At 34.8% G+C, this 115,343-nt stretch carries 112 protein-coding genes, 1 pseudogene, 1 riboswitch and 4 other annotated features (2 of these 118 cut by a window edge); of the genes and pseudogenes, 80 read left to right on the plus strand and 33 right to left on the minus strand.

Annotated features, from left to right (window positions below):
• Nucleotides 1-777: the 3' portion of a class C sortase gene (locus tag Q9B79_RS15900; RefSeq protein WP_306185724.1), read on the plus strand. 24 nt of this gene lie to the left of the window's left edge; only the last 777 of its 801 coding nucleotides appear in the window; the start codon falls outside the window, past its left edge; its stop codon occupies nucleotides 775-777.
• A gap of 21 nt (nucleotides 778-798) precedes the next feature.
• Nucleotides 799-1,620: a class C sortase gene (locus tag Q9B79_RS15905; RefSeq protein WP_306185726.1), complete on the plus strand. Its 822-nt coding sequence runs from the start codon at nucleotides 799-801 to the stop codon at nucleotides 1,618-1,620.
• A 54-nt stretch (nucleotides 1,621-1,674) separates the two neighbouring features.
• On the opposite strand, the gene Q9B79_RS15910 is transcribed toward Q9B79_RS15905, so the two are convergent.
• On the minus strand, nucleotides 1,675-1,854 hold the full coding sequence (locus Q9B79_RS15910) for an H-type small acid-soluble spore protein (RefSeq protein WP_087983182.1): 180 nt from the start codon (nucleotides 1,852-1,854) through the stop codon (nucleotides 1,675-1,677).
• Between the two features lie 66 nt (nucleotides 1,855-1,920).
• Nucleotides 1,921-3,135 (minus strand): helix-turn-helix domain-containing protein, encoded by a 1,215-nt coding sequence (locus Q9B79_RS15915; protein ID WP_306185729.1) that lies wholly within the window; start codon nucleotides 3,133-3,135, stop codon nucleotides 1,921-1,923.
• Nucleotides 3,136-3,252: 117 nt separating this feature from the next.
• On the opposite strand from Q9B79_RS15915, the gene Q9B79_RS15920 reads away from it, so the two are divergent.
• A complete protein-coding gene (locus Q9B79_RS15920; RefSeq protein WP_306185730.1) occupies nucleotides 3,253-4,527 on the plus strand; it encodes an MFS transporter in 1,275 nt (424 codons plus the stop codon).
• 91 nt (nucleotides 4,528-4,618) lie between these two features.
• Nucleotides 4,619-5,143: a COG3014 family protein gene (locus Q9B79_RS15925; protein WP_306185731.1), complete on the plus strand. Its 525-nt coding sequence runs from the start codon at nucleotides 4,619-4,621 to the stop codon at nucleotides 5,141-5,143.
• A 40-nt stretch (nucleotides 5,144-5,183) separates the two neighbouring features.
• On the opposite strand, the gene Q9B79_RS15930 is transcribed toward Q9B79_RS15925, so the two are convergent.
• A complete protein-coding gene (locus Q9B79_RS15930; RefSeq protein WP_306185732.1) occupies nucleotides 5,184-6,077 on the minus strand; it encodes a LysR family transcriptional regulator in 894 nt (297 codons plus the stop codon).
• 162 nt (nucleotides 6,078-6,239) lie between these two features.
• Between Q9B79_RS15930 and Q9B79_RS15935 the strand changes: the two genes are divergently transcribed.
• The 5 genes from Q9B79_RS15935 to Q9B79_RS15955 are packed head-to-tail and all read left to right on the plus strand — an operon-like array spanning nucleotide 6,240 to nucleotide 12,031.
• Entirely contained in the window at nucleotides 6,240-7,232 is a 993-nt protein-coding gene (locus tag Q9B79_RS15935; protein WP_306185734.1) for an ABC transporter ATP-binding protein, read from the plus strand.
• On the plus strand, nucleotides 7,210-8,235 hold the full coding sequence (locus tag Q9B79_RS15940) for an ABC transporter substrate-binding protein (protein ID WP_306185735.1): 1,026 nt from the start codon (nucleotides 7,210-7,212) through the stop codon (nucleotides 8,233-8,235). The genes Q9B79_RS15935 and Q9B79_RS15940 overlap by 23 nt, the downstream gene beginning before the upstream one ends.
• 12 nt (nucleotides 8,236-8,247) lie before the next feature.
• Nucleotides 8,248-9,918 (plus strand): ABC transporter permease, encoded by a 1,671-nt coding sequence (locus tag Q9B79_RS15945; protein WP_306185737.1) that lies wholly within the window; start codon nucleotides 8,248-8,250, stop codon nucleotides 9,916-9,918.
• Nucleotides 9,915-11,177 (plus strand): MBL fold metallo-hydrolase, encoded by a 1,263-nt coding sequence (locus Q9B79_RS15950; protein ID WP_306185738.1) that lies wholly within the window; start codon nucleotides 9,915-9,917, stop codon nucleotides 11,175-11,177. Before Q9B79_RS15945 ends, Q9B79_RS15950 begins: the two co-directional genes overlap by 4 nt.
• Nucleotides 11,178-11,197: 20 nt before the next feature.
• Nucleotides 11,198-12,031, plus strand: a complete 834-nt coding sequence (locus Q9B79_RS15955; protein ID WP_306185740.1) for a hypothetical protein — start codon at nucleotides 11,198-11,200, stop codon at nucleotides 12,029-12,031.
• A 49-nt stretch (nucleotides 12,032-12,080) separates the two neighbouring features.
• Here the strand turns inward: Q9B79_RS15955 and Q9B79_RS15960 are convergent, their stop codons facing one another.
• Nucleotides 12,081-12,503, minus strand: coding sequence for a YfmQ family protein (locus tag Q9B79_RS15960; RefSeq protein ID WP_306185741.1), 423 nt, complete (start codon nucleotides 12,501-12,503; stop codon nucleotides 12,081-12,083).
• A gap of 41 nt (nucleotides 12,504-12,544) precedes the next feature.
• Between Q9B79_RS15960 and Q9B79_RS15965 the strand changes: the two genes are divergently transcribed.
• The 7 genes from Q9B79_RS15965 (at nucleotide 12,545) to Q9B79_RS15995 (ending at nucleotide 16,762) form a co-directional block, all read left to right on the plus strand.
• On the plus strand, nucleotides 12,545-12,661 hold the full coding sequence (locus Q9B79_RS15965) for a hypothetical protein (protein WP_002011946.1): 117 nt from the start codon (nucleotides 12,545-12,547) through the stop codon (nucleotides 12,659-12,661).
• Between the two features lie 65 nt (nucleotides 12,662-12,726).
• The gene (locus tag Q9B79_RS15970) at nucleotides 12,727-12,888 is read left to right on the plus strand and encodes a hypothetical protein (RefSeq protein WP_000108701.1); all 162 of its coding nucleotides are present in this window, start codon (nucleotides 12,727-12,729) and stop codon (nucleotides 12,886-12,888) included.
• Between the two features lie 160 nt (nucleotides 12,889-13,048).
• Nucleotides 13,049-13,684: a cupin domain-containing protein gene (locus Q9B79_RS15975; protein WP_048527191.1), complete on the plus strand. Its 636-nt coding sequence runs from the start codon at nucleotides 13,049-13,051 to the stop codon at nucleotides 13,682-13,684.
• A gap of 100 nt (nucleotides 13,685-13,784) precedes the next feature.
• Entirely contained in the window at nucleotides 13,785-14,876 is a 1,092-nt protein-coding gene (locus Q9B79_RS15980; RefSeq protein ID WP_306185744.1) for a serine hydrolase, read from the plus strand.
• Nucleotides 14,877-14,926: 50 nt separating this feature from the next.
• Nucleotides 14,927-15,568, plus strand: coding sequence for a DUF3885 domain-containing protein (locus Q9B79_RS15985; RefSeq protein WP_306185746.1), 642 nt, complete (start codon nucleotides 14,927-14,929; stop codon nucleotides 15,566-15,568).
• A 157-nt stretch (nucleotides 15,569-15,725) separates the two neighbouring features.
• Nucleotides 15,726-16,301 carry a histidine phosphatase family protein gene (locus Q9B79_RS15990; protein ID WP_306185747.1) on the plus strand — a complete coding sequence of 192 codons (576 nt, stop codon included), beginning with the start codon at nucleotides 15,726-15,728 and terminating at the stop codon, nucleotides 16,299-16,301.
• 89 nt (nucleotides 16,302-16,390) lie between these two features.
• Nucleotides 16,391-16,762 (plus strand): hypothetical protein, encoded by a 372-nt coding sequence (locus Q9B79_RS15995; RefSeq protein WP_000461766.1) that lies wholly within the window; start codon nucleotides 16,391-16,393, stop codon nucleotides 16,760-16,762.
• Nucleotides 16,763-16,797: 35 nt separating this feature from the next.
• Here the strand turns inward: Q9B79_RS15995 and Q9B79_RS16000 are convergent, their stop codons facing one another.
• On the minus strand, nucleotides 16,798-17,127 hold the full coding sequence (locus Q9B79_RS16000) for a DUF3147 family protein (RefSeq protein WP_074609900.1): 330 nt from the start codon (nucleotides 17,125-17,127) through the stop codon (nucleotides 16,798-16,800).
• Entirely contained in the window at nucleotides 17,111-17,521 is a 411-nt protein-coding gene (locus Q9B79_RS16005) for a MarR family winged helix-turn-helix transcriptional regulator (protein WP_306185752.1), read from the minus strand. Before Q9B79_RS16005 ends, Q9B79_RS16000 begins: the two co-directional genes overlap by 17 nt.
• A gap of 125 nt (nucleotides 17,522-17,646) precedes the next feature.
• Here Q9B79_RS16005 and Q9B79_RS16010 point away from each other — a divergent pair, with 125 nt between their 5' ends.
• Nucleotides 17,647-18,474, plus strand: a complete 828-nt coding sequence (locus Q9B79_RS16010) for a PP2C family serine/threonine-protein phosphatase (protein WP_306185754.1) — start codon at nucleotides 17,647-17,649, stop codon at nucleotides 18,472-18,474.
• A 43-nt stretch (nucleotides 18,475-18,517) separates the two neighbouring features.
• On the opposite strand, the gene asnB is transcribed toward Q9B79_RS16010, so the two are convergent.
• On the minus strand, nucleotides 18,518-20,341 hold the full coding sequence (gene asnB, locus Q9B79_RS16015; RefSeq protein ID WP_306185756.1) for an asparagine synthase (glutamine-hydrolyzing): 1,824 nt from the start codon (nucleotides 20,339-20,341) through the stop codon (nucleotides 18,518-18,520).
• Nucleotides 20,342-20,604: 263 nt separating this feature from the next.
• On the opposite strand from asnB, the gene Q9B79_RS16020 reads away from it, so the two are divergent.
• Both Q9B79_RS16020 and Q9B79_RS16025 read left to right on the plus strand, forming a co-directional pair.
• Entirely contained in the window at nucleotides 20,605-21,171 is a 567-nt protein-coding gene (locus Q9B79_RS16020) for a sigma-70 family RNA polymerase sigma factor (protein ID WP_306185759.1), read from the plus strand.
• The gene (locus Q9B79_RS16025) at nucleotides 21,168-22,313 is read left to right on the plus strand and encodes a DUF4179 domain-containing protein (protein ID WP_306185762.1); all 1,146 of its coding nucleotides are present in this window, start codon (nucleotides 21,168-21,170) and stop codon (nucleotides 22,311-22,313) included. The genes Q9B79_RS16020 and Q9B79_RS16025 overlap by 4 nt, the downstream gene beginning before the upstream one ends.
• A gap of 40 nt (nucleotides 22,314-22,353) precedes the next feature.
• Here Q9B79_RS16025 and Q9B79_RS16030 read toward each other — a convergent pair whose 3' ends face one another.
• On the minus strand, nucleotides 22,354-23,427 hold the full coding sequence (locus Q9B79_RS16030; RefSeq protein WP_306185764.1) for a beta propeller repeat protein: 1,074 nt from the start codon (nucleotides 23,425-23,427) through the stop codon (nucleotides 22,354-22,356).
• Nucleotides 23,428-23,690: 263 nt separating this feature from the next.
• Between Q9B79_RS16030 and Q9B79_RS16035 the strand changes: the two genes are divergently transcribed.
• Together Q9B79_RS16035 and fbpA are read left to right on the plus strand one after the other, a co-directional pair.
• Nucleotides 23,691-24,590, plus strand: coding sequence for a cation diffusion facilitator family transporter (locus tag Q9B79_RS16035; RefSeq protein ID WP_306185765.1), 900 nt, complete (start codon nucleotides 23,691-23,693; stop codon nucleotides 24,588-24,590).
• Nucleotides 24,591-24,783: 193 nt separating this feature from the next.
• Nucleotides 24,784-24,954, plus strand: a complete 171-nt coding sequence (fbpA, locus tag Q9B79_RS16040) for a Fur-regulated basic protein FbpA (protein WP_000098301.1) — start codon at nucleotides 24,784-24,786, stop codon at nucleotides 24,952-24,954.
• A 53-nt stretch (nucleotides 24,955-25,007) separates the two neighbouring features.
• Here the strand turns inward: fbpA and Q9B79_RS16045 are convergent, their stop codons facing one another.
• The 3 genes from Q9B79_RS16045 to Q9B79_RS16055 form a co-directional block, all read right to left on the minus strand.
• Nucleotides 25,008-25,679 carry a GntR family transcriptional regulator gene (locus Q9B79_RS16045; RefSeq protein ID WP_306185766.1) on the minus strand — a complete coding sequence of 224 codons (672 nt, stop codon included), beginning with the start codon at nucleotides 25,677-25,679 and terminating at the stop codon, nucleotides 25,008-25,010.
• A 16-nt stretch (nucleotides 25,680-25,695) separates the two neighbouring features.
• Nucleotides 25,696-26,661 (minus strand): DMT family transporter, encoded by a 966-nt coding sequence (locus Q9B79_RS16050; protein WP_306185768.1) that lies wholly within the window; start codon nucleotides 26,659-26,661, stop codon nucleotides 25,696-25,698.
• A 187-nt stretch (nucleotides 26,662-26,848) separates the two neighbouring features.
• Entirely contained in the window at nucleotides 26,849-28,036 is a 1,188-nt protein-coding gene (locus Q9B79_RS16055) for a GTP-binding protein (RefSeq protein WP_306185771.1), read from the minus strand.
• Nucleotides 28,037-28,204: 168 nt separating this feature from the next.
• Between Q9B79_RS16055 and Q9B79_RS16060 the strand changes: the two genes are divergently transcribed.
• From Q9B79_RS16060 to fumC, 5 genes are all read left to right on the plus strand, one after another.
• Nucleotides 28,205-29,197, plus strand: a complete 993-nt coding sequence (locus Q9B79_RS16060) for a permease (RefSeq protein WP_306185773.1) — start codon at nucleotides 28,205-28,207, stop codon at nucleotides 29,195-29,197.
• Nucleotides 29,198-29,210: 13 nt separating this feature from the next.
• Entirely contained in the window at nucleotides 29,211-30,083 is an 873-nt protein-coding gene (locus Q9B79_RS16065; protein WP_306185774.1) for a TIGR03943 family putative permease subunit, read from the plus strand.
• 112 nt (nucleotides 30,084-30,195) lie between these two features.
• Complete coding sequence (locus Q9B79_RS16070) at nucleotides 30,196-30,855, plus strand: class I SAM-dependent methyltransferase (protein WP_140969231.1); 660 nt, start codon at nucleotides 30,196-30,198, stop codon at nucleotides 30,853-30,855.
• A gap of 325 nt (nucleotides 30,856-31,180) precedes the next feature.
• Nucleotides 31,181-32,584 (plus strand): Na+/H+ antiporter NhaC, encoded by a 1,404-nt coding sequence (nhaC, locus tag Q9B79_RS16075; protein ID WP_088095914.1) that lies wholly within the window; start codon nucleotides 31,181-31,183, stop codon nucleotides 32,582-32,584.
• A gap of 124 nt (nucleotides 32,585-32,708) precedes the next feature.
• Entirely contained in the window at nucleotides 32,709-34,097 is a 1,389-nt protein-coding gene (gene fumC, locus Q9B79_RS16080; RefSeq protein ID WP_306185778.1) for a class II fumarate hydratase, read from the plus strand.
• Nucleotides 34,098-34,174: 77 nt separating this feature from the next.
• Here the strand turns inward: fumC and Q9B79_RS16085 are convergent, their stop codons facing one another.
• Nucleotides 34,175-34,597 (minus strand): PH domain-containing protein, encoded by a 423-nt coding sequence (locus tag Q9B79_RS16085; protein ID WP_306185780.1) that lies wholly within the window; start codon nucleotides 34,595-34,597, stop codon nucleotides 34,175-34,177.
• A 744-nt stretch (nucleotides 34,598-35,341) separates the two neighbouring features.
• Here Q9B79_RS16085 and Q9B79_RS16095 point away from each other — a divergent pair.
• Together Q9B79_RS16095 and Q9B79_RS16100 are read left to right on the plus strand one after the other, a co-directional pair.
• Nucleotides 35,342-36,106: a DUF2087 domain-containing protein gene (locus Q9B79_RS16095; protein WP_306185781.1), complete on the plus strand. Its 765-nt coding sequence runs from the start codon at nucleotides 35,342-35,344 to the stop codon at nucleotides 36,104-36,106.
• Between the two features lie 98 nt (nucleotides 36,107-36,204).
• A complete protein-coding gene (locus Q9B79_RS16100; protein WP_306185783.1) occupies nucleotides 36,205-37,614 on the plus strand; it encodes an MATE family efflux transporter in 1,410 nt (469 codons plus the stop codon).
• A gap of 55 nt (nucleotides 37,615-37,669) precedes the next feature.
• Here Q9B79_RS16100 and Q9B79_RS16105 read toward each other — a convergent pair whose 3' ends face one another.
• A complete protein-coding gene (locus tag Q9B79_RS16105; RefSeq protein ID WP_306185785.1) occupies nucleotides 37,670-38,368 on the minus strand; it encodes a peptidase E in 699 nt (232 codons plus the stop codon).
• A gap of 392 nt (nucleotides 38,369-38,760) precedes the next feature.
• On the opposite strand from Q9B79_RS16105, the gene Q9B79_RS16110 reads away from it, so the two are divergent.
• The 5 genes from Q9B79_RS16110 (at nucleotide 38,761) to Q9B79_RS16130 (ending at nucleotide 41,786) form a co-directional block, all read left to right on the plus strand.
• Nucleotides 38,761-39,159 (plus strand): DUF3942 family protein, encoded by a 399-nt coding sequence (locus Q9B79_RS16110; protein ID WP_014893865.1) that lies wholly within the window; start codon nucleotides 38,761-38,763, stop codon nucleotides 39,157-39,159.
• 92 nt (nucleotides 39,160-39,251) lie between these two features.
• Complete coding sequence (locus Q9B79_RS16115) at nucleotides 39,252-39,665, plus strand: BlaI/MecI/CopY family transcriptional regulator (protein ID WP_306185788.1); 414 nt, start codon at nucleotides 39,252-39,254, stop codon at nucleotides 39,663-39,665.
• A gap of 4 nt (nucleotides 39,666-39,669) precedes the next feature.
• Nucleotides 39,670-40,482, plus strand: a complete 813-nt coding sequence (locus tag Q9B79_RS16120) for a M56 family metallopeptidase (RefSeq protein WP_306185789.1) — start codon at nucleotides 39,670-39,672, stop codon at nucleotides 40,480-40,482.
• 53 nt (nucleotides 40,483-40,535) lie between these two features.
• Nucleotides 40,536-41,090: a TlpA family protein disulfide reductase gene (locus Q9B79_RS16125; RefSeq protein ID WP_306185791.1), complete on the plus strand. Its 555-nt coding sequence runs from the start codon at nucleotides 40,536-40,538 to the stop codon at nucleotides 41,088-41,090.
• A gap of 15 nt (nucleotides 41,091-41,105) precedes the next feature.
• Nucleotides 41,106-41,786, plus strand: coding sequence for a prolipoprotein diacylglyceryl transferase family protein (locus Q9B79_RS16130; RefSeq protein ID WP_306186189.1), 681 nt, complete (start codon nucleotides 41,106-41,108; stop codon nucleotides 41,784-41,786).
• 55 nt (nucleotides 41,787-41,841) lie between these two features.
• Here the strand turns inward: Q9B79_RS16130 and Q9B79_RS16135 are convergent, their stop codons facing one another.
• A complete protein-coding gene (locus Q9B79_RS16135) occupies nucleotides 41,842-42,387 on the minus strand; it encodes a helix-turn-helix domain-containing protein (protein ID WP_306185793.1) in 546 nt (181 codons plus the stop codon).
• A 150-nt stretch (nucleotides 42,388-42,537) separates the two neighbouring features.
• On the opposite strand from Q9B79_RS16135, the gene Q9B79_RS16140 reads away from it, so the two are divergent.
• Both Q9B79_RS16140 and Q9B79_RS16145 read left to right on the plus strand, forming a co-directional pair.
• A complete protein-coding gene (locus Q9B79_RS16140) occupies nucleotides 42,538-43,878 on the plus strand; it encodes a D-serine ammonia-lyase (RefSeq protein ID WP_306185795.1) in 1,341 nt (446 codons plus the stop codon).
• 147 nt (nucleotides 43,879-44,025) lie between these two features.
• The gene (locus Q9B79_RS16145) at nucleotides 44,026-45,273 is read left to right on the plus strand and encodes a DUF445 domain-containing protein (RefSeq protein ID WP_306185797.1); all 1,248 of its coding nucleotides are present in this window, start codon (nucleotides 44,026-44,028) and stop codon (nucleotides 45,271-45,273) included.
• A gap of 30 nt (nucleotides 45,274-45,303) precedes the next feature.
• Here the strand turns inward: Q9B79_RS16145 and exsE are convergent, their stop codons facing one another.
• Genes exsE through Q9B79_RS16165 form a run of 4 tightly spaced genes read right to left on the minus strand, consistent with a single transcriptional unit; the run spans nucleotide 45,304 to nucleotide 48,242 of the window.
• Nucleotides 45,304-46,260 (minus strand): exosporium protein ExsE, encoded by a 957-nt coding sequence (exsE, locus tag Q9B79_RS16150; protein WP_306185799.1) that lies wholly within the window; start codon nucleotides 46,258-46,260, stop codon nucleotides 45,304-45,306.
• Nucleotides 46,257-47,327, minus strand: a complete 1,071-nt coding sequence (locus tag Q9B79_RS16155; protein WP_306185801.1) for a hypothetical protein — start codon at nucleotides 47,325-47,327, stop codon at nucleotides 46,257-46,259. The genes exsE and Q9B79_RS16155 overlap by 4 nt, the downstream gene beginning before the upstream one ends.
• Entirely contained in the window at nucleotides 47,320-47,763 is a 444-nt protein-coding gene (locus Q9B79_RS16160) for a hypothetical protein (RefSeq protein ID WP_306185803.1), read from the minus strand. Before Q9B79_RS16160 ends, Q9B79_RS16155 begins: the two co-directional genes overlap by 8 nt.
• Entirely contained in the window at nucleotides 47,760-48,242 is a 483-nt protein-coding gene (locus tag Q9B79_RS16165) for an RNA polymerase sigma factor (protein ID WP_265153271.1), read from the minus strand. Before Q9B79_RS16165 ends, Q9B79_RS16160 begins: the two co-directional genes overlap by 4 nt.
• 283 nt (nucleotides 48,243-48,525) lie before the next feature.
• Here Q9B79_RS16165 and Q9B79_RS16170 point away from each other — a divergent pair, with 283 nt between their 5' ends.
• From Q9B79_RS16170 to cls, 6 genes are all read left to right on the plus strand, one after another.
• The gene (locus Q9B79_RS16170) at nucleotides 48,526-49,164 is read left to right on the plus strand and encodes a response regulator transcription factor (protein ID WP_306186191.1); all 639 of its coding nucleotides are present in this window, start codon (nucleotides 48,526-48,528) and stop codon (nucleotides 49,162-49,164) included.
• Nucleotides 49,165-49,168: 4 nt separating this feature from the next.
• Nucleotides 49,169-50,269 carry a sensor histidine kinase gene (locus tag Q9B79_RS16175; RefSeq protein ID WP_306185806.1) on the plus strand — a complete coding sequence of 367 codons (1,101 nt, stop codon included), beginning with the start codon at nucleotides 49,169-49,171 and terminating at the stop codon, nucleotides 50,267-50,269.
• 136 nt (nucleotides 50,270-50,405) lie between these two features.
• The gene (locus Q9B79_RS16180; protein WP_306185808.1) at nucleotides 50,406-51,344 is read left to right on the plus strand and encodes an ABC transporter ATP-binding protein; all 939 of its coding nucleotides are present in this window, start codon (nucleotides 50,406-50,408) and stop codon (nucleotides 51,342-51,344) included.
• Nucleotides 51,345-51,381: 37 nt separating this feature from the next.
• Nucleotides 51,382-52,491: an ABC transporter permease gene (locus Q9B79_RS16185; protein ID WP_306185810.1), complete on the plus strand. Its 1,110-nt coding sequence runs from the start codon at nucleotides 51,382-51,384 to the stop codon at nucleotides 52,489-52,491.
• A 1-nt stretch (nucleotide 52,492) separates the two neighbouring features.
• Nucleotides 52,493-53,638 (plus strand): ABC transporter permease, encoded by a 1,146-nt coding sequence (locus tag Q9B79_RS16190; protein ID WP_306185813.1) that lies wholly within the window; start codon nucleotides 52,493-52,495, stop codon nucleotides 53,636-53,638.
• 110 nt (nucleotides 53,639-53,748) lie between these two features.
• Entirely contained in the window at nucleotides 53,749-54,960 is a 1,212-nt protein-coding gene (gene cls / locus Q9B79_RS16195) for a cardiolipin synthase (RefSeq protein ID WP_306185814.1), read from the plus strand.
• A 52-nt stretch (nucleotides 54,961-55,012) separates the two neighbouring features.
• On the opposite strand, the gene pyrH is transcribed toward cls, so the two are convergent.
• Nucleotides 55,013-55,756: a UMP kinase gene (gene pyrH, locus Q9B79_RS16200; RefSeq protein ID WP_306185817.1), complete on the minus strand. Its 744-nt coding sequence runs from the start codon at nucleotides 55,754-55,756 to the stop codon at nucleotides 55,013-55,015.
• Between the two features lie 377 nt (nucleotides 55,757-56,133).
• Here pyrH and Q9B79_RS16205 point away from each other — a divergent pair, with 377 nt between their 5' ends.
• The 6 genes from Q9B79_RS16205 (at nucleotide 56,134) to Q9B79_RS16230 (ending at nucleotide 66,266) form a co-directional block, all read left to right on the plus strand.
• Nucleotides 56,134-57,405, plus strand: a complete 1,272-nt coding sequence (locus Q9B79_RS16205) for a cation:dicarboxylate symporter family transporter (protein ID WP_063224003.1) — start codon at nucleotides 56,134-56,136, stop codon at nucleotides 57,403-57,405.
• 24 nt (nucleotides 57,406-57,429) lie between these two features.
• Nucleotides 57,430-58,869, plus strand: a complete 1,440-nt coding sequence (aspA, locus tag Q9B79_RS16210) for an aspartate ammonia-lyase (RefSeq protein WP_306185819.1) — start codon at nucleotides 57,430-57,432, stop codon at nucleotides 58,867-58,869.
• A 75-nt stretch (nucleotides 58,870-58,944) separates the two neighbouring features.
• Nucleotides 58,945-60,657 (plus strand): oxaloacetate-decarboxylating malate dehydrogenase, encoded by a 1,713-nt coding sequence (gene malS, locus Q9B79_RS16215; RefSeq protein WP_306185821.1) that lies wholly within the window; start codon nucleotides 58,945-58,947, stop codon nucleotides 60,655-60,657.
• A gap of 63 nt (nucleotides 60,658-60,720) precedes the next feature.
• Entirely contained in the window at nucleotides 60,721-62,019 is a 1,299-nt protein-coding gene (locus tag Q9B79_RS16220) for a sensor histidine kinase (RefSeq protein ID WP_306185823.1), read from the plus strand.
• Nucleotides 62,020-62,021: 2 nt separating this feature from the next.
• Nucleotides 62,022-62,954, plus strand: coding sequence for a response regulator (locus Q9B79_RS16225; protein ID WP_306185825.1), 933 nt, complete (start codon nucleotides 62,022-62,024; stop codon nucleotides 62,952-62,954).
• Between the two features lie 117 nt (nucleotides 62,955-63,071).
• The gene (locus Q9B79_RS16230) at nucleotides 63,072-66,266 is read left to right on the plus strand and encodes an SNF2 helicase associated domain-containing protein (RefSeq protein WP_306185827.1); all 3,195 of its coding nucleotides are present in this window, start codon (nucleotides 63,072-63,074) and stop codon (nucleotides 66,264-66,266) included.
• A gap of 251 nt (nucleotides 66,267-66,517) precedes the next feature.
• Here the strand turns inward: Q9B79_RS16230 and Q9B79_RS16235 are convergent, their stop codons facing one another.
• Nucleotides 66,518-66,652 (minus strand): DUF3934 domain-containing protein, encoded by a 135-nt coding sequence (locus Q9B79_RS16235; protein ID WP_000047588.1) that lies wholly within the window; start codon nucleotides 66,650-66,652, stop codon nucleotides 66,518-66,520.
• A gap of 405 nt (nucleotides 66,653-67,057) precedes the next feature.
• Nucleotides 67,058-67,316, plus strand: a binding site (T-box leader).
• A gap of 70 nt (nucleotides 67,317-67,386) precedes the next feature.
• Here Q9B79_RS16235 and asnA point away from each other — a divergent pair.
• Both asnA and Q9B79_RS16245 read left to right on the plus strand, forming a co-directional pair.
• Entirely contained in the window at nucleotides 67,387-68,370 is a 984-nt protein-coding gene (gene asnA, locus Q9B79_RS16240; protein ID WP_098347643.1) for an aspartate--ammonia ligase, read from the plus strand.
• A gap of 333 nt (nucleotides 68,371-68,703) precedes the next feature.
• A complete protein-coding gene (locus Q9B79_RS16245; RefSeq protein WP_306185831.1) occupies nucleotides 68,704-69,069 on the plus strand; it encodes a helix-turn-helix domain-containing protein in 366 nt (121 codons plus the stop codon).
• Between the two features lie 207 nt (nucleotides 69,070-69,276).
• On the opposite strand, the gene Q9B79_RS16250 is transcribed toward Q9B79_RS16245, so the two are convergent.
• Together Q9B79_RS16250 and Q9B79_RS16255 are read right to left on the minus strand one after the other, a co-directional pair.
• Nucleotides 69,277-69,729 carry a VOC family protein gene (locus Q9B79_RS16250; protein WP_306185833.1) on the minus strand — a complete coding sequence of 151 codons (453 nt, stop codon included), beginning with the start codon at nucleotides 69,727-69,729 and terminating at the stop codon, nucleotides 69,277-69,279.
• A gap of 346 nt (nucleotides 69,730-70,075) precedes the next feature.
• On the minus strand, nucleotides 70,076-71,305 hold the full coding sequence (locus Q9B79_RS16255) for an aspartate kinase (RefSeq protein WP_306185835.1): 1,230 nt from the start codon (nucleotides 71,303-71,305) through the stop codon (nucleotides 70,076-70,078).
• A gap of 199 nt (nucleotides 71,306-71,504) precedes the next feature.
• A riboswitch (Lysine riboswitch) is annotated at nucleotides 71,505-71,691 on the minus strand.
• A gap of 192 nt (nucleotides 71,692-71,883) precedes the next feature.
• Between Q9B79_RS16255 and Q9B79_RS16260 the strand changes: the two genes are divergently transcribed.
• From Q9B79_RS16260 to Q9B79_RS16270, 3 genes are read left to right on the plus strand one after another with little or no spacing between them, the layout of a single operon-like run.
• Nucleotides 71,884-72,792, plus strand: coding sequence for a DoxX-like family protein (locus tag Q9B79_RS16260; RefSeq protein ID WP_306185837.1), 909 nt, complete (start codon nucleotides 71,884-71,886; stop codon nucleotides 72,790-72,792).
• Between the two features lie 3 nt (nucleotides 72,793-72,795).
• Complete coding sequence (locus Q9B79_RS16265) at nucleotides 72,796-73,407, plus strand: DUF4166 domain-containing protein (protein ID WP_306185839.1); 612 nt, start codon at nucleotides 72,796-72,798, stop codon at nucleotides 73,405-73,407.
• A 5-nt stretch (nucleotides 73,408-73,412) separates the two neighbouring features.
• Nucleotides 73,413-75,038 carry a YndJ family protein gene (locus Q9B79_RS16270; RefSeq protein ID WP_306185842.1) on the plus strand — a complete coding sequence of 542 codons (1,626 nt, stop codon included), beginning with the start codon at nucleotides 73,413-73,415 and terminating at the stop codon, nucleotides 75,036-75,038.
• A gap of 29 nt (nucleotides 75,039-75,067) precedes the next feature.
• On the opposite strand, the gene Q9B79_RS16275 is transcribed toward Q9B79_RS16270, so the two are convergent.
• Nucleotides 75,068-75,553, minus strand: a complete 486-nt coding sequence (locus Q9B79_RS16275) for an 8-oxo-dGTP diphosphatase (protein ID WP_306185845.1) — start codon at nucleotides 75,551-75,553, stop codon at nucleotides 75,068-75,070.
• A 312-nt stretch (nucleotides 75,554-75,865) separates the two neighbouring features.
• Between Q9B79_RS16275 and Q9B79_RS16280 the strand changes: the two genes are divergently transcribed.
• Nucleotides 75,866-77,128, plus strand: a complete 1,263-nt coding sequence (locus tag Q9B79_RS16280; protein WP_306185847.1) for an MFS transporter — start codon at nucleotides 75,866-75,868, stop codon at nucleotides 77,126-77,128.
• Between the two features lie 28 nt (nucleotides 77,129-77,156).
• Nucleotides 77,157-77,435, plus strand: coding sequence for a hypothetical protein (locus tag Q9B79_RS16285; protein WP_306185849.1), 279 nt, complete (start codon nucleotides 77,157-77,159; stop codon nucleotides 77,433-77,435).
• A 19-nt stretch (nucleotides 77,436-77,454) separates the two neighbouring features.
• On the opposite strand, the gene Q9B79_RS16290 is transcribed toward Q9B79_RS16285, so the two are convergent.
• Nucleotides 77,455-77,919, minus strand: a complete 465-nt coding sequence (locus Q9B79_RS16290; protein WP_306185851.1) for a hypothetical protein — start codon at nucleotides 77,917-77,919, stop codon at nucleotides 77,455-77,457.
• Nucleotides 77,920-78,226: 307 nt separating this feature from the next.
• Here Q9B79_RS16290 and Q9B79_RS16295 point away from each other — a divergent pair.
• The 5 genes and pseudogenes from Q9B79_RS16295 to Q9B79_RS16315 all read left to right on the plus strand — a co-directional run.
• A pseudogene (locus tag Q9B79_RS16295) lies at nucleotides 78,227-78,669 on the plus strand (carbon starvation CstA family protein); the annotation flags it as partial.
• 89 nt (nucleotides 78,670-78,758) lie between these two features.
• A complete protein-coding gene (locus Q9B79_RS16300) occupies nucleotides 78,759-79,571 on the plus strand; it encodes a polyphosphate kinase 2 family protein (RefSeq protein WP_306185853.1) in 813 nt (270 codons plus the stop codon).
• Nucleotides 79,572-79,747: 176 nt separating this feature from the next.
• The gene (locus Q9B79_RS16305) at nucleotides 79,748-80,287 is read left to right on the plus strand and encodes a PadR family transcriptional regulator (RefSeq protein WP_263701828.1); all 540 of its coding nucleotides are present in this window, start codon (nucleotides 79,748-79,750) and stop codon (nucleotides 80,285-80,287) included.
• A 37-nt stretch (nucleotides 80,288-80,324) separates the two neighbouring features.
• On the plus strand, nucleotides 80,325-82,073 hold the full coding sequence (locus tag Q9B79_RS16310; RefSeq protein WP_306185857.1) for an MFS transporter: 1,749 nt from the start codon (nucleotides 80,325-80,327) through the stop codon (nucleotides 82,071-82,073).
• 334 nt (nucleotides 82,074-82,407) lie between these two features.
• Nucleotides 82,408-83,682, plus strand: a complete 1,275-nt coding sequence (locus Q9B79_RS16315; protein WP_306185859.1) for an MFS transporter — start codon at nucleotides 82,408-82,410, stop codon at nucleotides 83,680-83,682.
• A 44-nt stretch (nucleotides 83,683-83,726) separates the two neighbouring features.
• Here the strand turns inward: Q9B79_RS16315 and Q9B79_RS16320 are convergent, their stop codons facing one another.
• The gene (locus tag Q9B79_RS16320; protein WP_306185861.1) at nucleotides 83,727-84,710 is read right to left on the minus strand and encodes a ketoacyl-ACP synthase III; all 984 of its coding nucleotides are present in this window, start codon (nucleotides 84,708-84,710) and stop codon (nucleotides 83,727-83,729) included.
• A 181-nt stretch (nucleotides 84,711-84,891) separates the two neighbouring features.
• Between Q9B79_RS16320 and Q9B79_RS16325 the strand changes: the two genes are divergently transcribed.
• Together Q9B79_RS16325 and hflX are read left to right on the plus strand one after the other, a co-directional pair.
• Nucleotides 84,892-85,437, plus strand: a complete 546-nt coding sequence (locus Q9B79_RS16325; RefSeq protein WP_306185863.1) for a cobalamin biosynthesis protein CbiN — start codon at nucleotides 84,892-84,894, stop codon at nucleotides 85,435-85,437.
• 483 nt (nucleotides 85,438-85,920) lie between these two features.
• The gene (gene hflX / locus Q9B79_RS16330) at nucleotides 85,921-87,180 is read left to right on the plus strand and encodes a GTPase HflX (protein WP_306185865.1); all 1,260 of its coding nucleotides are present in this window, start codon (nucleotides 85,921-85,923) and stop codon (nucleotides 87,178-87,180) included.
• A 41-nt stretch (nucleotides 87,181-87,221) separates the two neighbouring features.
• On the opposite strand, the gene Q9B79_RS16335 is transcribed toward hflX, so the two are convergent.
• Nucleotides 87,222-88,862, minus strand: a complete 1,641-nt coding sequence (locus Q9B79_RS16335; protein WP_306185867.1) for a peptide ABC transporter substrate-binding protein — start codon at nucleotides 88,860-88,862, stop codon at nucleotides 87,222-87,224.
• Between the two features lie 222 nt (nucleotides 88,863-89,084).
• Here Q9B79_RS16335 and Q9B79_RS16340 point away from each other — a divergent pair, with 222 nt between their 5' ends.
• From Q9B79_RS16340 to Q9B79_RS16355, 4 genes are all read left to right on the plus strand, one after another.
• Nucleotides 89,085-90,296: an MFS transporter gene (locus tag Q9B79_RS16340; RefSeq protein WP_098667657.1), complete on the plus strand. Its 1,212-nt coding sequence runs from the start codon at nucleotides 89,085-89,087 to the stop codon at nucleotides 90,294-90,296.
• A 10-nt stretch (nucleotides 90,297-90,306) separates the two neighbouring features.
• Nucleotides 90,307-91,224 (plus strand): cysteine synthase A, encoded by a 918-nt coding sequence (gene cysK / locus Q9B79_RS16345; protein WP_242277339.1) that lies wholly within the window; start codon nucleotides 90,307-90,309, stop codon nucleotides 91,222-91,224.
• A gap of 78 nt (nucleotides 91,225-91,302) precedes the next feature.
• The gene (locus Q9B79_RS16350; RefSeq protein WP_306185872.1) at nucleotides 91,303-91,815 is read left to right on the plus strand and encodes a GNAT family N-acetyltransferase; all 513 of its coding nucleotides are present in this window, start codon (nucleotides 91,303-91,305) and stop codon (nucleotides 91,813-91,815) included.
• Nucleotides 91,816-91,907: 92 nt separating this feature from the next.
• Nucleotides 91,908-92,732 (plus strand): DUF4037 domain-containing protein, encoded by an 825-nt coding sequence (locus Q9B79_RS16355; RefSeq protein WP_306185874.1) that lies wholly within the window; start codon nucleotides 91,908-91,910, stop codon nucleotides 92,730-92,732.
• Nucleotides 92,733-92,771: 39 nt separating this feature from the next.
• Here Q9B79_RS16355 and Q9B79_RS16360 read toward each other — a convergent pair whose 3' ends face one another.
• Nucleotides 92,772-94,406, minus strand: coding sequence for a putative polysaccharide biosynthesis protein (locus Q9B79_RS16360; protein WP_306185876.1), 1,635 nt, complete (start codon nucleotides 94,404-94,406; stop codon nucleotides 92,772-92,774).
• Between the two features lie 370 nt (nucleotides 94,407-94,776).
• Nucleotides 94,777-94,999 (plus strand) — a binding site (T-box leader).
• Nucleotides 95,000-95,300: 301 nt separating this feature from the next.
• On the opposite strand from Q9B79_RS16360, the gene Q9B79_RS16365 reads away from it, so the two are divergent.
• A complete protein-coding gene (locus Q9B79_RS16365) occupies nucleotides 95,301-96,638 on the plus strand; it encodes a sodium-dependent transporter (RefSeq protein ID WP_306185878.1) in 1,338 nt (445 codons plus the stop codon).
• Nucleotides 96,639-96,677: 39 nt separating this feature from the next.
• Here the strand turns inward: Q9B79_RS16365 and Q9B79_RS16370 are convergent, their stop codons facing one another.
• Complete coding sequence (locus Q9B79_RS16370) at nucleotides 96,678-97,382, minus strand: polysaccharide deacetylase family protein (RefSeq protein ID WP_306185881.1); 705 nt, start codon at nucleotides 97,380-97,382, stop codon at nucleotides 96,678-96,680.
• Nucleotides 97,383-97,707: 325 nt separating this feature from the next.
• On the opposite strand from Q9B79_RS16370, the gene Q9B79_RS16375 reads away from it, so the two are divergent.
• From Q9B79_RS16375 to Q9B79_RS16390, 4 genes are all read left to right on the plus strand, one after another.
• Nucleotides 97,708-97,971, plus strand: a complete 264-nt coding sequence (locus Q9B79_RS16375) for a CD3324 family protein (protein ID WP_306185883.1) — start codon at nucleotides 97,708-97,710, stop codon at nucleotides 97,969-97,971.
• 164 nt (nucleotides 97,972-98,135) lie between these two features.
• Nucleotides 98,136-98,822, plus strand: a complete 687-nt coding sequence (locus Q9B79_RS16380) for a DUF421 domain-containing protein (RefSeq protein WP_306185885.1) — start codon at nucleotides 98,136-98,138, stop codon at nucleotides 98,820-98,822.
• A gap of 110 nt (nucleotides 98,823-98,932) precedes the next feature.
• Nucleotides 98,933-99,574, plus strand: coding sequence for a FusB/FusC family EF-G-binding protein (locus Q9B79_RS16385; RefSeq protein ID WP_306185886.1), 642 nt, complete (start codon nucleotides 98,933-98,935; stop codon nucleotides 99,572-99,574).
• Nucleotides 99,575-99,683: 109 nt separating this feature from the next.
• Nucleotides 99,684-99,884, plus strand: a complete 201-nt coding sequence (locus Q9B79_RS16390; protein ID WP_306185888.1) for a hypothetical protein — start codon at nucleotides 99,684-99,686, stop codon at nucleotides 99,882-99,884.
• A gap of 163 nt (nucleotides 99,885-100,047) precedes the next feature.
• On the opposite strand, the gene msrA is transcribed toward Q9B79_RS16390, so the two are convergent.
• Both msrA and Q9B79_RS16400 read right to left on the minus strand, forming a co-directional pair.
• The gene (gene msrA / locus Q9B79_RS16395; protein ID WP_306185890.1) at nucleotides 100,048-100,584 is read right to left on the minus strand and encodes a peptide-methionine (S)-S-oxide reductase MsrA; all 537 of its coding nucleotides are present in this window, start codon (nucleotides 100,582-100,584) and stop codon (nucleotides 100,048-100,050) included.
• A gap of 90 nt (nucleotides 100,585-100,674) precedes the next feature.
• Nucleotides 100,675-101,433: an SDR family oxidoreductase gene (locus tag Q9B79_RS16400; protein ID WP_306185892.1), complete on the minus strand. Its 759-nt coding sequence runs from the start codon at nucleotides 101,431-101,433 to the stop codon at nucleotides 100,675-100,677.
• 232 nt (nucleotides 101,434-101,665) lie between these two features.
• Nucleotides 101,666-101,911: a binding site (T-box leader), on the plus strand.
• A gap of 67 nt (nucleotides 101,912-101,978) precedes the next feature.
• Nucleotides 101,979-102,218: a binding site (T-box leader), on the plus strand.
• A 151-nt stretch (nucleotides 102,219-102,369) separates the two neighbouring features.
• On the opposite strand from Q9B79_RS16400, the gene ilvE reads away from it, so the two are divergent.
• The 6 genes from ilvE to ilvA are packed head-to-tail and all read left to right on the plus strand — an operon-like array spanning nucleotide 102,370 to nucleotide 109,267.
• Nucleotides 102,370-103,269, plus strand: coding sequence for a branched-chain-amino-acid transaminase (gene ilvE, locus Q9B79_RS16405; RefSeq protein ID WP_306185894.1), 900 nt, complete (start codon nucleotides 102,370-102,372; stop codon nucleotides 103,267-103,269).
• A gap of 22 nt (nucleotides 103,270-103,291) precedes the next feature.
• The gene (ilvB, locus tag Q9B79_RS16410) at nucleotides 103,292-105,004 is read left to right on the plus strand and encodes an acetolactate synthase large subunit (RefSeq protein WP_306185896.1); all 1,713 of its coding nucleotides are present in this window, start codon (nucleotides 103,292-103,294) and stop codon (nucleotides 105,002-105,004) included.
• The gene (locus Q9B79_RS16415; protein WP_071730313.1) at nucleotides 105,001-105,231 is read left to right on the plus strand and encodes an ACT domain-containing protein; all 231 of its coding nucleotides are present in this window, start codon (nucleotides 105,001-105,003) and stop codon (nucleotides 105,229-105,231) included. The genes ilvB and Q9B79_RS16415 overlap by 4 nt, the downstream gene beginning before the upstream one ends.
• A 14-nt stretch (nucleotides 105,232-105,245) precedes the next feature.
• On the plus strand, nucleotides 105,246-106,253 hold the full coding sequence (gene ilvC / locus Q9B79_RS16420; protein ID WP_306185898.1) for a ketol-acid reductoisomerase: 1,008 nt from the start codon (nucleotides 105,246-105,248) through the stop codon (nucleotides 106,251-106,253).
• 46 nt (nucleotides 106,254-106,299) lie between these two features.
• The gene (gene ilvD / locus Q9B79_RS16425; RefSeq protein ID WP_306185900.1) at nucleotides 106,300-107,973 is read left to right on the plus strand and encodes a dihydroxy-acid dehydratase; all 1,674 of its coding nucleotides are present in this window, start codon (nucleotides 106,300-106,302) and stop codon (nucleotides 107,971-107,973) included.
• Nucleotides 107,974-108,004: 31 nt separating this feature from the next.
• On the plus strand, nucleotides 108,005-109,267 hold the full coding sequence (gene ilvA, locus Q9B79_RS16430) for a threonine ammonia-lyase IlvA (protein ID WP_306185902.1): 1,263 nt from the start codon (nucleotides 108,005-108,007) through the stop codon (nucleotides 109,265-109,267).
• Nucleotides 109,268-109,346: 79 nt separating this feature from the next.
• On the opposite strand, the gene Q9B79_RS16435 is transcribed toward ilvA, so the two are convergent.
• The gene (locus Q9B79_RS16435; protein ID WP_306185904.1) at nucleotides 109,347-109,574 is read right to left on the minus strand and encodes a hypothetical protein; all 228 of its coding nucleotides are present in this window, start codon (nucleotides 109,572-109,574) and stop codon (nucleotides 109,347-109,349) included.
• Between the two features lie 52 nt (nucleotides 109,575-109,626).
• The gene (locus tag Q9B79_RS16440) at nucleotides 109,627-110,730 is read right to left on the minus strand and encodes a CapA family protein (protein WP_306185907.1); all 1,104 of its coding nucleotides are present in this window, start codon (nucleotides 110,728-110,730) and stop codon (nucleotides 109,627-109,629) included.
• Between the two features lie 216 nt (nucleotides 110,731-110,946).
• On the opposite strand from Q9B79_RS16440, the gene Q9B79_RS16445 reads away from it, so the two are divergent.
• The 3 genes from Q9B79_RS16445 (at nucleotide 110,947) to Q9B79_RS16455 (ending at nucleotide 113,915) form a co-directional block, all read left to right on the plus strand.
• Nucleotides 110,947-111,663, plus strand: a complete 717-nt coding sequence (locus Q9B79_RS16445; RefSeq protein ID WP_306185909.1) for a DUF554 domain-containing protein — start codon at nucleotides 110,947-110,949, stop codon at nucleotides 111,661-111,663.
• An 18-nt stretch (nucleotides 111,664-111,681) separates the two neighbouring features.
• On the plus strand, nucleotides 111,682-112,533 hold the full coding sequence (locus Q9B79_RS16450; protein WP_306185911.1) for a GNAT family N-acetyltransferase: 852 nt from the start codon (nucleotides 111,682-111,684) through the stop codon (nucleotides 112,531-112,533).
• A 167-nt stretch (nucleotides 112,534-112,700) separates the two neighbouring features.
• Nucleotides 112,701-113,915 (plus strand): multidrug efflux MFS transporter, encoded by a 1,215-nt coding sequence (locus Q9B79_RS16455; protein ID WP_306185913.1) that lies wholly within the window; start codon nucleotides 112,701-112,703, stop codon nucleotides 113,913-113,915.
• A 52-nt stretch (nucleotides 113,916-113,967) separates the two neighbouring features.
• On the opposite strand, the gene Q9B79_RS16460 is transcribed toward Q9B79_RS16455, so the two are convergent.
• Nucleotides 113,968-114,729, minus strand: coding sequence for a DODA-type extradiol aromatic ring-opening family dioxygenase (locus Q9B79_RS16460; protein WP_306185915.1), 762 nt, complete (start codon nucleotides 114,727-114,729; stop codon nucleotides 113,968-113,970).
• 203 nt (nucleotides 114,730-114,932) lie between these two features.
• Here Q9B79_RS16460 and Q9B79_RS16465 point away from each other — a divergent pair, with 203 nt between their 5' ends.
• Nucleotides 114,933-115,343, plus strand: the beginning of a protein-coding gene (locus Q9B79_RS16465; protein ID WP_306185917.1) for an alpha/beta fold hydrolase. 513 nt of this gene lie beyond the right edge of the window; 411 of the gene's 924 nt are visible here — the first part of the coding sequence; its start codon is at nucleotides 114,933-114,935; its stop codon lies beyond the right edge, outside the window.

Here is a 115,343-nt window from a genome sequence, read left to right on the forward strand (position 1 = left end):
AGTATTTTTTTACTAGGATTAAGTATATTTCTCTATCCAACTGTAAGTAATTGGTTTGCGACAAGAACTCACTATTCAGAAGTAAGTACGTATGATGAAGCGGTAAAGAGGTTGGAGCAGGAAGAGATTGATCGTAAAGAAACAGAAGCAAGCGATTATAATAAGAAGATTCAAAATACGACGCAAACATTTTCAGATCCTTTTCGTGAACAGGGCGGTGAACATAAAGGTTCGACCGTAGATATGTTAAATATTGGTGATGTTATGGGACATATAGAAATTCCGAAAATAGATGTGAACCTTCCAATTTATCAAGGGACGACAGAAGAAGTGTTAAGCCGTGGAATTGGACAGTTGGATGAAACTTCATTACCAGTAGGGGGAGAAAGTACGCATACAGTTTTAACGGGGCATCGTGGTTTACCTTCATCACTCATGTTTACTCATTTAGATAAAATTGAAAAGAAAGATATATTTTATATTCATACATTAGATAAAGTACTTGCCTATCAAGTAGATCAAATAAAAGTTGTATTACCAAATGAAACGGAAGATTTATTAGTTGTACAAGGAGAAGATTATGCAACGTTAATTACATGCACCCCTTATGGAGTAAATACGCATAGACTATTAGTGAGAGGACACCGTGTACCATATGATGCTGGAGAAAAAGAAATGATTAAAAAACCTTTCATTTTAGAAGATTGGATGATCGTTGTCCCTATTGTTCTGATTTGTATGATCCTTCTAATCATTTACTTAAAAAAACGAAAATAATATGTATTGTGTGGTGAGTGTGTGAGAAGGGGCTTAATAAGTTTAATATTGTTCCTTACAGGGTTATCTCTATTTCTGTATCCATTGGTTGCTAATTATATAAATAATTATGTATATAAAACAAGAGTAATTCGTTATGAAAAGATGGTTGATAATTTAAAAGTAGAAGATGTTAATGAGAAATTTCGGAAGATGGAAACATATAATCGTTTGTTAGGAAAAACTACTTTCAAAATGAATGATCCATTTGTTTATGATACGGAAGGAGATAATGAGCAGTTAGACTTTATAAACAAAAACGAGATGTTTGGTACAATTTCAATTCCAAAAATAAATGAGGAGTTGCCAATTTACTTAGGTGCAAATCAAGAAAACTTAAGTAAAGGAATAGGTCAAATTGAAGGGACTTCTTTACCAATTGGCGGGAAAGATACGCATACTGTATTGGCAGGGCATCGGGGTTATCATGGTGCGAAGATGTTTCGGCACCTGGATCAATTGGCTGATGACGATATATTCTATGTTAATGTACTTGGAGAGCAACTTGTTTATAAAGTAAGTGGACGTGAAATTATTAATCCAAATCAAGTTGAGAAATTGAGTGTAACAAAAGGACAAGATAGAGTTACATTACTCACATGTGAGCCATATACATCTAGTAAATATCGGTTGTTAATCTATGGCGAGAGGGTAGAAACAAATCAAACTGAACAGGATGCCAAAAGTGTAGTAGAAGTTAGAGGGCATGAAACAAGGGATTTATTTGAGGAATTGGCATTTGGTATAGTAGGTCTCATTATAATTTGTATAGGATTGTACGGTTTATTAAAAAAGAAAAACTAGTGATACAATATATAATGTAAGAAAAATGCCACTTCAAAATCGAAGTGGCATTTTTTATATTTCCTCTAAGCTATTAACTGGAACCGTTAATTCGCGGTCTGGATTTTTTACTTCATATATGCGGGCGGTTTCGTTGCTTTCGTCGACGTGTTGAATGGTAACAGGCATGCCTTGAAAACTGACATTTGCTTGTTCAGATGACACAGAAAGCTCTTTAGCACGTTGAATATTCATTTATATTCCTCCCATCATTATTATCTTTGCTAAAAAAGAGGAATAATATACCATTTCGAGACATTCTTAAAGTTTTTGTATTATTTGTAATGTTTCTTTAATAAAAGAAGAGAAAATAGAGTCAGGATACGATTGTATCGTTTCATTTGCTTTTGTTGCTTCTTCAAGAGCTCTTTTTTTATCATTCAGTTTAACGTAACAAAGTGCACGATATGCACCAGCTGTTGTAAGCCACGCTTGATCCAGTGGATGGTTCATATAATCTGCTATAAAAGCACGTTGCAATGCTTGTAAAGCTTCTTCGTAACGTTTTAATCCGTATAAAGCTTTTCCTTTTTCAAGATAATATAATCCGTCGTCTTGAAAAATGGGTTGATCTTTTAGTTTTTCTCGAAATTGTTCTAGATGTTTTAATGCGATTGTATATTCATTAGTAATCGTGTTGTAGTAGTAAGCTTTTAAAATGTCAATTATCGCAATGGATAGAGTATCTTCTGTAAAAATGGCAAATTGCTCAGATTTTTTTATGTAATATAAATAACGCTCTTTATCAACTGTAATCACTTTTTGGTAAGATAAAATACGGTAAAATTCATCTGTTTTATAATACACTTGATGTTTTTTTGAAAATGCGAGTGCTTCTAATATCGTTTCTTCACATTTTTCATAATCGCCACATGCTAGTAATATGATGGCTTCATATAAACATAATTCAATATGTATAATAAGATCCATTTCTAAATGTTTCTTTTCATAATCATTTCTAATATTAGATATAAGTTGTAAACATTCTGCATATTTTTTACGTGTGAATATCGCAAAAGATAATTTTAATTTTGTTTCCGTACTGTCGCGGTATAACTTATATTTTTCGAAAATAGAAACAGCTTTTTCTACGTAAGATTCAATGTTGTAATCTTTCATAATCGTCGCAGCAGTTACGAATTGTTTGTATATACGAGCCGTATTTAAAGTAGAGGGGAGCTCTTTTTGAACGATAGGAAGTAAAGTCTCATACACTTCATCACATTTGTTTTCCTTTATGAGTTGCTCCATTTTTGTAATGAGTTCTACAATTTCTCTATCATCATCTTCTAATAAAAAACTCGCTTCACATTCTAGTTTTTCAGCGATATATTGTAATGTTTTCATGGAAGGTGTAGCTTTTCCATTTTCAATTTGACTAAGCATACTTTTTGTTAGTTCAGAACCTGCCAGTTCAGTTTGCGTAAGCTTTTTTTCTTTACGTAACGCTTTAATTTTTTCGCCGAGAGTTGCCATATTATTGCTCCTTATAATCAAAAAGTTAAATACAATTTAACTTTTTGTTGTAAAAATTGGAAAGTTGATTATATAATAAGTTTAACACAATTTAACTTTTAAGGGGAGAAATTCACTATGGGAGATATAAGTATAGGGCAACATGATACAAGAATGAAGATTGCAACAAGAAATATTATTTTAATGATGATTGGAAAAATGACGTCTTTATTAGGCGCGGGTATTTATACATTCGCAATGGGGTTATACGTATTAAAGACAACTGGTTCAGGAATGGGTTTTGCAACTACGCTCGTTTGCGGATCACTTCCAAGGATGATCTGTGGTCCGATTGCCGGTGCTGTAGCAGACCGTGTGAATCGAAAGTGGCTTGTCATTGGTACAGATTTATTAAGTAGTTTAACGATGCTTATTATGTTTATTCTTGCTACTGTATTTGGACCATCACTTCTTTTTATTTATGTTTCAGCAGCATTATTATCAATTTGTGCAAGTTTTTATTCTGTTGCATTAACTTCGTCTATCCCGAGTTTAGTAGATGAAGGACGTATTCAAAAAGCGAGTGCTTTAAATCAAACGGCAGCTTCTTTATCAAATATTTTAGGGCCCATTATTGGCGGAGTTGTATTTGGGTTCTTTTCTATTCAGTCGTTCTTTTTGTTAAATAGCATTACATTCTTTTTAGCGGTTATTTTGCAATTATTTATCGTATTTGATTTATATAAAAAAGAAATGGTTGAAAGTAAAGAGCATTTCTTGACGAGTATAAAAGAAGGTTTTTCATATGTAAAACGACAACATGAAATATATGGTTTAATGAAAATAGCACTGTGGGTAAACTTTTTTGCGTGTGGGCTAACCGTTGCACTTCCATATATTATCGTCCATACATTGCATTTATCTTCAAAGCAACTCGGTACTGTAGAGGGAATGTTAGCAGTCGGGATGCTAATGGGTGCGATTGCTTTATCAGTGCGTAAAGAAGTGAATAATCCGTTTCGTTCTATTTATACGGGACTGTTTTTGTTTGCGGGTTTAAGTTTATGTACAGTCTTTCCATTGTTAGTTATCATTCCAAAAGTAGCAAGTTTTATTTACTATATTGCTTTTATGATGTTAACAGGTATAGCAATTATGATTGTAAATATTCCGATGCAAGTACATATGCAAAAAACGACAGATCCGAGCTACTTAGGGCGTGTGTTTGGTCTACTTGAAACAATTGCTACTGCAATCGCGCCACTCGGTATGATTGTATATGGGTTATTATTAGATATGTTGCCAACTAGCATTGTTATGATGACGATAGGCGGAGGATTATTGTTAGTTGTATTAGTTGGAGTAAAGCAACATATGGCGAAAAAACAAGTAGATGTGTCGGTTTGGAAATAATGAAAATGACCAAATTAGTATTTTAGTTTTTGAAACTCTTTTTCATGTATGTTACAGTAAAGTAAGCAGACAAAGAAAAGGAGAAAACATCATGAAAAAATTAAGTTTTGTTATGCTTTTTCTGTTAGTCGTAATGGCTGGATGTAGTAATTATGACACGTATATTGATACAGGTATGCAATCATTGAAAGATGAAAAATATAGTGATGCAACAATGTGGTTTGAAAAAGCAGAAAAAGAGAAATCAGGAAATGAAGCGAAGTCATATAAAGAAATGGCCGAGAAAATGGATCACGGAGCAACAGCATTAAAAGACGGTAAGTATTTAGAAGCGAAAGACATTGCAAATGAAGTGTTACAAATGAAAAAAGACGATGCACTTGAAACAGCTGTAACATCAAATGCAGAGAATATGCTTCAAAAAGCAAAAGATGTAGAAAAGAAAGTGAATGAAAGAGTAGCAAAGCGGAGAAAAGTAGAAGAAGAAGGAATCGATAAACTCATTAAAGCTGTCGATAGTATAGATGATGTGAAAGAAAAAGAGAAAAAAGTTTCAGAAGCATTAGATAAGGCTGAAGAGGCGCAAGCAAAAATTGAAGCGAAGAAAAATAAATAGAGTTATAGTTTAAAAGGCTGTCGTATATAACGACAGCCTTTTAATTTTTTGCTGCATAAGAAGTGATGTTATGTAGTAAGAAAGAAATAATTTTAGAATTCCATCTGTCTTCATGATGAATCGTATAAATGTTACGTTGAAATTCAAATCCAGGGATGGGTATATAGCATAGTTCATTTCGGTGTACTTCTTGTTCAATAGCGAGTTTAGAAATAAAAGCCACTCCATTACCATATTTTAAAATTTGTTTCATCGTTTCTAATGAATCTAATTCAATTTCAGATTGGAACGTAATGTTATGTTCTAACATCCATTTTGTAAGTAAATCTCTCGTTGTAGATGGATTACGATGCAATAATATACGTTCCTTTTCAATATCTTGTAATGTTACATTTTCATTTTTTGAAAAAGGATGTTCTTTGGAGAAAGCAAGAACGAGTGTATCGGGCATTACAGTTGTCTGTTTTAAAAGTGATTCATCGAACGGTGCTGCGGAAATTACACCGAGATCAATTTCATGATTTTGTAGCATCGTCCGAATTTCAGGAGCTGTTTTTACCATAAGTGTTATTTTTATATTTGGAAATTCGCATTGAAATTGGTGAATCATTTCTGGTAAAAGATAGGTCGCTGGTACATAACTAGCGCCAATTGTTATAGCGCCTTTATGAAAATCTTTAAACTCTTGTGTGACCCGCCTAGCTTCTTTCATCAGTGCATCTATTTTACAGGCATAATGATGCAGTGCCTCTCCAGCCTCCGTTAAGAAATATCTTCCAGAACGTAATTCAAATAAAGGCACACCTAGTTCCTCTTCTAAGCTTTTTATATGGAATGTAATAGTAGGTTGTTTAACACCAAGTTTTTCTGCAACAATCGTAAGTTTTTTGTATTTCTTAATAAGCACTACAATTTCTAATTTTAAGAGATTCATTATGAGTTGCCGCCTTTTTTATTTTAACTATAGAAAAAATCGATAGAAATAAATAGTTTATTAGAAGTTTTTTAATTTAATCTTTACAGTACATTAACATTCAGTATAAGTCTTCCAGATAGAATGAAAGCAGGTTAAGAGTAAGGGGAGAGAGGTGATACGATGGATATTAAAATTCATGGATTAGAAAAGAACTTTGGAAAAACACAGGCGTTGAAACCGTTACACATTGTTATGAAACAAGGCGAATTCACCACACTTTTAGGACCTTCGGGATGCGGGAAAACGACTTTACTTAGAATGATTGCAGGACTTGAAGAGCCAGATAAAGGTGAAATATATTTTGGGGATAAGTGCATGTATTCTTCTACTAAAAGAATTAAAACATCTCCTCATGAACGTAATGTCGGCATGGTATTTCAAGATTTTGCTTTATGGCCGCATATGACTGTATTTGAAAATGTTGCATTTGGTTTAAGAGCGACAAAGCAAACGAATCAATTACGGGAAAAAGTAGAAGATGCAATAAAGCGAGTTCGCTTGCAAGGGATGGAGAAAAGATATCCGCATGAACTCTCTGGTGGACAGCAACAACGTGTCGCATTTGCGAGAGCAATTGTAACAAAACCGCATTTTATTTTGTTTGATGAACCACTTAGTGCACTCGATGCGATTTTGCGAGAAGAAATGCGATTAGAGCTTATGGATATCGTTCATTCCATTGGATTAACGGCATTGTATGTCACGCACGATCAAACAGAAGCGATGTCAATGTCAGATCAAATTATTGTTATGAAACAAGGAGAAGTATTACAAAAAGGAACACCAGAAGATATTTATGTGAAGCCATCTCATGAATTTGTTGCAAAATTTGTTGGTAAGGCAAATTGGCTTGTAGAGGGGAAACAAATGGTTCGCCCAGAGCATGTGAGCTGGACAAAAAATGATGTGTGTGAAATGTATACAGGTGAAATACAACACGTTACATATGTAGGAGAACGGTATGAAATGAAAGTAAACATGGGTGCACTCGGGATATGGACAGCTTATCACAATAGTAAATTCAGCATCGGTAAACCAGTATCGTTATATGTGCCAAAAAAATGTATTCATCATATAGGGGGAGAATCGTATGAAGAAATCCAGTTCGCTTAAGTCTTTATTTGTATGTACTTTATTATTTTCTGCTGTAGTAACAGGGTGTAGCTCAAAGACAGGTAGTGCAGATGCCAAAAATAAAAACGCTAATGAGAAGAAAATTGTTGTATATAGCGCAGGACCAAAAGGATTAGCAGAAAAAATTCAAAAGGATTTTGAAAAGAAAACGGGTATAAAGGTGGAAATGTTTCAAGGAACAACAGGTAAGATTTTAGCACGAATGGAAGCCGAAAAGAAAAATCCAGTTGTGGATGTAGTTGTACTTGCATCTTTACCAGCGATGGAAGGGTTAAAAAAGGATGGACAAACGTTAGCTTATAAAGAAGCGAAACAAGCTGATAAGCTTCGTTCTGAATGGTCGGACGATAAAGGACATTATTTTGGATATAGTGCTTCAGCGTTAGGGATTGTATATAATACAAAAAATGTGAAGACAGCGCCTGAAGATTGGAGCGATATAACGAAAGGGGAATGGAAAGGAAAAGTGAATCTTCCAGATCCAGCACTTTCAGGTTCAGCTTTAGACTTTGTAACAGGATATGTGAAAAAGAATGGAAAAGATGGATGGAATTTATTTGAACAGCTTAAGAAAAATGAAGTTACAGTAGCAGGGGCAAATCAAGAAGCGTTAGATCCAGTGGTAACAGGTGCAAAAGATATGGTCATTGCGGGCGTTGATTATATGACGTACAGTGCAAAAGCAAAAGGTGAACCGGTTGATATTGTTTATCCAAAAAGCGGAACAGTTATTAGCCCACGTGCAGCAGGCATTATGAAGGATAGTAAAAATGTAGAGGGTGCAAAAGAGTTTATTGATTATTTATTATCAGATGATGTGCAAAAACAAGTTGCTAAAGCGTATTTATTACCAGGCAGAACAGATATAAAAGCGGAAAATAGACCGAATGTAGAAGAGATTCCGGTATTACATATTGATTGGAAAACAGTTGAGAAAGAACAAGATGAAATAGGAAAACAATTTAAGAAAGTATTTCAATAAGATGGTGATTACATGGTAAATCGATTCGTATCAGTAAGACAAGTTGGAATGACGGTAGCGTTGTTACTTGTGGCGATGTTAATCGTCATTCCGCTTTTTCTCATTTTCCTTTCTAGTGTATATGAAAATAGTAGTTGGAATTTTTTAAAGCCGTTTGAAGTGATGCAGAGTGGTGGATTAGCTGGAATTTTTCTAAATTCGATGCTTCTAGGTGTACTCGTAGTAATAGGAGCAACCATCTTTGCATTTCCACTGGCTTTCATTATGAGCAAAACAGATGTTGGAAAGCATAGTAAGTTAGATGTTGTTTTTATGATCCCATTTATGACACCGCCGTATATTGGGTCAATGGGCTGGATTTTGTTCATGCAACCTAACGGTTATTTCGAACAGTTTTTTCCGATGCTAAAGACGATTTCATCCTCGTTTTTTAGTTTAGGAGGTATGGTTTTAATTATGAGTTTGCATTTATTCCCATTCCTTTATTTCATGTTGAAAAACACGTTACTTCAGATTGGGAGTAGTAAAGAAGAAGCTGCAGCAGTTCATGGTGGAAGCTTTTTCTATCGTTTAAGAAAAATCATATTGCCGTTATTAGTATCAAGTTATGTAATGGGGGCTTTACTCATTTTCGTAAAGACGATTGCTGAATTTGGAACACCAGCTACATTCGGGCGGAGAATCGGATTTCACGTGCTGACTTCAGAAATTCATAAATTTATTTCAAGTTGGCCGATTGATTTTAGTAGTGCAACAGCATTATCTTCTTTATTACTTAGTGCATGTATGCTCATTTGGTATATGCAAAATGTATTGAATCGAAAGTATTCATATGCAATGGTTAGTGGAAAAGGTGTGAAATCTAAAAGGTATACATTGTCTATATTTACACGCATTGTAGCATGGATTTATGTAATCGGTTTATTAATCGTATCAATTGGAATCCCGTATTTTTCTATACTTATTGCTTCATTATCAAAATTAAGGGGCGGCGGCTTACATATAAACAACTTTACAACAAGCCATTATGAAGCATTGTTTACAATTGGCTCTCCAGGATTAGAAGCTTTATGGAACAGTTTTCTCTTTTCACTTATAACAGCGATTATTGCTGTTATGATTGGCGTCTTTTTGGCGCTTATGATTCGAAAGGGAAAAAAGTCCTCTGAAAAATGGCTTGATATGTGCGGTATGTTACCGAATATGGTACCAGGAATCGTGATGGTTGTAGGGCTTATTTTATTTTGGAATTCACCCTATATGCCCCTGTCCATTTACAATACACCAGTCATGGTTATCGTAACGTACGTCGTTCTTTTTTTACCTTATACAGTGCAGTATGTAAAAGCATCGCTCGGGCAAATTGATGATTCTCTCGTGCAGGCAGGAAGTATTTTTTCTGGAAATTATATTTATATTTTTAGAAAAATAATATTACCTCTTATTATCCCGGGTATTCTTGCTGGATGGGCGATGACATTTACAATCTCGATAAGAGAGTTAGTAGCATCACTTCTCGTACTACCTCCATCAGTAGAAACGTCAGCAACATTTATTTTTGCTCAATTTGAACAAGGAGAAGTATCTATTGGAATGGCGATGGCTGTCGTTTCAGTTGGACTTACAACGCTATGTTTACTACTTCTGCAACATATGGAGCAAAAACGAAAAGGGGTAGCATGATGAGGATAGAAGTATGGGGAGGAGCAGGGGAATATGGTCGTTCCTGCTACTTCGTAAAAAATAAAGAGACGAAAATAGTATTTGATTGTGGCATTAATCGATCATATGAGGATAGTTATCCGAAAATAGATAGGGAAGTTGTACCGTTTTTAGATGCAGTCTTCTTATCACATATTCATGAAGATCATACGATGGGCGTACCTTTATTATCGAAGTATGGATATAAGAAAAAAATTTGGACGACTCGTTATACGAAGGAGCAACTCCCTGCTTATTATGAAAAATGGAGAAACTACAATTTGGCGCAAGGATGGCATGTACCTTATACAGACCAAAATGTTAAAGATTTAAATTATGTATATATTGATGAGATTAGTAATCCGAATGAATGGATACAGATTACCCCTACATTGCGTTTTCAATGGGGGTATAGTGGGCATGTATTAGGCGCTGTTTGGTTTTTAGTGGATATGAGTCATACATATGTATTTTATTCTGGCGATTATTCAGCAGAGTCTAACATATTGCGAGCTAATTTACCTGAGAAGTTGCACGGCGATATAAAAGTCGCAATCGTAGATGCCGCTTATCATACTGATGATGTTTCGCAACATGAACGAGTAAACGAATTGTGCGCAGAAATTGAAAGAGTTGTTCAAAAGAAAGGGATAGCGTTACTACCATTGCCATCGCTTGGTAGGGCACAAGATATCGTATTGTATTTATATGAAAAATATAAAGAACTGCCCATTATAGTAGATCAAGAAATTTTGGATGGATTCCAACAGATGTTCGTATATAAAGATTGGATCAAAAACAATGAAAAACTTGAAGGGCTTATGGAGAGTTTAAAAAGAAACATAATAGTTATGGATCATGACAGCGGTATGCAACCTAGTTATGGAATAGTTGTAATGAGTGATGCGAATATGCAAACGAAGCGAGCGCAGTTATATTATGAAAAAATGCGGCATGAAGAACGAAATTCTATTATCTTTACTGGACATATTGCGAAAGGGAGTTTTGCAGAAAAAGTTTTGAAAGAACGTGTAGATAAGGAATGTAGGGTGAAGCGAGTACCGTATAAAGTTCACCAAAGTATAAGAGATGTGAAAGAGATGTTAAATACATTATTACCAGAACATACGGTGTTAGTACACGCTTTGAAAGAGGATACAGATCGATTACAGAAAAAGCTTAGCACGGCAGGGTATGAAAATGTATATTCACTTACTATGGAACGTATAGAAGTCATTTGAAATGTAAAGGGGATAGGTATATGAAAAAGGTATTTGTATTCGTAAGCATTTTCTTTTGTTGTTTCCTTTATAACGTTAAGGAAGGGTTTGCTGCCAGTCCAATGACACCTAGTTTTGAAGTGAAGTTATTATTAAAGCCCGAACAAGTATTAGGTTATAACAAAGAGATAAATCAAGAGGTACTAGAATATTTCCAGGCTGGTACAAATTATGAAAGAATACAAGTGCAATTTTTAGATACGGTAAGTAAAAACTTAAGTAAGGAAGGTTGGTTTGCTAGAATTCGAAAGAAAGAATTTAGTAAAGATTTTGAGCTAACATATAAAAAAAGATATCCTATTCCAAACGGTGTAATTCAAGATGCACTAGAAGTAGCTAAAAATGATGGATTTGATAGTAAAACCGATAACTATGATGCGGAAATAGATTGGGGATTTGAGAAGAAAACGTTAAGTATTTCAAATAAGAAAAGCTACAGCGCTAACGGATATGGAGTACTTGATTTACCAAAAGAACGAGCTGCTCAAAACATGTTAATAGAAAAGTTGCCAGGGAAAATGAACAAATGGTTGTATACGAGTTGGGGAGAAGAAATGCTCAAAAATTCTCGTATTTATGGTCCTGTATTAATGAAAAGGTATACAGCTGAATTTGAACATATTAAAACGAATATTGAAGTTTGGCCACTAAGTAATACAGGAAAAATAGAAGATGATTTCGTAATAGAAGTGTCGTTTAAAACAAAAGAGGAAAGTATTGCAAAAGAACAAAGAGAATTATTAATGCAGAGTTTAGATCAAAAAGGATGGCTGTTACCGAAAGATAGTTTGAAGACAGAGCTTATTTTTCAGTAAATAGTAAAAAGGAGTCCATATGCCATGGATTCCTTTTTATATATGAGTATCATGCTAAATCTGCTGACACGAACATATCATTGTTTTGAAGGTTTTTAGAGCGTAAACTATAAGCAACGACCTTCTTTTTATGTTGCTTTACAACATCAACATGCTCTTCATGACTATAAATATAAAATGTAAAATCCTTTTTGCCGCGCTTTGCATTAATAATTAAAGGCGTACCCTCATTGTGTGGTGGTGCGTAATAGCGATCTAAAAATAAACCTTCGTTAAAATCATGAATAATTTTGGACTTTTGTTCGCCTTCTACGTTATTTCCATTGATTGTAACAGTCGCATTCTCTTCTTCAAGTTGTGGATGTGTTTCGTACTTGCTAATAATGGATTCAATAACAGTGTTAGGAAGGCTCGAAACGATAATTTTAAATGCCCCAAATACAACTAACATTACAATAAACCAAGTCGTCATAGTATATCATCCCCTTTATTCTATTTAATAATATAACTCATATGGTAATAGTACATATGGTGAAGTTTTGTATAATTTGTGAAAAATATGCTATTTTCACGAACGAAATATTAGAAAAATCAATTTTGTTACAAAAAGTTGAAATCGAAGTATTTTAAAAGAAAAAGGTTTATAATAAAAATATAACTAATAACCACATTACTAATTATAAGGAAGTGTAACTATGAGTACTGTAGCAATCGTATATGGTATTATTCTTTCCACAATTATTGTTTTGTTTTTTGTTGGGGTTTCACGTTATATTCATAAATGGAAAGAAGGCGTTGCGAAATTAAATCACATTGAAGAAGAACTTAGTGATTTAATGTTACATCATGGTAAATAAAAAGATTATTTTTAGTTAAATAATGTAAAGAATATCACAAAACATGCTCTCCTTATGAAGGCATGTTTTTTGTTATATCAATGCTTAGGCACATTCATACATTTTTTCCATACGATACAGTGTGAAATTCGAAATGTTCGGAGTGGAAAAGAGGGATAAAATGAGTAGTTCCGGTTATGTTCCAGATAACAAAAATTTAAAGAAAAGTTCAGGAACTCCAAATCTTTTTTTTGATTCAAGAAAAAATATCTTTTTTAAGAGGGATGAGAAAAACGTTGCATATGAAGTTACGTCAACGCAGTTACCAGCGATGATAGGAGGAGCGTTTGTTGATTTGTTTATGACAAAAGGGCATATGCGGGAACCGCATTGGCATCCGAATGCGTGGGAATTGGATGTTGTTGTATCAGGAGAAGCAGTTACATCCATTTTAAATCCCGAAACAAATCAATTGCAAAATTATCATGTAAAAGCGGGGCAAACTGTCTTTATTCCAATGGGATGGTGGCATTGGATCACAGCGGTAACAGAAGAAGTACAATTGCATTTGTTCTTCAATAACGATCAGTTTGAAACAGCAGAAGGGTCAGACATACTTAGATTAACACCACCAGAAGTATTTCAAGCTGCATATGGTGTAAGTGCAGAAAAATTAGGGAAGGAACTTTCGCCAATTAAGGAGTCAGTTGTAATTGGTCCTCCTAATTCAAATCGACTAAAAAGTGTTAAAGAAAGTGACGACTCAAATATAGTCGTTACGTTAAATGGACAAATAACATCATGTGAAATAGAGTAACTCTTTCTTTTTTAGGAAGAGTTACTCTATTTTGTATAATTTTGTAATCGGGTTCGTTATAATTATCATATAGAAGGGAATGTATTAGAGGGGGTATATTGTGAACATATTAAAGATTATAGGAATTGTTGCAGCAGTTATTATAGTAGCCGTTATAGCTTTCTTTTTTATTATGAAGTACTATTTATCAAAAGAAGATCCTAATTACGTATTACAGTACATAAAAGAACATAAAGGTGATAAAACATGTTCATTATTAATTAGAAAAAATGGGGAAGTAGTAACATCTATAAATGAAAATATAAAATTACCATTAGCGAGTATGGCCAAAATCGTAATAGCAGTTGAATTTGCTAAGCAAGTGTCAGAAGGAAAAATAAGTCGTGATGAACAAATTTCATTGCATGAATTAGAAAAGTATTACGTTAAAGATACTGATGGTGGAGCACATCCTGCCTGGTTAGAAGACGCCGAAACTAGAAATTTAGTGAAAAATGGACAAATCGCTTTAGAAGAAGTCGCTAAAGGAATGCTTCATTATAGTTCTAATGCAAATACGACATATTTGTTAGATAAGCTTGGAATAGAAAGAGTAAATGATAGTTTAAAAGAGTTAAAGCTTACTAGTCATGACAAGTTCTCTTCGTATACTGCTTCACTATATATGAGAGGATATGTAGAAAAAGAGCTTCATGTTCCAGAAAATCAATCGTTAGAAATGATACGTAACATGTCAAAGGAAGAATATAATAAACATGTGTTACAAATACAGGAATGGATGAAAGATGAAGAAGAATGGAAAAAACGAGATATTCCATTAAAGGTAGATATGGAATTTCAGCGGATTTGGTCAGATCGATTAGTGGGTGCAAACGCTAAAGATTATATGAGTATAATGGAAAAGATAAATAGTAGAAAGTATTTTCCAAAATCAATGCAAGAAGAAATCGAGAACATTTTCAAAGGAACAGTTAAAAATAATAAGTTCGAATATGCTGGTCAAAAAGGTGGTTCTACCGCATTCGTATTGACCAAAAGCTTGTATACTACAGATAAGAAAGGGAATAAAGTAGAAGTTGTCATTATGTTTAACGATATAGAAGATCAAGTTGTATATCAAAAGCTGAGAAATAATGTAGATTATTTTATTCGAGACATTATAACAAGTGAGGAATTCAGAAATAAATTATAATAAAATAATTTTATTATGTAAACAAGATGCTATTAAAGGTAGGTGTTGAGATGGGATTGAATGAGTATATGCTTGAAACGTTTCCAAATTTAGAACTTAGACCATCTCTATTTTATAATGGGGATATTGGTATTCGCTTTAGATTAGGTGTGAACTATGATTACACTAATATTTATGAAAACTGCTCATATTTAGAAGGCGTTTATAGCAGAGCGATTACTTTATTTCAGTTTTTACATGCAACAGAAGATGATATTTACATCGTAGTGGATGTAAATGACTATGCAGACGGTGAAATTTTCAAACACAAATTGAATATCTTTTCTAAGTATGTAAAAGAGAAGTCCGATTTGTTTAAGTTACAGAAAAATACAATCCCTTATGTTTTTCCAGAAGATGATGAAGATGGATTGTATAAAACACATAGATTTACTTTGAAATGTAAAGTTTCTGACTTGAAATACATTCCTATGTTAAAAGCAATTTGTAATCAAGATATGGGAATCAAACCGAGTATTTTTCATAGGGTGTATTTCATAAATGTTAACAAGAATACTATATTTCACATTTATGATGATAGAGGTTGTGATGTATTAGCTACCTCTCCTAATACAATTAGGGATATGTATCATACATATAATGATTGGATATTAGATTACGATCGAAATAAAATCGATAAAGTATTTAATTGAATGTAGTCTATTTAAATGAGGGAAACACCATATGGGGTGTTTCCCTTTTATTAATATGAAAATCAACATTTAAATTTGGCGACACTTATTGTAAAAGTAAAGGGATTTGATGGTAATGTATTGAATTTGGATAGAAACAAAAAGGGGAGATGAATAAATGACAACAATATATTTCGTTCGCCATGCCCATTCTACCTATACAAAAGAAGAACGGGAGCGACCTTTATCTGAAAAAGGGCACTTAGATGCAGAAAATATAACACGCTTATTAAAAGATAAACATATTGATGTTGTGATTTCTAGCCCTTACAAAAGAGCAATTCAAACTGTACAAGGAATTGCGAATACATATCATGTATCAATAAAAATAGAAGAAGATTTACGAGAAAGGTTATTAAGTTCAGAGCCAGTAGCAGATTTTAATGATGCTATCGAGAATGTGTGGGAAGATTGGAGTTTTGCATACGAAGGCGGAGAATCAAATGATGTAGCGCAAAGACGTGCTGTAATATGTATGCAAAGTATATTAAAAAAATATAAAGGTAAGAATATTGTAATAGGTACGCATGGGAATATTATGGTATTACTAATGAATTATTTCGACTCGAAATATGATCTTCAGTTTTGGAAAACCCTTCATATGCCTGACGTGTATAAATTAACTTTTGATAATTATTGTTTCATTTCTGCTGAAAGAATACACTCTACAGATTATCAGATAAATAATTTGTAAAAGTTTATCAAAAAAAGAGGAAAGAGAGATGTTATTGTAGAAGTATGACTTTGTAACATAAAAAATATATGTTAAAGGAGGCTGTTTACATGTTTGAGAAAGAGAAAGAAGGGCTTATTGAAGTTCACAATGTATATGAAATTGCACCAGCAGATGGAACAATTATTGGTATGGCAACGGAAGAAGAAATGGAAATTGCTGCTGAACTAGAGCTGCAGTACTATGCCCATTCTCGTTTGTTAGAAGCAAATATTCAGTTAGACGGTTCCTCCTACAAAGAGTTACTTCAGGAGTTCCAGGAGTACGAAAGAAAATCAATGAGCTTTTGGCGAGCGATACATAAGCGTTTAGCTGTGCCATGGGCATGGGTATTGCGTATTGACGTTGCGAATGGTCCTATATATGTAAGTAATGGGAATGCGTATTACGAAGAAATCGATGATGAAGAAGATTATGAATAGATAAGTAAGGAAGCAGCTTTAGTTGCTTCCTTTTTTTATGCTTGAAATAATTTTTGACAAGCGAAAACAATACACCAAACACCTATACCGAATAGGACAGATGTACTAAGTGAAAACGAGTTTTTTAAACCCATATAGACGATAAATAATAGTAGTGCAGATGCAGGAAATCCATATAATACACCTATAGCAAATTGACTTAATTCTTGTTTGTTCCCGCCTTCGAAAGAAATCCAAAATAGGCTTAGTAAACTTACGAGAGGAAGGGCAGCAATAAACCCACCTATCGTACTATAATGTTTAGCGACTTCAGTAATAACACCGATAATAAGTGCGGAAACGATTACTTTAACGAGGAAATGCATATTTAGCCTCCTTCGCTAATAACGAAAAAGCTTTTTCGATTAATTGTTGTTCTTCTTTCGATAATTGTGATTCTAATATTTTTATCTTTTCTTTATCTAGTAAAGTATGTTTTTCTAATCCTTCAATGCCTTCTTTTGTTAATGTAAGGTTTACAACTCTTTCGTCTTGTTTATTTCTTTCTTTCATGATAAATCCTTTTTGAATAAGGCGCTTTACGTGTTCAGACGCTGTGTTATGGGAGAGACTAAGCTCAGTAGCCAATTTTCCAATTGTTATATCTTTCTCACGAGAAATGAGTTGTAAAATACGAATAACTTGATGAGAAAGGTTGTCTTCATACTCATATCGTAAGTGATAATAAATACTCTCCCAATGTTGATTGATGTCTTTCATAATGATAAATCCTCCTGTTTTTTATATCGTATAATAAGATATATTCGTTAATATAGAAATAAAATCCTTTTATTTGGATAAAAAATGTTGAAAAAGTTTATTTTTATTGAAATATAAGGTAATCTATGTGTAAAGGTATACATTTAGCAAGAGAGAGGATGATAGCTGTGAATACATTCAAATGGATGAGTCATGAACAGATGTATGTAGATGAAATACATGTTGAAAAATGTGGTCCTCTTTCAGTCGGCGTATATGGGGGGAATCAAGAGAGTGATGCATATGAACGAGGAGATGCAGTGCTTGCTTGGTGGGATCCTGAATTACAATTTGAATTTGTTATGATTTTTGATACACACCACAAAACAAAAAATATAGATTATATAATAGAAGCAATTTCAGAAAGAAAAGAGAAACTAAAAGAGTTATTTTCCTACCCGATACATTTAGCTTTTCATCATACACATATGTATTTGTTAGCATTATTTACAGATGAGTTGTTTATTGAAAAATGTGATCAAGATGATGAGGAACTTGCATGCTTAATTTGTTTGCGAAAAGGTGAATTTTTATATTGGCTATCAGTTGGTAATTGTTTCGCATATTTATTCCATTCTGAGAAAACGAAGAATGGAAAAGGACGATTAAATAAACGGAAGAATTACGAATATATTGGTAGGAAAAATATTTTTGCAGCAAATACACCTTGCTTTACGTCAGGTGTAAGAGGATTAGAAAAAGGAATGAATCACATTGTAATGGCAACGGACGGTATTTTAGAGTGTGATAAACGAAGGTTTGATGATGACCAATCTTTAGTAGAAATATTGCACGACGGAAATAGTCTGCAGATTGAACCAGTATTAACAAATGTACTGCAGTGGAAAGGTAGAGATTGTGCCACGATTATTGGATGGTCCATTGATACTGATAATGAACAATGTGCTAATTAATACAAAAAGAGTTCAAGGGCTTTTGTCCTTGAACTCTTTTTTGTTAAGCGATATGGATGTGATACGTTTTTAACCATTCATTTACTTGAAGCATATATTCCATAGCACTTCTTGCTTCAAAATTGTTAATGTCTTTATTACTTTGATCGGCAATGGCAAGTAGTGTGGAATGATTAATAAGTGAGAAAATAGGATTGTTTTTATTACTGCACATGTCGAGTGATAAATGACGGATTTTTTGTAAATAATGTGGATCTTGTGAAGTTGGATAAGCACTTTTTCTTCTATTGCGTACATCATCAGGTAAAGCAGGTTGTAGTGCTCTACGTAAAATACCTTTTTCAATATTATCAATGCTTTTTATGTCGAAAGGAATGTTCCATAAATATTCAACTAATCGATAATCGCAAAACGGTACACGAACTTCAAATCCTACAGCCATACTCATACGGTCTTTACGGTCAAGTAAGAACGGAAGAAATCTCGTTAAAAATAAATAAAACATTTGACGTTGTTTCGCGGATTTTTTACTTTCGCCTTCAAGAGTAGGTACTTCCAGTATCGCTTCTTGGAATCGTGTATCAATATAGTTTTCTAAGTTACATTGGTTACTTACTTCATTTAGTAGAAGAGGAGAAGTATTTTTCCAATTTGTTAGCCAAGGAAACTTATCTACATACAGTAATTCTTCTTGATGAAACCAAGGATATCCACCGAATACTTCATCAGCAGATTCTCCAGATAACGCTACAGTTGCATCTTTTTTCATTTCGCAAAATAGTAAATATAGTGAAGTTTCCATTTCACCAGCACTCGGTAAATCTTTTGCACGGAGGGGAACGAATAAGTGATTTGCTAATTCTTCAGCATTCACAATAATATCATGATGCGATGTTCCGACATGTTCAGAAACGCGTTTTACCCAAGGAGCGTCTAAACCAGTGCGAGCAAATGTCAGCTCGAAATCTTTCGCGCTATTTACGAAGTCAACGGAATACGTATGAAGTGTTTTGTTTTCTGCTGCAAATTCTTTACCTGCTAGTGCAGTAATACCGCTAGAATCTAACCCTCCTGATAACATGCAAACGAGAGGAACATCGGCAATTAATTGTCTTTTTACTGTATCTTGTAAAATAGATAAAATATGTGATGATGTATCTTCTATAGAATCTGTATGGACCTTACTTTCTAAATTCCAATACTTCGTAACTACTTTTTTATCACGTGTAAATGTTATAGAATGCCCGGCACGCACTTCTTGAATATGTTTAAAGACGCCACATCCTGGAGTTCGAAATAAGCCTAATCCAAATATTTCATTTATGCCATCCGCATCAATTTCAGTGGGGACAGATGGATGCGCTAATAATGCTTTAATTTCAGATCCGAAAATAATACTGTTATTTCTTTCTGTATAAAAGAGTGGTTTTACACCTAAATGATCACGTGCTAAAAACAGTTGTTGCTTCTGATCATCCCATAAGGCGAAAGCGAAAATGCCGTTTAAATGTTGTACGCAGTCTTCTTTCCATTCTAAATAAGCATGTAGTAACACTTCTGTATCTGAATGAGTTTCAAATGCATGACCACATTTTTGAAGTTGTTCCCTCAGCTCACGGAAATTATAAATTTCTCCATTATAAGTAAGAGCATACGTATAATCACCAGCACGAAATGTCTTCGGCTGTGTTCCGCCTTCTGGATCAATTACAATTAAACGTCGGTGTGCAAAGGCCGCACGAGGTGAAAACCAAAATCCTTCAGCATCAGGACCACGATGCTGAATACGATTTGCCATCTTTTCTAAAATAACATGTTCATTTGAAAGATCTTTCTTCCAATCTACCCAACCTGTAATTCCACACATACACATCTCATCTCCTAATTTAAAATAGTAGATTAACGAAATAAAATGTACACTAAGTTAAAGAATGACTATATAAATAGTGTACTACATGAATCAAATTGCAGACTTGAGAAAATTTTCTTTAAACGCATGGTTATGTGAGACAATGGCTAAGGGGAATTATTCCATTACATACAAAAAATAATAAAAAGATGAGAGAAAATATTTTTTTAGACGTTATATAGGGTGTAAAAGCTTTTACAAAAAATAAGGGGAATCGCTACATGAAATCAAATGAGAAAAATTTTATAAAAAGATTACAGCGGCAAAAAGAAGATGCGCTAGAATTTGTTGTCGATACATACTTACCGCTCATAAAAAGAATCACGCATAAAGTTCTTCTTCCTGTTCAAAATGATGGATTAATAGAGGAATGTGTAAACGATATATTTCTTTCCATATGGAATAACGCAAATAAGTTTCATGGAGAGCCGAGTGACTTTAGAAAATGGATTGCGGCAATTGCGAAGTTTAAAGCAATTGATTATTACCGGAAAGCGACTAAAAAAGTAGAAATTATTTCGGATGAGTTTCATATCAGTACGGAAAAGTCAGCGGAAGACGAATTAATTGTTATGGAAGATAGAGAAGAATTATTGATGCTTATTAATCAATTAGAACCGCTAGATCAAAAAGTATTCATTATGAAATATTTACTTGGTATGAAGACAGAGGAAATAGGTGACAAGTTAGGGTTAACTAGGGCAGCGATCGATAATCGTGTGTACCGGGGAAAAAAGAAACTACAACAAAATGCTACGAATATTAGTTTTGGAGGTAGTGCAATATGAAAGACATTTATGAACTATTAAATGATATTGATATAGATGAAAAGGAACTTGAGGAAATTGAGACTTCTGAGATTGAAAAAGAAAAAGTGAAGCGTAATGTAAAACAATCGATACGTACGAAGAAAAAGATGAAAAGTTGGAAAAAAGGTGTTGCTGCTGCATCTATTTTAGTAGGATTATCAGTTGCAACACTGGGCATTGGATTTCCTACGTATGCCGGAGGATTGCCAATTGTAGGTGATATATTCCGATTTTTAGATAATGGTAGAACAGGGTTATATGAAAATTATAAAGCTGACGTAGAGAAGACGACAGAGCTTCATTATAATAATAAACAATACGCTATAGTACTAAATATGATAAAAGAAAGCAATGGAATTAAGATAACGATAAATGATGCAATTTTCGATGGGAAGACAGTATCAATAAACTATTCAATAGAAAGTAACAGAGATTTAGGTGGAAATCCAAGTACATTGGATTTTTTAACTATTAAAGGAGCAGGTGTCCAATCAGGAAGCAATGAAATTACTAAAGTCGCCGATAGAAAATATACAGGTTTAATAAAAACAAGTAGCGATCTAGTTAGTAGTAAAGAAACTACAGTGAACATTGAATGGAGTATAAAAAGTATAGGCATTTTAGAAACAGAAGAAACGATAAAGGGAGATTGGAATTTTAATATTAATCTAAGAGGAATAGAAAATAAAGAACAATTGATTAGAGGTAGTACAGAAAAAGATGGTGTAAAAGTAAACATGGAGAGAATGGAAATAACACCAATGTCGTTTATTTTATACTATAACCAAGAAGTATCTCAAGAAATAAGGGGTGTATGGGATGGGGTGGATATCGATTTAGAAGTGAGTGATGATTTAGGTAATCAGTATTCTGGAGAAGGAAATGGAGGCTCAGGTGAGGATTCTTATAATTTTAATTGGAGTAAAACATTCCAACAACTCAATGAGAATGCAACCAAACTAATAATAACGCCTCACGTTAATTTAAGAATTCACACTTCTGAAAATTATGGCTCGGTAACAATAGTTGGAGGACACGTAAAGGAGAGTTTCGTGCCTCGAAAACTGGGAGGCAATAAGGGTATTGTTTTAGATGATATCGTAATTGATTTAAAGAAATAAAAGAAAGACTGCCTAAAACGATTAGGCAGTCTTTTTCTTCTTAAGAACTAGTAACAAGTAACGCATGAGGATGCTGCGTTTTATATTCATCTTTCCAAGGAATATTTAGTTGTTCCCACGATTCGCCGCTATCATTGGATTGAAACACGCCATTGTTATTTAAAGTGTAAAATGTATGTGGTTCTGCTGGATTTGTAGCAAACATCGAAATGACTGTACCGATTGCAGATGGTAGTCCTTGCTGTACTTGCTGGAACGGAGTGTCTTTCGTTTTTCGATAAATATAAGATTCATAAGGAATACGGTGATGAGCAAGATCGGCACTTGGCGCAGCAGAAACGAGAATCGTATCGCAATCAGCTGGATCGATAGCCATGCTGTATAAGTAATGATGCTCAAGTCCGTCACTACATGAAATCCAGCTGTTTCCACTGTTATAACTTTCAAGATATGCGCGATCAGGTCCGCCCATAAATCCGTCACCACATGATGCATAAAGGCGATTTGGGGCTTCAGGATGCATAAGTAATTGATGAGCATCGATAGGAGCACCGAATTTTTTATCAATCCATGTATGCCCTTTATCGTTACTTTGAATAACAGCACCAGCTTCAATTGAAACATGGATTGCATTTGGATTCTGTGGATCCACTGTAATCCAGCGTACGTGATGAGTGAAAGGTCTAGGCGGGAAGGCCCACGTATAAGAAGATAATAATGATTTCATATTTTTTAGTTCCGTCCACGTTTCGCCACCATTTTCTGAGCGGAATAAAGCGCTCGGTTCTGTGCCGACATAAACGACGCCATATCCGTTAACTTGTTCATTAGGGCTTATCGTAATGGAAGTGATCGAAGAATGTAAAATACCATCTTCTTTTGGAAAATCAAAGTAACGATAAGAATCTCCAATGGGTCTCCATGAATCTCCGCTATCGTCACTTAACCAGAGACCTCGTCCAAATGTTCCGCAATATACACGGTTTTGTTGGAATGGATCAACGGCGATACAGGTAGGTTGCATATTTTGTAAGTGATACGTTGCTTCATAGTTACCATATTGTTCTTTCACTACAACAAGTTCACGCTCCATACAGAGAAATAATCTTTTCAATTTCGTCCCCTCCTTAAAAATTCTTTCCTTAGTAAACAATATGAAAATAAAAAAGAAGTAGTCTTGTTTTTATTTGAGAAAAAGGACTTGTTTGAAAAAGAGCGAAGTGTGTATACAGAGGAAGTGGGGTAAAGTGAAATTTTAATCAGTGTGTGGCATCCCCACTGATTATGAGCTTTCACCAATCGGGCGTTAATGCGGGATAAAGATGGGGAGTTTGTTTCATACTAACATACAGATATTGTATTTAAAGGAGTATTCGTATGGGACATTCACATGATCACGGTCATTCTAACAATAAAAAGGCGTTGCTAATTGCTTTCGTATTAACGACAAGTTTTATGATTGCTGAAGTAATTGGAGGATTTGTAACAAATAGTTTAGCACTTCTATCTGACGCGGGGCATATGTTAAGTGATGCAGTATCGTTAGCGTTAAGTTTACTTGCGTTTAAGCTTGGAGAAAAAACAGCAACAGCTGCGAAAACATACGGGTATAAGCGAATCGAAATGTTAGCGGCATTATGTAACGGCGTCGTTCTTATAGTCATTTCAGTATACATTTTTATTGAAGCAATTCGCCGTTTTAAAGAGCCAGTTGAGATTGCTAGTAATGGGATGCTTATTATTGCTGTACTTGGTCTACTTATTAATATTTTATCAGCTTGGATATTAATGAGAGGCGGAGATGTGAAGGGTAATTTAAATTTAAGAAGTGCTTTCTTACACGTATTAGGCGATCTATTAGGATCAGTCGGAGCAATTATTGCAGCGCTATGTATTAAATTTTTCGGGTGGACTGCTGCAGATGCGATTGCTAGTATTCTTGTGTCTATTTTAGTCATTATTAGTGGATGGCGTGTAACACGTGATACGGTCCATATATTAATGGAGGGTGCACCGCAGCATATAAATGTTGAAGAGGTAAAAAGTACATTATTAAATATTACGGTTGTAAAAGAAGTTCATGATTTGCATATATGGTCTGTCACATCTGATTTTCAAGTATTAACTTGCCATTTGATTATTAAAGGTAATGAAACGCAAAGTGTACTAAAAGAGGCTACGGATGTATTAAAGGAGAAGTTTCATGTAGAACATGTCACCACTCAAGTAGAGATAGATGGTGAATTTAATCATAGTGATACAACTTGCAAAGTATGAAAGAAAAAGGATAAGAAAAAGTGTCATAACATTTTTCGCGCGGCATACATATATATAATGTGGCCACAAATACTTTGTAAGGTAAATATTTCATGAAATTACTTTACTTATAAAGAGTCATCTTTTATAATCAAAAGTGGTAATTGATAAAGATTATCATTTTCAATAATCGTAGAAAGGAGTTTTTTAAAAGATGAGTAGTCAACTCCGTTTTGCTGTTGAAAATCGTAAGAGGCATTTAATCGATGAGTTAATTGGAGCAGGTGTGTTTAAAATTCGCGACCGACAATTATACGAGCTGTCTTTAGAGGAATTGGAAAAAGAGTACGAAGATATGGAAGATTATGCAGATATTCAGGCATAGCTATATAGATTAATAAAAGGTGAGCTGGTTACGATTTTGTGTAACCAGCTCTACTATTTCGTAGAAATTATTTTTGATATTTCTTCCATTGGACGGAGCCAGTTTTGAGACATCATTTGTTCCATTTGTTTTTCATCTTTCTTTTGCAGTGCTTGAATGATTGAGTGATGTTCTTCAATAGATTGACTTGCCGGAACAAAGTTTTGGAAAAACAAGTATTCAAGACGTAAAACGTGAAGTTGCATATTTGCTAGAAATGGTTCAATATATTGGTTTTTAGCAATAGAAGAAATTGTATTGTGAAATTGTATATCTAGTTGTAACGCTTGTTTTGCATTTTTCTTCTCTATAGAGCACTGAAAATCATCATTTATTTCAGAAAGTAGTTTCAAATCAGCGTTTGTAATATTTTGAAGTGCTTGCTTTCCTATAATAGAGTGAAGACCAGCCATCGTCTCATAAATAATCGGAATGTCGTCTAATTTAATAGGAGCAATTTTTGTTTTTTGCCCGGGTACCATTTCCACCAAGCCAGAAAGTTCTAATATTTGCAGTGCTTCTCTTACAGGTGTTCTGCTTACTCCTAGTGCTTCAGCCAATTCCCCATCATTAATTTTTTCGTCAGGCTGCAGTACACCTTCAATAATCCAATCTTGTAGTTGATTTAAAACGAGTGATTTTGCCGAAATTCTTCCTTGTTTTTTATAATTTTGAGGGATAGGCATAGTGAGTTCAATCCTTTCATTGTATATTTTCCTTTTTCTCATGAACAAGCTTTAATTCGGGTTTCCCTTCATCCGGTTTTTGGCTTAAGATGAGTACCATTACAATGACACAAAAAGCCCCTAATAACTGAAAAGATTGAAACGGTACATGTAATATAAGTACAGAAGAAATAATAGCTGCGAGAGGTTCGGTACATCCGAATAATGTCGTTTCTTTCGGAGTTAGGTATCGTATGCTGTCTAAGTATAAATAAAATGCAATAAGTGTCCCAAAAATGATGACAAATGTGATAAGCGGTAAGGTATTTAGTTTTACATATTTCATCGTTGACAATAAAATGAATTCTTTCGTAGAAATAAAGTGTATAATCGTTACACCAATACCTCCAATAATCATGCCCCATCCAACGATAACTGAGGAAGACCATCTATCTAGTAATCCCTTTGAATATAAACTATAAAAAGCAAGAGATAATCCAGATAAAATTCCCCAAACGATAGCGGGTGTAGAAACTGCCAAGTTATGAACAGACCCGTTTGTTAGTAAGAGAAAAGTTCCTACTAATGAGAGGGCAATTGAAATGAAATCAATTTTTGATGGACGAACGTTCCATTTGAAAAGTAAGTATACAGTAATAAATATAGGAGCTAAATATTGTAATAATGTTGCGACGGCAGCATTTCCTTCTTTAATAGAAGCGAAGTACGTGTACTGTACAGCAAGCATACCGAATAGGCCAAACAATATCATTTTAGTAGCATCAGATCTTTGTTTCCATATGCCGAATATTTCTTTTTTTCTCGTTCCGAATGATGAAATAATGAGTAAGATAACGCCGGATATAAGTAATCGGATTGTAACTAACCATTCAGTAGAAACATGTTCATATTGAAAAAGTTGTTGTGCAGCTGTTCCAGACAATCCCCATAAACAAGCACCAATTACAACCATAATGATTCCTTTTAAACGATTTGGATTCATAAGGTATTTAGTCCTCCGTTCAAAATATATATTGAATACATTATGCAATATATCACAGGGTTTATAAAAAATAAACTGAAATTTCTTGCTTAATGTAAAGTTCTTATTCAAATTAAAGAAAGTTTGTTAATTAAGAGAACGATAAAATAAAAAGGGCTTCCGTTTACAGAAGCCTTTCTATTTTGAATTATGAAGTGTAAGTAAAAGCCGGAATAGGGTCAACAAATGTATTCCAGTTTTGCTTCATTTCCTTTTCTGTTAATAGACAATCATCTAATGATTGTTCAATCACAGAACGATTCATATCAATACCGATAAATACGAGCTCAGTTATTCGATCTCCATATCGCTCGTCCCAGTTTTTCAATACTTCGGGTTCTTCTATAATAATTTGATTTCTTTCAGTTTCAGGTAATGCCGCTATCCATTCACCGGCTCCTTGAATTGTAATAGAGGAACCTGCTTGAGATAGAAGCCCTATCATATTATTACGAGATGCGAGCCAGAAAAAGCCTTTCGCTCTTACAACATCTATAGGCCATTTTTCTAGCCAATTCATAAGGCGTTCAGGATGGAAAGGATATTTACGGCGGTACACAAAGGAATTGATTCTATATTCTTCCGTTTCAGGTGTATGATGTTCACTATTTAATTCCTGTATCCAGCCAGCCGATTGACTGGCTTCCTCATAATTGAATAAATTTGTATTTAAAATTTCTTGCAGTGGTACGTTGCTAAATGAAGATTCAATAATTTTTGCACTAGGATTTAATTTCTGTAGCAGTTGATGGAGTTCTATCACATCTTCTTTTTCTAGTAGGTCTATCTTATTAAGGATAATTACATTTGCAAACTCAATTTGATCTATTAATAAATCAATAACTTCCCGAGTATCATTTTCATCGATTGCTTGTTTTCGATCTAATAAACTTTCTCCATCTGCAAAATCATCCCAAAATCTATTTGCATCTACAACGGTAACCATCGTATCGAGGCGACAATTTTTCGTTAAATCAATGTTAAGAACGTCGTCAGTATAAGTAAATGTTTGGGCAACTGGAATTGGCTCACTTATACCGGAAGATTCAATCACTATATAGTCAATATCACCGTTTTCAACAAGACGATTCACTTCTATCATTAAATCTTCTCGTAGTGTACAACAAATACAGCCATTCTGAATTTCTACTAATTTTTCCTCCGTACGTGAAAAACCACCTTTTTTTATAAGAGAGGCATCAATGTTTACTTCGCTCATATCATTAACGATAACAGCTACTTTTAAGTTATTCCTATTAGTTAAAATATGATGTAGTAAGGTAGTTTTTCCGGCTCCTAAAAAACCACTTAATACAGTGATAGGTACTTTTTTCATGAAATAATCTCTCCTTTAAATCGTAATGATTACGTTTTATATTAAATGATAAAAAAGAAAAAATCAATGATAAATCATAATGATTACGATTTAAGAATAGAAATAGACTATAAAATTTGTGTTGTGGTATGAAGCATTTGGACAAGCACATGTTTACATATAAATAAAATGGAGGTGAGAAGGTTGGTCTTTAATAGAGTTTCAAAAGAATTAGCAGGCATAGCTCTTATCGCTATTTTTCTCTTTTTATTATTTTTTTTAGATTTTACAAGTCTAGCAAATTTACACAAACATATGCCACAAGAATGGTTGAATGTGAATACGGTGTTTTTAAGTATCGTTTTTGAAGCAATACCCTTTATTTTATTAGGGGTAATCGTTTCTTCACTTATTCAAGTGTTTGTGACGGAAGATATGATTCAAAAAGTACTGCCGAAATCTCCAATTGTTGCAATAATTCCGGCAGTATTTGTGGGAATTCTTTTTCCAATGTGTGAATGTGTCATTATACCAATTGTAAGAAGACTCATTCAAAAGGGGTTACCACTTCATGTAGGCATTGTTATTTTACTAAGTGCACCTATTATGAATCCAGTTGTTCTTTTATCTACTGTATATGCGTTTCAAAAAAATGATTATATTGTATATGCACGCTTTGGGATAACAATTCTTGTTGCTCTATTCATAGGCTTAATTGTGTATTATCACTATCGCGAAAGAAAGGTTTTAAAAGACGTAGAGGTTTCCGTTCAAAAAAGCAAAAACAAGAGTTTGAAAGATGTTATGAATCACACTGTAGATGAGTTTTTTGATACTGGTAAGTATTTATTGATGGGTGCTTTTTTAGCAAGTGTATTTCAAACGTTTTTTGATCGAAATGTACTGGATGCAGTAGCACATAACGAAGTAATTGCCCCAATTATTATGATGGGATTTGGTTATGTTTTATCAATTTGCTCTGCAGCGGATGCGTTTATAGCCGCATCTTTTGGACATATTTTTTCGGTAAAGGCGCTTCTCGCATTTCTTGTGTTTGGGCCTATGCTTGATATGAAAAATACGTTCATGCTATTTGCATATTTTCAAAAGAAATTTGTATTCTTTTTGATTGGAATTATTATTTTATCGGTGTACACAATCGTGCAAATTACAATGTTATAGGAGGTGAGAAACAATGGAGAAAGAGGAGCAGAAGGCATATCATCGCTATATCCGTGGCATTATTTTAATTAGTTTAGCAATGCTCTTATTTAAATTACTTGTAACAGGAAACATATATAATTTTATCGCTCCAAAAATGATTAAGTTTACGTATATAGCTTTTGTAGTGATTTTTCTTCTTGGTTCTTTACAAGTTTGGAGAGAAGGGAGTGAAAAACAGGATAATTGTAATTGTTGTAAGTATCGTACGGTATTAAAATCGGGGATGAAAAATTTCTTTGTATATGTTTTATTTGTTGTTCCAATTATTAGTGCTTTTTTATTTGGAAGTGTATCAATTGACGGAAGTTTAGCGGGAAAAAGGGGTATGAATCAAAGTGTACAGGCGAGAAGTATGGAAAAGAACGAAAAAGAGGGAATACGGGCAAATTCTGATTGGAAAGAACAAGATGAAACTTCGAATTTAAAAGTGACTGAACAAGTGGAAGAACAATTAACACAAAATATGTTAAGGGAGCGTAAAATACAAGTAGAGGATAAGGACTATGTTCAAACAATGAATATAATTGGTCAAGATGTTAATGGGTTTAAAGGGAAAGAAATTACATTCGCAGGGTTCATATATAAGGATAAAGATGTGACAGGGAATAAAGCAGTGGTGGCTCGATATGGCATAACTTGTTGCATTGCAGATGCATCAGTCTGGGGGATGATTGTTACGGGGCAAAACGTTGAAAAATTCCCAGAAGAAACATGGGTGAAAGTAACAGGGATATTAGATAAAACGACATATAAAAGAACGCTATTTCCACTTGTGAAAATAAGTAAAGTGGAGAAACTTAATAAGCCAACAGACCCATATGTATATGATGCTTTACCGCAATAAAAAAGAATTAATTCTTCATATTTTCATGAAATAGAATCATAATCATGACGATAAAAAAATAAAGATAAGAGTAATTTGGTTTGTTAAAAATATGTGTAGAAGGAGATACGAGATGAACTGGGTTACTCATAAACCAACATTTGAATTTGATAATTTTAGTCCATTTATTCGTGCGAATACTGCGTGGCTTGGGCATTTGGAGTTCGCATACGATTTAGTAAGATTTGAAAAACCAGAAATATTAGTTGAGCTAGGTACACATCTAGGCGCTTCTTTTTTCAGTTTTTGTCAAGGGGTAAAGGATGGGGGATTAGCTACAAAATGTTTTGCTGTAGATACTTGGACTGGAGACGGGCATACAGGTCCATATGGAGAAGGTGTTTTCCAAATCGTAGATAAAGTGGTGAAAATGAGCTATCCCAATATAGGTAATTTAATTCGATCTACTTTTGATGAGGCTGTTGATCAATTCCAAGATGGAACGATAAATTTGTTGCATATTGATGGCTATCATACGTATGAAGCAGTTTCTCATGATTATAAAACATGGTTACCGAAACTTGCGAATAACGGTATCGTGTTATTTCACGATATTGAGGTGAAAGATCGAAACTTCGGCGTGTATAAATTTTGGGATGAGGTCAAGGAGAAGTACCCTCATTTTCAGTTCCAGCATTCATATGGTCTTGGAGTATTATTTCCGAAAGGTTGTAGCGATAAGTTTGTGGAAATCCTTAAAAATAAAGAAGAAATACAAGATATGTATAAATAAAAGTGGAGCATGCATCATTTGAATGATGTGTGCTTTTTTATGTGCGGAATAATGATAGTCCTTAAAACGGTGAGCATAATAGTAAAAAGTTTTATGGTGGCAAATATTAAAAAAGTTATTTTTGATTGTTCTATATAAAAATGTAACATTTTTTATATTTTCCATTGCGAAAAGTAACATCTACTTTTACAATAGAAAAGTGTTATATTATACTGGAAAAATAAATCGAAATAATATGAAAATTTTGTTTTGTCTTCGCTAATTGTATATTACATACATGTAAGACGACACACGTCATGTTATCGACTTGTAAGGAGAGAAAAAAATGAAAAGTGTAAGATTACCATCGATGCTAGAAATCATAGTTCTTTTATTACTATTTCTTGCTGTTGTCTTTTCCTTCCAAACGATTTTTGATCTCCCAATTCAATTAGCGCTATTTATTTCATGGTTTTTAGTAATTGCGCTTGGATTAAGATTAGGATTTCGTTATCAAGAATTGCAAGATGCAATTACGAAAGGGATTTCTAACGGATTAGAAGCAATACTGATTTTAGTTGCAGTAGGTGCTTTAATTGGAACATGGATTGCTGGTGGCGTAGTACCAACATTAATCTATTATGGATTAGAGTTTATTCACCCTAGCATATTCTTATTAGCAACATTAATTATTTGTTCGATCACTTCTATTGCGACAGGAACATCATGGGGAACAGTTGGAACAGCAGGTATTGCCATGATGGCAATTGGTGAGGGACTTGGATTACCACTTCCGCTTGTTGCTGGTGCAGTTCTTTCAGGAGCTTATTTCGGCGACAAATTATCACCACTTTCTGATAGTACAGTTCTTGCAGCTTCTATGGCGAAAGTAGATGTTATTGCTCACGTTCGAGCTATGCTCGTATTAGATGTTCCGGCTTACATTATTACTAGCATTATGTTTACTGTAGCTGGTTGGATGTATGGCGGCGATAATGTAGATTTAAACCGAGTAGAGTTTTTAAAAGAAGCTTTATTAAAGGAATTTGATATTAAAATATGGATGCTTGTTCCGGCGGTCATTGTTATCGCATTATTAGCGATGAAGAAACCGTCTATGCCAACAATTGCAATGGGAGCTTTAATTGGTGCAATTTGGGCAACTCTTTTCCAAGGGATGAACTTTGGAGAGGCGATTGGAACAGCGTATAACGGATTCTCAATCCAATCTGGTGTTGAGTTTGTTGATAAGTTATTAAACCGTGGTGGAATTAATGGTATGCTTGGCTCAGTAGCCGTTATTATTTTCGGTTTAGGCTTTGGTGGATTGCTTGAAAAACTAGGCGTTTTAAAAGTAATCGTATCAAAATTTGAGAAGAAATTAAATTCTGCGGGTAATGTAACATTGTCTACATTAATCGTAGCATTCTTAGCCAATATATTTGGTTGTGCGATGTACGTATCACTAATTTTAACACCGAAAATTATGGAAGATAGCTATGATAAATTAAAAATAGACCGACGTGTATTAGCACGTAACTCAGAAGTAGGTGGAACGTTAACTTCAGGTATGGTTCCATGGTCTGATAATGGTATTTTTATGGCTGGTATTTTAGGAGTAGCAACGTTCTCATACGTTCCGTTTATGTGGTTAAGCTTCGTATCGTTAATTTTAGCAGTTATTTACGGATATACAGGCAAATTCATCTGGTATGTAGATGACGCCGATAAAGGAAAGCAAGCATCATAAAAAAATACCTTCTGCGATGACAGAAGGTATTTTTTTTATATATGCGAGTGAGAATTCTTATCATTTAAAAGAAAGTCTGTTATTATAAGAGATGTAGGTATTTTATTTTCAAGGGGATGAAAAAATGGAGTACAGAATTGAAAGAGATACATTAGGAGAAATAAAAGTTCCAGCTGATAAATTATGGGCAGCACAAACACAACGTAGTAAAGAAAACTTCCCGATTGGAACAGAGCAAATGCCACTTGAAATTGTAAAAGCATTTGCAATTTTAAAGAAGAGTGCAGCACTTACCAATCAAAAATTAGGAAAGCTATCAGAAGAAAAAGCAGAAGCAATTGTGGCAGCAGTTGACGAAGTCATTGCAGGAAAATGGAATGAACATTTTCCGCTTGTTGTATGGCAAACGGGTAGTGGTACACAGTCAAACATGAATGTGAATGAAGTAATTGCAAATCGTGGGAATCAAATTTTGAAAGAGAAGGGGTCTGACGTACATATTCATCCGAATGATGATGTGAACATGTCTCAAAGTTCAAATGATACATTTCCAACGGCGCTTCATGTAGCATGTGTAATTGCAGTGGAAAATCACGTATTACCAGCAATTACGAAATTAAAAGAAACGTTAGCAGAAAAAGTAACTGCATTTGAACATATTATAAAAATTGGTCGTACACATTTACAAGATGCGACACCGTTAACATTAGGGCAAGAAATTAGCGGATGGCACCGTATGCTTGAAAAAACAGAGCGTATGATTGCAGAGAGCAATACATATATGAAAGAGCTTGCAATTGGTGGTACTGCAGTTGGAACAGGTATTAATGCTCACCCTAAATTTGGTGAGATGGTATCAGAGGAAATTAGCCAATTTACAGGTAAGCAATTTATTTCAGCACCAAATAAGTTCCACGCATTAACGAGCCATGATGAAGTTGTATATACGCATGGTGCATTAAAAGCATTAGCAGCTGATTTAATGAAGATCGCTAACGATGTGCGCTGGTTGGCAAGTGGTCCACGTAGTGGTCTAGGAGAAATTATTATTCCAGCAAATGAGCCAGGAAGCTCTATTATGCCAGGTAAAGTAAATCCAACGCAAAGTGAAGCGTTAACGATGGTTGTAGCGCAAGTAATGGGAAATGATGCAACAATTGGATTTGCTGCGAGCCAAGGTAATTTTGAGTTAAACGTATTTAAACCAGTTATTGCGTATAATTTCTTACAATCCGCTCACTTATTAGCAGATGCAATTGTTTCATTTAATGATAATTGTGCAGTTGGTATTGAAGCAGATGAAAAAGTAATTAAAGAGAATGTGAATCGTTCATTAATGCTTGTTACAGCATTAAATCCGCATATCGGATATGAAAATGCCGCGAAAATTGCGAAGCATGCTCATAAAGAAGGTTTAACTTTAAAAGAAGCAGCATTGCAATCTGGACTACTAACAGAAGAACAATTTGATGAAATTGTAGATCCGAAAAAAATGATCGCTCCGAAAGAGTAATAAAAACGCCAAGATTCTTAGTTTAGAATCTTGGCGTTTTGATATTTACTTGTATTACTGCAAGTGCAAAAAGTATATTATTTGTTAGCAGGCATATTCAATATTTTCATATGTGGGCAGTTTTCTTTTAAAAGTGCAATGAATTTTTCTTCTTCTTGTGGCACGAAAGTTGTCACAGAGTCGAATAAATTATAATGGATTTCTAATTGCTGTCTAGTCCATTTTTTTGAATGAAGTTTTTTACCAGAGTATTTAATGTGGCGAATATCTTCAAATGGAATTTCAGTATGCAGTATGAAACCATGTTTTACGACAAGAGATGATTCCGTTACGTTGTAGTGAGAGAAATAGAATGAAGAAAGATTCACGATATTTAATAGCATCATGAGAGTGAAAAAAATAGACTTTTCATTTTGGAAGAATAGCGAAAAGAGAAAAATAGTGATAAATAATGTAATAAAAATGACGTGAAATGGATTCTTTTTCGCTTTGAATTTCAAGTTAGTCACCTCGGTTTCCGTGTACTCTAACTAAATTAAATCACAACATCGTAATAAAACGTATGAATATGCAGAATTGCATATTCATACGTTTTATTATTCATGTAAAATGTCCTGATGGGATCAATTTAAATGGAATTTTGTAATAGTGGAGAGGTATGGAGTGACTTACAAGAATAGAAAGTTAGCGCTAGTCATAATTAGTTGTATGATGGTTATGGGTAGTTGTGCTAGTAAATTTGTTGAGGATGGAAACCGAAAGCATATATTTGTACAGGTAAGTAAGGCTTTAGTCGAGGTTATAAATAGAATATATAATGAATAAAAGGTATTTCCATATACGGAAATACCTTTTTTGTAGTCAAAATTGAATACTGAAGTTTTGGAATGAGTGAATACCAGTTCCGTGTTGAACGAGGTTGTTATCACTCAAATAAGGAAATGTCCATATTCACTAATCGCATAAGTATTCCGGGCGATTTGTTTAACAGTAAACCAAGGATCTTGCAGAATAATCATGTTTTGTTTCACATCCTATCTTTAATTCATGTATTAAATACATTCGCTTTTCATTGCTTTAAGTCCTTTTATAAGATTATTTAATAGATGTTTTTATAAAAGTTTATAAAATAGGCAAACGAAACGTTGAAATGTTTGTTTTGACTGTGTTAAGATGATGAAGTGGTAATAAACAATATTGGGATTTGTTTGTTTTAAAATAAACATTTTGAAGGAGTGTTTAGTGTGAGTGATATTTCAGAGAAGTTTTGGGATGCTTCGGTTGAGCAATTGAAGAAAGGGTATGTATTTGAAGCGGAAGCAGAGGAGTATATTTGTTTAGCTTGTGGAGAAGCGTTTATTAAGGGTGTAATTTATCAAAATAATCAAGTTTTGTATGAAGCAGAGAAGTTTGTTCAATTGCATGTGCAAAATGAACATACATCTATGTTTGATTATTTATTAAACCTTGATAAGAAGTACACTGGTTTAACTGATTTGCAAAAGAAAATGGTTGAGTTTTTCCATATGGGGCTGAATGATAAAGAGATTGTAAAAGAGATGGATGGCGGAAGTACTTCAACCATTCGAAATCATCGATTTACACTTCGTGAGAAAATGAAGCAAGCAAAAGTGTTTTTAGCATTAATGGAACTTTCAGAGGCAAAAGCAAAAGTACAAACGAAATTTGTACCGATTCATAGAACCGCAACGATGGTAGATGATCGCTACAATATTACGGAAGAAGAAAATGATGAAGTATTAAAAGCGCATTTTACAGAAGGATTAGATGGACCACTTTCTAAATTTCCGAAAAAGCAAAAGCGTAAATTAATTATATTACGCCATTTAGTGACGAAGTTTGATAGTAATAAAAAGTACACTGAAAAAGAAGTAAATACAATTATAGAAAGTATTTACCCAGATTTTGTAACTTTAAGAAGATATTTAATCGAATATGGATTTTTAGATAGAACAGCTGATGGAAGTCAATATTGGGTGAAGTTATAATAATATGGAAAAGGAAATGAATAGAAGCACATTATTATAACAAATATACAAAGAGATAGAAGTTAAAAACAGATTTTTAATAAAAGGAGAAATGAAATTTGAAACCACCTACAGATAACAATAAAGAAGGTGCGGAGTCACAAAAGCTAGAAAGTGAGAGTAAACCGATTTGGAAATCGATGTCCATGTTTTTAGTACCGTTACTATTAAGTAATGTATTACAATCAATTGGACAATTATTCGGTATGGTAGTAGTAGGAAGATGGCTTGGAGTTAATGATTTAGCAGCCATATCAGCATTCTTCCCGCTATTTTTCTTACTTGTTTCATTTGTAATTGGTATTGGTTCAGGTAGTTCGATTTTAATTGGTCAGGCGTTTGGCGCTAAAAACGAAGATCGTTTAAAAGCGATCGTTGGTACGACACTGACATTTACCTTTATTATTGGAGTTGTGTTGGCGATAATAGGTAGTATTTTTGCGATGGATATTATGCGCCTTATGGGAACGCCAGAAAATATTATTGATATAAGTGTTCATTATGCGCGTATTTTATTTATATCGATGCCAGTCTTATTTTTATATTTTGCATACACAACGTTTATGAGAGGTATAGGAGATTCTAAAACGCCATTTTACTTTTTAATTGTAAGTACAGCGCTAAATATGATCTTATTACCAATTCTTATTTTTGGATGGTTAGGAGCTCCGAAATTAGATGTGTATGGAGCAGCCTATGCTTCTGTTATTTCTACAGTTATTACGTTTATTGTCATGTTAGTGTATTTAAAGAAGAAAAATCACCCGCTACAATTAGATAGTACAGTAAGGAAATATCTTCGCATGGATGGGGAGTTATTAAAGCTGTTGCTACGACTCGGAATTCCAGCGAGTATTAATATGATATTAGTTTCCTTATCTGAAATTGCAGTAATCGCGTTTGTAAACCGTTACGGTTCGGATGCAACAGCAGCATATGGTGTCGTGAATCAGGTTGCAAGTTATGTACAAATGCCAGCCGTTAGCCTTGGTATTACCGTTTCTATTTTTGCAGCGCAATCAATTGGTGCAAACCAATTTAATCGATTGCAGAAAGTTGTGAAGGCCGGAATTATTATGAACTACGTCATCGGTGGTGTGCTAATCTCTCTTATTTACTTATTCTCAAGAGACATTCTAGCACTATTTTTAACGAGTCAAACTACTATTGAAATTGCTCACAGCCTCATTATGATCACATTATGGAGTTATTTAATTTTCGGTCATGCGCAAATTATTAGTGCGACAATGCGAGCAAGCGGTACAGTATTATGGCCAACTGTTATTGGCGTCGTATCAATTTGGCTTGTTGAAGTACCTGTAGCGTATTACCTTTCTTACTATACGAGTCTTGGCATAGAAGGGATATGGATTGGATACCCAGCAGCGTTTATTGTCAGCTTAATTTTACAGTATGCATATTATAAGCTTTCATGGCAGAAGAAACGTATTACACGATTAGTGAGTTAAATCATGAAAATGTCCCTAAGTTATTATACTTAGGGACATTTTTGTAAGTGTAAGTTTATAAATAGCTTTTTAAAGTAATATCAAAATGTTGTCTAATAAGTTTGTTATCATTCATATAAAATTCCCACGCTTTTTCAGGTTCACCGATGATTTCAAAAGATTCTTCTGTAATATATAGAGCACAATTATCCTCTAGTGCAATTCCTTCTATATTACCTTGATGGTTTTGTAAAAAGGAATGGAAGGCATTCATTCTATTTAATTGATTATAATGTGGACAAAATCTTTTGTTCACAATCCCCCAGCCGTTCCTCTCTATATAACCAGAGCCTTCATAATCTGATCGAATGCTAGAAGTGAACCAGCACATAGCACCGGCGCTATACCCTGCAATGAGTGTTCCTTGCTGCAAGGCACATAATAATTTCTCATCTAGTTTATGTTCTTTCCATTCTGTAAGCATATGAATATAGTTCCCGCCACCGAGATAAATTAAATCAGCTGATTGAATCATTTCGTCTATTTCATATTTAGAAGGTGTATCGGTTATAGTACGTAAAATTTGTACTTCACAGTGTAATTGCTTTTCAAACGTGTCTAAAAATAATTTTATATAGCTTTCATCATCACGACTAGCTGTAGGAATGAATAATACTTTTGGATATTGTTTATTTGTTAATTCTATAAGTCGCTCATTAATAGGCGAGTGATTTGAATCTTGTAAATCACCGCCACCAATGACAGCTAATTTCATAGTAAAGCACCACCTAATCATTTTCGTTATATAAAAATTCGATAGAAGAGAGTTACATTCCTTCTATCATGTAATGAATAAGTTGAAAATGTAGTTTCAATATATCGGAATAGTAAAGGTGGTAATAACTATATAGTAAAATGAATTAGAAACAATTTATCAATATATAACACTTCACACTATTGTTTCAAAATATGGAAACAATATGTTTAAATGGATATAAAGAAGCGTTAATTCACATTGAATTAGTGCTTATACTTTAAAAAGGAATCGGAAATAATAGAGATTTTATAAATGAGTTTTTACTTTTAATAGGAACTTGTATTACAATATGATAAAATTATTTCAATATATTTATTTAATATAAAAATACAAAGAGGGAGCGTGAAAAAGTGGATTTTCGATTTGAATTTACAACGAAGGTGAAAGAATACTTGGATGATGAGAAGGATGAAAAAATAATAAAAGATGGACATAGAGATATCATTTTTCAATATTTATATCCACTAGAGAGTGAAATTGGCATTTATAAAAATCCTAACTTTACTTTTTTTGCATCAGGAAGACGCTCGCATATCGTATTAGAAAACATTGAATTCAAAACAGAAGTAAATGTAAAAAGTAACATCATTGAAATTACAAAAATAGTGGATAATGTCGTTATTCCGTTAGATACTATCGTAGCGAAAGATCGGGAATTATTTGCACTAGGGCGCAATGAGAAGTTTAGTGTGCAAATATTAGAGCAGTATCTGTTTGAAACATTTGGAGAGAAGTTAGGTTTACAGTAAATGGAATGGGGGAGTGAATTTTAGTGTATAGCATTCATATTGACCTTTTATTTACTTTATACTACAATTCGTAGTGTGAAAGGAGCTATACGATGTTTACTCAAAACTATAAGTTAAATGAGCAAGGGTTAAACCATTTCTTTGGACCCCTTGAAGCGAAGATTATGGAGATTGTTTGGTCTACCGACGGTATTACGATTAAAGAAGTGCAGCAGAAACTAAGTGAAGAATCACCTGTGAATTTTAACACTGTCATGACAGTTATGAACAGGTTAGTAGAGAAATTACACTTAGAAAAACAGACTGTGAAAAGAAGTGGCATATATCGCGCTGTACAAACAAAAGAAGAATTCTTGTCCAATCAAACGAAGAAAATGACACAGGAATTGATGGGGGAATTTGGAGAATTAGTTGTAAATCATATGCTAGATGAGTTAGAACAGGTTGATCCGACTTTAATAAAAAAATTAGAAGATAAATTGAATCAGTTAAAAAAAGAGGATTAATGAAATGAAATGGCAAATGCGTAAAATCGTATTGTTAGCAGTCATTGTTAGTGTCCTTTTTTTCAGTATGTTAGTGTATTACGTTACATATCCATTTCTGTTTCAAAATAAGGCGTTCTTTCTTTCGAATTTTTGCTTGTTCCAGTTAGAAAAACATATGAAGGAATTATCGCTCATTCGTATTATAATTGCTGGATTTTTACTACTTACTGTTTTCATCGTGTGCAAAAGAATTTGGCGACAATTTTTCTATAGTAAAAAGTTACAAAAATTACTTATCCCTTTCATTCGAAAAGGAAAGCAAATATATATATTGCCGACTGAGGAAGTTGCGGCATTTACAATTGGGTTATTTCGTCCGAAAGTTGTCATGTCAGAAGGGATGCTTCAAACGTTTTCAGAGAAAGAAATGGATGCGATTATTTTTCATGAAGAATATCATCAAACGAATCGAGACCCATTAAAATTATTTTGTTTTACGTTATTAGCAGAGGGGATGATATATATCCCAATATTAAAAGGGCTATTGCAGCGCTATCATGTGTATCAGGAGTTAACGGCAGATAAGTATGCAATGCAAAAAATGAACTCTAAATTCGAGTTAGGCAGCGCATTATTAAAATTAATTAAAATAAAGACAATGGAAAATCGATGTGTGACAGCTTCATTTGCAAAAACAGCAATAAATTTACGAATCGAGCAAGTGTTACATGAAAAAGTTGTTAAGCATACTATTCCGTTACATACGAATTCAGTATATGTCACATTAGGCTTATTCTGTATGTCGGTTGTACTTATTGTCGGAGAGTGCATATAGCCTCTTTTTTTAACAATTAACACTACTTACCGTAGTGTTTGGGAGGAAGAAAAGTGAAGAAACTAATTGCGATTATACTAGCCGGGGCGCTAATTTGGGCAGGTGTTAACTTTTATAATACAAAAAAAGAAGAAAAAGAAAGAAAAGCAAAACAAGCGGAGTTACAAGAAACAGAAGTATTACCACAAGTAGGATTTAAAGCACCAAACATAACGTTGAAAGGATTAGACGGGAAGCTACATTCGTTACATGATGCAAAAGGAAAACCATATCTTATTAATTTTTGGGCATCATGGTGTGGCCCATGTGAAATGGAGGCACCTGACTTAGTTCATTTGTATGATAAATATAAGAAGGATGTTGAAATTTTTGCGGTAAATGCGACAATTGGAGATCCAGTACAAGAAGCGAGCGCATTTGCAGATCGTCACGAATTTAAGTTTCCTGTTTTACTAGATATGGACGGAGTAGCTGGATTAGATTATAAAGTATTTTCGTTACCAACGACATTTTTTGTTAATAAAGATGGGATTATCGTAGAGCAAGTACGAGGTGTATTACCTCCAGATCAATTAGAAGAGAAATTTAAGAAATTAATTGAGAGTTAAGGGGATTTTGTATTGATGGAGTGGATCGTGAGGTTACAACCTGTATCTCTTATCATTGGAAGTCTATTTGGATTTATGTTGATGAAACAAAAGATGAAGAACGAAAGTGTACCATATGAAAAAATGATGGATGCAGTAACAAATTCCTTTCTTATCATCGTATTTGTATGGAAATTTGCACCGGCATTTTTAAATCCAGTATGGGCTTTTAGGTCGCCATTGCAAGCGCTATTAGCTATAGGAAGTATGAAGCATATGATAGCAGGTTGTGCAATTGCGAGTGCATATATTGTTTGGAAAAGTAAAAAGGAGAAATTTTCACTTCGTATTTTACTTGATGCATTGCCCATTGCACTATGTATGAGTATTATTTTCTATTTTCTATTTCACCACAAAATAGGTGTACAAACGACACTGCCTTGGGGTGTGAAAATATATGAATCTAAATTTTTATATCATCCCATTTTCATATACGAGATCATCCTTGCCCTGTGTATATCGGGCTTATTATGGATGAAAAATGAAAGACTCGGAAATGGAAAGAATATAAGTATTTTTCTAATAGTTGAGGGTGTTGCTCATATTATTATTTCATTTATTAGTGAACAACACTCGGTTTTATTTGGTTTATCAGTACAGCAAATAATGAGCTTCTTTGTTATTAGTTTAGGAATTTTGTTGGTGCCGAAAAAATAAAAAAGATAGTCACATATGGAGTATACCCATGCGTGACTATCTTTTTTATTTTATATTAAAAAATCGGCGGAGTAACAGAAAATAAAACAATGGCATTTTTTTTGAATTGATTTACCCATTTATGTTTTAAATAGGCGGGTATTTTTACGCTATCACCTGTTTCTAATATGTATTCTTCTTCGTTTAAATGTAATGTGATTGTCCCGTCTAATACAAATGCTAATTCTTCACCTTTATGTTCTAGTACATTTTCTGATGAAGCTGTATTTGGCGGAACAGTCATAATTGCTGTTGCTAAATTCCCTGTAAAATCAGGTGATAACAATTCATATGATAAATTATCGATAATCATTTTTTTTCGTTTATGAGAACGTACAATTAAATCGTCAGTATTTGTATCTTCAAGTAAAAAGCTAAATGTTGGAACATCTAACGCTTTTGCGAGTACTTTTAATGTTTGGATAGAAGGGTTAGCAGATCCACGCTCAATTTGACTTAACATAGAAGGTGTAATACCTGCCATCTTTGCGAGTTCTTTACTCGTTAAACCGTTTTCTTTTCTTTGTTTTTCAATCTTTTTACCAATATCTATATTTTCCATAATGAAAAGCTCCTTACTATTTATTAAATTATATTTAAATAAATTAAATTAAAATTAACTGAAGTGAATAATTTGTGTTAAACTATATTAAAATTAATTTAATTATAATTTATTGAATCGTAAGCTACAAGGTTATGAGGAGGAAGAAAAATGAGGGAAATAGAGAAATTAAAAGAGCAATATCCACTAATAAATAAATTAATCGAAACAGAAGAAGTGTTTTGGCTGAATCCGAACATGGAAAAGTATGAAACGGCAATAAAAGATTCTCCATTGAATGAAGAAAATGTAAAAGATGCCGAAGAGAGGTTAAAGCGTTTTGCACCATATATTGCGAAAGTTTTTCCTGAAACGAAAGAAACGGGGGGCATTATAGAATCACCTTTAGTGAAGATAGCTTCTATGAAACAATCTTTAGAGAAAAATTACGGGAAACCTATATTAGGAGAATTGCTATTAAAATGTGATAGTGGGCTTCCAATATCAGGATCTATTAAAGCTAGAGGCGGAATATATGAAGTATTGAAACATGCTGAGCAATTAGCTTTGCAGCATGGAATGTTAACAGAAAATGATGATTACTCCATTTTAGATAGTGATATATGTAGAGAGTTTTTTGCAAAATACTCAATTGCTGTAGGTTCTACAGGTAATTTAGGACTAAGCATTGGAATTATGAGTGCAAAACTAGGTTTTAACGTAACGGTTCATATGTCAGCAGATGCAAAAGAATGGAAAAAAGATTTATTAAGAAGTAAAGGTGTAAACGTTATTGAGTATGAAGCGGATTATAGTAAAGCAGTAGAAGAGGGGCGTCAGCAAGCAGATGCAGATTCTAGCTGTTATTTTGTAGATGATGAAAACTCGCATGATTTATTTTTAGGATATGCAGTAGCAGCATCGCGTTTACAAAAACAATTAGAAGAGTTAGAGATTGTAGTAGATAAAGAACATCCTTTATTCGTTTACCTTCCATGCGGAGTAGGGGGCGGACCTGGCGGCGTCGCATTTGGTTTAAAGTTATTGTATAAAGACAACGTACACTGTTTCTTTGCGGAGCCAACGCATTCTCCATGTATGTTACTCGGTTTAATGACAGGACTTCATGATAAAATTGCTGTTCAGGATATCGGGATTGATAATGTGACAGACGCGGACGGACTAGCGGTAGGAAGACCGTCTGGATTTGTCGGTAAAACGATGGAACCATTTTTGAGTGGGAATTATACAGTAAGTGATGCAGAGTTATATAGATTGTTGAAAGAACTAGCAGATACAGAAAATATTTATTTAGAACCTTCTGCGTTAGCCGGTATGATAGGACCAGTGAAAGTATGTAAAGAAGATGAGTATTTACAAAAACAACAGTTAACAGAGAAGATGAAGAAAGGTACTCATATTGTGTGGGGAACTGGCGGTAGTATGGTTCCGGAAGATGTAATGAATGGGTATTATAAAACAGGCGAGGCATTAATGTTAAAACAAAAATGAGGCTAGTTGTAGCCTCATTTTTTTATGTACATAAAAATCTTTGTTATTTTCACATATGTTCTTTATAGTATAGATATAAAGGATTACTAAGATTGAATAAATATAACAAAAAAGCTTTATTTTACATAATAAGAGGATGTGTATACGATGTCATTGCAGACTAAATATATAGCGGGTATTTCGCTTGGGGTTATGGGAGTAGGTTTTGCTGCTTCTATCCCTTTTCAAGGAACTGTAGCAGGGGAGATTATACAAGGGGGATTTGAAGCTGGATTAGTTGGTGGACTTGCGGATTGGTTCGCAGTTACAGCACTATTCCGTCATCCGATGGGAATTCCAATTCCGCATACAGCGTTATTACCTAAAAATCGTAAACGAGTAACGAAAGGACTCATTCATACGTTGGAAAATGAGTGGCTGACGAAAGAAAGTATTACGAATAAAGTAACAGAAATGCAGCTAGCACAAATGGTGCTGCAAATTGCTGAGAGAGAAATGCAGTCTGACGCTGTGAAAAAGGGGATTGTAGCGATTGCGGAGAAGGCGATTGTAACAATCGATACAGAAAAGTTAGCTGTTATTATTGAAAAAGAATTAAAAACGTATTTGCATACAATTCATACAAGTAACATATTACAAGTGCTTGTTGATCAATTAGTTGTGCAAGAATATGATGAAAAGACACTTGATTATATTTTAGTAAAAGTGAAAGATTGGACAGCGCAAGATGAAGCACGATATCAGCTCGGAAGCTTAGGTATGAAGGCGATGGAAAACATAAAAGTAGATGGATTTTTACAGTTTACTTTGAAATCGTTTATGAATATTGTAGATGAAGATAAAATTGGCGGCATTTTGCAGAAATTCATTATTAGCAATATTAACAGCCTGCAAGATGCAGATAATAGTACGAGACAACTTATTTTATCGAAAATTCGTCAAGAAATTATAAATGTAAAAGAGAATGAAGCGTTACTACAAGAATTAGAAAATTGGAAAGAAAAATGGATTGCCAATTGGAATGCTACTGACAAAATTAAAGAGATGCTGGAGCAAGTACAACAAAGGGCAATTACTTTTGTGAAAAATGAAGAATTTACGGATAAATATGTCATTCCATTTTTACAAACACAAATGAATAAAATAAAAGAAGATGAACAAACTGTTCAAAAAATAGAAGAGTGGTTACAAAAACAAGTTGTCACACTTGTGGAGAAGAATCATTCGAAAATCGGAAAACTTGTACAAGAAAATCTTGATAAGTTAGATGATAAAACATTAATCGAAATGATTGAAAATAACGTCGGTAAAGATTTACAGTGGATCCGAGTAAACGGGGCTGTTTGCGGATTTATGATTGGATTAGTGCTAGAAGGAATTAAAGCGATTATATGAGAAAAACCTTCCGCAATTGCGGAAGGTTTTTTATTTTTCAATAACGCTCATATTTAAATTGTAAGCTTTCTCAATATTTAACTTGTACGTACCATTTCCAGTTTTAATCGAATTTTTATACCAATGTTCTTGCTGGTTGAATTCTGGATTTTCTTCTGAAGTATTATCTTCCTTTTTCGTTAAATCTTCAACTTGTTCCCAAGGTGTGTTTCCGTTGGATTCTTTTTTATTTGTTATGGCGATTACAGATACATCGCTTTCTTTTGTTAAATGAACAGATACATTTGAACTTTCCTGTACAAACCAATTCTTTTGTAATTGACCTGGATAAAGGGATAGTTCGTTATTTGAAGCACGAACTTCTACATTTTTATTTTGCGGAAGCACGAGTGTCGGTTTGACCTGCGGTGCGGAATTCCATAACGTATGTTGAACTGGTAATGATTTTAAAGTGATATACATCGTTTCCCCGGCTGTTTGAACTGAAAGGAAATCTTCTTGTTTTAAATTAAGTTTTTCATTAGTTTTCGTTGTCATTTCATATGTCCCAAGAAGGTGAATTTGATTTGTATCATTTCCCTCTATTGTTAGAGGGTGCTGTCCTGCATCCACTACAATTTTTTTGATAGATTCAGGTATATCAAGTTGTCCACTTGGAATATTACTCGTTTGGCGAGTAGTATGAATAGAATGACGAACTTCGTCTAGTAATCCAGTTGATAATAAACAGTAAAAAGCAATTCCAACGCTTCCTAAAACGCCGATAAAGAAAATACTAAAAATATCATATTTAATAAAGGATTGTTCCTTCTTAGAAAATAGAAGGTATAGTAAAATTTCTACGCCAAGTATAATAAGTAAAATAGGCCACCACGCTGTTAAGGAATCTAATACCGCAGTACCTTTTATAACTGAAAATAGTAAGAAGCAACCTAATGAAATAATAGAAAGCCCCATTGAAAATGTTCCAACGCGCCATGTTCTCATTCTTTTGTACCACCTTTGTTTTCTTTATTTCCAAGTAACAATTTAAAGCCGCCACCAATTAAGAGGAGTGCAACGATAGATGTTTGGAAATAGCGATAATATAGCTCGCTAAGATGAATGTTAAATATAGTTGCAAAGTAATCATTCAAAATAGGAAGGAGTGTTTGATCTAATAAATAATAACCACCGAGTGTAATTAACCCAATACCGATCCATCTTTGATGATTGATAAAATAATCAATGATAGGTTCGTCATGTACACGTTCTTTTCCATACTTTGCAGTTTGCTGTAAAGCGTCAAAGAAGCTATAGAACCAAATGATTGGTACTAAAAATAAAAATGCTGAAAGTCTTAATAAGTCGAGTAAATATATTGAAAGTAAAAAGGCTGCCATAAGCTGAAGACCGCGGCGTTGTAAGCCTAAATACATATGTCCCGCTCCGGGGAACATCGCTAAAATAGAAGCGAATGTTTTATTCTTCTTTCCTTGTTCACGATGCTCTTCAAACTCTTCGAAAATAGTACGATCATCTAGTTGCTCGCCACGTTCTTTTTTCTGAAGTTGCTGAACAACATCGAAGAAATTATAAATCCATAAAACAGGTAATGTAATAAGGAAGATAAGGAAACTTTCTTGCGATGTTAAAAGTGCAACGAAAATAATCATACTTCCGATTCCTGTGCAAGCTACTAAAAATGTAAGTCCACGTTGCATAAGTCCTAATTGAAAATGTCCAAGTCCAGGGATGATTGATAGAAGAATGATATAAAATCGTTCGCTTTCTTTAGAGGACTCTGTCAATTCTCCGGCTGCTTGTTTTTTCGATTGATTAATAATAGTGATAACTAAATCTAATAAATTGATTGCCCATAACACGACTAGTAAAAATAGAGAGAGAAAAGCAATGTCACGCGCTCCCAATGCTATTGTAGAAAATGCTGCAAAGATAAATAGAAATACAGCGCCTCCGCTATATAAAATAAACCGCCCAAATTTCTTTAAATATAAATGTCCAAGCCCGGGAATTAGCCCTAATACAAGTGCTAAAAAGGGATTTTTATTCATGCTTTGAACCTCCGTCCTTTTTGGATGTGTCTACCGATTTGTTTACAATTTGTTGTGAGATAGAAGACTCGTTATGTTTTGAAGATTTCTCGAAATTTGATGTCGCTGTGAAAATATATTGGAATAAACCACTTACCATAAAAATAATTGTAGCCGCGGTTGCAATTATGTAGTGAATAATCGTTCGCTTTAATGAGTTTGTTTTTATATTTTCATCAGGTTGTAGCGTTTCAAAATCAATTTGCGTCATAACTTCATTCGTAAATGAATCATCATTTATCATTGGAAGGTTTTCATGTTGTTCATCGATACTTTCCATATAAAGTGCTAAACAATGATCACATTCATAAAGATGTTCTTCCATAGATTCACGTTCATTGCTTTCTAAAAAATCTAAAGTATAATTGCGCCAATCTTCTTTTGAATAATGCATCATAGAAACTCTTCCTCCTTCCAATGTTTTTTAATCCATTTTCTTGCCCGGTACAGTTTCATTTCGACTGTTTTCACTTCGATGTTTTCCTGCAAAGCAATTTCGTGATAACTTTTTTCTTCTAAGTAATGTGCGAGAACGACGTCACGGTAATTTTCGGGAAGTTCTCTCAGTTTTTGAGCAATGAGTAATTTTTGCTCTTTCGTCAATAATAAAGCCTCAATATTTTGAGAGGATTTTATATTTTCCTCAGTTTCTTTACATAAGGAGAGTTCTTCGTTTTCTCTAGCTTTTTTTCTCTTATAATCAATAGCATGATTGGTGGCAATACGCGCCATCCACGTTTTTAATCCGCGAAATTGATAATTTGGGAGAGAAGCGTGAATTTTTACGAATACTTCTTGTGTAACATCTTTCGCATCTTCTTCATGTCTTAAAATAGAAAAGATAACTTGGAAAATATAGTGACGATATGTTTGCACAAGGATACGAAAAGCATGTTCGCTTCCTTGCTGTGCTTTTTCAATTAATTGTTTTTCCTCAATGGGTCTCTCCCTCCTTTTTGACGCATTCTATTATATAGACGTAAGAAATGATTGGTCACCCTACACATGTTGTAAAAAAAGAATAATATATTTTTAGAAAGGAGGCTATATGAAAAAAGGTGTGAAAAAATGGTAAAGAGAAGTATATAATGAGCAAGTGGGAAATGTTACGGGAAGAAAGGATGTGAATGTTAGTAGGGTAAGGTCCATACTAACAAACATGAAAATAAAAATATTAATAGCAGATGATAATTCTTTTATTAGAGAAGGCATGAAAATTATTTTAAATACATATGAAGAGTTCGAAGTGGTAGATACAGTAAATGATGGGAAAGAAGCAGTGGACTATTGCAAAAAGAACGATGTTGATATCGCCCTTTTAGATGTTCGCATGCCAAATATGAACGGGGTAGAGGCGACGAAAGTCATTTGTGAAGAGACGAAAACAAAACCGCTAATTTTAACGACGTTCGATGATGATGAATATATTTTGGATGCAGTAAAAAACGGAGCGAAAGGCTATTTATTAAAAAATAATGATCCAGAACGTATTCGTGATGCAATAAAAGGAGTATATAACGGTCAAACTGTTATGCAAGATGTGGTGCTTGATAAAATTAAGTCTAATTTAATGGAGAGCAAAGAGGAAGAATGTAAAATAGATAAAAGTCTTTTTACTGAAAGAGAGCTGAGTATTATCGCATTAATTGCAAAAGGGTTTTCGAATAAAGAAATTTCGAAGCAACTTTTCATATCAGAAGGAACAATTGCAAATTATATCACGTCAGTTTTAGGGAAAACCGGACTTGAACATCGTACACAAATCGCGATTTATTATTTGACAGGGAAAGTAGATTAAAGATATGGAATTTTGGTTAATTGTAAGTAAATTAATTGTTTTTATATATGTTGTGTTTAGTTACATTTATTTAAATGTTGCAAACTTACCATGGATTATACTTACTTTACTTTTATATCTTTCTGTAAACGTGCTAATCTCTATATTTAAAAAAGATACGTACAAAAACATATTAACTGCTGTATCAATTGGCGTAGTTATGTTATTTACATGGAAGATTCATCCGCTTTTTATTTTATTTTTACCATTGAACTTATATGAAATTATATTCCGTTATATAGAGAAGAAATGGCAACTCTTTATCATGATGATGATTCCTATTATATTTACAGATGAAAGTATTCGAATGACATATGGATTAATTGTTGCATTTGCGTTCGTCGTATTAACTATGGCAGAACGGTATATATCGCGTGTATTAAAACTTGAATCACAAAATGATAAGATGCGAAAAGATATGCAGCGGTTGACGAAAAGTCTAAATGAAAATAAAGAGTACATAAAGCAATCAGAGTACACATTTAAATTAGAAGAGAGAAACCGGCTCTCACAAGAAATTCATGATAAAATTGGTCACTCGATGACAGGGGCGCTAATTCAAATGGAAGCGGCAAAGAGATTAATGGGGATAGATAAAGAAAAGTCTGCCGAGTTATTACAAAATGCAATTCATATTTCAAAAGATGGAATTGAAAGTATTCGGGTTACATTAAAAAATATGAAGCCACCAACTGAGCAAATTGGTATTCATCGTATGAAATTATTCATAGAGGAATTTGCCGGTAAGCATGATATAAATATCCCTTTCGTATATAAAGGGAATTTAGATATGATTTCACCGATTCAGTGGAAGATTATTGGTGAGAATGTCACGGAGGCATTAACAAATGCGATGAAATATGCTGATGCGACAGTCATTGCAATCGATATTCATGTACTTAACAAGATGGTGAAAGTACAAGTGAAGGATAACGGAAAAGGTGCAGTGCTTGTTAAAAAAGGTCTCGGTATTATGGGGATGGAGGAGCGAACAGCTTCAGTAAACGGAAAAATTATTGTAGATGGAACAAGTGGTTTTTCAGTAACAATGCTGTTGCCCATATAGAAAATGGTGATGAGAATGAATCATCTCATATGAAAAAAGTGAATAACCTCATGTGAAAAGAATGAACTTCTGCACTGAGCAGGTTCATTCTTTTTGTTTATACTAAAAGCAGAGAAACCGAAATAGGGGTGAAATGATGAATACATTAGAAATTAAAAATTTAACGAAAAAGTTTGGTGATTTCATCGCGGTAGATAATATGTCTTTATCTATTAAAGAAGGAGAGATATTTGGCTTTTTAGGATCAAATGGTGCTGGTAAAAGTACAACGATAAATATGATCGCTGGCTTGCTAAGAAGTAATGAAGGTGAAATTAGCATATTAGGAAAAAATATAAAGAAACATAATCGATTTGCGAAGATGAATATTGGTATCGTTCCGCAAGATATTGCGATTTATGAAGAGTTAACTGCCTATGAAAATGTGAAATTCTTTGCTGGACTGTACGGGTTAAGAGGAGCTGAACTAAAAGTGAGAGTAGAGGAAGCACTTCAGTTTGTGGGACTAAGTGATAAACATAAAAGTTACCCGAAAAACTTTTCTGGCGGGATGAAACGAAGATTGAATATCGCTTGTGCGATTGCACATAGACCGAAGTTAATTATTATGGATGAGCCGACAGTTGGAATTGATCCACAGTCAAGAAACTATATCCTTCAGTCTGTTCGAAAATTAAATGAAATGGGAAGCACGATTATTTACACGAGTCACTACATGGAAGAAGTAGAAGAGATTTGTACGAAAATCGCAATTGTTGATCACGGTAAAGTAATTGCAGAAGGCACGAAAGAACAGTTGAAAGCGATTATTACTGATACGAAAGACATTTGGATTGAAGTGAAGTCAGTAGAAAATTTAGATGTAGAACAGTTAAAAGAGATAAATGGAGTGAAAGCTGTTCAAATTGATGAGAACGTAATTAAAGTAAACTCGGATGCAGGATTAAACAATTTAAATAAAATTATTCAGCACTTCATTAATCATGATATTGAAATTCGTTCGTTAGAGGAGCAGGCTCCAAATTTAGAAACAGTATTCCTTACGTTGACTGGAAGAAACTTACGAGATAATTAAAATGTAAATGAAGAAAAGGTAAAGGGAGGTTCATCAATTGAACATCTTCAATATTGCAATTATGCATATGAAAAGAGATTTCAGGGACGTAAGAACTTTAGTTTTTATGTTAGCATTTCCGATTGTGCTCATGCTCGTGTTAGGTACAGCATTAAGTAATGCGTTTAATAGTGATAGTCATTCAATTAAAGACATACAGGTGCTATATAAAGATGAAGCAAGTAGCACATTTTCTCAAGCATTTGAAGCATTTACGAAAGAAGTTGATAAATCGGGTATTCACTTTAAGAAAATTTCCGAAGGGATAGATGGAAAAGAAGAAGTGAAGCAAAATAAATATGCTGCTTATGTAGAGTTAAATAAAGATGGCGCAAAATTGTTTGGAAGTGACAAAAGTAGTATTGAGGGAAGTATTGTGGAAGGCATGCTTACAACGTTTGTTGATAAGTACAATGTAGTAGTCGAAGTTGCAAAAGTAGACCCTAGTAAGGTGAGCTCAGTTATTTCAAATGGAAATCATAATGATTATATAAAAGAAACATCTTTACAAGCTGCGAAAAAGCCAGGTTCTATGGATTACTATGCGGTTGTAATGACAACGATGATTGCACTATATGCTGCGATGGGAGCCAGTTCTTTAATTCGGGGAGAAAGAATACGTAAAACAGGAGATCGTCTCATTGCTGCACCTATAAGTAAGGCTGAAATATTCATTGGAAAAGTACTTGGTAGCCTAGTAGCAAATGCACTGTGCATATTACTCGTCATGTTATTTAGTAAATTTGTTTTTCAAGCGAATTGGGGCGAACATCTTGGAATCATATTTATTATTTTATTAACACAAGTCTTTCTAGCGATTAGCTTCGGTTTAGGAATCGGATATATTACGAAAACGGCTGAAGCATCTAGAGCGGTTATTATGGTAGTTGTACAATTAGCCTCTATTTTTGGCGGTGCATATTTCGTAGTAGAAGAAAATTTCGTTACGAATTTATCACCATTAACGTGGGCAAACACAGCTGTCATGAAAATTATTTATGCAAATGATATAGGAGCAGCACTGCCGGTAATATGTTTAAACCTTGGCATTTCGGCACTCTTTTTATTAATTGCAATTATTGCATTACGTAGACGGGAGGGGCTATAGTATGAAAGAAATTTTATGGCTCATACAAAAAACGTTATCTGTACTTTTGAAAAATAAAAAAAGTTTACTCATTATTATTAGTTTGCCGATAATAGGAACATTAATCTCCTTCTCAATGTATGGGAATGTAGGGCAAGGGACGTTAAATATCGGGATTGTAAATAAAGAAAATGAGCCGATAGCAAATGATACGATAAAGTTTTTAGAAGGATTAAACAATGTGAACTTGAGTAAGATCAAGGAGTCTGAAATAGAAGATAAACTCACTTCTAAAAGACTTGATGGAGTTATTACATTAGAAACTGGTTTTTCAAAAAGTGTTCGAGAAGGGAAGCCAGATCATATAGAAGTTGCATCGATTAAAGGTGATCAAGTAACAGCATTTATAAAATCATATTTATATAACTATATTGATAATATCGCTGCGATTAGTAAAGTAGCAGGGACGGATCAAAATACGTTTAATAGTATGTACACTGGTTATCAAAAAAGTTCATTTAAAGTAAAGTCTGAGACACTTGAAGATACTTCGAAAAATAAAGATATGACAAACCAAACGATGGGTTACCTTATTATGTTTATGCTGTTTTCAGCAGCGAACTTATCAGGTCAGATTTTAAAAGAAAAAGAAAATAGAACGTATTTTAGACTCTTATCAACGCCGATAGATGGAAAGAAATTCATATTATCTAATGTCGGGGTAAATATGATGATACTAACAGTACAAATTCTGATTACAACCCTATTCTTAACGAATGTTTTTCATACGAATATTAATATGCCTTTCATCGTGATGATTGGCGTACTCATGCTATTTGCTTTAATAGCAATTGGAATATCATTAGTTCTTGTAGCTTTTTCGAAAAACTCAGCGGCAGCAAATGCAATGCAAAATATGGTTATTGTACCGACATGTTTACTGGCTGGATGTTATTTTCCATATGATATTATGCCAAAAGCAGTACAAAAAGTAGCTGATTTTCTTCCGCAGAGATGGCTATTAGATACAGTATCAAAACTACAACAAGGACTTCCGATTTCAGATTTGTATTTAAATATTTTAATCTTATTCGCCTTTGCAGTAGCATTCTTCTTAATTGCTATTTATAAGTTTGGAAGAAATAATGATGCGAGGAACTTTGTTTAATATGAAAAGGGTGTGACATTAAGTCGCACCCTTTTTTGTATGAAGCATGAAATCTAAATTGGAATGACAAAATAGAAGGGTGGAAAGAAAATGAGCGGAAGGAAATCAAAATGATAAAAAAAATATTGCGAGTTACTTCTATTATTATTGCTATTGTTGTTTTTATTTTAATTTGTATGCATATTGATGTTACTTTAGGGAGGAAAATGGAAGCTGGGAAAAACATCCCGACAGAGTATGCACCACATTATAGTGATTTTCAATTATATGTAGAAGGGAAATCATTTTATAAACAGTTATTTACTGATATAAAAGAAGCCAAAAGCTCCATTTACACGTATTTCTTCATTTTGTCTGATGATAAAAGTAGCCATACTTTTTTGAAATTATTAAAAGAGAAGGCAAAAGAAGGTGTAAACGTCTATTTATCCGTTGATCGCATTAATGATTTATCATTTGAAAGAAAGATGATAAATGAATTGCGGGAAAGTGGTGTACATTTTACATATAGTAGAAAACCTGAATTGCCATTCGGATTTTATTCCCTTCACCATCGTAATCATCGCCGCATTACGACGATTGATGGGGAGATTGGCTATACAGGTGGTTTTAATATAGGAGATGAGTATTTAGGAAAAGATAAGCGATTTGGATATTGGCGTGACTATCATGTAAGGATACGGGGAGAAGGAGCAAAAGATTTAGAAGAGCAATTCGCTTTAGATTGGAAACGAGATACGAAAGAACATATAAAAAGAAGTACGAATAAAGCGAGTAAAGGGAATACATTACATACGATGGTTAGTTATAACGGACATCACGTCGCTGAAACGTATATCGAATTAATAAAACAAGCGAAGCATTCAATCATCATTACAACACCTTATTTTATAGCGACAAATAAAGAGGTAATGAAGGCTTTAATTGAAGCACAAAAACGTGGTGTTGCAGTAAAAATACTTTGGTCATATAAACCAGATATTCCTCTTATTAAAGAGGCGGCGTATCCGTATATTCGTCAAGCTGTTAATAGTGGACTTAAAGTATATGGTTATAAAAAAGGGATGTTTCATGGAAAGTTAATGTTAATTGATAATGAACTAACTGTTATCGGTACAACAAATTTTACTTCTAGAAGTTTCAATATAAATGATGAAATGAATTTGTATATTCATGGTGGTTCAATTGTAGGGCAAGTTAATGAGGCGTTAACGGAGGATTTTCATGATTCAAAAGAAATGACGAAAGAGTTTTTTGAGAAGTTATCGTTTTGGGAGCGCTGTAAGGAAAAGTTGGGGGGATTGGCTGATTTTTATTTATAAAGTTTAAAGAAAAGGGGGTCTTTTATAGACACCCTTTTTTTATGAGAAATAATTAGTTTTCATGCACAAGCAATGAAGCATCATCATTAATTAAAGTCCCTACATGTTCACCTAAACAAATTCTTTTCATTACCCCAGGCTCATCAAAGTTAAAAACGTGTGCTGGTAAATTATAATCACGGGCAAGTAGTAAAGCGGCTTGATCCATTACTTGTATGTTTTGCCTAACAATATCGTTATAGTTTAGTTTTTTGTACATTTTTGCTGCTTTATTATGCTTTGGATCGCTAGTAAAGACGCCATCTACTCCTTGTTTTGCAACTAATATTGCGTCGCTATTCATTTCAATGGCTCTTTGAACACTCGGATAATCCGTCGTCACAAACGGTTGCCCGTTCCCGCCTCCAAAAATAACAATATAACCGTTATCTAAATGGTGGACTGCACGAAGACGAATGTATGGCTCAGCTACAGCATTAAACGGGATGGAAGTCATTACGCGCACTTCTTTATTTGTTTTACTTGTTAAAACGCCGCGTAGCATTAAGCTATTAATGATTGTACCTAACGTCCCGATATTGTCAGCTTCTACACGATCGATTCCCCATTCTTCTGCTAAATGACCTCTAAAAATATTCCCGCCACCGATGACGATGGATACTTCGATACCTAGATCAACAATGGATAAAATTTCGTTTGCGATATGTTCTAATCGTTTGGAGTTAAAGCTATTTCCAGTTTGATCGGCAAGTGCACCGCCGCTTAATTTAATTAAGACACGTTTATATGGTCTCATAACAATTCCCCCTATATAGATCGCAATAAAAAAGGAACAAAGGCGAATGCCCTTGTTCCTTTTTAAGAAAATGAAAAAGAAAAGAAGAAGATAAGACGAATTTTTGCACATAATTTTTCATATTATCCACTCCTTTTCATTTTGATTTGTTGTAAGTATATATCTTTTTGATTATACGAAACAATCTGATTACTTATCAAGTATATTTTATTTCTTTTTAATAAAAAGGTGTCAATGAAAAAGAAAAGAAAAATTTTCGAATTTTTTGTGACAAACTTGTAGTTTTTTGTATGATTTTGTAGGTTCCCCTATATGATGTGTGAGTAAGCTTTTATAAATACGAAATGAAAGCGTTCGCATAAAGGGGATGAACATAAATGAAAAAATTCGGATTGGCGACACAAATCTTTGTCGCACTTGTTTTAGGGATTGTAGTAGGGGCAATCTTCTATGGTAATAAAACGGCGATTTCTTATATCACACCAATTGGAGATATATTTATTCACTTAATTAAAATGATCGTAGTACCGATTGTTATTTCAGCATTAATTGTTGCGGTAGCTGGTGTAGGAGATATGAAGAAGCTTGGGAAACTGGGCGGGAAGACAATTCTTTATTTCGAAATTATTACGACAATCGCTATTTTAATGGGATTACTTGCGGCAAATATATTCCAGCCGGGTACTGGCGTTGATATGAATAACTTACAACAAAGTGATATTTCTTCTTACAAACAAACAGCAGATGCTACAGAGAAGAAAGGATTCGCTGAGACGATTGTTCATATCGTACCGAAAAACGTATTTGAATCGATTGCACAAGGTGACTTATTACCGATTATTTTCTTCTCAGTATTATTCGGTTTAGGAGTTGCAGCAATTGGGGAAAAAGGAAAGCCTGTCTTTAACTTCTTTGAAGGTGTACTCGAAGCGATGTTTTGGGTTACAAATCAAGTTATGAAATTTGCACCGTTTGGTGTATTCGCATTAATTGCGGTTACGGTTGCAAAATTTGGTGTAGCAACACTACTTCCTTTAGGAAAACTAGTGCTAGCTGTATACGTAACTGTTATACTATTCGTTGTGATTGTATTAGGTATTAATGCAAGAATGGTTGGCGTAAACATTTTTACATTAATGAAAATTTTAAAAGAAGAACTTATTCTTTCATTTACGACAGCAAGTTCAGAAGCTGTTTTACCTAATATAATGAGAAAAATGGAAGAGTTCGGTTGTCCAAAGGCAGTTGCCTCTTTCGTTATTCCGACGGGTTATACATTTAACTTGACTGGATCGGCTATTTATCAAGCGTTAGCGGCATTGTTTGTTGCGCAAATGTACGGTGTGCACATGTCACTGACAGAGCAAATAACGTTATTATTCGTTCTCATGTTAACATCCAAGGGTATGGCGGGAGTTCCAGGTGCATCGTTCGTTGTTGTATTAGCAACGTTAGGTTCAATGGGGTTACCACTAGAAGGTATCGCATTAATTGCGGGGATTGACCGCATTTTAGATATGATTCGCTCATCTGTCAATGTATTAGGAAATGCATTAGCAGCCATTGTTATGTCGAAGTGGGAAGGCGAATTCGATAATGAGAAAGCAAAACAATATGTAGAAACAGTCAAAGAAACAAAAGCAGCATAAGAAATCGTTAAGGAGTGAATAATCATGGCAGCATTAACTGAAGTTAAAAATAGTGTTCGAATTGAAAGAGATTTTTTAGGTGAAAAAGAAGTGCCAAACTATGCATACTACGGCGTACAAACAATGCGTGCAGTTGAAAACTTCCCAATTACAGGATACAAAATTCATGAAGGTTTAATTAGAGCGTTTGCAATTGTAAAAAAAGCAGCAGCACTGGCGAATACAGATGTAGGAAGATTGGAATTGAACAAGGGTGGCGCGATTGCAGAAGCTGCTCAAGAAATTCTTGATGGAAAATGGCATGATCATTTCATCGTAGATCCAATTCAAGGCGGAGCAGGTACTTCAATGAACATGAACGCAAATGAAGTCATTGCCAACCGCGCTCTTGAATTATTAGGAATGGAAAAGGGAGACTATCATTATATTAGTCCAAATAGTCATGTAAACATGGCGCAATCAACAAACGATGCATTCCCAACGGCGATTCATATCGCAACATTAAATGCATTAGAAGGTTTATTACAAACGATGGGTTATATGCACGATGTGTTTGAATTAAAAGCAGAACAGTTCGATCATGTTATTAAAATGGGACGTACACATTTACAAGACGCTGTACCAATTCGTCTTGGACAAGAATTTAAAGCGTACTCTCGCGTGCTTGAACGTGATATGAAACGAATTCAGCAATCACGTCAACACTTATATGAAGTGAATATGGGGGCAACTGCAGTTGGTACAGGCTTAAATGCAGATCCAGAATATATTGAAGCAGTTGTAAAACATTTAGCTGCAATTAGTGAGTTGCCACTTGTTGGTGCAGAAGACTTAGTAGATGCAACGCAAAATACGGATGCATACACAGAAGTATCAGCAGCACTTAAAGTATGTATGATGAATATGTCTAAAATCGCGAATGACCTTCGCTTAATGGCATCAGGTCCACGCGTTGGTTTAGCGGAAATTATGCTACCAGCTCGTCAACCAGGTTCATCTATTATGCCAGGAAAAGTAAATCCTGTTATGCCAGAAGTAATTAATCAAATTGCTTTCCAAGTCATTGGTAACGACCATACAATTTGCCTTGCTTCAGAAGCAGGACAATTAGAATTAAACGTTATGGAACCAGTACTTGTTTTCAACTTACTTCAATCAATTAGCATTATGAATAATGGTTTCCGTGCCTTTACAGATAATTGCTTAAAAGGAATTGAAGCAAATGAAGATCGTTTAAAAGAGTATGTTGAGAAGAGTGTAGGAATTATTACAGCCGTGAACCCTCATATCGGTTATGAAGCAGCAGCTCGCGTTGCGAAAGAAGCAATCGCGACAGGGCAATCCGTTCGAGAACTATGTGTGAAAAATGGTGTACTGTCACAAGAAGACTTAGAATTAATTCTAGATCCATTCGAAATGACACACCCAGGGATTGCAGGAGCAACTCTTTTAAAGAAAAATTAAAAGGAGAGGGGGGACAAGCCCCTCTTTTTTGTTTACAATATAGAAATGCTATATATGAATAGAGGTAGGGATGTTATGAGTAAGTTTACAGTAGCTTCTAATGGTTCATTAGAAACGACATTAAGAGGAGTAGAAGTATTATCAACACCACTTTTAAATAAAGGGGTCGCTTTCACGCAAGAAGAAAGAGCAGAATTAGGTTTAAAAGGGTTATTACCACCAGCAGTTTTAACATTAGAAGAACAAGCACGTCGAGCATACGAACAATTTTGTTCTCAGCCGGATGATTTATTAAAGAATGTATACTTAACAGCGTTACATGATCGAAATGAAGTATTATTTTATCGCATTTTAACAGATCACTTGCGCGAAATGTTACCAATCGTATATACACCAACAGTCGGTGTAGCGATTCAAAGATATAGTCATGAATACCGTAAACCACGTGGTGTGTATTTATCAATTAACGATCCGTCAGGTATTGAAGAAGCATTCGCCAATATCGGTGCAACAGCAGAAAATATAGATTTAGTCGTTGTTACAGATGGAGAAGGTATACTGGGAATTGGTGACTGGGGCGTTGGTGGTATAAATATTGCCATCGGAAAATTAGCTGTTTATACGGCTGCGGTTGGAATCGATCCTAGTCGTGTATTACCAGTAATTTTAGATGTAGGTACAAATCGTGAAGAATTATTAAATAATCCGTTTTATATTGGAAATCGTCACCCTCGTATAACTGGTGAAGCTTACGATGAGTTTATTGATACATTTGTACAAGCGGTAAATAAGCAATTCCCGAAAGCACTTTTACATTGGGAAGACTTCAGTTCTCGAAATGCACGAAAAATTTTAGATAAATATCGTCATGATATTTGTACATTTAATGATGATATTCAAGGTACAGGTGCAGTTTCGCTTGCTGCGGTATTATCGGCAGTGAAAGCTTCGGGTGTACCACTAAGTGAACACCGCGTTGTTGTGTTTGGTGCTGGTACAGCTGGTATCGGTATCGCAGATCAAGTTAGAGATGCAATGGTCCGCGTAGGCGTATCAGAAGAAGAATCATATAAGCGTTTCTGGTGTATAGATCGTAATGGATTAGTTACAGATAATATGGAAGATCTTCTTGATTTCCAAATGCCGTATGCAAGAAAAGCAGCGGAAGTAAGTGAGTGGAAACAAAATGATGTGATCGGACTTGCTGAAGTTGTGAAACACGTAAAACCGACAATTTTAATCGGTACATCAACTGTTGCAGGCGCATTTAAAGAAGAGATTGTTAAAGAAATGGCTTCTCACGTAGAAAGACCAATCATTTTACCAATGTCGAATCCGACGCCACTTGCTGAAGCAAAACCAGTTGATTTAATTGAGTGGACAGAAGGAAGAGCATTAGTTGCAACAGGAAGTCCATTTGAACCAGTTACATATAACGGCGTAACGTATGTGATTGGACAATCAAATAACGCACTTATTTTCCCAGGTCTTGGTCTTGGAACAATTGTCGTACGTGCAAGCGTCATGACGGATGGAATGTTTGCAGCAGCAGCTGAAGCAGTTGCAAGCATGGTAGATACAAGTCAGCCAGGAGCACCTATTTTACCAGAAGTTGAAGAGTTACGTAATATCTCTGAAATGGTTGCAATTGAAGTAGCGAAAGTTGCTGTTGCAGAAGGTGTTGCTAGAGAGAACTTAAGTGATAACGATATCAAGATTGCAGTGAAAGAAGCAATCTGGGAGCCGCAGTATCGCCAAATAAAAGCGGTAGAAAAGGTTAGAATATAGAAATAAAGCCCGTTTATAAAAATAAGCGGGCTTTCACTTTTATTACCGAAAAAAGTATAGGAAGTGGCAACTTTGAATTGGAATCAATTATGGAAGAAAGATATATCTCTTTTAATTATATTAATGGTTGTTGTTCCGATTGCTGGAGAGCTTAATTTTCATCCTTTTAATGATACGTTTCGCGTTAGCTTTGGGACACCGCTTTTCTTCTTTTTATTACTATTTTTAAGAAGAATACCAGCAGCGGCTGCAGGTATTCTTGTCGGTATATGTGTCGTTTTATTCCGCGTATGTCTTGACTGGGTCATGCAAGGTTCATTTCATATGACAGAATCATTTTATTTGCGCTATCCTGTGTTTTTTTATTATTTTATTTATGGAAGTCTTTTTTCGCTTTGTAGGGTGAATAAGTTCCACCAGAGACCAATCGTTATTGGATGCCTTGGAATTACAATTGAAATTATCGCAAGTATGTCTGAACTAGCGATTTATCATATGGTCGTGCTGGGTACAACGATAATAGTTTCTGAATTAAATAAACTTATTATTATTGCTATTTTCCGTAGTTTCTTTGCACTTGGCTTTTTAAATATGATGAATTTATATGAAACGAAATTAAAAGAATCACAAGTCCGAAAAGAAAATGAAAAAATGTTAATGCACCTTTCAAATTTATATGTAGAATCTGTTCATTTGAAAAAAACGTTACAAAATGCAGAATTGATTACACAAGAAGCATATCAACTATATCGAAACTTACAAGCGAACAATGATTCCAGTAGTAAAACAGCATTGAAAATAGCAGGAGAAGTGCATGAAATAAAAAAGGATAATCAAAGAATTTTTGCAGGATTATCTAAACTGTTATTAGATAAAAATGTGGCTGAATATGTAGAAGGGCATGAGCTTACAGAAATGATTGTAAGAATAAATGAGAAATATGCTGAAATGCTAGAGAAAGATATACGTTTTTCTAAACATATAGAAGGTGAACACGCTGCATATCACGTGTATACAGTGCTATCAATCTTTAATAACCTAGTTGCGAATGCAGTTGAAGCTATTGAGGATAGAGGTCTCATTCATATTAAGTTATATAAACGAGGGCAACATGTAATCTTTGAAGTAATTGACGATGGGCCTGGTATTGCACAAAAATATAAGAAGTTAGTATTTAAGCCCGGGTTTACTTCAAAGTATGATCAAACGGGAACCCCGTCAACAGGCATTGGACTTTCTTACATACACGAAATGGTAACAGGGCTTAGCGGAGAAGTAAGGCTAGAAGATAATGAAACTGGAACAGGGTGTAAATTTATCGTTTGTTTACCGGAGTGCAGTTTAAAGCAGGAAGGGGAATAGGTTTGTTTTATTATATCGTAGATGATGATGAAGTTTTCCGTTCGATGCTTTCACAAATTATTGAGGATGGCGATCTTGGAGAAGTAATTGGAGAATCGGAAGACGGAGCTTTTGTTGAAGCAGAGCAGCTAAATTATAAAAAAGTGGATATTTTATTTATTGATTTACTAATGCCGATGAGAGATGGCATTGAAACGGTTCGCCATATAGCGTCTTCATTTACTGGGAAAATTATTATGATTTCTCAAGTTGAATCGAAACAGCTCATTGGCGAGGCGTATACACTTGGTGTGGAATATTATATTACAAAACCACTAAACAAAATAGAAGTAGTATTTGTTGTACGAAAAGTGATAGAGCGTATTCGTTTGGAACGTTCTATATATGACATTCAAAAATCATTAAATAATGTGTTTCAGTGGGAAAAGCCGCAAATGCGTAGTGAAACAGTGCAAGAAGAAAAAAAGATATCAGATTCAGGACGCTTCTTACTAGCAGAACTTGGTATTGCGGGAGAGAACGGAAGTAAAGATTTACTTAGTATGCTGGAATATTTATATGGACAAGAAAAGGCTCAAACATTTGAATTTGGATTTCCTGTGTTAAAAGATATTTTCCACCAAATAACATTAAAAAAATTAGATGCTATGGCTTCAGATGCAGATATAGATAAGGAAAGAAAAGCATCTGAACAACGTGTAAGAAGAGCGATTTATCAATCGTTGAATCATTTAGCTTCCCTCGGACTAACAGACTTTTCAAATCCGAAATTTGAAAGCTATGCTCCCAAATTTTTTGATTTCACCGTAGTTAGAAGACGGATGACAGAAATGACAAAGGATGAAATAGCGACTTCTGGACATATACGAATTAATACGAAGAAATTTATTCAGGTACTGTATTTTGAAGCGAAACGGTTGATGGAGATAGAATGAAGAAGATGCTTATTACTAAGCATCTTTTTTGTTGAATCAACATTTTATATTTTTTCGTTGAGCATGTAAAATGTTAAGTAAGAGAAAATGGTTTTACATTAAGGCGGTGTCAAAACAATGGGTTTTACATTAAATAAATCAATTATTAAAGAAGTATGCGGAGAAACCTCATATAAAAGAGGCGAAGCTTATTATAAATCAAATAAAGTAATCGTGAATCATTATGATGAAACGAACGAAATTTGTGAGGCGACGGTAAAAGGGAATGAAGATTTTCATGTTACAGTAGAAAAAGCTAAAAAAGGTGATGTAGTTGCGAGGTGTAGTTGTCCTTCTTTAGTGTCTTTTCAAACGTACTGTCAACATGTTGCAGCTGTACTGATACAAATAAATTATAACCAGCAAACGGGTGGAATGGGCTCTTTTAGTAGCAGAAATGATCAATTAACAAACGGGATGTTTCAGTTGTTTGCAGACAAACCGCTGCGGCCCAAAAGTAAACAACATCGTTTTGATACACGTGAAATATTAGATGTTGCATTTGTATGTTCACCGGTATCGACGAAAAGTGGTGGGGCTCTTCTTGGAATTCAGTTGAAACTTGCGAAAACATATTTTATAAATCATATTAGAGAATTTCTTTCTAAAGTGGAAAAAAGAAAGAGTTTTCATTGTTCAAATGAATTTACATACACACCAGATGTACATAGTTTTAAACAAGAAACGGACGCGATTATACAACAACTCATTAAAATATATCATAATGAAAAAATGTATGAAGATGCATTAGAAGTACATGCGAAACAAGATGAAAGTATGATATTTATACCACCAGCTTCGTGGAGAGATATACTCTCTTCACTTTCTAAAGTGGAGCATGTACATCTGAAACAAAATGAGCAACTGATTGACGGATTACAAATTTCAAAAGGATTATTGCCATTACATTTTGAGTTTACGAAAGGCAATAATGGTGGGTTTACACTTCATATAGATGGCCTAAATCGTGTTCAAGTTATGGAAATGTATAACTATGCTCTTTACAATGGGAAATTATATCATTTACCTATGGAAGATTGTATGCGACTTATTGAATTGCAAAAGATGATGAGTCGCTCAAATAGCAATCAGTTTTATATTCCTGAAAATAAGATGGAACATTTCGTAGCGAAAGTTGTACCTGGATTAATGAAACTTGGAACGGTACGCATTGATGAAGTAATATCTGATCGTGTTGAAACGCCGTCTCTAAAAGCAAAGTTGTATTTAGATCGAGTAAAAAATCGTTTGTTAGCAGGTCTTGAATTTCATTATGGAAACGTCATGATCAATCCGCTAGAAGAGGACGGACAACCGTCTGTTTTTAATCGTGATGAGAAAAAGGAAAAAGAGATTTTAGACATTATGAGTGAAAGTGCCTTCGCAAAAACGGAAGGCGGTTATTTTATGCATAATGAAGAGGCTGAGTATAACTTTTTATATCATGTCGTTCCAACGTTAAAAGGCTTAGTTGATATTTACGCGACAACAGCAATTAAATTACGCATTCATAAAGGGGATACAGCACCTCTTATTAGGGTGAGAAGAAAAGAAAGAATTGATTGGTTGTCATTTCGCTTTGATATAAAAGGAATACCGGAAGCGGAAATTAAAGGTGTATTAGTCGCTCTTGAAGAGAAACGTAAATATTACCGATTAGCGAATGGTTCTTTATTATCACTAGAGAGCAAAGAGTTTCACGAAATTAATCAGTTTGTAAAAGAATCAGGTATTCGCAAAGAATTTTTACATGGGGAAGAAGTGAATGTTCCGCTTATTCGGAGTGTAAAATGGATGAACGGGCTACACGAAGGTAATGTTTTAAGTTTAGATGAGTCTGTTCAAGATTTAGTTGAAAGCATTCAAAATCCGAAAAAGTTAAAATTTACAGTACCGCCAACTTTACATGCTGTAATGAGAGAGTATCAAGTATACGGATTCGAGTGGATGAAAACACTCGCTTATTACCGCTTTGGTGGTATTTTAGCAGACGATATGGGACTTGGAAAAACGCTGCAAAGCATTGCTTTTATAGATTCTGTTTTGCCTGAAATTCGGGAGAAGAAGCTACCTATATTAGTCGTTTCACCGTCCTCTCTCGTCTACAATTGGTTTAGTGAATTGAAAAAATTCGCCCCGCATATTAGAGCGGTTATTGCAGATGGAAATCAAACAGAACGACGAAAAATCTTACAAGACGTAGCGGAATTTGATGTCGTCATTACGTCATATCCGTTACTGAGAAGAGATATAAGATCGTATGCGAGGCCATTTCATACACTATTTCTTGATGAAGCACAGGCGTTTAAAAATCCTACAACACAAACTGCAAGAGCAGTGAAAACAATTCAAGCTGAGTATCGTTTCGGACTAACGGGAACGCCTGTCGAAAATTCATTAGAAGAGCTATGGTCTATTTTCCATGTCGTATTTCCAGAATTATTACCAGGAAGAAAAGAATTCGGTGATTTAAGGCGAGAAGATATAGCAAAACGCGTAAAACCTTTCGTATTAAGAAGACTAAAAGAAGATGTATTACAGGAGCTTCCTGATAAAATAGAGCACTTACAGTCATCGGAGTTATTACCAGATCAAAAGAGACTATATGCTGCTTATTTAGCGAAATTAAGAGAAGAAACGTTAAAACATTTAGACAAAGATACGTTACGTAAAAATAAAATTAGAATTTTAGCTGGCTTAACGAGATTGCGACAAATTTGTAATCATCCCGCTTTATTCGTTGATGATTACAAGGGAAGTTCAGCTAAATTTGAGCAACTGTTAGACATACTTGAGGAATGCAGAAGTACTGGTAAGAGGATTTTAATTTTTTCTCAATTTACGAAGATGCTGTCCATTATTGGTCGTGAGTTAAATCGTCAAGCGATTCCATACTTTTATTTAGACGGAAATACACCTTCGCAAGAACGTGTAGAACTATGTGACCGGTTTAACGAAGGGGAAGGGGACCTATTTCTCATTTCTTTAAAAGCTGGTGGTACAGGTCTTAACTTAACGGGTGCCGATACGGTTATATTGTACGACTTATGGTGGAATCCAGCTGTTGAACAACAAGCAGCAGATAGGGCATATCGAATGGGACAAAAAAATACGGTACAAGTTATTAAATTAGTGGCTCACGGAACAATTGAGGAAAAAATACATGAACTGCAAGAAAGTAAGAAACATTTAATCGCTGAAGTGATTGAGCCAGGAGAAGGGAAATTATCATCAATCACGGAGGAAGAAATTCGAGATATTTTAATGATTTAATATAAAGTGAAACTTTAATCAGTGGGTGGGGGATGAATCCCTCACCCACTGATTATTAGTTGAACCAATCGGGCTTTTACGGGCAGTTGATCCCACATTTAACTTCTTTGCTTTCGCTGAATTTTGAGATGAGGGTCTTATTGCCCGTTAATGCGGGATAAAAAGCTATGCTTTCACATGTATGAGAGCATAGCTTTTTTAGTGTAATAATTATAATTTGTTTTGAACAAAGTAAAGAGATAATACAGAATTTACTTTTTAGTCCCTTTACTTTTATATGGCTTGGCAGCTGCCTTTTTCTTTGCACTTGATTGCCAACGATTCCATCCTTTACTTCCTGTACCTTGTCCTACACCTTTTTTCGGTTTTGCTTTCGTTTTACTCATATGATCACTCCGTTATATAAAAATCTTATTTGATAATAGTCAATAATTTAGAACATACTCTTTATAAATGACTATGATTGCTTTAAGTAAAAATAAACTGCTTGAATGCTATAGTATAACACGAATTTGCACGTAAACTGAAAGGAATTACAAAGAAAATGAAAATAATACGAAATACTGCGGATTCTATATTTCGAACGATTACATTACTTGTTGTCTATATGTTAGTCTCGCTTAGTGAAACTTTTTTTGGATTAACAAGGCAAAAGAAGTGAAGATGTTATATTGAAAACAATCAATAAAGCCGTAAAATAAAGAATTAAAAAATATTTTTAAATTTTTGTTGACTTTCTTTATTTTTTGTATAGAATAATCATTAATAAAATGTTTCAGAGATGTGACAACAAAACGACTATGAAAGGACGAGTAGTAGTAGGATGTAGTCTAAGCGAGTCAGGGGTGGTGTGAGCCTGATACGAAGCCTATTATGAAGAACCTCCTGGAGTTGCTAACCGAAATCCTTTATAGGAAAGTAGACTTAGCCGGGAACTTCGCCGTTACAAGAAGAACAGTATCGAGATATTTCATCTCCGTATTGTATAAGTGAGCAACCTCTGTTGCTAATTTGGGTGGTACCGCGGAACCAAAGCCTTTCGTCCCAGTTTTTTGGGAAAGAAGGGCTTTTTTTGTTGGCTTCTTTTCACAACATCCAAACATTTTAGGAGGAAACCACCATGTATCAATCATTAATGACAGTAAGAGAGACTCAAATCGCAATTAAGGAAGTTAAAACATTTTTCGAGGATCAATTAGCAAAACGCCTTGAACTATTCCGCGTATCTGCACCATTATTCGTAACGAAAAAATCAGGATTAAACGATCACTTAAACGGTGTAGAACGTCCAATTGAATTTGATATGTTACATTCAGGAGAAGAATTAGAAATTGTTCACTCACTAGCGAAGTGGAAACGATTTGCATTACATGAGTATGGATATGAAGCTGGTGAAGGTTTATATACAAACATGAACGCGATCCGCCGTGATGAAGAACTTGATGCAACACATTCCATTTACGTTGATCAATGGGATTGGGAAAAAATCGTTCAAAAAGAATGGCGTACTGTAGATTACTTACAAAAAACAGTACTAACAATTTATGGAATATTCAAAGATTTAGAAGACCACTTATTTGAAAAGTATCCGTTCCTTGGAAAGTATTTACCAGAAGAAATTGTTTTCATCACTTCCCAAGAACTAGAAGATAAATATCCAGAATTAACACCGAAAGATCGTGAACATGCAATTGCAAAAGAACACGGTGCTGTTTTCATTATCGGAATTGGTGATGCACTTCGTTCAGGTGAAAAGCATGACGGACGCGCAGCTGATTATGATGATTGGAAATTAAACGGTGACATTTTATTCTGGCACCCAGTATTACAATCTTCATTCGAATTATCATCAATGGGAATTCGTGTTGATAGTAAGTCACTTGATGAGCAGTTAACGAAAACAGGTGAAGACTTCAAACGTGAGTACGATTTCCATAAAGGTATTTTAGAAGACGTACTACCATTAACAATTGGCGGTGGTATCGGACAATCTAGAATGTGCATGTACTTCTTACGTAAAGCACATATCGGTGAAGTTCAATCTTCTGTATGGCCTGACGATTTACGTGAAGCTTGCAAGAAGGAAAACATTCACCTGTTTTAATAGAAGTGAGAGAATAACTCAAAGAGTTATTCTCTCTTTTTTATTGTGTAAACGAGTGGTTTACAGTGAGTTTTACTAATGGTTTCTTTCTTTTTTGTCTCCTATTATGTAATAATTTGTCAAAGGAGGGGACGTTATGAGTTTAGGACAACAACTTAAAAAATTAAGAGAATCAAAAGGATTTTAGAAGGAAGATATTGGTGAAAATATTGATATAACGAGGCAAGCGGTGTATAAAGTGAAACTTTAATCAGTGGGCGATTTATCCTACTGATTATTAGTTGAACCAATCGGGCTTTTAGAGGCAGTTAATCGCATCTGGCGGCCTTGATTGTGCTTAAAAGCTTTGATGAGATTTACTGCCTGTTAAAGCGGGGGAAGTGGGAAAATGATAAAAGCTGCCCTGATATTGAAAATTTGATTTTATTGAGTGAAATGTATAATGTTACGCTCGATGAATTAATAAAAGGGAACCAAAATTTAAAAGAGAAAATACATATTGATGAAGATGAAGATTTTGAGAAAGAGAATGAATTTGGTTTGCTAATTGTGAGTGCTTTTGTTAATTATGAAGGAATGCAAGAGATATTATTAGGAATTGCACTATTCATGATGGTTTTTTACTCTGACGTAAAGAAAGTTATTTTGAATGAGTTCCGATCGTTTTTCAAAAGAAAAGATATATATGATAAGAAGTGAGAAGAATTAGTTATATTTCCTAGGAAAGAGTATAAGAAGTAATTTGATCATTTTATATTGATTTTATGATATTGATAGTATGTTAAAAAGCTCAAATAAATATAACCCCGTTCTAAAGCTAGGACGGGGTTCAAAATCTAAGTTTTATGAAGTAAGCATTTTTTTTTAATATTTTTACTTTAGTAAAGACCCCTTATAAAACATTACTTATTTATTACCGAGTTCTTCCGCTAAACCGATTAAAATGCCTTCCGTTCCACGAATGTAGCAGAGTCGATACGAGTCCTCGTACTGAACTATTTCGCCAACGAGCTGAGCACCATGCTTAGTCAGTCTCGATACCATTTCGTCAATGTCTTCAACGGTGAACATGACACGCAAATAACCGAGGGCATTTACAGGAGCTGTCCGATGATCTGCAATAGTAGGTGGTGTGAGAAATCGTGAAAGTTCAATTCGGCTATGGCCATCTGGCGTCACCATCATAGCAATCTCCGCGCACTGAGAACCGAGACCGGTTACGCGACCAGCCCATTCACCTTCGACAGTAGCTCGCCCTTCGAGTTTTAAGCCAATCTCTTCGAAGAAAGAGATTGCGTTATCAAGAGATTCTACAACGATGCTGACATTGTCCATTCTTAGTAATCTGTTGTTTGCCATAGTCTTAATCTCCTTATATGTAGAATTTTATTATTTAATTCTCCTCATAATTATACTAAAATTCCTTTTAAATAAAAAACGCCTTGTCACAGTGTAGGGAAATGTGACAAGGCGTTTTCGGGTATAGTATATAACATCTTGTGAACGAACAACACGTCGTAAACTTTCTACTATTGAAATATGCGCGAACTTTCTTTCGTGAATGCTATTATTTTAAGAATTTAATAATGTAGTTTCTATTCAATACTATAACTTCGACTTCTCCGCAAAATATTCCCACCCTATTGCTATTAATATAGGAAGGAAATAGATTTATATAATTTATTTTAAGTATTACTAGTGGAAATTAACTCATCTGCACTAAAGGCTCAATTTTCGCCATAAATGATTGATGTAGTGCCTCAACACCTGTTACTAAATGAAGGCGGTCAATAACGACAGACACTTTAATTTCTGATGTACTTACCATTTTAATATGAATACCTTCTTCTTTTAAAGTAGTGAACATATTTGCAGCAACACCTGGATTAGAGACCATACCAGATCCTACAATTGATACTTTTGCTAAATGATTTTCATATTCCACAGATTCATAATGAAGTGTTTCTTGATTTTGTTCTAATACCTCTAATGTTTCTCTTAAATCATTAGAATGGATTGAGAAGGAGAGATGAACAGTTCCTTCATTTGTAATACTTTGAATGATGATATCTACATTAATATGTGCCGATGCTAATGTAGAGAAAACTGTTGAAAGTGCACCTTGTTCTAATCCTTTCATTGTGACGCGTGTAATATTATCTTCAAATGCAATACCTTTAACGATTGATTGTTGTTCCATGTTACATTCTCCTTTTACAATTGTTCCGTTTTCTTGTTCCATACTTGAGCGAACTTCTAACATGACATTATGATTTTTAGCAAACTCAACAGCACGCGGGTGTAATACACCAGCACCGAGGTTTGCAAGTTCTAACATTTCGTTATAAGAAATTTCATCTAATTTATAAGCATCTTTTACAACTCGTGGGTCCGTCGTATATACGCCGGTCACATCTGTGTAAATATCACATTTTTTTGCTTTCAGTGCAGCAGCTAATGCAACAGCAGTTGTATCAGAACCACCGCGTCCAAGTGTTGTAATTTCATGATTTTCACTCATTCCTTGGAATCCAGCTACAATAACAATCGTACCTTCAGTAAGATAAGATTGAATTCGATCTGTATGAATGTCAGTAATCCGTGCACTACTATGTACAGATTCTGTCGTAATCCCAGCTTGCCATCCTGTTAATGAAATTGCGTTATAACCTTTTGCTTGTAGTGCCATCGTTAATAATGAAATAGTCACTTGTTCTCCTGTTGATAGAAGCATATCCATTTCACGTTTACTCGGATTTTCTGTAATCGCGTTAGCAAGTGCGACAAGTTCATCTGTACTTTTTCCCATTGCTGAAACGATAGAGACGATACTATGCCCTCGTTCATATTCTTCAATAATTAAATTTGCTACATGTTGAATGCGCTCGACGCTTCCAACAGAAGTGCCACCAAATTTTTGTACAATCGTTTCCATTACGAATTCCTTCTTTCATCCATTTTTAAGAATAGATTAGGACATATATAAATCCCAATATTCCTGTAGTTACCAGAGAAAAGCAAAAAACACCATCTCAAATAAGTGAGGATGGTGCTGTTACAGGAAAAGGGAAACAGAAAACGGAGCTAATAAAAAAACCGCCAAAAAAGGAATACCATAAAAATGATATCTCTTTTTTGTAGATAGCTCTTCATACATACACGTCTGTACATATGACAGTTCTGTTTCTATTCGAAAACAGCCCCAATCGATAAATGCAGAGAAAATTATCGATTTCGGCAACACTTCCTTTCAGCTAATTTCATAGACATCTCTGTGTCTCCATTAGAATACTCATAAGTATTGCAACCTCTATCTCACGTTTTAGGCGAGAGTGTTTGATTTATGAAGTTGTTGGTAACATTTGTTTTATAATAATTTAAATTTTTCGGGTAAGCAAGTGTTTTATATGAATTTTAAAAATTCTTTCTTTTTCAAGGGGAAGTTTGTGAAAAACGTAGCAAAATAAATTCATTGCATGTACATTAAACTTATAGTGCGTAGGAGGTAGAAGAATGAAGGGGAAAAAGCCTATTTATGTTTCGGCAGAAATGAACACAACAATGGAGAAATTATGGGAATACACGCAAGAACCACATATACATACAGAATGGGATGCTCGCTTTACTGAAATTTCATATTTAGAGAAAAAAGAAGGAGAACCACAGAAGTTTTTATATAAAACAAAAATCGGATTTGGACTTGAAATAGCTGGAGAAGGTGAATCGATAGGTGAGATAAGAAAAGAAACGGGAGAACGTATCTCTTCTTTAAAATTTTGGACGGATAATCAATTATCTCTTATTCAAACAGGGCGTGGTTATTGGAAGTATACCCCTCGTAAAGAACACATTCATTTTGAGACGCAATATGATTATGATACGAGGTTTGGTCGTATAGGGAATGTAATAGATTTCTATATGTTTCGGCCGTTATTAGGTTGGGCGACTGCTTGGAGCTTTGATGCATTAAAATTATGGTTAGAGAAGGGACTTCACCCTAGGTTACTAATTAGAAGAACAATGACATATTGGCTCGTATGTTTTTTATTTGCCTTTGTTTGGATGTATCAAGGGATAGTGCCGAAACTGGTATTTACTCATTCAGAAGAAGTAAAAATGTTGTCTGTGATAATTGGTTCAACTGCGCATAGTATTTTCCTAGTTAAAATAATTGGATTGCTAGAAATTATTTTTGGTGTCCTATGGATGTTGCCATTTCAAAAGCGAAAAGTATTTGTCGTACATATTTTTATGTTAATAGCCTTAACGATAGCGGCAGGGTTTACGAATGTCGCAAGCTTTACAGAGCCGTTTAATCCAATTACATTAAACGTTCTACTCATGGGGTTATCGATTGTCGGTTATATAAATAGCACGAATTTGCCAAGTGCAAAAAATTGCAAGAGGAAGAGAAAGGGATAATGTATGGCTAATATGTATGAAAGACTATTAGGAGATTCTTATAAAAAGCTTCATCCAAAGTTACAGAAACGCTATGAAATTACGGAAGAAAATAGTTTTACTGGAGAAGGAAAGATGGATGAGATTTATGGAGGTTCTTTTTTCGTAAAATTCATATTAAAAATTGCATCGAAGTTCCGTATGTTTTTCTCTGAGCGGGGGAAGGGAGTGCCATTTACAATACATAATACGGCTGAGCGGGATGAACATGGACATGAACTTGTGCGGTGGAATCGTACTTTTTATTTTCACAATAAGAAAAGATATTTTAACGCTGTTATGCAGTTGGATGAAGAGAATACTGAAATTGTAGATTGTTTTGGTGAACCACACATACTTGTTTCGACACTGAATTTTCATATTGATGAGGTGGGGGCAATACATATTTCTTCAAAGAAACAATGGTTTTACATGTTTGGAAGAAAAGTTCCATTACCTAGATTCTTATACGGGGAGGCCAACATTGTAGAAAGTTATGATGAAACACGAAAATGCTTTCGAATTCATGTACAAGTACGCAATCCGTTAATTGGTTCATTATTTTCATATAAGGGAACATTTGTGGAGAGGAAATAAATGATATGAAAAATATAATAGTTGGGCTTGCTTGTTATATTGTTTTTCTAATATGTGAGTGGACAAATGTAAACCCCGTTGAAGCAATTATTTTATTATCTATTTTGTTATTTATACCGATGTCATTTTGTATTCTTGATAAGAAGACAAGAAATGGATCATATGTATCTTTTTATAAACTAGTATCGCTTTTATATCCAATCGCAGCAATTAGTGCAATGTTAGCTCTCGTCACAAATTACTATTTCTTTGCATTACTTTGGTTTGCATATACAGGAATTGTTGCGTTATTCGGTGTAAGTAGAGTGCTAGAAAGAGGATGGAGACCGTTAGAAGAGACAGCTATCGATAGTGCGTTTATGTATTTGTTTTTAGGTGGTTTCTGGTTTTTTGCTTCTGTAGCAAAGCTTTCCATTATGCACTTTAGTTCTGACATTATTTTACTTACAGCTGCACACTTTCATTATTCGGCATTTCTATTGCCGTTATCAGCAGGTTTAATTGGGAGAAAAAGAGAAAAGAGAAGTAAAGTATATGATGCGATGATGTTTGTCATCGTCATTTCACCTATGACAGTTGCGATAGGGATTACATACTCAAGGGGATTTGAATTTTTTGCCGTATTCCTATATTTATGTGCGATTTATAGTTATGGGATTTATGTTTGGCGCACGAAATTTAATGCTATCAGTGCAAAGATTCTCCTAATCATATCGTCTAGCACACTCATGGTAACAATCATGTTTTCACTTATATATTCGTATGGGAATTTGAAACATGTAATGACGATTACAATTGCTCAAATGGTTTGGATTCACGGTGTTGTCAATGGAATTGGAGTAGCGTTACCAGCATTTGTCGGCTGGTTGATTGAAAAGAGTGCTCCAAATTATAAATATTACGGGAAACCAATGAGCAGATTAAGAGGAAAGGCGGCAGTTGGTGAAGCATTTTTACATAACAAAAATGTAATAGATAGTAAGGCATACAACGGTTTAGTTGATAAAATGAATGATTTTCATAGTGAGGCATTTGACGTGACGAAGCTTCCTTTAAGCATTATTCGTTTTTATGAAAATACAAAAGAGTATGAGTTACAATCGCATATTAAATGGACTCGCTGGTTCCGCCCGTTTGCATTTTGCTATGAGAAAATGAGTAAACGTGTAGGACAAATACATTTAGGAATGGGCGGCAAGTGGGAAACGATGCATGGCTCTATTATTGGGGTAATAGATGAGAAGGATGGAAGAGAGAATGTAAGGGCGTGGTTAAGAAAAAATGAAGCAGAAGAATCTATTTTTGTAGCTCTTTACTCAAAATATACATATAAGAACGAGACATACATGAATATTGCATTACCTTTGCCATATTCGAATATGACGGGAGTTTTGAAATTATGTAATAAGAGTAAGGAATTAATGATTACTAGTAAGCTAAGAGAAAATGGTCAGGGAGATGAGGGCATTTATTTACATACTCGTTTCTTTACAATACGTTTACCGTTAGCAGAAACTTTTATTATTAAAGAGAGCACCAATCAAATGTTAGAAGCTAACCATAAAATGTGGATATTTGGAGTTAAGTTTTTAGAAATTGATTATGAGATTAAGAAAATAGAGGAGAAGTAAGAAAAGCTTGGAGAGATTCCAAGCTTTTTTTACGTATGCGTAATTGTCATAGCAACTTGTTTATCTAAGTCTTGGTCCCAAACACGTTGAATTTCAAACGTACCTTTTTCAAAAAATAATGGAAATCTTTCTTTAAACCAATCTTGCATAGGAAGATTTAATGCTGTATCGATTGGTACCCATAATAATTCGCCCTCAGGAGGATTCATAAGAAGTTCACCATCAAATGAGTCTGTCCAATAATTAAATACCATATATCGAACGTTTTCTTTCGGATTTACGTATTCATCTAATCCCTTAAAAGTTAAATTTGAAACAAGTAATCCAGTTTCTTCTTTTACTTCTCGTTTAGCAGCGTGAACGATACTTTCTGGGAAATCTACTTTTCCGCCAGGAGCGATGTAGCCAGGAAAACCTCGATGTTTGGGACGTTTTATAAGTAAAACGTCATGATTTCGCTGGATCATACACATTGTATAGATGCGGTGCTCGATGTTATGAGGATTTTGAGGCATAATCATGTATTCTCCTTTATCCGGCTTTAATGGGCAGTAAGACCCCCACCTCAAAATGCAGCGAAAGCAAAGAAGTTAGGTGGGGGGCGGGCTGCCCATAAAAGTCCGATTGGTGAGGGCTAATAATCAGTGGGGGATGAAGAAAACCCCCACTGATTAAAGTTTCACTTTATTTTTCTTGATAATTTTACCATAACATAATAGTTTCTTATATAATTAAAGATATAATATTCTGTTTTTTTTTTTTTTTTTTTTTTTTTTTTTTTTCGGTATCTGATAAAATCTATAATCATTTGAAAAGAGGAGAGGGAAATGCAAGGGGAAATGCAGAGAGAAAAAGATTTGGGATATGTCGGTAAATTGTTATTGCCAGTTAAAGCGTCACCACATTTTAAGTTTTTATGGATTGGACAATTGCTTTCGACTTTAGGTAGTTCGATAACAATGGTTATTTTGCCAGTCGTTGTATATTCATTGACTGGTTCAACAGTTGTAATGGGAATGACGATGGCAATGTACATGCTTCCTAATATTCTTGCGTTACCGTTTGCTGGATTAGTCGTAGATCGAATTGATCGGGTGAAATTAATGTTATTTACAGATATAATTCGCTGCGTATTAATGCTAGTACTTGCAACACTTATATTTATGGATGTATTAACAATTCCGCTTCTATATGTACTCGTAGCATTATATGGACTTATGGAAGGGATATTTCAGCCAGCGTATGCGGCGGTAAGAGCAAAAGTATTTGTACCGGAAATTCGCAATGCAGCTAATGCATTAACCCAAATGAGTAATCAAGGTATACGACTAATTGGACCCGCTCTTGGAGGATTAATCGTTTCAGTTGCATCTGCCGGAATAGGGTTTGGACTAGATGCAGTAACGTATTTGTTATCATTTTTATGTTTATTATTTTTAAGAGAAATAAAGTTTAAAAAAGTAAACCATATTGAAAAGAGAAAAATCGATTACAAACAAGAGTTTATGGAAGGTGTTTTTGTTTTAAAAAGTCATTCGTGGCTATGGATTACAATTTTAGTCTTTTCTTTCATCAATATTTGTTATGCAGGAATTATCGTCGTATTAATTCCATGGTTATTTAATGTTCATCATCATTTTGAAGCATATGTGTATGGATTAGGAATGGCATCTTCTGGCGTTGGAGCTGTCATTGCCGCGCTAATATTTGGCGGGAAAGAGCGTTGGCATAAGCGGGGATTACTTGCCTATGGTGGTGTTTTAATAAGTGGTTGTGCACTTTTAATAATGCCGTTTGTTGCTTGGGCACCTGCTTTAATTGGATTAATGGCAATTGAAGGTTTCGGTATGATGATATTTGGACTCATTTGGGAAACAAGTTTACAAGAGCTTGTGCCAGAAGAAGCATTTGGAAGAGTGGCAAGCCTTGATATGTTAGGTTCATTTGCTTTACTGCCACTAGGTTATGTAGTTGTAGGATGGTTAGCTACTGTCATAGGTGGCGAGATAACGATTATAACATTAGCTATTTTAGTACTTGTAACAATTGGAGTAGCATTATGTGTACCGAGTATTCGAAGATTTGATTGATGATATAAGGGAGGGGGAAACGACTTATATGCTTATAGAAAATTTGAAAGACATAGTCGCAAAGGAATTGGACAGCCAATATACTTTGCAGGAAAAGATCTTTGAAGTAAAAAATTTCACAGTCTATATTGCTACCCATAGGGAAAATAAGCTAGCATATAACCAACTAGTATTAATAAAACATTTTTGTAACGAAAAGCCTTCCGTGCATATTTGGCATAAGAAAATTAGCACCGATGCAACAAAACTGGACATCACAAAAGAAGTGACAGAAGCAATTCAATCTGGTTTTGTAAATGAAGAGTAAGCCCTAATTTGATTAGGGCTTACTCTTCATTAAATACAAATGTTTGTTTCATTTTTTTACTTTCATTTACTGGATGGCCGTTGTAAGAGAAGTTCTTTTCTTCCCAAGTAATCACAACTTTAAAATTATGGCTATTAAAGTCTAATGGGAATACCATGTAGTCAAAGCTTGTATGACTTTTAGAAATATTTTCATTAGGTGTAGTAGGTTTAAAGGTAGCTTTAGAGGTAGGATTGTTATCAAGTATTTCCACGGATACGTTTGATACATCATGACCGATGTTTTTTACGAGTAAACTATATGTATCAAATACACCTTGTTTTGGCTGGATGGCTTGCTTGTTTACGTTATGAGATTTATCAATTTCGATATACCATTGTTTAGACTTTGATGCAATTGGTAGTGATTGAAATGTGTATGCACTAGCTTGTATTGGTAGTGCTAAACAGATTAGTGCAAAGAGAGAAAATATTTTTCGTTTCATTTTTAGAGAGCTCCCATTCTGTAACGGATTTATTTATTATTATCTTCTCTTTGTAAAAGGATATACCATATAATGTAAGAAGTTATTTGTTAAGCTCAAATTTATTATAATTTATGAAAATAAGTTTGTTTTTTCAGGCTGCAGTTTTCTTAATGGAATGTCACATTGCTGTATCGATTTTAGTGTTGATTCGTATGTTAATATATATCAAATTCAACCAAAACACAGGGACAGTGTTTTTCTGCAACTATTATTTTTGTATATATTTATTTTGGGAATTTTATTGGAGTTGAATCTTTAGAATGCGGTATTACCAATTACATCTGGTAATACCGCATTCTGTGCGGCACGTTCTATCATTGCGGACTATTTCAATTTTAATCAAACGAAATTGAAAAACCGCTTAATTATTGCATACGGTTTGACGAAAAGTGATTTCACGCTGTTATGGAGATATTTCTCTTGGGCTAACCAATCGACTGCAGCAATTGCGTTATGGATTGGAACGATGTATTTATTTATAAAAGGAAAACTGTATGTTGTTTCCTTAATTCCAGCGATATTTATCACGCTTATGACTGTCATTTATATTTTAAATGCAAAAATTGGTTTTAATATTCCGTTAAACACATTTTATATGGTAGGTGCGGTTATTACCGTTATATTAACTGCTGTATTCTTTATAAAAGCTGTGAAAATAAAAATGAGAATATTGAAGTAGATGTGCAATTAGAGAAGGAAGCTGTGTAGAGATTTTTCTACACAGCTTTTTCTAATGTGAAAATTTTTCCAATAATATGTTAAAATAACATTGTCATACAACAAGGGGGATTTGTTTTATGGAAAATGGAGTTCTTGCTAAAGTAGATGTAACGAAAAGAATTGAATCGAAATCTAAGTACAATAAGAAATTAGAAAAATATCAAAGGCGCTTATTAGCATTGCAGCAAATTGTAAAAGAAGAAAAAATTGCAGTTATGCTCGTTATGGAAGGCTGGGATGCGGCTGGAAAAGGCGGTGCGATTAAACGAGTGACGGAACACCTTGATCCGCGTGGGTTTCAAGTAAATCCAATTGGAGCACCAGCACCTCATGAGAAACGGTACCATTACTTGCAACGGTTCTGGCGGAAACTTCCTCAGTACGGGCAAATTACTATTTTTGATCGCTCGTGGTACGGCCGCGTGTTAGTTGAGCGTGTTGAAGGTTTTGCTACAAAGGAAGAGTGGACGAGAGCGTATGACGAGATTAATGATTTTGAAAAACTATTAACAGATGATCATTATATAATTGGAAAGTTCTTCTATCATATTAGTAAAGATGAACAATTAAAGAGGTTTAAAGATAGAGAGAACAATCCTTTGAAAAGATGGAAAATTACAGATGAAGATTGGCGTAACCGTGAAAAATGGGACGAGTATGTTGAAGCAATGGAAGACATGTTTGAAAGAACAAATAAGCCGAATGCGAAATGGCAAATTATCGCGAGTAACGATAAATTATACGCTCGTTTGAAAACGTTGAAAGTGATTATTTCATTAATTGAGGATTACCTTGTAGAACATAATATAGAATTACCTTCGTATTATTATGAAATAAAAGAGGGTAAGACAGAAGGATTTGAAGCGAATCAAGATGTAGTTGTAAAATAGTACAAAGTTTGTATAGGAAATATAAAATAGAGATACCTTGTAATTTTGAACAACAAAATTACAGGGTATTTTTTATTTAGAAACATTTTACAAATAACAGAATAAGGTATATAATCAATAATCATATTAACATTGTTAATATGATTATTGATTATATAGTGTGTGGGGGTCTTATTTTGAAGGGAAGAGATGTTGTTTTAGGTTTACTAATGGAAAAAGAATTATCTGGTTATGATATTAAAATTGTGTTTGAAGAAGTATTTACTCATTTCTTTGATGGAAGTTTTGGAATGATCTATCCAACGTTACGTCAGTTGGAAAAAGAGGGGAAAATAAAAAAAGAAGTTGTTATGCAAGAAGGGAAACCAAATAAGAAAATGTACTTTATTACAGATGAAGGGCGTGAAGAGTTTTATCAATATATGCAAACGGATGTAGAGAAAGATGTTTTACGTTCAGATTTTTTAATGAGGATGTATTTCGGTAATTATAGCGATGATCAGGCGATAAAAAAATGGATTAAGAACGAAATTGAAAGGAAAGAGGCATACATTGCGGATCTACGCCTGAAATATGAAAAGTGGAGAGAAGGTATTACTTTTGTTGAGGAAATTTCACTCGATGTAGGTATTGCATCTTATAGTGCTCAAGTAGAGACATTGAAAAGAAAACTAGAACAACTAGAAGCAAAAGAACACGATAAAATGGAAGAATGAAAAAACACGTTCATTATAAATAAAGGGGTAGATGAACATGGAGCAATCAAAGGGTATTAAGATTGTCTTTTTAATGTGCTTAGGTATTTTTCTTTGTATGATTGATACGACAATTATGAATATAGCTTTACCATCGATACAAACGAGTGTAAATACTTCACTAGAAAAGATGTCTTGGGTATTAAATGTGTATACAATGACAATAGCAGTACTTGCTATCCCGCTAGGGCGGATTGCTGATATTTTTGGGAAAGCAAAGATGTATATTGTTGGTTTGATTATTTTTGGCGGCGGGTCAGTACTTTGTGCTTTTGCTAATACGGGAGATTTTCTTATCTTTTCTCGCTTTATACAAAGTGTAGGTGCAGCGATTTTATTTCCAACTAGTATGGTAATTGGTGTATCTGCAATGCCATTAGCTAAGAGGCATGTTGCACTTGCAATTTTAGGCGTAACACAAGGATTATCAGCGGCGATGGGTCCAGTAATAGGTGGAATTATTACACAAAATTTCGGTTGGAGATGGGTGTTCTTCGTAAATGTTCCAATTTGTATTCTTGGAATCATTTTATGCTGTATTATGTTACAAATAAAAAATGAAGAACGTATTATCTCAAAAATAGATTGGGTAGGACTACTATTAAGTAGCACAGCAATTTTTTCTTTTACTCTCATATTAGTAAAAGGAAATACATGGGGATGGCAAAGTAATATAGCTTTGTTTTGTTATGCAATTAGCGCTATTTCTCTTATTCTATTTGTTTTAGTAGAACGAAAGATTCATAATCCGATGGTGAATTTAAATTTATTTAAAGATCGAATGTTTGTCGGAGCATCTATCGTTGTCATATTAAGTAATTTATTTTTAATTGGAGTTACTGTATTGCTTCCGACGTTCTTGACAAAAATACAAGGCCGAACGGAAATTGAAGCAGCTTTTTTAGTGACACCTATTTCAGCAATGATATTTTTTGTCTCACCAGCTGCAGCAACTTTAATTAAAAAACTCGGAAAAGTAACTATTATTTTGTCAGGATTTCTTGTTATGGGCTTATCTTATTATTGGTTGCAAATGATTGATGTTAATTCAACAAATATAGAAATTATTATTCCATGTATGATATTGGGTGTTGGGTATGGTTTAGTAGTAGGTCCAATTACAGTTTTAAGTGCTTCTTCGTTTGAAGGGGAATTATTAACTGCTTCTCAAAGTGTTGTATCAATGTTGCGGCAAGTAGGTATTGTTTTAGCGGTCGCAATATTTGTATCTAACTTAACTCATAATTTAACTATAAATAAAGAAAATGTATATCGTTATGCAGAAGAAAAAGTTCGTAATATTCATGTGAGTAGTGCCGAGCAAGCTGAGATATTACAAGTAACAAAAGAAAAAATAGAGAATCAAAGTATAGAAACAAATGTCGAAAAGCATCAAAATGAAACATTTGTAGGGTTAAATAAAGAGAAAAAGGATGAACTAATTCACCAAAAAGTGGCTGAGGTATTAAGAGAAGTTCCAGTAGAACATAGAGATGTAAAAAGAGAAGAAGTAATGAGTCAAGTGACAAATGAAGTTGAAAAACAAGAGGAAAGTATAAAGAAAGAAGTACGTGCATTTTCGAATGATGTGAATCATTATGCTAAGAATCAGATGGCTATGAGTTTTACAGATTTATATAAAGCGAGTGTGCCAATTATTTTAGTCTTTGCTTTAGTGAGTTTGTTATTTTGGGAAGGAAAGGCTTTGAGTAAAAAGAGAGGGGAAAGAGTTGTAGGAGGAGTGTAAGGGAAATAATCTAAAGGTGAGTTATACTCAAAGGATGGAATGCTAGCTGTGAAAAAATTAGTATAATTATTATGGGAACCCCTCGGTAATGAGTGAAACGTAAACCGTGGGGTTCTTTACATGTATAAATACATTTCAGCATTTTAAATTTGGGGATTTTGTTGTTCTATAGTACATTAACAGGAGGGATTAGTTTTATCCCGCTTTAATGGGCAGTAAGACCCCCACCTCAAAATGCAGCGAAAGCAAAGAAGTTAGGTGGGGGATCAACTGCCCATAAAAGTCCGATTGGTGAGGGCTGATTAAAGTTTCACTTTATAGAGAGGGTGAGGAAATGATTGATACAGCCGATGTTTCAATAAGTAATCGTATGTATACAGAAGAAGAACAACAAAAATTATACAAACGAACATTACTAATCGTAAGTATTTCACAAATGTTCGGCGGAGCAGGGTTGGCTGCTGGGATTACAGTAGGTGCACTTCTTGCGCAGCAAATGCTTGGGACAGATGCATATGCAGGATTACCGGCAGCTATGTTTACGATGGGATCTGCGGTAGCAGCTTTCTTTGTTGGGAAGTTATCGCAAAAGTATGGTCGCCGCGTAGGGCTTGCAACAGGATTCATGGTAGGTGGGTTTGGAGCAATTGGTGTTATATTGGCAGCTTTAACAAATAGCATTATTCTTTTACTTATTTCTTTACTCATATACGGTGCCGGTACAGCTACAAATCTACAAGCTCGTTACGCAGGTACAGATTTAGCGAATAAGAAGCAAAGAGCAACTGCTATTAGTATTACGATGGTAATGACGACTTTTGGTGCAGTCGCAGGTCCCAATTTAGTAGGCGTGATGGGAAGGTTTGCTCATTCAATTGGAATTCCTGAACTTGCTGGCCCGTTCATCTTATCTGCGGCGGCATTTATACTGGCGGGTCTTGTTTTATTTGTTATGCTTCGTCCAGATCCGTTACTTATTGCTAATATGATAGAAACATATAAACAAGAGCATACATATAAAGGGCAACCAATAACAGAAGAGGCAATAGAAAACAAGCGAGGTATTACTGTTGGAGCTATCGTAATGATACTTACTCAAATCGTGATGGTTGCAATTATGACGATGACTCCAGTTCACATGGGACACCACGGTCACGCTTTAAGTACAGTAGGTCTTGTAATCGGTTTTCATGTCGGTGCAATGTACCTTCCATCTCTCGTTACGGGAATGCTAATTGACAAAATTGGAAGAACTACGATGAGTATAGCTGGCGGAGTAATTTTACTAGCAGCAGGTGTCATAGCGGCGCTAGCGCCGAGTGATTCTTTAATACTATTAATCGTTGCTTTGTCTTTACTTGGATTAGGATGGAACCTTGGTTTAATAAGTGGTACGGCTCAAATTGTTGATGCAACTATCCCTTCCACACGTGCAAAAACACAAGGGAAAATAGATGTGTTCATTGCGTTAGCTGGAGCTTCAGGCGGAGCGATGTCAGGTATGGTAGTAGCGAATTCAAGTTATGCGGCATTGTCATTAGCTGGAGGAGTTATAGCTTTCATGCTTATTCCTATTGTGATATGGAATCGAAAAGGAGAAAGAAGTTAAAGGGAGGTTCTAGTTATTGACTAGAACCTCTTGTTCATCCGTTTTTAACTCAAATCCCACTCCACAATAAGTCCTAAATGCGTAAGACCGCCCCCAAATCCGTACAGTAAAAGTTTGTCTCCATTATTTAATTTACTTTCTTTTCTAGCTGAATTTAGAGCGAGTGGAATAGAGACAGAAGATGTATTCCCCATATATTCCACGCTCGTTAATGTTTTTTGTATTGGAATTTGAGATTTTTCACAAATAGATTCAATCATTCGTAAGTTAGCGCTATGAGGAATGAACCAGTCTATATCATCCATTTTCATATTTGCAGTATGTAACAGTTCTTTTATACCTACTGGCACTGTGCGTGTTGCCCATTTATATACTTCTCTTCCATTTTGCACGATTTTTTCATTTGTTTGTAGTGGAGTGTCATTCATAGTAGTAGATAGGTTTGTTCTGTATAGATGAATTCCGCCGTCACCGTTTGTGCCCATGTGATATGCGATAAAGCTTGGTTTGTTTTCATCTTTTTCTAATAAAATGGCTCCAGCACCATCACCGAATAAAATACATGTTGTTCTATCGGTGTAATCAGTAACTTTTGATAATGTCTCTGTCGCTACGACAAGTACTTTTTTATGTGATCCAGAAGTGATTAAGTTATTACCGATGTGCAAGCCATATGTGAAACCAGCGCAAGTGGCATTTAAATCAAATGCCATTGTATGAGGTATGTTGAAGTATTGTTGTATTTGACAAGCAACACTAGGGAAAACGTAATCAGCAGTAGTAGTAGCGACAATGATACAATCGACATCTTCTAAGTTTTTCTTATATGTTGTACATAAATTTTCAATCGCGTTAATGGCTAAGTGTGAGGAGTATTCGTCTTCGTTAGCAATCCGTCTTTCCTTCATTCCTGTTCTTTGTACAATCCATTCATCATTCGTATCGATCATTTTTTCTAAATCATGATTAGAGAGTATTTGATTTGGAACATGAGTACCAATTGCAGTAATACGAGATTTAGAATGCATAGGAACATCTCCTAACTTATATTTTATAACCTGATACTAATATCAGGTTATAATAATGTCAATAAAGACTTTTATTGTATTGAAACTAGAATACTTAACTTACTATGAAGGAATTTGGTGAGTGGTGTAAAAATAGTATACGAGAAGTTTCTAAAATTGATAATGAAGTGAGTTGAGCTCCTTGAAAACAATTTTACGCATGTTGCCTGTTGTCATTATTTGTAGCTTTATTCTTATTATTTTTTCAGAGAAATCTTATGCTTGTGATTGTATTAACGTATCAGCAGAAGATGCCTTTCAAAAAAACGATGTAGTGTTTGAGGGAAAAGTAATTGAGGTTGGAAGGAAAGAAGGGGTTGGAATTGAAGTATTATTTGAAGTGAAGAAAATTTGGAAAGGGACAAATTCTTCGCAAATTATCGTATATACAAATGGTGGTGATTGTGTGTTTCACTTTGTGGAAGGAGGAGAGTACTTAGTATATTCTTCTCAAAGAGGATCTGAAAAACAATTACACACAAATAGTTGTAGTGGAACGAAGAGATTAGATGAGGCAGGGGCGGACAAAGTGGTTTTAAGTCAAGTTGCAAAAGAGTCTGTTCCAACGAAGGAAGTGGATTTAAAAGGGGAGATGGTGAGCGGTTTCAGTAGGTGGCAAGTTGCTATCATTTCCATTGGTCTATTATTAATCATTGTTTTTGTTGTGAAAAGAACACGCAAAAAATGACGATTAAAGTAAAAATATAAAGATTTTCTTTCAGTTTCTATAGGTGGTTTAACCTTGTGAAAGCGAATTACTTATGCTACACTTTATGTAACTTAAAATGAACGGAGGGGCTTCCTTTGATCTTAATCAGATTACGTCTCAATACTTTGTGCCAATAATTGAATAGCGCTCAAAGGCTCTGTCTGTGTACAGGGTGAACGGGATTGGTCTGCCTATTTTAAAGGAACCCTTTATTAAGCTTATATGTGAAAAAGAGGGAGGGACGAATACGCCCTCTTTTTGTTTTGCCTTTATAAATAGAATGGGATCGTATAGGTGAACACTTATTGTGGATACGTATATGATTTGGGGACTTTTTGACTATGAGATAGGATGAAAGCATAGCTTTCTTCTATTTCTTTGGTGAACCCTTATCCGTTTACGAAAACACAGGCAGCGACCTGTGTTTTTTATTTTACGTAATCGAAATGGAGGAATAAATATATGGAAGAATTATTACAAAGAGCAGTTTTAGTTGGAGTAAATTTAGGCAATGAAGATGATTTTGCATATTCGATGGAAGAGCTAACGAATCTTGCAGAAGCTTGTGATGTAGAGGTAATTGGGCAAGTGACGCAAAATTTACAACGAGTAAATCCGTCACATTATATTGGAAAAGGAAAGATTGAAGAAGTAGCAGCCTATGTAAATGAAGTAGGTGCGAATATGGTAATCTTTAATGACGAATTATCGCCTTCTCAAATTCGAAATTTAGAAGCAGATTTAGATTGTAAAGTAATTGACCGTACCATATTAATTTTAGACATTTTTGCGCAACGTGCGAAAACGAAAGAAGCGCAGTTGCAAGTAGAAGTGGCCCACCTTCAGTATATGATGCCTCGTTTAATTGGACTTCGTGAATCGTTAGGAAGACAGAGCGGCGGTGTTGGTACGAAAAATAAAGGTGTCGGTGAGAAGAAATTAGAGTTGGATCGTCGTAAAATTGAAGAACAAATTTCAGTTTTAAATAAAGATTTAGAAGCTCTTGTTGCGCAGCGTCAAACGCAGCGAAAACAACGTAAGAAAAATGAAATTCCTGTTGTAGCATTAGTAGGTTATACGAACGCAGGAAAATCAACGACGATGAATGCGATGCTTGAAATTTATAATGGTACAGAAGAAAAACAAGTATTTGAAAAAGATATGTTATTCGCGACGTTAGAAACATCTGTGCGAAATATTGATTTGCCAGACAACAAATCATTCTTATTAACAGATACAGTTGGATTTGTAAGCAAATTACCGCATCACCTTGTGAAAGCGTTCCGTTCAACGTTAGAAGAAGTAGCGGAAGCAGACCTACTTATTCACGTTGTAGATTACGCAAATCCAAATTACGAACAGTTAATTGATATTACAAATGAAACATTAAAGAAAATTGGAGTAGAAAATATTCCAACCATTTATGCTTATAACAAATCAGATATGGTAGATGTTGAAATTCCGAAAGTACAAGAAGACCGCGTTTATTTATCAGCGAAGAAACATGTTGGGATAGAAGAACTTGTCGAAATGATTCGTTCACACATTTATAAAGAGTATACGAAGTGTGAAATGTTAATTCCATATGATCAAGGACAGGTAGTTTCTTATTTCAATAATCATGCGCACGTTTTATCTACGAGTTATGAAAACGAAGGTACGAAACTAGAAGTAGAATGTAAGACGAGCGATTACGAAAAGTATAAGCATTTTGCGATTTAATAAAAAAGGCGATCCTAATATGTTTTAGGATCGCCTTTTTCTTATTCTGTAATAGAGGCCCACTTATAAGAATAAATTCCTGCAAATGGACGAACAACAACACCTTTTATTGTTGGACGTTCTAAATATACAAGCCCGGATTGGAAGATTGGAGCGATAGCTGCATCATCTTCAAGTAAGATTTTTTCAGCATCTTGGAACGCTTTCCAACGTGCTGGTAAGTCAGTTACTAAAGTAGAGCTCGTTTTTTCAATTAATTCGTCGTATTGTTTGTTTGAATAACTCATTTTATTAAACGGTCCGTCAGTGACAAACATATTTAAAAATGTTGTAGGATCAGGATAATCTGGTCCCCAAGTAGAAAGTGAGATTTCAAAATCGCCATTTCCTTCACGATCTAAAAATGCTTTTACTGGAAGAGGTTGTAATGTGATTTTTAATCCAGGTAAGTTTTTCTCTAGTTCACCTTTTAAAAACTCACTAATTTTTTTATCGTTAGATTCATCAGTTGTTATGATTGAAAGAGAAGCGTTTTGTAAATTTGTTTCTTTTTTCGCAGTTTCCCATAGTGTTTTAGCTTCTTTCACATTTGTTTCTACTTTTACATGACTTGTACTGCGAAAATCTTTATTATCAGGTCCTTTTACGAATCCTTTTGGAACGAATGCATTCGCAGGTATAGAACCATTGTTTAAAATCGTTGTTGCGATTCCTTGTTTATCAAAAGCAAGCGAAATAGCTTTACGAGCATTTTTGTTTACTAACAAAGGGTTCTTTTGACTAAATCGGAAAAACGTCACAGAAGGACGTTCCATCTTCTTTAAGCTCGGATCTTTTTGATATTTATCAACAAACTCTGAATTAATCGTAATTCGGTCTACTTGTTTGCTTTCAAATAAATTAACAGCTGTTGAAGTATCTTTTACGATATTTACATTAATTTCATTTAATTTCACATTTTTATTATCCCAGTAGTTCGGGTTTTTTGTCATTTTATAACTTGTATCATGTTTCCATTCACTTAATTGGAAAGGTCCGTTATACACTACATTTGCAGCTTCAAGTCCGTAATTTTTCCCTTGTGCTTCTACAACCTTTTTGTTTTGAGGATAAAATGTTGCAAATCCCATTAAACCTAAAAAGTATGGAACAGGGTGTTCTAACTGTACTTCAAGTGTTTTATCGTCAATTGCTTTTACACCAAATGAGTCAATTGGCAATTCTTTTTTATTTATTTTTTCTGCGTTTTTAATATCGAACATAATATGTGCGTATTCAGAAGCAGTTTCTGGATTTACGGCACGTTTCCATGCATATTCAAAATCATGAGCAGTTACTGGATCGCCATTTGACCATTTTGAATCGTGTAATGTAAATGTATATGTTTTTCCGTCTTCGCTCAGTTTGTATGATTCAGCTGCTGCAGGAACAGGTTTATTGTCAGGCCCAGGCATATATAATCCTTCCATTACGTTGTTTAAAGCAGCGTAAGAAAACCCATCGGTTGCGATAGATGAATCAAGTGTAGAAATTTCCCCAGCTTCTACAATGTTTAATACTTGTTTTGAAGATTCTTTTTTCTTTTCTCCAGTAGTTGTTGCCTCTTGTTTTTGACCACATGCTGTTAAAAACATAGATAATGTGATTGAGAGTGCAACGATCCCTTTTGTTTTTTTCTTCATAGTTGTCATCCTTTCCTTCATCTCTGCCTTAGTATAAAAGAAAATATAGAAAATTTCTATAAATAAATCCGATAAAACGTATAGAAAAAATATATTATGCAAGAAGTGATATTTCTGGAAAAAGAAATGAAACCAGTATAGAATAGAAATGTTTCAAAAGTCAGAATTTATTACACCTACTGTAATAAATATATATTTTGTACAGGAAGGAGAGATTCATATATGCAGGCAGTTTCGAAAAAAAATACAATAGAAACACCGACAATATATCGCATACTATTTGCGATTAGTTTCGGTCATTTTTTAAATGACTCGATGCAAGCAGTTGTGCCCGCGTTGTTTCCTATTTTGGAAAAAACGATGAATTTATCCTATATGCAAGTAGGGTGGATTGCATTTGCGTTAAATATGACGTCATCGATTATGCAGCCGGTTTTTGGTATGTATTCGGATAAGAAGCCGTCTCCATTTTTATTACCGCTCGGTATGTTTTCAAGTATGCTTGGGATGATCGGACTTGCATTTGCACCGAATTTTATTATTGTTATTATTTCTGTTTTATTTATCGGATTAGGTTCCGCAGTCTTTCATCCAGAAGGGGCTCGAGTTGCTTATATGGCAGCCGGTGCAAAACGAGGTTTAGCGCAAGCGATTTATCAAGTGGGAGGAAATACAGGGAATTCCCTAGCTCCTATTTTTACAGCTTTAATTTTCGTTCCGCTCGGCCAAATTGGTTCTTTAGGTTTTACAGCCTTTGCAGCGGTAGGAATTGTATTATTAATTTTCGTATCAAATTGGTATAGGAATGAATTAGCGACGGGTGCTGTAAGGAGAAAAAAGAGGGCTGCGCTTGAGGCGGAAAATGCGATTGTAAGTACACATATTAAATTTGTTATTTTACTTCTTGTTTTTCTTACTTTTGTACGATCTTGGTACGGTGCTGGTATCGGGAATTTTTATCAATTTTACTTAATTGAGCATTACGGTTTATCGATAAAAAATGCTCAGTATTTCGTATTCGCATTTATGATTGCTGGTGTGTTAGGAACCTTCTTTGGTGGTCCATTAGCAGATCGATTTGGAAAGAAAACAATAATTGTATTTTCAATGCTAGGTTCAGCCCCACTTGCACTTTTATTACCTCACGTTTCACTCGTGTGGGTCGTACCGCTATTTTTATGTATCGGTTTTATTAGTTCAAGTAGTTTTAGTGTAATTGTTGTTTATGCGCAAGAGCTTGTTCCTGGAAAAGTAGGGATGGTATCTGGATTAATTGTAGGGCTTGCGTTTGGACTCGGCGCTTTAGGATCTGTAGTCCTTGGGAAATTAGCTGACATATATAGTCTACAATTCATTATGTTACTATGTAGTTGTCTACCATTAATTGGACTTACTTCTTGGTTATTACCAAGTGATAAGAAAACGATAGAATAGGGGATGCACTATGAAATTATGTGAAAATGTTACAGAATTAATAGGAGATACACCTGTCGTCCGATTATCTAAATTTATTCCAGAAGACGCAGCAGATGTGTATGTAAAACTAGAAATGTTTAATCCATCACGCAGTGTGAAAGACCGTGCTGCCTATAATTTATTGCATGTTGCAGAAGAGAATGGTCTTATCAAACCAGGAGATACAATTATTGAGCCAACAAGTGGTAATACAGGAATTGGTTTAGCGATGAACGCGGCTGCGAAAGGATATAAAGCGATTTTAATTATGCCGGACAATATGTCAAAAGAGCGTATAAATTTATTGAAAGCATATGGAGCAGAAGTAGTATTAACACCAGCAGAACAAAGAATGCCAGGAGCAATTGCGAAGGCGTTAGAATTGCAAGAGAAAATTCCAAATAGTTTTATTCCGCAGCAATTTGAAAATCCAGCAAACCCGAATATTCATCGTTATACAACTGCACTTGAAATTTATGAACAAATGGATGGCGAGCTTGATGCATTCGTAGCAACGGCTGGAACTGGTGGAACTATTACAGGGACTGGGGAAACGTTAAAAGAGAAATTACCAAACTTATATATTGCAGTAGTAGAACCGAAAGGATCTCCCGTTTTATCAGGTGGTGTTCCAGGTCCTCATAAATTAGTAGGAACAAGTCCAGGATTTATCCCGAAAAACTTAAATACGGAAGTGTATAACGAAATTATTCAAATTGCAGACGAAGAGGCTTTAACGACGATGAGAAACTTAGCTAGACAAGAGGGATTGTTAGTTGGGCCATCTTCAGGAGCTTCTGTTTACGCAGCGATTATGATCGCGAAACGATTAGGCGCTGGTAAAAAAGTTTTATGTATTGCACCTGATACAGGTGAGAGGTATTTGAGTATGGGATTATTTGAATGAAAATGATACAAACATCTTACTCGTGAAATTGTTACGAGTAAGGTGTTTGTTTTAGGTTGTAAAGAGGGGAGAATAACAATGAAACTATTAAAACCAATACGTGAATATAGTGGAGAAATTATGGAATATAAACATGCGTTTTTACAATCAGGAGAACAACCACACGGCAGTAGTTCTTTACAAAATTTTGATTCTCTCGATGAATGGTTTGAAAAAGTGAGTATACAAGAAGTGGGAGAAAACTTAAAAGCTAATCGAGTACCATCTAGCCAATTTTTAAGTTTTGAACAAGGGGAACTTATAGGTTTTGTGAATATTAGACATCGATTAAATGAAGAATTATTACGAGAAAGTGGTCATATTGGATATAGTGTCCATCCAAATAAACGTCGCCAAGGTTATGCGACAAAACAATTGAAACTTGCATTGGGTGAAGCGCAAAAATTAGGATTGAAGAAAGTGTTAATAACTTGTGATAAATCGAATATCGGCTCTGCTAAAACGATTCAAAAGGTTGGCGGTGTGTTAGAAGATGAAGTGGTTTCTTCTCATACAAGTGAAATTGTTCAGCGTTATTGGGTGGAAATATGATTCAGTGGAACTTTGAAAAGGAAATGCAATGCGTAATATCGAAATAGATAAATAAAAAGCGAAGTTGTACTGCAATTATAGGGGGAAATGAAGTGGGATTAAAAGAGAAAGCAATAGAAATGTCGGAGATTTATAGGAGAAATCCAAAAGTAGAGGCTATTATTTTAGCGGGTTCAGTAGCTAGAAAGCTAGAAGATGAACATTCAGATATAGAACTACATATTTTATGGTCAATGCCACCAGAGGATGAGGATCGTAAAGGGCCTATTAACTATATTGGTAGAACAATTTTGTCATACCATCCTTACGAGGAAGAAGAATGGTCGGAAACATATTTGACGAAAGAAGGAATTAAATTAGAGATTAGTAACTTTCTAACAGAAACAGTAGAGAAAGTTATTTCGGATGTGGTGGATCAATATGATATAAGTTATGAAAAACAATGTATCGTATCATCCGTTCATGATGGTGTTAGTTTGTATGGAGAAGAGAAAGTGAATGAATTAAAAGATAGAGTGGTAGCATATCCAGAAAATCTAGCGAAACGGATGATTTTAGAAAATCTTTGGTTAAGCAATCGCTGGCATAATCGAGAGGCGCTTTTAAAACGAAAAGACTGGCTTATGTTATATGATGTTATTTGTGAAGCGCAAAGGAATATATTTGGGGTCTTATTTGGTTTGAATAAAATGTATGTACATCACCCAGCGTTTAAATGGATGCCATATAATGTGGAACGAATGATTATTAAGCCTGAAAACTTATATGAGCGTATGGCGAATACGTTAATAGGGAAACCGGAGTATAGTGTACAGGAGCTAGAAGTGTTAATTGAAGAACTATTCCATTTAGTAGAACAACATGATCCAGAATTACATATTGCCGAACAACAAAAACGTATGCAATATACGAAGTAAAAAAGGAGGGATGTAACAATGCGTTACATCCCTTCTTTTTTATTTAATTAATTTACCTAGTACTAGTAATCGTTGAATCTTATCACCGAGAATATGTGAAGCAAGTCCGCTCGTTAAGACGAATAAAAGGTAAACAATCCCTCCAGCGGCGCCGCATATAACAACAATGAGAAGTGATTCCATATAAGATTGTCCAGGAATTAACCATTTTAAAATTGCTTTTAATGCTATTACAACAGCAGACATCGCAGCGGAGTAAATCGTAATAAGAAATACTGTTTTTGCTGTTTCACCAATTTTAAATTTCGCAAACTTAACGATGCAGTACAACATGATAACATTGGAAACGAGGTATCCAAGAATGGTTCCAAGTACAGCACCGTGTCCGCCAAATAAATGTAAGAGCGGTGTATTTACTACAACTTTAACGAGAATACCGACTGAGAAAGCGATCATCGTTTTTCTTTGATAATCGATTCCTTGTAATATGGCAGCTGAAACTGTGAAAATCGCACTTAATATAGCAGAAGGTGCAAATGAAATTAAATATTGTGATCCACCAAGTGCAATTTCGGGATTTACATAAACCATACGGAATGCATCGTAAGCGATGCTAGCAAGGCCAAATGCAGCTGGGATAGTGAAGAATAACAAGACTTGAAATATCTTTGCAATTTGTTCTTGTAATTCTTCTAGTTTCCCGCTTGTATAAGATTTCGTTACAGCCGGAATGATCGTTAATGAGAATCCAGTAGCAAGTGAAGCTGGAATCATAATTAACTTTTGGGCATAGTTCGTTATATAAGCGAACACTGCATTCGCTGCTTCTAAAGGCTCTCCCATCGCTCTAAGGACATCAGCTACAGTATATTGATCTACTAACGTATAGAGCGGTATTGCAATACCGACAAATACAATTGGGATAGCATATCGAAGTAATTCTATATAAATATTTTTTAATGGGATATTCGATGCCCTTGACTTTAATTCTCCTTCAGGAGGCTTTAATCTATTATATTTTTTCCAGTACATCATTAAAATAGAGACGCTGGCAAGTGCCCCGATAACAGCACCAAAGGTAGCAACTGCAACAGAAGAAGCTACGGAACCCCCTAATAGTTTTGAGACGATGAAACTGCCAACTAAAATGAAAACAACGCGTGCAAATTGTTCTACGACTTGAGAAACAGCACTTGGTTTCATATGTTGAAATCCTTGGAAATAACCACGTGTAACGCTCATTGCTGGTACGATAATAAGTGCGAAACTTAATGCTCGCATCGTAAGTGTTACGTCAGCGATAAATTGTGGATCTGGCGTTTTCGAACGAATAATAAATTGTGATATGTATGGTGCTCCAATAAATAAAACTAAAAAACCTAAAAAGCCCATAAACAACATTAATTTTACGCTAGAGTTGTATAATTTTTTGCTTGTACTATAATCACCAAGCGCATTATGCTTTGCAACAAATTTGGAAACGGCAATAGGAATACCGGCAGTTGAAAAACTTAACAAAATACCGTACCAAGAGTATGCATATCCATATAAAGCGACCCCTTGTGTTCCGACTAATAGTTGAAAAGGGAAAAAGTATATAAATCCTAATATACGTGAAATCATTGTCGCGCCGCTTAATAAAGCAGTTCCTTTTAAAACTTTTGAAGTAGACAAAATTCTTTCCTCCTACTCGTGCTGTCTTACGTTCATCCCGCTTTAATGGGCAGTAAGACCCCCACCTCAAAATTCAGCGAAAGCAAAGAAGGTAGGTGGGGGATCAACTGCCCATTAAAGTCCGATTGGCTCAACTAATAATCAGTGGGGATGAAGAACCCCCCACTGATTAAAGTTTCACTTTATCGTATACTACTATAAACCTGTTCGAGAAGTTAATATAGTATGTAACATAAATATTCTAATATTATTCATTTAAAAGTCATATTTTACATTTTTATATAGAATGTAATACGTAAAAATTCAAAATATAAGTTGACACTATTTTTAATGTGTGATAAAAATGATAGTAATCAATTCGGAAAATAATATTTGGGCAATGAAAGGGTATAGTAGTGAATATCTCCCTATTTCAGAGAGCTGATGGTTGGTGTGAATCAGTATATAGATTATTCATGAAGTTCGTCCTGGAGCATCTTTCATAAATCTCATATTTTGAGGAAATGAAAGACGGTAGTTTATACCGTTATCAAATAAAGTGGTGAAGATTGTTTCACAACTAGGGTGGTACCGCGATATTTATCGTCCCTACGTATTTACGTAGGGACGTTTTTTATTTAGGTCTTACTTTGTTGTGGCTTCATAACTAGGGTGGTACCGCGATATTTTATCGTCCCTACGTATTTGCGTAGGGGCGTTTTTTATTTAGGTCTTACTTTTGTTGTATCTTCATAACTAGGGTGGTACCGCGATATTTTTGTCGTCCCTACGTATTTACGTAGGGGCGTTTTTTTATTAGTAGAGAGGAAGTGAACGTATTAGAAAAGAGTGTGAATAGAACAATATAAATACCGAATTGTAATACAGAAAAAGATAGAGAGAGGAGATTAACAAATGAATTCACAGCAATGGACATCGAAATTAGGTTTCGTATTAGCTGCAGCAGGTTCAGCGATTGGTCTAGGGGCAATTTGGAAGTTCCCATACATGGCCGGAATTGGAGGGGGCGGCGCGTTCTTCCTTATTTTCATCGGTTTCACATTATTAATTGGTTTACCGCTATTATTAGCTGAATTCGTTATCGGAAGAAGTACACAAAAAGAGGCCGTTGATGCATATAGAGAAATCGCACCAAAAACATTATGGCCATGGTTAGGGAAATTAGGGATTGTAACATGTTTCATATTACTTTCTTTCTACAGTGTTGTAGGAGGCTGGATTTTATTATATTTATGGAATGCAATTACAGGTAGACTATGGGAAGGAAATGGGGCATACGAAGCTACGTTTGGTGAAATCATTTCCAATCCGTATTTAGCAGTTGGCTCACAGCTATTATTCATCCTTATTACTATTTTCATCGTAAGTAAAGGTGTACAAAATGGTGTTGAAAAAGTAAATAAATATTTCATGCCAGCACTATTCGTTTTGTTCTTTGTATTAATCGTTCGTGCACTTACGTTAGATGGTGCTGGAGAAGGAGTTCGTTTCTTCTTACAGCCTGATTTCTCACATGTAACATCAGAAGTCATATTATATGCAATGGGACAATCGTTCTTCTCCCTATCTGTCGGTGTAGCCGTTATGGTAACGTATAGTTCATACTTACCGAAAGAAGAAAGCTTACCACGTTCAGCATTTTCTATCGTAGCTTTAACGCTTGTGATTACATTACTTGCAGGGCTTGCAATTTTCCCAGTAGTGTTCGCATTTGGAATGGAACCATCTCAAGGACCAGGTCTATTATTTATCGTACTGCCAGCTATTTTCAGTAAAATGGCATTCGGAAAATTATTCTTCATCGTTTTCTTATTACTATTCTTCTTTGCTACTATAACATCAGCAATTTCGATGTTAGAAATTAGCGTTGCATCTTTAACTGCAAAAGGTAAAGGGAAACGTGAAAAAATGGCTTTAATCGTAGGATTACTAATCTTCGTTGTTGGAGTACCATCAGCATTGTCATTTGGTATATTAAGTGATCTGAAGATTTTCGGAAAGACAGTCTTTGATTTAGCTGATTATGCAGTTAGTAACGTACTCATGCCACTTGGTGTTTTATTAGTTTCTATCTTCGTTCCTTTAAAAATGAAGAAAGATGTATTAATGAAAGAGCTTGGTGTAAGTAAAAATAAAGGCTATAAATTGTTCGTATTATGGTTATTCTTACTTCGCTTCATCGCACCAATTGCGATTATGATCGTATTCTTAAATGTACTTGGCATTATTTAAAAAGAAAGGTAGCGTATCGATCTATGATACGCTACCTTTTTATTTTGCTCTTTTTTGCAGTTCGTTTACCGTTACGAACTGATAGCCATTCTTAGATAAGGAGTCTAAAATACCTTCAATAGTTTGTAAATTTTCATTAGACTCATCATACATAGAGTGCAGTAAAATGATAGAACCTGGTTTTACATTTTTATTAACATATTCAATTTTATCAGCAGCAGATTTATAAAAAGTATCAGGTTCAAGGTCCCATGTAATTGTTTTGATATTGTTTTTATTTAAATAATAGGGCAGACCAATTAGCTTTTTTCCGTTAGGGGGTCTAAAATCAATTTCGTCTGTAAATCCCGTTTGGCGAATTAATGAATTTGTTTTTTCAATTTCTTCTTTAATAAAAGAAGGTGTTTTAAAAACCATTCTGTTATGAGAGTATGTATGGTTTCCGATTTGGTGTCCAGAGTGTACGATAGCTTCTCCTAACGAGAGGTTTTTTTCTAATTCATTTCCGATTAAAAAGAAAGTAGCTTTTGCATTGTATGTATCTAGTAGCGGTAATATTTGTTTTACATTGTTCGTAGGACCATCATCAAAAGTTAAAGCAACCACTTTTTCATTTGTTTCTACTCGGTTTGTTAAATCTCCAAACAATTGAAAGCCTCTTGCGTTCATCAATTTGTATGTTCCAAATAATGCTACAGTAATAATGAATAATGTAACGATTGTAATGATTATTTTCTTTTTCATAAAGCAACCTCACTATATTTTTGGATTGGACTAAAAAGTATTATATCAAATTAAGTAATTTCACGCTTTAAAAAGGATGTGGATGCAAGGGGAAGGAATTTGTCATATAATAAAATACAAAAGGTATATTAGGAGGTGTTTAAATGGCGATTATAATTCAATTGCCAGACACTGCAGCGTCTCATGCAAAGCCAAGTATGGAAATGGCGATACTTTGCGTGAGGTAGACAAGTAATATACAATCGCCTAAATGAGCTCGAATTATTTTTATATTTGGCTTTGCACCTTATTGAAATGAACCATAAAAAATAAGGGGCGAGCAGAAATGAAATACGTTAAAGCTGCGACGGTTTTACCAGAAAGTTTAATTACTGAAATTCAAAAGTATATACAAGGTGAAACAATTTACATTCCAAAACAAGAAACAAAACATCATAAATGGGGTACACGATCTGGAGGAAGAAAACAACTAGATGAAAGAAACAAAGCCATTAAAGATGCGTTTAAAAGCGGGATTTCCATTCATCAACTTGCAGAGGAGTATTTTCTTTCCGGAGAAACGATTAAAAAGATTGTGTACTCTAAATGAAGATAAAAGAGTTTAGTTCAAATATTATTTTGAACTAGACTCTTTTTTGTCTTGTATGTATTGGATATATTGCGTATGAATGGACAAGATAATAGAAAAATGTGCCGTTTTTTTACTAAATAGAATTTAGAACATTTGAGTGAAAAGCAGAAAGGTGAGCATTTATGAATCATATTGGACAAATAACGATAGAGCTTTTAATTGGTTTCTTTGTTCTATTAATTGCTACAAAAATACTAGGGAAAACACAAATATCTCAGCTAACACCCTTTGATTTTATTTCTGCTATCGTCCTTGGTGAGCTCGTTGGAAATTCAATATACGATCCTAAAATTAAAGTGTGGTCTATTTTATATTCAGTATTTGTTTGGGTAATTTTAATTTATTCAATAGAAGTGATAACACAAAAAATAAGAGGAACAAGAAGGTTTTTTGAAGGGTATCCTTCCATTATTATCCGTAATGGAAAGATTGACCGAGAACAATTAAGTTCAAATCATTTGGATATTAATCAATTACAACAAATGCTTAGACAACAAAAAGATATTTTTTCAATTCGAGAAGTTGAATATATGATATTGGAACCTAACGGAAACATAAGTGTTCTGAAAAAGAGCAAATATGAATCTCCTACTATAAATGATTTAAGTTTAAAACATAAGCCTGTATACTTACCAATTTCATTAATTAGTGATGGAAAAGTAGTGAAAGATAATTTGAGGGAAGCTGGTTTTGATGAAGGATGGCTGTATAAGCAAATAAAGCAAAAAGGGATTACGAAATTTGAAGATGTATTATATGCTGAATGGAAAACAGACGATGGTTTCTTTTGTCAGGAAATGACTCGGTAGAACGTAGCCAGGGTATGTAATATTCGTTTCTAAGTTATCTTTTACATATCAAAAAGCTAAATCATTGTATACAATAAGACTAGATCAACAATTTGTATGGAGTGATAAAGATGGAAGCTTTTATTAGAAGTGATCAATATAATTTTATAAAATCACAAGCTTATATTTTAGCAAATGGGCACGCAACGGCAAATGATAGGGGTGTTATTCAAGCGTTAAAATCATTAGCGATTGAAAAAATAATACATGTATTTGAGAATTTAACGAATGAACAGAAAGAGTTAATTGATACCGTATTAACAGTTCAAAATAGAGAAGATGCAGAATCATTTTTAACGAAAATAAATCCGTATGTCATTCCGTTTCAGGAAGTTACAGCGCAAACATTAAAAAAATTATTTCCTAAAGCGAAAAAGTTGAAACTTCCTGATATGGAAGAATTGGATATGAAAGAATTATCTTATTTAAGCTGGATTGATAAAGGTTCAAGTAGGAAATTTATTATAGCGAAAAATGAAAAAAATAAGTTTGTTGGTCTGCAAGGAACGTTCCAAAGCTTAAATAAAAAGAGCATTTGTTCACTATGTCATGGGCATGAAGAAGTTGGGATGTTTTTAGTTGAAATTAAAGGTGATGTACCAGGAACTTTCGTGAAAAAGGGAAACTATATTTGCAAAGATGGTATAGCTTGTAATCACAATATGAAGTCACTTGATAAATTACATGATTTTATTGAACGATTAAAGAAATAAAATGGAAGACCTCTAGTGCTGAAACTGGAGGTCTTTTATTTTGAGAATGGTAATAGATTTCCTTTTTGAGAGATATAATTTATAAATACAACATAGGAGAGCTGAAAAAATGCTTAAAAAGTTTTTGCTTTCTTTACCGGATGTTTTACTTGTATGCATTGTTATCTACATAACATACACAACTACTCTTAGTTTTGTACAGATGTTAGTAATTTCAATTGTAATCGGAATCGTTGGTGGTCTTGTTATAAGAATTTGTAAGGATGTATTCACGTATATAAGCTGGACAATGAAACAGAAGAAATCTTGAATACGTTATATTGCTATTAGGGGGAGATGAAATGACTAAGAAAAAGAGTAGAGTGAAAAACGAGATAGCACTTTGGACATTAACAGCGGTTGTTCTCATCATTGTATGGTACTTTTTTCAAAGATAAAAATGCATCGCACTTAAAAAGTACGATGCATTTTTATTATTTTTTTTGCCAATTTTCTTTTATAAAGTCTTCACGACCAGATTCTTTTTGCTCAGTAGCATATTTCTCTGGGTTCTTTTTATAGAAATGTTGATGGTATTCTTCAGCCTCATAAAAAGGTGTAGCCGGGCGAATTTCAGTTACAATTGGGTTTTTAAACATACCGCTTTCTGCAAGAGCTTGTTTTGATTTTTCAGCAAGCTCTTTTTGTGTTTCAGTATGATAAAAAATAGCAGTGCGATAAGATGGACCACGGTCAAAGAATTGTCCGCCATCATCAGTTGGATCGATTTGGGGCCAATATAAATCTAGTAATTTTTCATATGGAAAAATAGAAGGATCGAATGTAATTTGTACAACTTCTAAATGACCAGATATACCAGCTTTTACTTGTTCATAGGTTGGATTTTCTACGTGACCACCTGCATAGCCGGAAAGTACTTTATGAATACCAGGAAGTTCATCAAATGGCTTTACCATGCACCAAAAGCAACCGCCTGCAAAGGTTGCGAGTTCGTATGTTTTTTCGGACATTGCTGTAATCCTCCTAAATATATATGTTTTATATAGTATTATATAAATTGTTTTATTGCGCAATAAAAAAGATTTGAAAATATATGTTTTTTATAAACAAGATCCTCCGCTCACATCAATTAATTGTCCAGTTACCCAGCGGCTGTCTGGAGAAGCAAGGAATGCAGCAGTATCGGCAATGTCTTCTACTTCACCTAAGCGATTGAAAGCGGAAATAGTAGTAGCGTACTGCTTCATCATCGGGTCGCTCAAGAGTTCTGCATTCATATCTGTTTTAATAAATCCTGGAAGTATTGCATTCACCGTTATTCCTCGTGCTCCAAGCTGTTTTGCTAGCGTAAAAGTCATTGTATTAATAGCGCCTTTCGTCATACTATATGCAACAAAATCAGGTAAAGAAATGCGGGTCGCAGCGGATGAAATATTAATAATTCGGCTATTGTCACGTAAATGTGGCAGTGCTTGTTGAATGATAAAGAATGGTGCTTTTGCATTTACTGAAAACATTCTATCAAAAAATTGTTCAGTCGTTTCTTCAATAAAAGCACCAGGACCAATGCCAGCATTGTTTATTAAAATATCAAATTGTGTTTCACCAGTGCGCTTTTGTAATTCAGTATCTAAAGCGTTATAAAGGTTTTCTACACCGTGTAAGGATTCTAAATTTGCGCCGATAGAAAAAGCTTGGCCACCATTTGATTGAATTTCATGAACAGTTTCTTCAGCGTCATCTTTTCGATTACCGTAATGAACAGCAACCAATGCACCGTCATTTGCTAAACGTTTAGCGATCGCTCGTCCAATTCCTCGGCTTGCTCCTGTAACTAATGCTACTTTCCCTTTTAACATAGTTTCCTCATCTCCTCATAAACTTTATAAGTTTTTCTTTATGTAGTAATGCAAACATACTTAAGTAATATATGAGTGTATGTAAGTAATGCATTCCAATTTTGACTTGAGAAAAAATAAATAGAATGAATTTTGATTTTTTTGAAAAAACATGTTGACAATGAAAAGAACAACGTCCTATAATACGTTTAACAAATAAAAGTTAATTGAGAATTTTCTAACTTTATATCTTGTATATGCAAAGAAGAGGAAAGTAGATGATTATGATCGTTTCAGAGAGCTACTCCAAGGCTGTGAGAGTAGTAACAATCGAATCATTGAAGATCACCTCGGAGCATCGCTTGCGAAAGGGAAACTGAGTAGAGGGCGACGGCATCGTCTCCGGTAAAAGGACGGGGGTCTAATTGGACCTACAGAGCTTATATTTCGTGAGAAGTATAAGGAAGCTGAGTGGTAACGCGAAACTCTCGCCTCAGCAATCAAAGCTACTAAATTGTAGTAGTTGATTGCTGAGGCGAGAGTTTTTATTTTAAAAAATTGAATAAGAGAATGCGTAGAAGAGGAGAGTAAATGATAGGCATTGTTTCAGAGAGCTACCCCTAGGCTGTGAGGGTGGTAACAATCGAGTCTTTGAAGATCACCTCGGAGCACTACTTTTGAAAACTAGTAAAAAGTAGCGGAGTTGTTTCCGATAGAAAAACAAAAGTCTAATTGGACTTGCAGAGCTTATATTTCGTGAGAAGTGTAAGGAAGCTGAGTGGTACCACGATTCCCTCGTCTCAGCAATGGATTGCTACAAGTATGTATGTAATCGATTGTTGAGACGAGTATATTTTTAGGGTTTATATACTGAATATTCTGTTAAAAATACTCATCTCAGCAATCGATATAGAAATAGATTGCAAAAATAGAGAGAAAAAAGAGGAGCGATGTGAGATGGGAAATCAGTACATTTATATGAATGGGGAATTTGTAGAAAAAGAAAAGGCAGTTGTTTCAGTATATGATCACGGTTTTTTATACGGAGACGGTGTATTTGAAGGAATTCGTAGTTACGGTGGAAATGTATTTTGTTTAAAAGAACATGTAAAACGATTATATGAATCGGCAAAATCTATTTTACTTACAATCCCGCTGACGGTTGAAGAAATGGAAGAAGTGGTTTTACAAACATTGCAAAAAAATGAGTATGCGGATGCCTACATTCGGTTAATCGTTTCAAGAGGAAAAGGTGACTTAGGGCTCGATCCGAGAAGTTGTGTGAAACCGAGCGTTATTATCATTGCAGAACAATTAAAGTTATTCCCGCAGGAATTTTACGATAATGGACTAAGCGTTGTATCTGTTGCATCAAGACGTAATACGCCAGATGCATTAGATCCACGTATTAAGTCAATGAACTACTTAAATAACGTGCTTGTAAAAATTGAAGCGGCACAAGCAGGAGTGCTAGAGGCGCTTATGTTAAATCAGCAAGGGTATGTTTGTGAAGGTTCTGGAGATAATGTTTTCGTTGTGAAAGATGGAAAAGTGTTAACACCTCCTTCTTATTTAGGAGCGCTAGAAGGTATTACGAGAAATAGTGTTATCGAGCTATGTGAGCGACTTCATATTCCATGTGAGGAACGGCCATTTACTCGCCATGACGTATATGTAGCAGATGAAGTGTTTTTAACGGGAACGGCAGCAGAATTAATTCCAGTTGTAAAAGTTGATTCAAGAGAAATTGGGGATGGGAAGCCAGGAAGTGTAACGAAACAATTGACAGAGGAATTTAAAAAATTAACGAGAGAAAGAGGAGTACGTGTTCCAGGACTGGCGGAAAGCTTATTGTAGGTAGGGAGAGGAGTTAATTAAAATGGAGCAGCATACAACATGTGAGAAATTGCAGTGTGAAGAAGTGACAGGTGCCGGACACGTTATTCAATGTTTGAAAAAATTAGGCGTAACGACTGTTTTCGGTTATCCGGGCGGAGCGATTTTGCCAGTATATGATGCGTTATACGGAAGTGGTTTGAAGCACGTTTTAACTCGTCATGAACAAGCTGCCATTCATGCGGCAGAAGGATATGCGAGAGCTTCTGGAAAGGTCGGGGTAGTCTTTGCTACCTCTGGGCCAGGGGCGACGAATTTAGTTACGGGTTTAGCGGATGCTTATATGGATTCGATTCCTTTAGTTGTCATTACAGGGCAAGTTGCAAAACTTCTCATCGGAAAAGACGGATTTCAAGAAGCGGATGTTGTCGGGATTACAGTACCTGTTACGAAGCATAATTACCAAGTTCGTGATGTGAATCATTTATCGCGCATTGTACAAGAAGCTTTTTACATCGCCGAAAGCGGGCGGCCGGGACCGGTATTAATTGATATTCCAAAAGATATTCAAAATGAAAAGGTAACAAGTTTTTATAATGAAGTAATTGAGATTCCAGGGTACAAACTAGAGCCTATGCCAGACAGTATGAAGCTTAGAGAGGTAGCTAAAGCAATTTCAAAAGCGAAACGCCCACTTCTTTATATTGGAGGAGGTGTCATTCATTCAGGTGCATCCGATGAGATCCTCAAGTTTGCGAGTGAGAATCGTATTCCAGTCGTTTCCACTTTAATGGGACTTGGTGCATATCCGCCGGGAGATCCATTATTTTTAGGAATGCTCGGTATGCATGGAACGTACGCGGCAAACATGGCAGTCACAGAATGTGATGTACTGCTTGCTTTAGGTGTTCGCTTCGATGATCGTGTGACAGGAAAATTAGAGCTCTTTTCCCCTCACTCGAAAAAGGTACATATTGATATAGACCCTTCGGAGTTTCATAAAAATGTAACGGTAGAATATCCGATTGTTGGAGATGTGAAAAAAGCGTTATATATGTTGTTACGTATGCCGATTGATACACGGACAGATGAATGGCTTACGAAAATCGAGGAATGGAAAGCGGAATACCCTCTTTCCTACAATCAAAAAGAAAGTGAGTTAAAACCGCAGCATGTTATTAGCTTAGTAAGTGGATTAACGAATGGTGAAGCGATTGTTACGACAGAAGTAGGGCAGCATCAAATGTGGGCTGCGCATTTTTATAAAGCGAAAAAACCACGGACTTTTCTCACGTCTGGCGGACTAGGAACGATGGGGTTTGGTTTCCCGGCGGCAATTGGTGCTCAGCTTGCAAAAGAAGAAGAACTCGTTATTTGTATTGCAGGTGATGCTTCTTTTCAAATGAACATTCAAGAACTACAAACAATTGCTGAAAATAATATTCCTGTAAAAGTATTTATTATAAATAACAAATTTTTAGGGATGGTAAGGCAATGGCAAGAGATGTTTTATGAAAATCGTTTATCAGAATCAAAAATTGGATCGCCAGATTTTGTGAAAGTGGCAGAAGCTTATGGAGTGAAAGGATTAAGGGCGACAAATTCAATAGAGGCGAAACAAGTGATGTTAGAAGCATTTGCTCACGAAGGTCCTGTTGTAGTTGATTTTTGTGTAGAAGAAGGTGAAAACGTATTTCCGATGGTTCCGCCAAACAAAGGGAATAACGAAATGATTATGAAGAGGTGGGAAGAATGAGTCATACTTTTTCACTCGTTATTCATAACGAGCCAAGCGTCTTATTACGTATAAGTGGAATTTTTGCTCGGCGTGGTTATTATATTTCTTCTTTACATTTAAACGAAAGAGATACTAGTGGTGTTTCTGAAATGAAACTCACAGCAGTTTGCACTGAAAATGAAGCGACATTACTTGTTAGTCAGTTGAAAAAATTAATTGATGTACTGCAAGTAAATACATTATAAGGAGTGTATGGAATATGAAAACGTATTATGAGAAAGATGCAAATGTAGAGTTATTACAAGGGAAAAGAGTTGCGGTAATTGGCTATGGATCTCAAGGTCATGCGCAGGCGCAAAATTTACGTGATTCTGGTGTAGAAGTTGTAGTAGGTGTTCGACATGGTAAGTCTTTTGAAGTAGCAAAAGCAGATGGGTTTGAAGTAATGTCTGTTTCAGAAGCGGTTCGAACCGCGCAAGTCGTACAAATGTTATTGCCAGATGAACAGCAAGCACATGTGTATAAAACAGAAGTAGAAGAGAATCTCCGTGAAGGGAAAATGTTACTTTTCTCACATGGATTTAATATTCACTTCGGACAAATTAACCCGCCAAGTTACGTAGATGTAGCGATGGTCGCACCAAAGAGTCCAGGACATCTCGTTCGCCGTGTATTCCAAGAAGGAAATGGTGTTCCGGCATTGGTCGCAGTACATCAAGATGCTACGGGCACGGCATTACGGGTAGCGCTTGCGTATGCAAAAGGTGTAGGTTGTACACGTGCAGGTGTAATTGAAACGACATTCCAAGAAGAAACGGAGACAGATTTATTCGGAGAGCAAGCGGTACTTTGCGGCGGAGTAACTGCACTTGTGAAAGCTGGTTTTGAAACATTAACAGAAGGCGGATATCGTCCTGAAATTGCATACTTCGAATGTTTACATGAATTAAAATTAATTGTTGATTTAATGTACGAAGGTGGTTTAACGAACATGCGCCATTCTATTTCAGATACGGCTGAGTTCGGAGATTATGTAACAGGATCGAGAATCGTTACAGATGAAACGAAGAAAGAAATGAAACGAGTGCTTACAGAAATTCAACAAGGGGAATTCGCGAAGAAGTGGATTTTAGAAAATCAAGCTGGGCGTCCAACATATAATGCGATGAAAAAAGCAGAGCAAAATCATCAGTTGGAAAAAGTAGGAGAAGATCTTCGTGAAATGATGAGCTGGATTCATGCACCGAAAGAATTAGTAAAGAAATAGAGTAATAGATTGTAAGTGAAAAATACGTAAGAGGGGATTTGACAAGATGAGAAGTGACATGATTAAAAAAGGATTTGATAAAGCGCCGCATCGTAGTTTATTAAAAGCAACTGGTTTGAAAGATGAAGATTTTGATAAACCGTTTATAGCGATTTGTAATTCTTTTATTGAAATTATTCCAGGTCACAAGCACTTAAATGAGTTTGGAAAACTTGTTAAAGAAGCAGTGCGTGCAGCAGGTATGGTTCCATTTGAGTTTAATACAATTGGAGTAGATGACGGTATTGCGATGGGGCATATCGGCATGCGTTATTCGCTTCCGAGTCGTGAAATTATTGCAGATTCAGTAGAAACGGTTGTAAATGCACATTGGTTTGATGGCATGATTTGTATCCCAAACTGTGACAAAATTACACCAGGTATGATGATGGCTGCACTACGTATTAATATTCCGACTGTGTTTGTTTCGGGCGGCCCGATGGCAGCAGGGAAAACATCTAAAGGAGAAGTTGTTGATCTGAGTTCCGTTTTTGAAGGAGTAGGAGCTTATCAATCTGGGAAAATTTCAGAAGAAGAATTAAAAGATATTGAAGATCATGGCTGTCCATCTTGTGGTTCTTGTTCCGGTATGTTTACAGCGAACTCTATGAACTGTTTATGTGAAGTATTAGGCTTAGCACTTCCTGGTAACGGTAGTATTTTAGCAATTGATCCAAGACGCGAAGAATTAATTAAACAAGCAGCAGAAAAATTAAAGATTTTAATTGAAAGAGATATTAAACCACGAGACATTGTAACGGAAGAAGCAATTGATGATGCGTTCGCGCTTGATATGGCAATGGGCGGTTCAACCAATACAGTGTTGCACACATTAGCACTCGCGCATGAGGCAGGACTAGATTATGATATGAGCCGTATTGACGCAGTTTCAAGACGTGTACCACATTTATGTAAAGTAAGCCCTGCTTCTAATTGGCATATGGAAGATATTGATCGAGCGGGCGGGATTAGTGCAATTTTGAAAGAGATGAGCCGAAAAGAGGGAGTACTTCATCTAGATCGTATTACTGCTACTGGGCAGACGTTAAGAGAAAATATTGCTGGGGCAGAGATTAAAGATAAGGAAGTAATTCATTCACTCGAAAACCCTCATAGTGAAGAAGGGGGATTACGTATATTAAAAGGGAACCTTGCGAAAGCTGGGGCAGTTATTAAAAGCGGGGCAACTGAAGTAAAACGATTTGAAGGACCTTGCGTTATTTTTAATTCACAAGATGAGGCTCTTGCGGGCATTATGCTTGGGAAAGTGAAGAAAGGCGATGTAGTTGTTATTCGCTATGAAGGACCAAGAGGTGGCCCTGGTATGCCGGAGATGTTAGCACCAACCTCAGCGATTGCTGGCATGGGATTAGGTGCAGATGTTGCGCTATTAACGGATGGTCGTTTCTCGGGTGCTTCACGTGGTATTTCAGTAGGGCATATTTCACCAGAAGCAGCTGCGGGCGGAACGATTGCACTTCTTGAACAAGGGGATATCGTTTGTATCGATGTTGAGGAAAGATTGTTAGAAGTAAGAGTGAGTGACGAAGAATTAGATAAGCGTAAAAAAGAATGGAAACGACCAGAACCGAAAGTGAAAACGGGCTGGCTTGGGCGTTATGCACAAATGGTAACATCGGCGAATACAGGTGCAGTTCTAAAAATCCCGGATTTTGATTGAGCCAATTTAAAAGAGATAAGGATGATATGAAATGGTGCAAAAGGTAAAGGAGAGAGTGAAAATTGAAGATATCTTAATGGCACATAATTGCATGAAAGATATCGTTATTAAAACACCGTTACAACGTGATACAGTTCTATCTGAGAAATATGATTGTGACGTTTATGTAAAACGGGAAGACTTACAATTGATTCGCTCTTTCAAAATTCGTGGTGCGTACAATTTAATTCAAAGTTTATCAAAAGAACAATTACAAAACGGTGTTGTTTGTGCAAGTGCTGGTAATCATGCGCAAGGAGTTGCTTATACGTGTAATTTATTGAAGATTCCGTCAAAAATCTTTATGCCGACAACGACACCGAAACAAAAAGTATCGCAAGTACAATTTTTCGGTGGTGATTTTGCAGAAATTGTATTAGTTGGTGATACATTCGATAGCTCTTTCCAAGAAGCACAGCTCTATTGTGAAGAAAATGGAATGACGTTTGTTCATCCGTTTGATGATCCGTATGTAGTTGCTGGTCAAGGAACAGTGGCAGTTGAAATTATGCATGATATGGAGAAACCAGTGGATTATATCTTTACAGCAATTGGCGGTGGCGGATTAGCATCAGGTGTTGGTACATATGTAAAAGGTGTTAGTCCTGCTACAAAAGTCATTGGTGTAGAGCCAATGGGAGCTGCATCTATGAAAGAGGCTTTTCTTCAAAATGAAAATGTCGCATTAGAGAAAATAGATAGTTTCGTTGATGGGGCAGCTGTCAAAAAAGTAGGGAAGTTAACATTTGAAACTTGTAAGGATGTAATTGATGATATTGTTTTAGTACCAGAAGGAAAGGTTTGTACGACGATTTTAGAACTTTATAAGAAAAATGCAATTGTAGCTGAACCGGCTGGTGCACTATCTATTGCAGCGCTTGATTTATATAGAGATGAAATAAAAGGTAAAACAGTTGTATGTACGCTAAGTGGTGGGAATAATGATATTGATAGAATGCAAGAGATGAAAGAACGTTCGCTCATTTATGAAGGATTAAAACATTATTTCATCATTGAATTCCCGCAACGTTCTGGTGCGCTAAGAGAATTTCTTGATAAAGGATTGGGACCAGAAGATGATATTACGCGCTTTGAGTATATTAAGAAACATAATAAAGAAAATGGTCCAGCACTAGTCGGTGTAGAATTAAAACATAAAGAGGACTATGAGCAATTAATTACTCGTTTTAAAGAAAATAATATTCAATTTATGGAGCTTAATAAAAACCCTATTTTGTTTGATTTGCTTATTTAATAGAAGGAAAGAGTTAGCATCCAAATAAAAAAGATAGATACAAGCGAGGGAAATGCTGCTTGTTCTATCTTTTTTATAGTTAAACTAAATATTTTCCATATTCAAGAAGGATAAAGCTAGTTAACCAAAAGAGTATCGCAATACGAATGATTACATACATAATAAATTCAAAGGTAGTAAGTTTTCGTTCACGTTTTAGTTTTTTTAGAAGCCTAACAGAGAAAAGTGAACATAAAAGTAGAACGGCTATAGATATTTTATAAATATTCTCTAACAAACTTACATTTTCTAATAAGTCTTTCAGCATGTTCATCACCTATTCTATAAAGTATGGTACAGAGAAATCGATCTTGTTCTATCTAGCTTCGTTTATTTTTTATGTTCCCTGCATCATCAATTTCTACATCAGTTGAAATCGTTTGTAAATATTGTAGAGCTTTTCTCTTTTCCTCCTCATTCACAGGGGAAACTTGGTTGTTGCGAATGATGTAAGGATTGAATGACATTTGGACATCTTTTCCTTTAAAAGTTAAAGTTAATACGCCAGTTTCAGCGCTTTTTCCGTTCACATAACTTGGGAATAAAAAGTTTCCTAATGAGTAAGCGATAGGAACGTTATTATAATATTCAAACCCTTGTAACCAATGTGGATGGCTTCCGACAATCGCGTCGGCCCCGGCTGTAACCATTTTATTTACATATTGTTTTTGATAATCTACCGGACGGTTTGATTTTTCAACGCCCCAATGCATATAGACAATTAAATAGTCTGCATCTTTCTTTTGCTCTTTAATTGTTTTTGTTACAAGGTTTAAATCATACCCATTCGCAACGCCAGGTTTATTGTCATCAGCAACCCAAGTAAAATCAGGCATAAATCGGACGAAGGAAAGGAATTTGAATTTTTTTCCTTTTACAGTCATTTCTCTTGCGGTATATGCATCTTTTGCATTTTTTCCGGCTCCGATATAAGGGAACTTTAATTTTTCTATATGAGAGATTGTATCTAATAATCCATCTTGCCCATAATCAAGTGTATGGTTATTCCCGATATTTACGATGTCATATCCAGTGTTTTTTATCGCTTGAAGCGTAGATGGATCACTTTTAATCCAAAATAATTGTCCAGGAGCTTTCTTTTCTCTCGTTGTAAATGCTGACTCTAAATTAACGAAAGAAATATCAGCTTTTGTTATTTCTTCTTTTACATGTTGGAATGGATAATCAGCCCTATTTTTTTCGATTACAGGACGTAACTGCCAATCGAACATTGTATCACCAGAGAAGGTGAGTGTAATTTCCGGATCTTCTATTTTCTTTTCACTTGTTGAAGCGGTTTTACTAGATTTGTTTTGCAAATCGGGTTTGTCTTTCGCCTTTGAAGTAAAAGAGTGGTTAATTAATACAACAATTGGTGTAATACAAAAGGCTATTAACAGAAATCGTTTTAGTAAAGTTTTCATAAATACCTTCCCTTTTGAATTTATACCGCAATTTGTAGGCAATAAAACTCATGTTAATTAAAGTTTCGCATTATGTATAACTACAAAAAAATTGCGTTTATGTTGTGAAAAACATTTGTTAATATTCTCAATATTAAGTTAACATATAGATAACCTGTAAATCAATGAATAAACCAAAATATAGAAATAAAGAATTTGAAGGGTGAAGAATGAGAAATGGTTATATTAGGGGCAGTTGTAAATGGAATTTGTATTATATTTGGTACTTTACTTGGTAAATTATTTAGTAGAATTCCAGAAAGTATGAAGGGAACAATTATGCATGCAATCGGTTTAGCGGTTACTGTGCTTGGACTTCAAATGGCATTGAAAAGTGAAAATTTTCTTGTTGTCATACTAAGTTTAGTGATTGGTACGATCATCGGGGAATGGCTACAATTAGAGGAAAAGTTAAAACAGTTAGGAGATTGGCTAGAAAATAAAGTTGGATCGAAAGGGAAAGGGAGCATATCAGAGGGTTTTGTAACAGCTACTTTAATATTTGCAATTGGTGCGATGGGCATACTTGGTGCACTCGACAGTGGGATTCGCGGAAATCACGATATTTTATTTACAAAGGCAATTATCGATGGATTTATTTCTATTATATTAACGACAACTCTAGGAATTGGTGTAGTATTTTCGGCAATTCCAGTTATTTTATATGAAGGAGGTATTGCGGTTTTTGCAACACAAATTAATAGTTTGGTCCCGAAAGAATTAATGAATCAATTTATAGTAGAAATGACAGCTACAGGTGGTATTATGATAGCTGCTATCGGATTGAACTTACTTAGTATTATTAAAATTAAAGTGGCCAATTTACTGCCAGGTATATTGGTAGTTGGAATAATCGTTTCACTTATTTATAGTTACGGTTTAATAGTAAAGTAGTAGGGGATGGAGATACATATGGAGGAATTTCAATTTACGAAACGTGTTCATAACATATTGAAGATTGCGGCAAAAGAGGCGGAAAATAATATCATTCAACCAGTTCATCTGTTTATAGGGATGTGTAAAGAGGGTACTGGAGTTTGCAGCGAGTTATATATGTATTTGTTTCGTCACATTGGTGCGGACTTTTTAGAAAAGCTTTCAATACGAAAAGAGTACGATTTAACGGATCAAGGGTATAAAGAAATAGGACAATATAAGTTATCTTATAAGGTGCTAGAAATTTTACAAATAGCGAAGAAACGTATGGAACGTTTTCAGCAAGTAATAATGAATGAAGGGCATGTTATGTATGCACTATTTCGCGCGGATACGTTTATTGAAAATGCACAAATACAAAAAGGTATATTACATATTATAGCTGAACCAAGAGATTTAGCGGTCGATCTAAAATGTTTTGTTCCTACTTATAATGATTTAACTTGTACTGTCAGAAAGGCTAACCTTTCTGATTTTGAAAAATTAGCAAGTTTTGTTGAAGCAGAATTTGGTGAACGTTGGTTACGTTCAATAGAATATGGATTTCGCACATATAAAGAAAATGTACCTATTTATATAGCTGAACAAGAAGAAGGGATAGTAGGTTTTGCTTGCTATGATGTAGTGAGAGGAAAGAAAGGATTGTTTGGTCCAATGGGCACAGCGAAACAAAATCGTGTGAAAGGTGTAGGGAAGCAATTGTTACATCACTGTTTAGAGAATATGAAGCAGAATGGATATGAATACGCAATTATTGGACAAGCAGGTCCGATTGAGTTTTATGAAAAAAATTGTGATGCGCGTTTAATACCGTTAGAGAATAAGTAACCAACTCCATATAGGGGAGTTGGTTTTTTTATGAAAATAATGTAGAGATGTAGTGATTTTTACTAGAAAATAGCGGGTTTTGTAGTAAATCTTACAAGTAAAGCAAATTACTAAACTTTTTACAAGAAAGGGTGTAGAATGGGTATCTAAAGAAAGAAGGTGTGAAAATGGCCAGCTGGAAACGAAATTTAATGATTTGTTGGCTAGGTTGTTTTACCACTGCAGCCGGTATGAGTTTAGTAATTCCTTTTTTATCTTTTTATATTGAGGAATTAGGAGTAACTGGCACTTCAAGTATTGCACAGTGGTCGGGACTTGCATTTGGTATAACATTTTTAATGGGTGCGATCGTATCACCAATATGGGGAAAGCTTGGTGATATACATGGACGGAAATTGATGCTTATTCGTGCGAGCCTTGGTATGGCGATTATTATGACGCTTATGGGATTTGTAACGGATGTGTATCAACTAGTCGCACTAAGATTTTTAATGGGAGCAGTATCTGGTTTCCTTTCAACGGCGATGACATTTATTGCGGCAGAAACTCCGAAAGAGCATTCAGGCTGGGCAATTTCTACAATTTCAACTGGTGGCGTGAGCGGTTCTTTACTTGGTCCATTACTTGGAGGATATTTGTCTGAGTTAATTGGAATGCGCCATGTTTTTCTTGTTACAGGAGCTTTTTTATTCCTTTCTTTTCTCATCGTTTTTTTCTTCCTACATGAAGAGAATCACTCCGCTCAAGCAAAAAAAGTACAACCGAAAAAAGTATGGACGATGGTTCCAGCGAAGCATTTAATTATTAGTTTGTTTGTAACAACATTTATTATTCAACTTGCTAATATGTCCGTTCAACCAATTGTAACATTGTACGTAAAAAATTTAGTAGGTTCTCATACTGCACATATTGAAACAATTGCGGGTGCAGTTATGTCAGCGACAGGATTAGCAGTTATTTTGGCAGCACCAAGACTCGGACGATTATCAGATCAAATTGGTCCTCAAAAAACGTTAGTTGTAGCGTTGTTCGCTGCAGGAATTATTTTTATTCCGCAAGCATTTGTAACCTCAGCTTGGCAACTATTAATTCTTCGATTTTTATTAGGTATTGCACAAGCAGGATTATTACCTTCCGTACAAACTCTACTAAAACAACATACACCAACTCATGTAACGGGACGAATATTTGGGTATAATCAATCGTTTCAGTTTTTAGGAAATATGATTGGACCAGTACTCGGTGGACAAATTGCAGCACATGCAGGGTTTCAATATGTTTTCTTCTCTACATCATCACTATTGTTTATTGCGTGTATTTGGGTTTATTTTCATAATAAGAACGAAGAGGTATCAGAGAAACGACATTTGGAAGTTAGTTAACTAGGTGAATAAAAAAGAAAAGGATGAAGCAATGATTGCTTCATCCTTTTCTTTAAAATTGGAGACAAAGATAACTTAACGTACCAAGCTCATAACTGCGGTGAATGACTTCACCGTTATTTTCACCACTTCCCATAGCGATAAATAAAGGAACAAAATGCTCTGCTCTTGGTACTGCTAATTGTGCATGAGGGGCATTTTTCTCCCAATTAAATAATGCATCTTTATCAGCATCCTGCATATGTTTTATAATCCAATCATCAAATTCAATTGCCCATTGTTCGGGTGTAGTTTGATTCCATTTCAAAGCTCGTAAGTTATGAACGGTAACACCGCTCCCAATTACTAAAATATCTTCTTGTCCAAGTCCTTTTAATGCTTCTCCAATCTTAAATTGCTCTTTTGCAGGCAAGAATGGATTAACTGATATTTGTACGACAGGAATATTTGCTTCTGGATACATACGATGCAGAAGTGTCCATGATCCATGATCTAAACCTCTCGTCATATTATGATGTACTGGAATCCCTTTGTTTTTAAATTTTGTTTCTAACATAGATGCAATATGAGAAGAACCTTTTGCACGATATTTAATTTCGTATAACTCTGGAGGAAAACCTCCAAAATCATAAATTGTTTCATATTCGTTATCTGATGAGGAAATCGTTAATACTTCACTTTCCCAGTGAGCAGTAAAAATAACAATAGCTTTCGGTTTATATGTTTCTCCAAGTGTTTTTAAAAAACGTGTATAGTCTGTATCTTGAATAGCGAGCATCGGTGATCCATGTGCTAAAAATAATGATGGCATCATAGTAGAAACCTCCTAAAAATATATTAGTTACTTTATGTAAGTAACTATACTGTTTTATTGATTGTTCGTCAATAGAATAGTTTGACAGCTAATCGGAAAAGGAAGATGTTTGTCATAATGACAGCAATTGCATATAATACATAATAAGAATAATGAATGGATATTCATTTTTGAGGTACATAATAGAGTTGGGGGCTGACGAAATGAACGTACAGGAAAGTTTCGTTACGGCATTGGATGAATCAGAAATTTACTTACGCAAGTGGTTACCAGAATGTGAACCGAAAGGGATTATTCAAATTGCACATGGTATGACAGAACATGCAGGTGTTTATACAGACTTTATTGATGCGTTATTAGAAGCAGGGTATGGTGTGTATGCGCATGATCATAAAGGTCATGGGAAAACAGTAAAAAGAGAAGAAGACTATGGTCATTTTGAACCGGATATAGGGTGGAGTCAGGCTGTGTCTGATGTAATATTTGTTTCAGAAATGATAAAAGAAGAGCAGTCATGTCCATTGTTTTTACTTGGTCATAGTATGGGATCTTTCCTATCAAGACGAGCTGTGCAACTTAGAGGCGAATTATATGATGGATTTCTTATTTCAGGA

Source organism: Bacillus sp. MHSD_36 (assembly GCF_030757775.1).
Classification (GTDB): domain Bacteria; phylum Bacillota; class Bacilli; order Bacillales; family Bacillaceae_G; genus Bacillus_A.

Bases quoted from the DNA above. Each gene is read 5' to 3' on its own strand.
- Q9B79_RS15910 (WP_087983182.1), bottom strand. From the start codon at position 1,854: ATGAATATTCAACGTGCTAAAGAGCTTTCTGTGTCATCTGAACAAGCA.
- Q9B79_RS15915 (WP_306185729.1), bottom strand. From the start codon at position 3,135: ATGGCAACTCTCGGCGAAAAAATTAAAGCGTTACGTAAAGAAAAAAAG.
- Q9B79_RS15920 (WP_306185730.1), top strand. From the start codon at position 3,253: ATGGGAGATATAAGTATAGGGCAACATGATACAAGAATGAAGATTGCA.
- Q9B79_RS15925 (WP_306185731.1), top strand. From the start codon at position 4,619: ATGAAAAAATTAAGTTTTGTTATGCTTTTTCTGTTAGTCGTAATGGCT.
- Q9B79_RS15930 (WP_306185732.1), bottom strand. From the start codon at position 6,077: ATGAATCTCTTAAAATTAGAAATTGTAGTGCTTATTAAGAAATACAAA.
- Q9B79_RS15935 (WP_306185734.1), top strand. From the start codon at position 6,240: ATGGATATTAAAATTCATGGATTAGAAAAGAACTTTGGAAAAACACAG.
- Q9B79_RS15940 (WP_306185735.1), top strand. From the start codon at position 7,210: ATGAAGAAATCCAGTTCGCTTAAGTCTTTATTTGTATGTACTTTATTA.
- Q9B79_RS15945 (WP_306185737.1), top strand. From the start codon at position 8,248: ATGGTAAATCGATTCGTATCAGTAAGACAAGTTGGAATGACGGTAGCG.
- Q9B79_RS15950 (WP_306185738.1), top strand. From the start codon at position 9,915: ATGATGAGGATAGAAGTATGGGGAGGAGCAGGGGAATATGGTCGTTCC.
- Q9B79_RS15955 (WP_306185740.1), top strand. From the start codon at position 11,198: ATGAAAAAGGTATTTGTATTCGTAAGCATTTTCTTTTGTTGTTTCCTT.
- Q9B79_RS15960 (WP_306185741.1), bottom strand. From the start codon at position 12,503: ATGACGACTTGGTTTATTGTAATGTTAGTTGTATTTGGGGCATTTAAA.
- Q9B79_RS15965 (WP_002011946.1), top strand. From the start codon at position 12,545: ATGGTAATAGTACATATGGTGAAGTTTTGTATAATTTGTGAAAAATAT.
- Q9B79_RS15970 (WP_000108701.1), top strand. From the start codon at position 12,727: ATGAGTACTGTAGCAATCGTATATGGTATTATTCTTTCCACAATTATT.
- Q9B79_RS15975 (WP_048527191.1), top strand. From the start codon at position 13,049: ATGAGTAGTTCCGGTTATGTTCCAGATAACAAAAATTTAAAGAAAAGT.
- Q9B79_RS15985 (WP_306185746.1), top strand. From the start codon at position 14,927: ATGGGATTGAATGAGTATATGCTTGAAACGTTTCCAAATTTAGAACTT.
- Q9B79_RS15990 (WP_306185747.1), top strand. From the start codon at position 15,726: ATGACAACAATATATTTCGTTCGCCATGCCCATTCTACCTATACAAAA.
- Q9B79_RS15995 (WP_000461766.1), top strand. From the start codon at position 16,391: ATGTTTGAGAAAGAGAAAGAAGGGCTTATTGAAGTTCACAATGTATAT.
- Q9B79_RS16000 (WP_074609900.1), bottom strand. From the start codon at position 17,127: ATGCATTTCCTCGTTAAAGTAATCGTTTCCGCACTTATTATCGGTGTT.
- Q9B79_RS16005 (WP_306185752.1), bottom strand. From the start codon at position 17,521: ATGAAAGACATCAATCAACATTGGGAGAGTATTTATTATCACTTACGA.
- Q9B79_RS16010 (WP_306185754.1), top strand. From the start codon at position 17,647: ATGTGTAAAGGTATACATTTAGCAAGAGAGAGGATGATAGCTGTGAAT.
- asnB (WP_306185756.1), bottom strand. From the start codon at position 20,341: ATGTGTGGAATTACAGGTTGGGTAGATTGGAAGAAAGATCTTTCAAAT.
- Q9B79_RS16020 (WP_306185759.1), top strand. From the start codon at position 20,605: ATGAAATCAAATGAGAAAAATTTTATAAAAAGATTACAGCGGCAAAAA.
- Q9B79_RS16025 (WP_306185762.1), top strand. From the start codon at position 21,168: ATGAAAGACATTTATGAACTATTAAATGATATTGATATAGATGAAAAG.
- Q9B79_RS16035 (WP_306185765.1), top strand. From the start codon at position 23,691: ATGGGACATTCACATGATCACGGTCATTCTAACAATAAAAAGGCGTTG.
- fbpA (WP_000098301.1), top strand. From the start codon at position 24,784: ATGAGTAGTCAACTCCGTTTTGCTGTTGAAAATCGTAAGAGGCATTTA.
- Q9B79_RS16045 (WP_306185766.1), bottom strand. From the start codon at position 25,679: ATGCCTATCCCTCAAAATTATAAAAAACAAGGAAGAATTTCGGCAAAA.
- Q9B79_RS16050 (WP_306185768.1), bottom strand. From the start codon at position 26,661: ATGAATCCAAATCGTTTAAAAGGAATCATTATGGTTGTAATTGGTGCT.
- Q9B79_RS16055 (WP_306185771.1), bottom strand. From the start codon at position 28,036: ATGAAAAAAGTACCTATCACTGTATTAAGTGGTTTTTTAGGAGCCGGA.
- Q9B79_RS16060 (WP_306185773.1), top strand. From the start codon at position 28,205: ATGGAGGTGAGAAGGTTGGTCTTTAATAGAGTTTCAAAAGAATTAGCA.
- Q9B79_RS16065 (WP_306185774.1), top strand. From the start codon at position 29,211: ATGGAGAAAGAGGAGCAGAAGGCATATCATCGCTATATCCGTGGCATT.
- Q9B79_RS16070 (WP_140969231.1), top strand. From the start codon at position 30,196: ATGAACTGGGTTACTCATAAACCAACATTTGAATTTGATAATTTTAGT.
- nhaC (WP_088095914.1), top strand. From the start codon at position 31,181: ATGAAAAGTGTAAGATTACCATCGATGCTAGAAATCATAGTTCTTTTA.
- fumC (WP_306185778.1), top strand. From the start codon at position 32,709: ATGGAGTACAGAATTGAAAGAGATACATTAGGAGAAATAAAAGTTCCA.
- Q9B79_RS16105 (WP_306185785.1), bottom strand. From the start codon at position 38,368: ATGAAATTAGCTGTCATTGGTGGCGGTGATTTACAAGATTCAAATCAC.
- Q9B79_RS16115 (WP_306185788.1), top strand. From the start codon at position 39,252: ATGTTTACTCAAAACTATAAGTTAAATGAGCAAGGGTTAAACCATTTC.
- Q9B79_RS16120 (WP_306185789.1), top strand. From the start codon at position 39,670: ATGAAATGGCAAATGCGTAAAATCGTATTGTTAGCAGTCATTGTTAGT.
- Q9B79_RS16130 (WP_306186189.1), top strand. From the start codon at position 41,106: ATGGAGTGGATCGTGAGGTTACAACCTGTATCTCTTATCATTGGAAGT.
- Q9B79_RS16135 (WP_306185793.1), bottom strand. From the start codon at position 42,387: ATGGAAAATATAGATATTGGTAAAAAGATTGAAAAACAAAGAAAAGAA.
- Q9B79_RS16140 (WP_306185795.1), top strand. From the start codon at position 42,538: ATGAGGGAAATAGAGAAATTAAAAGAGCAATATCCACTAATAAATAAA.
- Q9B79_RS16145 (WP_306185797.1), top strand. From the start codon at position 44,026: ATGTCATTGCAGACTAAATATATAGCGGGTATTTCGCTTGGGGTTATG.
- exsE (WP_306185799.1), bottom strand. From the start codon at position 46,260: ATGAGAACATGGCGCGTTGGAACATTTTCAATGGGGCTTTCTATTATT.
- Q9B79_RS16155 (WP_306185801.1), bottom strand. From the start codon at position 47,327: ATGAATAAAAATCCCTTTTTAGCACTTGTATTAGGGCTAATTCCCGGG.
- Q9B79_RS16160 (WP_306185803.1), bottom strand. From the start codon at position 47,763: ATGATGCATTATTCAAAAGAAGATTGGCGCAATTATACTTTAGATTTT.
- Q9B79_RS16170 (WP_306186191.1), top strand. From the start codon at position 48,526: ATGAAAATAAAAATATTAATAGCAGATGATAATTCTTTTATTAGAGAA.
- Q9B79_RS16175 (WP_306185806.1), top strand. From the start codon at position 49,169: ATGGAATTTTGGTTAATTGTAAGTAAATTAATTGTTTTTATATATGTT.
- Q9B79_RS16180 (WP_306185808.1), top strand. From the start codon at position 50,406: ATGAATACATTAGAAATTAAAAATTTAACGAAAAAGTTTGGTGATTTC.
- Q9B79_RS16190 (WP_306185813.1), top strand. From the start codon at position 52,493: ATGAAAGAAATTTTATGGCTCATACAAAAAACGTTATCTGTACTTTTG.
- cls (WP_306185814.1), top strand. From the start codon at position 53,749: ATGATAAAAAAAATATTGCGAGTTACTTCTATTATTATTGCTATTGTT.
- pyrH (WP_306185817.1), bottom strand. From the start codon at position 55,756: ATGAGACCATATAAACGTGTCTTAATTAAATTAAGCGGCGGTGCACTT.
- Q9B79_RS16205 (WP_063224003.1), top strand. From the start codon at position 56,134: ATGAAAAAATTCGGATTGGCGACACAAATCTTTGTCGCACTTGTTTTA.
- aspA (WP_306185819.1), top strand. From the start codon at position 57,430: ATGGCAGCATTAACTGAAGTTAAAAATAGTGTTCGAATTGAAAGAGAT.
- malS (WP_306185821.1), top strand. From the start codon at position 58,945: ATGAGTAAGTTTACAGTAGCTTCTAATGGTTCATTAGAAACGACATTA.
- Q9B79_RS16230 (WP_306185827.1), top strand. From the start codon at position 63,072: ATGGGTTTTACATTAAATAAATCAATTATTAAAGAAGTATGCGGAGAA.
- Q9B79_RS16235 (WP_000047588.1), bottom strand. From the start codon at position 66,652: ATGAGTAAAACGAAAGCAAAACCGAAAAAAGGTGTAGGACAAGGTACA.
- asnA (WP_098347643.1), top strand. From the start codon at position 67,387: ATGTATCAATCATTAATGACAGTAAGAGAGACTCAAATCGCAATTAAG.
- Q9B79_RS16250 (WP_306185833.1), bottom strand. From the start codon at position 69,729: ATGGCAAACAACAGATTACTAAGAATGGACAATGTCAGCATCGTTGTA.
- Q9B79_RS16255 (WP_306185835.1), bottom strand. From the start codon at position 71,305: ATGGAAACGATTGTACAAAAATTTGGTGGCACTTCTGTTGGAAGCGTC.
- Q9B79_RS16260 (WP_306185837.1), top strand. From the start codon at position 71,884: ATGAAGGGGAAAAAGCCTATTTATGTTTCGGCAGAAATGAACACAACA.
- Q9B79_RS16265 (WP_306185839.1), top strand. From the start codon at position 72,796: ATGGCTAATATGTATGAAAGACTATTAGGAGATTCTTATAAAAAGCTT.
- Q9B79_RS16270 (WP_306185842.1), top strand. From the start codon at position 73,413: ATGAAAAATATAATAGTTGGGCTTGCTTGTTATATTGTTTTTCTAATA.
- Q9B79_RS16275 (WP_306185845.1), bottom strand. From the start codon at position 75,553: ATGCCTCAAAATCCTCATAACATCGAGCACCGCATCTATACAATGTGT.
- Q9B79_RS16280 (WP_306185847.1), top strand. From the start codon at position 75,866: ATGCAAGGGGAAATGCAGAGAGAAAAAGATTTGGGATATGTCGGTAAA.
- Q9B79_RS16285 (WP_306185849.1), top strand. From the start codon at position 77,157: ATGCTTATAGAAAATTTGAAAGACATAGTCGCAAAGGAATTGGACAGC.
- Q9B79_RS16290 (WP_306185851.1), bottom strand. From the start codon at position 77,919: ATGAAACGAAAAATATTTTCTCTCTTTGCACTAATCTGTTTAGCACTA.
- Q9B79_RS16300 (WP_306185853.1), top strand. From the start codon at position 78,759: ATGGAAAATGGAGTTCTTGCTAAAGTAGATGTAACGAAAAGAATTGAA.
- Q9B79_RS16310 (WP_306185857.1), top strand. From the start codon at position 80,325: ATGGAGCAATCAAAGGGTATTAAGATTGTCTTTTTAATGTGCTTAGGT.
- Q9B79_RS16315 (WP_306185859.1), top strand. From the start codon at position 82,408: ATGATTGATACAGCCGATGTTTCAATAAGTAATCGTATGTATACAGAA.
- Q9B79_RS16320 (WP_306185861.1), bottom strand. From the start codon at position 84,710: ATGCATTCTAAATCTCGTATTACTGCAATTGGTACTCATGTTCCAAAT.
- hflX (WP_306185865.1), top strand. From the start codon at position 85,921: ATGGAAGAATTATTACAAAGAGCAGTTTTAGTTGGAGTAAATTTAGGC.
- Q9B79_RS16335 (WP_306185867.1), bottom strand. From the start codon at position 88,862: ATGAAGAAAAAAACAAAAGGGATCGTTGCACTCTCAATCACATTATCT.
- Q9B79_RS16340 (WP_098667657.1), top strand. From the start codon at position 89,085: ATGCAGGCAGTTTCGAAAAAAAATACAATAGAAACACCGACAATATAT.
- cysK (WP_242277339.1), top strand. From the start codon at position 90,307: ATGAAATTATGTGAAAATGTTACAGAATTAATAGGAGATACACCTGTC.
- Q9B79_RS16350 (WP_306185872.1), top strand. From the start codon at position 91,303: ATGAAACTATTAAAACCAATACGTGAATATAGTGGAGAAATTATGGAA.
- Q9B79_RS16365 (WP_306185878.1), top strand. From the start codon at position 95,301: ATGAATTCACAGCAATGGACATCGAAATTAGGTTTCGTATTAGCTGCA.
- Q9B79_RS16370 (WP_306185881.1), bottom strand. From the start codon at position 97,382: ATGAAAAAGAAAATAATCATTACAATCGTTACATTATTCATTATTACT.
- Q9B79_RS16375 (WP_306185883.1), top strand. From the start codon at position 97,708: ATGAAATACGTTAAAGCTGCGACGGTTTTACCAGAAAGTTTAATTACT.
- Q9B79_RS16380 (WP_306185885.1), top strand. From the start codon at position 98,136: ATGAATCATATTGGACAAATAACGATAGAGCTTTTAATTGGTTTCTTT.
- Q9B79_RS16385 (WP_306185886.1), top strand. From the start codon at position 98,933: ATGGAAGCTTTTATTAGAAGTGATCAATATAATTTTATAAAATCACAA.
- Q9B79_RS16390 (WP_306185888.1), top strand. From the start codon at position 99,684: ATGCTTAAAAAGTTTTTGCTTTCTTTACCGGATGTTTTACTTGTATGC.
- msrA (WP_306185890.1), bottom strand. From the start codon at position 100,584: ATGTCCGAAAAAACATACGAACTCGCAACCTTTGCAGGCGGTTGCTTT.
- Q9B79_RS16400 (WP_306185892.1), bottom strand. From the start codon at position 101,433: ATGTTAAAAGGGAAAGTAGCATTAGTTACAGGAGCAAGCCGAGGAATT.
- ilvE (WP_306185894.1), top strand. From the start codon at position 102,370: ATGGGAAATCAGTACATTTATATGAATGGGGAATTTGTAGAAAAAGAA.
- ilvB (WP_306185896.1), top strand. From the start codon at position 103,292: ATGGAGCAGCATACAACATGTGAGAAATTGCAGTGTGAAGAAGTGACA.
- Q9B79_RS16415 (WP_071730313.1), top strand. From the start codon at position 105,001: ATGAGTCATACTTTTTCACTCGTTATTCATAACGAGCCAAGCGTCTTA.
- ilvC (WP_306185898.1), top strand. From the start codon at position 105,246: ATGAAAACGTATTATGAGAAAGATGCAAATGTAGAGTTATTACAAGGG.
- ilvD (WP_306185900.1), top strand. From the start codon at position 106,300: ATGAGAAGTGACATGATTAAAAAAGGATTTGATAAAGCGCCGCATCGT.
- ilvA (WP_306185902.1), top strand. From the start codon at position 108,005: ATGGTGCAAAAGGTAAAGGAGAGAGTGAAAATTGAAGATATCTTAATG.
- Q9B79_RS16435 (WP_306185904.1), bottom strand. From the start codon at position 109,574: ATGCTGAAAGACTTATTAGAAAATGTAAGTTTGTTAGAGAATATTTAT.
- Q9B79_RS16440 (WP_306185907.1), bottom strand. From the start codon at position 110,730: ATGAAAACTTTACTAAAACGATTTCTGTTAATAGCCTTTTGTATTACA.
- Q9B79_RS16445 (WP_306185909.1), top strand. From the start codon at position 110,947: ATGGTTATATTAGGGGCAGTTGTAAATGGAATTTGTATTATATTTGGT.
- Q9B79_RS16450 (WP_306185911.1), top strand. From the start codon at position 111,682: ATGGAGGAATTTCAATTTACGAAACGTGTTCATAACATATTGAAGATT.
- Q9B79_RS16455 (WP_306185913.1), top strand. From the start codon at position 112,701: ATGGCCAGCTGGAAACGAAATTTAATGATTTGTTGGCTAGGTTGTTTT.
- Q9B79_RS16460 (WP_306185915.1), bottom strand. From the start codon at position 114,729: ATGATGCCATCATTATTTTTAGCACATGGATCACCGATGCTCGCTATT.